The organism is Cyclobacterium sediminis, from assembly GCF_054781075.1.
The window spans coordinates 1-115,343 of record NZ_BAAGVC010000044.1 but is presented as its reverse complement, the minus strand read 5'-3'; the positions used below and the strand labels follow the sequence as shown (position 1 = coordinate 115,343).

The following is a 115,343-nucleotide window of genomic DNA, read 5'->3' as shown; positions in this document are numbered from 1 at the left end:
TTGGTGCATACATTTTATGACCTGAAAGTGCCAATCCATCCACTCCCAAACCCCTAACATCAACAGGGACCTTTCCAACGGTTTGTACTGCATCCGTTAAAAAGAGCGCCCCATGAGCTTTCGTTAGCGCTGCCATTTCTTTGATAGGGTGTAACTTTCCTGTTTCATTATTGGCCATCATGGCAACCACCATCAAGGTATTTTCTCTAAAACTTGACTTTAATTGGTCTAGAGAGATTTCCCCCTCAGCCCCTACAGGTAAACAGGTCAATTCAAATCCCTGGTCTGCCAAACTTTCCATCGTATCAAGTACAGCCTTGTGTTCTGTGGCGATGGTAATCAGGTGATTTTTTCCGGGGTCCGCCATCTGAGCCATGCCCTTTATTCCAAGGTTTAATGCTTCAGTGGCTCCACTCGTAAATATGATTTCATTTGCCTCTGCTCCAATTAATGTTGCCACTTGCTCTCTGGCAGTTTCCACGGCCTCTTCTGCCAACCAGCCATAAGGATGGTGGGTACTTGACGCATTGCCAAAAGTAGAGGTAAAGTAGGGTACTATGGCCTCTACCACCTCCGGAAAGCAAGGTGTGCTTGCATTGTAATCAAAATAAATGGGTAAATCCATCTACGAGGCTTTAATATACAGACTATTGTGCCAATTCTTCTGCCATTTTAATGGCTTGATAAGCATTTACAATCCCACCGGTTTGGCTCAAATCTCCAAAACCCACCAATTCTTCTTTTCCCGGTTGATGTACTTTGTCATCACCAACCTTATAAACAGAGCTTGTAAGAATTTTACGTACTTCTTTTGGTTTGAGGTCCGGATAGTAAGCAAGCAAAAGAGCTGCTACACCGGCCACTGTTGGGGCTGCCATGCTTGTACCACTATTGTTTTCATAACCTGAATCAGGAATGGTAGAATAAATATCTACCCCCGGTGCAAATAAGTCTACTCCTTCTTTACTAAAATTTGAAAAATCCGCTGCAAGATTTTCATCCTCTCTAGGTCCTGAAGCCCCTACTTCTATCCAAGCATCAGACACTCCTCTTTTGGCAAACCACCTGTTAGGGAAGTTATTTCCAGGAGTGACTTCCTTTGAGCTATTTCCTGCTGCGTGAATCAATAATACACCTTTCCTCTCTGCGTACTTGACTGCCTTGTCCACATATTTTTTACCGGGAGAATAAGATTTACCAAAGCTCATATTAATGACGTTTGCACCATTGTCTACCGCATATCTAATAGAGTTGGCAATATCCTTATCCCTTTCATCTCCATTCGGCACCGCCCTTATAGCCATGATCAATACATGGTCTGCTATCCCCTCAATTCCTAAATCATTTCCTCTGTTGGCTGCAATGATACCGGCAACATGAGTTCCATGGGAAGGATCAGGACCTGTTGGGTCATTGTTTCCATAATACTTTTCCTTGTAGTTATCCGGGTCATCCCCAACAATTCCTCTAGGATCAAAGTCTGTATTGTAAGCATACTTAGCCTGCACTTCAAAATGCTTGACGGCTTTACCCAATTCTGCAAGGATGGTATTAATACTTGCGTCTTCAAGCCTTATCATGCCAAACATTTGATTAAGCATGTCAATGGCCGCAGTAATTTTTTCATCATCTGACTCAAAATTTGCCAAGTCCTCAAGACTAAAATCTGTTACTTCAAATTCTTCCTTCACCAAATCTGCCATGTTTGAGAAACCTTCCATCATGTTATTGTACATGTTGTAATTTGATGCTGCTTTATCTTTGGCCTCTTCAAAGTTTTTACTGACTTTTTCCCAATATTCAAACTCATCCCTGTTCTTTCGCTTCACATCTTCCTTATCCAAGTCTCCGTAAATGGCCTTTAACCTTACGTATTCTCTAGTCAATTCATGAGAATCATTGTCTACCTGCGAACCATCGGCTCCTCCAATAAAATTCCAGCCATGTACATCATCTACATAGCCGTTATTATCATCATCAATACCATTTCCGGCAATTTCATCCTCATTGATCCATATTTTACCCTGAAGATCTTCATGATCTATGTCGATTCCGGAATCAATAACCGCTACCACGATTGTAGTTTTTGGAGATTTCCCCTGTAGTAATTTTTCATAGGCTTTTTCTGTACCGGTACCCATAATCCCATCATCTATAGGATCCAGTAAAAACCAGTTATCAGGCGTTTTAAGGCTATCTTTTAAATAGACCTCACCTGAAAATGCATAAATAGACCCATAACCACTGAGAAAAATTCCCAGTAAAAATGCACAAAAACACGTTTTGAAATTTCTTTCCATAGAATTTGAAATGTATATATAAATTTAAAAGGCATGCTTTACGATCACCCGCTCTAAAAACCAAGAATGTAAGGTACCAAAGATTAAGTTTGTTACAAATTTCAAAAACTTTTACGGTAAGATTATCCTTTTGTTGGTTTATTTTGAAGCTGGACATTAAAACCTGCCCATTTACTTGACAATACATGCAACGAAATAAACCTAGAACCGTTTGTTAAAAAACTTTAAAACAAGTCAGATAACAGAGTTAAAATTATTATCAACTTCTTATTATTTATTTGAATAAATGGAAGGAAGCATTTCCAACACATTGAGTCATTTGATAAATTGTTTTTCTTTTAAATAATAGTACGGTAGTAAAAGCACTGCTAATTCACTGATTATTTGACTTGTTTGCATTTAAAAAGAAAAAATCATTGACAACTATTGGAAAATTTGACAATGTGGCTTTATTTTGTACAATCCTTTTACTTTTTCTGAAGTAGTTAGGATTTATATAGAAGAGGCAAGAGACAGGCTCGTTGACCCTCTGGCAACCTGGAAAATCCAAGGTGCCAATTCCTGCCAGATGAAATTGGTTACATCTGGGAATATAAATTCAAAACTTATATATGAGCTCCATACACCATTCAATAAAGGATAGAAACCCCAGAAGCTTTCAACAGACATTTTATTTCTATTTTAATAGAAATACTAATCGGCACAATGGTGTTTGGTGTATACTGGCATTTCTTCATGATAAACTTAATCAGAATTGATAACAAACCTAAAACATAAAAAACATGTCTAAAAATTATCGTTTCGAAACATTGCAAGTCCACGGTGGACAAGAAGCAGACCCATCTACCAATTCTAGAGCTGTTCCTATTTATCAAACCACCTCTTATGTATTCAATTCTGCAGAACATGGTGCCAATTTATTTGCCTTAAAAGAATTTGGAAACATCTATACCAGGATAATGAACCCAACCTCAGATGTATTTGAGAAAAGGGTGGCAGCATTAGAAGGTGGTGTTGCAGCAGTGGCTACAGCTTCTGGCCAAGCCGCACAATTTTTAGCTTTAAACAACTTCCTAAGCGTAGGCGATAACTTTGTTACCTCTCCATTTCTTTATGGCGGATCTTACAATCAATTTAAGGTTTCTTTTAAAAGAATAGGTATTGAAGCCAGATTTGCTAAATCCGACAAGGCAGATGATCTGGCTGCAGAAATCAATGATAAAACCAAAGCCATCTATGTGGAGACAATTGGAAACCCTGAATTCAACGTTCCGGATTTTGAAGCAATTGCTGCATTGGCTAAAAAACATGATATTCCTTTAGTAGTTGACAATACCTTTGGTGCCGGAGGATATCTATGTCAGCCCATCAAGCATGGTGCTAATATTGTAACCTCTTCTGCAACCAAATGGATAGGTGGCCATGGTACTTCTATTGGTGGCATAATCGTAGATGGAGGAAATTACAATTGGGGTAATGGTAAATTTCCACAATTCTCTGAACCTTCTGAAGGATACCATGGACTTAATTTCTGGGAAACTTTTGGCGATAATAATCCCTTAGGCATGCCAAATATTGCCTTCGCTATCCGAGTAAGGGTAGAAGGTCTAAGAGATTTTGGTCCTGCCATCAGTCCATTCAACTCTTTCCAACTGCTTCAGGGATTAGAAACCCTTTCTCTTCGTGTTCAAAGAACTGTAGATAATGCCTTGGAATTGGCGAAATGGTTGGAAGCACACCCTAAAGTGAAATCAGTTAATTACCCGGGCTTAACTAATAGCCCTTATCACGAAACGGCGAAAAAATACCTTACGAATGGATTTGGGGGAGTCTTAAGCTTTGAAATTGTAGGGGAAAAAGAAACAGCTTCCAATTTTATTAATAATCTGGAATTAATCTCACATGTGGCCAATGTAGGTGATGCCAAAACTTTGATCATTCAACCTTCAGCCACTACTCATCAGCAACTTTCTGATGACGCCCAATTAGCCGCCGGGGTAACGCCAACATTGTTAAGACTTTCTTCAGGTATAGAACACATTGAAGATGTGAAAGCCGACCTATCGGCCGCTTTCGACAAAATTTAAAATTATTAAAATGAACCTTCAATCGCCGCATTTGACTATTGAAATGACCCAGGAGATTTTCTATTGCCAGGAAGCATTACTTTTGGAGTCCGGAGAATCAATTCCGGAGTTTCAATTGAGTTTTACGACCCAAGGCCAATTAAACGCAAACAAAGACAATGTTATTTGGGTCCTGCATGCCTTAACCGGTGATGCCAACCCTCATGAATGGTGGTCAGGATTAATTGGAGAGGACAAGTTTTTTGATCCTTCCAAATATTTCATTGTCTGTGCCAATTTTCTTGGTTCCTGTTATGGCTCTACCCAACCTTTAAGCAATAACCCTAAAAGTGGGGATCCTTATTATTATGACTTTCCCAATATTACCACGAGGGATATTGCAGCGGGATTGGATAAATTAAGAATACACCTGGGATTGGAAAAAATCAATACGGTAATTGGAGGTTCTTTAGGTGGTCAAGTAGGTTTAGAATGGGCAGTTTCATTAGGAGACAAGCTTGAGAATGCCATAATCGTGGCTTCCAATGCCAAGGCTTCTCCTTGGATTATTGGTTTTAATGAAACCCAAAGGATGGCCATAGAATCGGATAGCTCTTGGGGAAAACCACATCCTGAAGCTGGCAAGAAAGGCCTGGAAACAGCTAGGGCCATAGGCATGTTGAGTTATAGACATCCCATGACTTTCCTGCAAAACCAAAGCGAAACAGAGGAGAAAAGGGATGATTTTAAAATAAGCAGTTACCTAAGGTACCAAGGGCTAAAATTGGCCAATCGATTTAATGCGCTGTCTTATTGGATTCTATCCAAAGCCATGGACAGCCACGACATCGGAAGAAGGCGAGGTGGAACACCCGTTGCCCTTTCAAAAATTAAATGTAAAGTACTTTCAATTGGAGTTGATACGGATATCTTATTTACAAGTGAAGAATCCAGATATATCAGCAAACATGTACCAAAAGGAACCTACAGGGAAATATCCTCAATATATGGGCATGATGCCTTCCTTATAGAATACGAGCAATTGCAATACATTTTAAAATCATTTTACTTAGAAAATAACGGTTAGTCAAAGATTCACTTGGAATGATCTCATACACCAGGATAAAGGAAACATGTCTCTACGTAGATGATTTAGATCTAGCTGAAAGGTTTTATCATCAAATATTAGAAATGCCATTAATTTCTAAAGAGGATCAGAGACATGTTTTTTTCAGATGTGGAGACAGTGTCTTGCTTTGCTTCTTACCTGAAATAACTAAGCATGACAGCAATTTGCCGCCACATTTTGCCTATGGCAAGCAGCACATTGCTTTTGAAGTGGAACATAAAGATTATTTAGAGATTAAGAAAAAATTAAGTGACAAGGGTATAACCATTACCCATCAACAGGAATGGAAAAAAGACATCAGCAGTTTTTATTTTGAAGATCCTTTCGGACATGTCTTAGAGATTGTCCCTACAGGCATGTGGGACTAATATTTTTTGCTAATTTCAATTAATGCCAACTTTTTAATACAAACTCCATATTATTTTAATGATAAATTTTATTGAAGGGTTGTGGATTGCATTAACTTTTAGAATATTGCAATAAAAACAATAACTACAATTAGATGTCAAAATATTTTCTATTGATTATAGGCATATGTGCATGCCTTTTTTCTTGCACCAACCAAAGTATGGAGTTTAATAACAACCAAGTAATCGCCCACAGAGGGGCTTGGAAAACTAGCCCTCATCCTCAAAATTCTCTGGCTTCACTGCAGGAGGCTTTTGACTTGGGCTGCACCGGATCAGAGTTCGATGTCTGGATGACTTCAGACGGAATCCTGGTAGTAAACCATGATGCAGACCACCATGGAATGGAAATAGAGGAAACCACCTATGCTGAGCTTTTGGAAAAACCTTTGCCTAATGGGGAAAAAATTCCTACCGTAGAAGAGTATTTAACCTATGGTATGAAACAGAATAAAACCAAGCTCATCTTTGAGATAAAGCCTTCGAGAGTATCTAAAGAAAGAGGAATTGAATTGGCAGAAAAATCTGTCGCCATTGTTAAAAAATTAGGCGCTGAAAAATGGGTAGATTATATCACTTTTGGTTATGAAATGGGACTAAAAGTTATCTCTTTGGACCCCGAGGCAAATGTAGCCTACCTTACGGGTGACAAAACGCCCCAAGAGCTAAAAGATGACGGTTTTTTTGGCTTCGATTATAATATCAAAAAAGTGAAAGAAAACCCTCAATGGATCAAAGAAGCCCAGGACCTTGGTTTAACTGTTAATGTCTGGACGGTCAACAAGGAAGATGATATGAAATGGTTAATGGATCAAAATGTGGAATTTATTTCTACTGACGAACCTGAATTATTATTTTCTCTTATCAACCAATAAATGAAACTTATCAGTAGATTACCTGGTATTTTTTTCTTGTTAACAGTTGCTTCGATTATTGGCTTTTCCTGTAGCGAACCCGAACAGTCTACTCAGAAGGTTAAACATATCATTTTAATCGGGCTGGATGCATTCGGATCGAGAGGTTTCCAGAAGGCTTCTACTCCCAATATGAATAAGATGACGGAAAACGGAGCCATGGCTCCGTTTTCTCGTTGTTTACTCCCAACCAACAGTTCTCCAAACTGGACAGCAATGCTTACCGGTGTGGGGCCATTGCAACACGGCGTTTATGACAATGATTGGGAAAGGGACAAGGAGAAATGGCCTCCCGTTTTAACTACTGACGAGGGGGTTTACCCAAGTTTAATTAACTGGGTAAAGGAACAAATTCCATCTTCCAAAGTTCATTTTTTCTATGAGTGGGAAGGCTTGGCCAGACTGTTTGATCTAAATCAAGTAGACCAAGTGTATCGAGGAAAAAAGGGGGATGACGTTTTTGAAAAAGCAGTGAATGCATTTTTTGATGACAAACCTGATTTTCTATTCTTAAACATTGATGAGATTGACCATTTTGGACACCATGATGGACATGATTCTGAAGCTTATTTTAATGCTATCACGCACTACGACAGCCTAATTGGCCGTTTCATTCAGCAACTTGAGCAGGAAGGGCTGATGGAAGAAACTTTATTGATGATTACCGGTGACCACGGTGGCATCAATAAAGGACATGGAGGCACTTCTTTAAATGAATTAGAAATACCTATCATCATGTATGGAGCCGGAGTAAAAAAAGGGTTGATCATAGACAAGCCATGCTATATTTATGACGTTCCGGTAACCTTGGCCTACGCCATAGGCATAACTCCTCCCAGTGCAGGGATTGGCAGACCCATTCTTGAAGCCTTTGAAAAAAATAGTACCTCAGCTCCATATGTGCCTATGCCTTTGGTTGCCCCTATTTCAGGTTTGTATTCACAGCCCCCTATTTCAGTGGAAATAAAGGTAGATGATGCAACGGCGGAAATTTTCTATTCCTTAGACGGATCCATACCTACTAAAGAAACAGGTATAAGATACGACAAGCCTATTCAAATTCTCAACAACACCATTGTTACGGCATTAACCTATAAAAGTGGAACTTATAGCCGCCCTGAAATCAACCAATACAGAATAGGGAATGACGAAGAAGGTAAAATATTTTGGGATTATTATGAAGGAAATTTCACTCAACTCCCCGATTTTACAGGTTTGAAAGCTATAAAATCAGGGAAAAGTAAAGAATTTAGCCTGAAGCATATCTCCCACCGATCCGATCATTTTGCCATTCGGTTTAAAAGCACTTTGTCTCTTCCCGGTTCAGGTAAATATACCTTTTATACCCAATCAGATGATGGAAGTAAAGTTTTAATAGATGGTGAGGTACTTGTAGACCATGATGGCTCTCATTCCAGTAGTTTAAAAAGCAACCATATTGAGTTGGAAGAAGGCCTTCATTCCATTGAGGTTTTGTACTTCGATGACATTTCCGGGGAAGAACTAGAAATATACATTGAAGGTCCAAATATCCCCAAACAAATAATTACGGACAAGTTTATTCAATAGGTTTACTTTTTCGGTAAACCTATTTTTTGATAACTGTTCGGGGGATTGCAGCAGGTAAGCGACTTAGCATTTCATTGTTTAAAAGCTGTGTGGCATTGGTAAAACTTGAAACATTGATAACATTGTTTTTTTGCCTTCCTATCAAAACCACTTCATCCCCAACTTCCACTTTTTCAATATGCGTAATGTCTACCATAAATAAATTCATATTAATCAGGCCTACTATTGGGGCTTTTTTACCATGAATCAGCACCTGACCTCTATTGGAAAGGGCTCTGGGGTAGCCATTTGAATACCCCAAAGGGAGTACAGCAATTCTCATATTCTGCGTGGCCTGAAAAGCCGTACCATAACCGATAAATTCACCTTGATCCACTGTTCTAATATCCATGATATCCGTTTTCCAGTTAAAAACTCTTTTCATCGTTGAGTCGGAGCTTTTATTGGTTTGGTGCAAATGCGCATAATAAACATCCGGACTTGGCCAGAAGCCATACTGTGCCACTCCTATCCTAACCATATCATAGACAGTATCCTTCATCGCCAAAGCTGCAGCCGAACAGGCAATATGTCGAATTTCGGGCATCATTTTTTTATCCTTACAAGTTTTTAGAAAACCTTTGTACCTCTTGTGTTGTCTGTCAATCTTAAATTGATTGGAAACACTTTCTGCACCACCAAAATGTGTGCAGAGGCCTTCAAATTTCAACCACTCCGCATTTTGTTTTAAAAAGGCAAGAGCTTTTGGAAATTCCTGGGCATGCATTCCTGTTCGGTTGGCACCGGTTTCTACTTCTACATGTACCAAAGCTTGCTTCCCCACTTTTTTGGCTTCCTCCAAAACCTTAGCAAGTCGATTGAAATTATAAACGAAAAAAGAAATCCCATTAGAAATGGCCCAACCCAGATCTTCTTCATAAATGATCCCCATGATCAACACCTTGCTTTCTGCTTTGCAGACATTCAATACTTGTTCGGCTTCAAAGGAAGAAGCCACGGAAAAATGATTGATACCGCATCTTTCCGCCATGGGGACAAATGCTTCTATTCCATGTCCATAGGCATTGGCCTTGACCACCGATGATAGTATAGGCTTGTCCCCAATCTTCTTTCTAATGAAGTTTACATTGCCTTTATAAGCAACTTGATTTAATTCAATTCTCGAGGAATGTTTTACCATTGTTTTTTTATTTCCAGCCAGGTATAGGATTTTCCCCAACTATTTTTTGCTAGTTCTTTTACTTTATTTACTTCGTATTGAGGTACCTCATCCATTTTTGCTGTAGCATCAAGATTGTTGTAATGAAAAGCGTAAATTCTTGCGGCAAACTCGTGAATTGGAAGAGAGGACTCCCCGTGATTTTCTCCATTTCCATAGACTGATGGACAAATTCCTTGGCCCCAATTTTGACGTCCTTCATTGTTAGGGTTTAGGAAATAAGCTCTAATTATGCCTTGGGGGTCTTTTTCTACACGAAGTAATGAGATTGCGTGGAAACCCAACATCTCCCCTTTTGCAGAGGTTATAAATATACCTACAGGATTTGGGTATACTAGCCGGTGTCCACCATTGTATTGAGGGTGACACATGGCATAAAACACTTTAACAAAACCATCAAAATCAACGATAGCATTGGATAAATAATCATAGGCAGAGGCAAAACCTATTTGTATCCACTGTCCATACAAACCAGGGTTTACCCATTTGTGAGGATCTTCCCCCCTACCTGAGGCCCTTCGCATCATTTCATTATATATTTTATCCAGCATAGGCACCAAGGTCACCGAAACTGCATCCAGTTGATGATCTAATTTTTGAACCAAACCCAAAGCTGATTCTGAATATTTTATTTCCTTTCCTTCAAACCGGAAACTTAAATCATTATGCACTGCTGCAGCATGTACCATATGAATCAGCTTAGCAGGTGCATGTTGACTCCACATACTGATTCCTCTGGCACTTTGACAAGTCGGGTTGTTGCCCTGCCCTACTCCAAGGGGTTGACCTAATATTCTTAGTAAGGCCCCGATTAGAAATTGCTTGGGACTTACCTCTCCTTTAGCGTTGCCTAGTGACTTGATGATTCTTTCTTTAACTTTTGGATGCAGGGAGATCGTTAGCAGGTTATGTAATCCTGCCCGGACAGCCGATCGAGACAAAACACCGTTTTCTAAACTTTTGGCCAAACCATAGATACATTGAGCATTGTTGGGATGAATTACATCCACAATTAAGGCACAGACAAATTCCTGATATTCACTAAACCAGGCCAAACCGGATTCATTAAGTCCCAGGCATTTGGCTACCACCTCATAATGCTTGTTTTTGACCAAAAACAATAGTAAACTGGCCTGATAACTACTCACCAAGCCATTGGATAGCATGCCCTCACTCATCTGTTCTGCTTCAACCATCAACTGCGCCTCAGACAAAGCATTTAAATATTCTTCATACTCCTTATAGGTTTTACCCTCTGTACCAATGGAAGGACGATAAATCGATCGCTGAAAAGCCAATAAGTCTTTATCTGCAGGGTCATTAGGATCCAATGCTATTTTCTCTTTGACCAAGGCTATGATTCTCCTTTGCTTTTCCGTCACTACAGGCCTTTGCTCGCAAATCAAATCCAGTTCATCTACCAATGAAGCCTTCACCTTTGACAATTGGATTTGTTCAGAAATAAAGCCAAACAAGGTGTGTACCTTGTTTAGCTCATGCTCACTCATCAGAAGGCGGGTTTCTTCCTGCGGCTCGTTAAAAACGAACTCAAGATTCAGCACCAACACCTCCTGCAAATAAGTTTCTGCCTCCCCAATTAAATTGTCTGGAGCTTGAATTTCACCCCTTGCAATAGCAAGCATCCTAAGCTCACTAAGCAGTTCAAAGGTTGAATTGGGATGACCACTCTTAAATGTGCCATTCACCAATTGAGGCACTAACTTGGAGGGGTTTTCCCAAGGGCTACCTTTAAATATCCCAGCTTGATTAAGGGCCGGAATGCGTTTATAAATCTGCAAAATACCCTCTAAGTTTCCACACCAAGCATCAAGTTGTCCAACTATTTTTTTTGCTTTCTCTTCCCTCGTCAGCACGGTGGCTGATTGATAGCTCTCAAACAACTCATCAAAGGATTCAATTTTATTTTTTGAGATTACATTTTCTTGCATACAATTATTTAATGGTAAAAATCTACATTTTCGTAGTGTAATAATAGTTCGGACATACGGTCCGGATCATCTCCTTTAAAGTTTACCGTACCAAAATGATTGCCAAAACCGTCTCTGGAATTGACCTTTTGACTGGTTAAAGGAGGTACCAAATTGTGATCCAAAAAGAAAGGCTCTTCTTTAAGTTCCTCAGGAATCACCAGTTGGGAAATTTCATTTTTATGGGGGTAAATCATTACGTTACCGTAAAAGGTTTTGGGTCTGGCATCCAAGGGAGGTAGCAATTCTTTGAGCTCTTCCTCTGTAAGCTCAGGGTCATGACAACAAACAAAGGCTGCCAAAGCATCAAACCCATAAGCCTGCCCACATAGTTCCAAAATATGACCACCGGGAATTCTACAAGCCACCTCACCAAAGCTTAATTCATCATTTTCAGTCAGAAACCATTCAGGGTGAATCATTCCGTATTGGATACCAAATAAATCCACCAACTTTTGCATTTCTTTCATGATCTTTTCCCTTTTGGTATGAAGGTAATTTCCTTCGGGAATAAAATTAGAATAACCCAGCTTTACGTACTCCGTGATATTTAGAAACCGAATTTTACCTCCGTGAACAAAAGCTTCACAAGAAAACTCTTTGCCCGGTAGGTGACTTTCAGCCAAACAGGGAAAATCGTCATCTTGACATTTCTCTTCAATATCTGCTTTGGATTTTAAAAGGCGATGCCCTACTGTTCCTGCTGAAGCGAAGGGCTTGATATGAACCCAGCTGTCTTCTTCACCATCTACTTGTAGGTTGGCTTGATTAAGCCTATTCATAAAGTTGACCACACCTTCTTTGTTGTAAACCTCTTCAAAAAGACCTACTCTTAGGCCTCCTATTAAGGCTTTTCTCTTCATCATTGCTTTGTTTCTAAAAAGAAATGCCCTATTCAGTACTTTCGGATCATCCCTATACAATGAATTCAATGCACCCGCCCATTCTACTGTTTCTTCAAACAAGGGAACAGCTACGTCTACGTTATAAGGTTCAAGTTTGTCTTTCAAATCCAATGAATTTGAAGAATCACTCCATTCGTCAAATTGATAAGGAACAAATGGTATATTATTTTCTTGAGCGTAATTTTCAAAGTCCGGAAATGAAACTACTACGAAAGGTTTGTTGAGTTTTTGCATACTTTCTATAACAGGTAAACTCCAACCCATTAGTGCAAAACATTTTGCCATTATAATATTATTTTTGGTTCAGTTGTAGTAGACAACAAAAAATAGGCTAAAGTCAATTTATATTAAGATATAAATGAAATATCCTATTATACTGCATTAAAATCTTTAAATAATGAATTCACATCGAAATAAAACAAGTATGGTACCAAAAAGATGGAGTCATTGCTCCTAATGAAAAATTTTTAGCCTTTAAAAAAAAGGGGGGCCATTCAAATCGCTATTGATTTACATTATATCCTTATTTTACTTGTATTTCTGATAAAATAAATAAATATTTGCACGGTTTAGCATGAAGAAAGAAGATAACATATCAAAAAAAAATTATCGGGTCCATAATATCCTTTGTGGGTATCCAATATTGTGTCCTATTAAAACCTACAGGACATTATTTAGGGCTTAGTCCCTACACTCTTTTAATATATCCTATGTGGATATTTCTATTTCCGGAAGCATTTCATTTATTCATTTCAACTAGTTTTCTTAAGGCTGACTCTGTCAATAGAGATTTGATGGAAGATTACGGCAAGCCAAAAAAATGCTACAATGTTTAACCAAAAATTTATAATAAAACCTGCAGGAGAAGAGCATTGCCAATATGCAGAAACCATTACAGATGAAATGGAACGCTCGGCACAGGCTAGGGGTACCGGTATAGCCAAGCGATCCCCCGAATACATAAAAACTAAAATGCGGGAAGGAAAAGCAGTTATAGCACTTACCAAATCCGGAGACTGGGCAGGCTTTTGTTATATTGAGGCCTGGGGACATGGGAAATTTGTGGCAAATTCAGGATTAATAGTATCTCCCAACTACAGAAAATTCGGGCTAGCCCGAGAAATAAAAAAAGAAGTTTTCAAGTTAAGCCGCAAAAAATACCCCGACTCCAAGATATTTGGCTTAACCACAGGGGCTGCTGTGATGAAGATAAATTCAGAGTTAGGCTATTATCCGGTCAGTTATTCCGACCTCACTACCGACGAGGAATTTTGGAAGGGATGCCAAAGTTGCGTAAACTACCCCATACTTATGAGCAAAAACAGGTCTAACTGCTTGTGTACAGCCATGCTTTATGAACCCAAAAATGTAAAAAAGGCTGAACAAAAGAAACGTTCTTCCGAATTTAAAAAGAATCTCAGTCTTTTTGAGCGATTAATCAATATCAAACGGGCCATGTTTCTTAATTTTGCCAAAGGAAAAAAAGCAATTGAAAAAGTAAAAGATAAAGTAAACCAATAATAATAATTGTGTTTCCTCAAGGTAACACTTATCAATAAAGACAATTTATAATATGAAAAAAGTAGTTTTAGCATATAGCGGAGGCCTGGACACCACATTCTGCGCCATTCACCTTAGCAAAGAAAAAGGCTATGAAGTACATGCCGTATTGGTCAACACCGGAGGATTTGAGCAAGAGGAGTTAGACAATATAGGTGAAAGGGCAAAAATATTAGGTGTGGCTTCCTTTAAAGTGCTTGATGTGGTTTCTACTTATTACAATGAAGTCATTAAGTTTTTAATTTATGGCAATGTATTAAAAAACCAAACTTATCCATTGTCTGTCAGTGCAGAAAGAATTTTACAAGCCAAAGCATTGGCTGAGTACACGAAAAGCATTGGGGCAACTTCCATTGCCCATGGCAGTACAGGAGCCGGAAACGATCAGGTAAGATTTGATATGATTTTTCAAACCATCCTTCCTGACGTTGAAATTATCACTCCCATAAGGGATTTAAAATTAAGTAGAGAAGAAGAAATTTCTTTCTTGAAAAAACATGGCGTAAGCATGAATTTTGAAAAAGCTGCTTACTCAATAAATAAAGGAATCTGGGGTACATCTGTGGGCGGTAAGGAAACCCTTACTTCTGATCAAGCATTGCCAGAAAGTGCTTACCCTACTCAAGTAAGTGTAACGGAACCTGCGACCATAGCTCTTACTTTTGAAAAGGGTGAGTTGGTAGCTGTTAATGGAGAGCAATTCGATCATCCGGTCAAAGCAATCTTGAAGGTTCAAGGATTGGCAAGCCCTTATGGGATTGGTAGAGACATTCATGTTGGCGACACAATCATAGGAATAAAAGGACGTGTTGGCTTTGAAGCTGCAGGCCCTCTGGTCATCATCAAAGCGCATCAACTATTAGAAAAACATACCCTAACCAAGTGGCAAAGCTATTGGAAAAATCAAATTTCTGAGTTTTATGGCAACCATTTGCATGAAGGTCATTATCTAGATCCTGTAATGCGAAACTTAGAAGCATTTATGACAGATACCCAAACGTATGTAAGCGGTGAAGTAAAAGTTCAACTTGCTCCTTACCGATTCAATATGATAGGCGTTTCTTCAGACCATGACCTGATGTCATCCAAATTTGGTAGCTATGGTGAAATGAATAAAGGGTATACCGCTGAAGATGTAAAAGGCTTCACAAAAATATTGGGTAACCAGACAGCTATTTTCCATAAAGTAAATGAAAGTTTAGGCCATGAAAATGATTAAAACAGCTGTAGTGGGTGCTGCCGGGTATACGGGAGGAGAACTGTTACGTTTATTGGTACATCACCCAAATGTAGACCTGCTTTGGATTCATAGCAATAGCCAAAAAGGCAAAAAGTTAGAAGAGGTTCATCCGGATTTAATCGGTGATGCTTCCCTAAGCTTTACTGATGAGATTGATCCGAACAACCTTGACCTTGTTTTTTTATGTTTGCCTCATGGACAGGCCAAACCGTTTTTAGAAAAACATGCTTTTGATGCGAACATAAAAATAATTGACCTTAGCACGGATTTCAGGGATGAAAGCAATGGTTTTGTGTATGGTTTACCTGAAGTCAATCGGGAAAAAATCAAAGCTGCACAAAAAATAGCCAACCCCGGCTGTTTTGCTACCGGAGTTCAACTGTCCCTTGTACCTGCCATCCAGCAAAACTGGATCAAAAGTTCTTTACATGTGACGGGAATTACCGGAAGCACCGGTGCCGGTAAAAAACTTTCAGAAACCACTCATTTTAGTCAAAGGAACCAAAATGTATCGGTTTACAAATTGTTTACTCACCAGCACCTGAAAGAAATTAACCAAACTTTCAGGCAATTGACACCTGAATTCGATCAGCAGGTATTGTTTGTACCCTACAGGGGTAATTTTTCTCGTGGAATCTGGGTTACAGCTTATTTCCCCTATGAAGGAAGTTTGGAAGAAGCTTATGAGGTGTATGCTAAATTTTACCAAGATGCAGCCTATACCTATGTAAGCAAAAATGACATTGACCTAAAGCAAGTGGTAAACACCAACAAGTGCTTGGTACACTTGAAAAAAGAAGCAGGTCAACTTGTTATTTATTCAGCCATAGACAACCTTCTAAAAGGAGCATCCGGACAAGCAGTACAAAACATGAACCTGGCTTTTGGGTTGGATGAAAAAACAGGATTACAACTGAAAAGTACTGCTTTTTAAATAAAATGACTATCTGGCAGCCTTTACAAGCTGTCTACAAATATATACAATATGCAATTGTTTGACGTTTATCCCTTAATGAATGTCACTCCTGAAAAGGCCAGTGGTGTTTACTTATGGGACAATACAGGCCAGAAGTACCTGGATTTATATGGTGGGCATGCAGTTATTTCAATCGGGCATTCACATCCACACTATGTCAAAAAAATAAGCGAGCAACTGAACAAAATAGGCTTCTATTCCAACTCTGTTCAAATCCCCTTACAAAAAGAAATGGCAAGTAAACTGGGAGAACTTTCCGGCTATGAAGCTTACCATTTATTTCTTTGCAATTCAGGTGCTGAAGCAAATGAGAATGCTTTAAAATTGGCTTCTTTTGAAACAGGGAAAGCGGGAGTTATTGCTTTTCATGGTGCCTTTCATGGGAGAACATCCGGAGCTGTGGCCATTACGGATAACCAAAAGATCGTAGCCCCATTTAATAGCGGCCATAGGGTTTTCTTTGAAGCATTAGGTGATTTGGATGCTGTGGAAAAAAGGTTGAAAGGTGGAGAAATTGCGGCAGTGATCATTGAAGGCATTCAAGGTGTCAATGGCATTCAAGTTGCTGAGTCTAATTTTCTCAAAGGCCTTTCCACCCTCACCAAAAAATACGGAGCCAAATTAATTCTAGATGAAGTGCAATCCGGCTATGGACGAACAGGTAAGTTTTTTGCTCACCAATGGACTGAAGATTTGTCACCTGACCTGATTACCATAGCCAAAGGAATGGGGAATGGTTTTCCCATTGGTGGAGTATTGATCCACCCGGATATTGAGGCCAAATACGGTTTATTGGGAACCACCTTTGGCGGAAACCACTTGGCTTGTGCCGCAGGACTTGCAGTCTTAGAGGTTTTAGAAGAGGAGCATTTAATGACCAATGCTGAGCAATTGGGAGATTTACTTATCAAAGAATTAAAGGAAGGCTTTCCTGAAATTCTATCAGTAAGGGGCAAAGGCTTAATGATAGGTTTTGACCTGAAGGATGAAGCTGCCCCCTACCGGTCAGAACTGATCAAAAGTCACCATATTTTTACCGGAAGTGCTGCTTCAAAACACACCATTCGCATACTTCCCCCACTTTCTGTGAAGAAGGAAGAGTTGCAACTTTTCCTTAAGAGTTTAAGAGAGGTAATTAATCGCATGAATCCTTAAAAACAGTCATGAAAAATTTCACTAATTTTGAAGATATAAACCTTGCCAATCAATTGATTGATAAAGCATTGGTTTTTAAAAAAGACCCACTGGTAAACGCAATCAAAGGCAGTGGAAAGCGTATTGGATTGATTTTCTTAAACCCAAGTTTAAGAACAAGGATGAGTACACAACTCGCTGCATCCAATCTTGGTGTAGAGAGTTTTGTCCTGAATATGGACAAAGAAAGTTGGGCTTTGGAAATGCAGGATGGCGCCGTCATGAACCAAAACAAAGTGGAGCATATAAAAGATGCAGCAGCTGTTTTGGGTGGCTATTTTGATATTTTAGCCATCAGGGCTTTCCCTACCCTTACCAATAAGGAGGAGGATACCAACGATTTTGTCATCAATCAATTTATCAAATATTCAGGTGTACCGGTGGTTAGTCTGGAAAGTGCCATCAGGCACCCCTTGCAGAGTTTGGCAGATATGGTAACCATTAAGGAGAACTTTAAAGAAAAAAGAAAACCTAAAGTAGTACTTACTTGGGCACCACATATCAAAGCAATTCCTCATGCTGTGGCAAATTCTTTTTCTGAATGGGCCATTGGTTGTGGACATGACCTGACCATTACCCATCCTCATGGGTATGAATTGGATACCAAATTTACCAATGGAGCTACAATAGAATATGACCAAAGCAAAGCCCTTGCTGAGGCAGATTTTGTATACGTCAAAAACTGGAGTGCCTTTACTCCCTATGGAAAAATCCTGAGTGTGACAGGAGACTGGCTACTAAATGAAGCCAAATTTGGTGAAAACAAACATGCAAAAGTCATGCATTGCTTGCCTGTAAGAAGAAACTTGGAACTTAGTGATGAAATCTTGGACAGCGAACGAAGCCTTGTCCAAGCCCAAGCAAAAAACAGGATTTTTGCTGCCCAGGCAGTAATCGACAGCGTGCTTTAAAAATATTTCTTAATGGATATCAGTGTAATAAAAATCGGTGGAAACGTAATTGACCACCAAGAAAACTGTACAGCCTTTCTTAAGTTATTTGCTCATTTCCCCGGCGTAAAAATACTTGTTCACGGAGGTGGTGTACTGGCAAGTAGAATGGGAAGTTCCTTGGGCATCAAGCCCAATATGCACAATGGCAGAAGGATTACAGACAAGGAAACCCTGGATTTGGTGACCATGGTTTATGCAGGTTTGATTAATAAAAACCTGGTGGCTGAACTTCAATCCTATGGTCAAAATGCCATTGGCCTTACCGGGGCAGATGGAAATGCCATCACTTCCATAAAACGGCCGGTTAAAGAAGTGGATTTTGGCTTTGTAGGCGATGTAACCAAAGTCAACACCTCATTGGTAGAAACCTTATTGGAGCAAAATATCGCTCCGGTATTTTCAGCCATTACACATGATAGTAAAGGGCAGTTGTTAAACACGAATGCAGATACCATTGCTTCGGAATTGGCCACTGCCTTGGCAGGCAAACATAAAGTAGGCCTCTATTTCTGCTTTGATAAAAAAGGTGTATTGATGGATGCTGACAAACCTGAATCTTTGGTCCCATTGATTAATGAAGATATATTTAAAAAATTACTTGAAGACAAGGTGATCCATTCCGGAATGATCCCAAAATTGGAAAATGCCTTTAATGCGTTAAATAAAGGAGTCTCCAATGTATGGATGGGTTTACCTGAAAACTTATTGTTGGCTGCAAAAGGAGAAGAGGCCGGAACAATTATCAAACCTTTGTAAATAGCATTGAAATAGCCCTTACTTCTATATAAACGAAAAAAATTGGAAGATTTAGCAAAATTAAAAATTGAGGCAATTGAACTACTTAAAGCCCTAATCAGTACCCCATCTCTAAGTAAAACAGAAGACAAAACTGCTGAACTTATCGCAGCTTTTTTCAGCAGAAGGGGAATTGATACACAGAGAAAAGGAAACAATATATGGGCATTTAATAGGCAATTCGATGCTTCTTTGCCAACAATTTTGCTGAATTCCCACCATGACACTGTAAAACCCAACCGCGGTTATACCTTAGACCCCCACTCACCTGTGGTGAAAGAGGGGAAGCTGTTTGGTTTGGGATCGAATGATGCAGGAGGCTGCTTGGTTAGCCTAATGGCCTCTTTCGTATTTTATTATGAACAATCTTTGCCAGTAAATCTTGTGCTTGTGGCTTCTGCTGAAGAAGAAATAAGTGGACTTGGCGGGATAGAATCTGTTCTCAGCGAACTGCCCGCTATAGAGGTTGCCATTGTTGGGGAACCAACATTATTAAAGATGGCCGTAGCAGAAAAGGGGTTAATGGTGATAGATGCTGTGGTCAATGGTGTAGCTGGTCATGCAGCTCGGGAAGAAGGTACCAATGCGATTTATGAGAGTCTTGAAGATTTATTAACCATTAGAGATTTTAAATTCAAAAAAGAGTCTCCTTTCTTAGGGCCTAATAAGGTTTCTGCCACCATCATCACTGCAGGCAGCCAACACAATGTGGTGCCGGATAAGTGCACCTATACGCTCGATGTACGGGTAACGGATGCATACACTTTAGAGGAAGCTTTTGATGAATTAAAAAGCAATTTAAAAGCTGAACTAAACCCCAGGTCACTTCGATTAAATTCCTCCTCCATAAAAGAAGACCATCCTATGGTAATCACTGCAAAAAAGATGGGGTTAGAATTGTATGGTAGCCCAACATTATCTGATCAGGCTTTGATTCCTTTTCCTTCCGTAAAAATTGGTCCCGGTGATTCTGCAAGATCACATACAGCAGATGAATTTATTTTCATCGAAGAAATCAAGGATGGAATATCATTATATGTATCACTTTTGAAAAACTATTTTTCAAATACCAAAAGAAACAACCAATGAAGCTTTGGCAAAAAGACAAAACCAGTAAAAAAGAAGTAGAAACTTTTACCATAGGTAGAGATCCTGAATTTGACATTTTGCTTGCACCATTCGATGTGACAGGATCCATGGCCCATGCCACGATGTTAGCATCCATTGGCTTGCTTACTCAAGATGAGTTGGAAATATTGAAAAAGGGTTTGAAGGAAATTCGAGAGGAAATTGTAGAAGGTAAGTTTAGCATTGCTCCCGGCGTAGAAGATGTACATAGTCAAGTGGAGTTTATGCTTACAGAAAGGTATGGGGACGTTGGAAAAAAATTACACAGTGGAAGATCAAGGAACGATCAGGTTTTGGTGGACTTAAAACTGTATTATAGAAAGGCAATTAAAGAGACAGTAACTGAAATAGAAAATCTATTCAACTTACTTACCCAGCTAGCCGAAAAACACAAAGATGACTTAATGCCGGGTTATACCCATACCCAATTGGCTATGCCTTCATCTTTTGGATTATGGTTTGGATCTCTTGCTGAAGGTTTGGCAGAAGACATGGATCTATGGCAAACAGCCTATCGCCTGTCCAACAGAAACCCTCTGGGTTCCGCAGCAGGGTATGGAAGTTCTTTCCCTCTCAACAGAACAATGACCACATCACTTCTAGGTTTTGGCGACATGCATTACAATGTCATCAATGCCCAAAATAGTAGAGGGAAAACAGAAAAAACACTTTCATTTGCAATGGCAGGTACTGCAGGCACGCTCAACCGCTTGGCTACAGATGCGATTATGTTTATGAACCAGCATTTTGGGTTTATCAGTTTTCCTGATGAACTAACCACGGGTTCGAGTATTATGCCACATAAAAAGAACCCTGACGTATTTGAGTTGATCCGTGCAAAGACCAACCAAATTCAAAGTTACCCACAACAAATCATGATGTTGCTTACAAATTTGAGTACCGGGTACCATCGGGACTTACAACTGCTCAAGGAAACCACTTTCCCTGCTTTTGAACAACTGAATGACTGCTTGAAAATCGCTCAATTGATGCTTGAAAACATCAGCATTAAAAAAGATCTTTTGGATGATAAATTCTATGCCTATCTATTCAGTGTAGAGGAAGTCAATAGGCTGGTTTTGGAAGGTATGCCATTTAGAGATGCTTACAAAAAAGTGGGGATGGACATAGAAAAAGGAGATTTTATTCCAGGTAAAAAACTCAAACACAGCCATGAAGGCAGCATTGGCCAACTCTGTTTACCTGCCATCAAAAATAAAATGGATCAGTCAAAGGTAAACTTTGAGGAAGCAGAAAAAGCCGAAGAAAAATTATGGGAAAATTAAGGATTAAATAGAGTCTTGAATGATATAAACCATCATTGAGGCAAGCAGATATCCTCCAAGAAAAGAGAAAAAATAAGGCCATGTCAAATCATATTGTTTGTACATGGCATTTTTCGTTTTATGGGTAAAATCACTAATTCTTTTAAGAGGCTTTACAGGGAAAAAGGAAAGAAATAACAAGCCATAACAAATGGTGAAAATAAATAAGGTGACAAGTGTCTGCATAACTCATTGGATTTGATGCAAATATAATGGCTTAAATATAGCCTACAAACATTCATGTAGATTAAATTTAAGTAAGTTGCTAGGTGATAATGGGTAACTAATTTTTAAAAAAAAGGGATTAACGTTTCAGCGTAAAAATATTAAAAAAATCGAATCTACGATCACGTTTTTTAAATTTATACTTCATTTTCGCATAAGTATAATTCGGGATAATTCTAAAGGATAACAAAATGGCCACTGTCATCAATATTCCTGAACTTATAAAAACATACTGAAAATCGTATCCAGCATCTACAATTATACCATAAACGGCTGGTCCTACCGCAGAACTTAGCACCATTATAGAGGCAAAAATGCTACGCACCTTACCGATATAAGTAGTGCCAAACAATTCCACCTGCAAAGCAGACATGATAGAATTCCCCACCCCTGCAGAAGCGCCCATCAAAATCATATAGGGGAAAATCACTAAAGGATTGTCCACCTGCCAAATAAATACGATGGCAATTAGAAAAGGGATAAGGTAATAAGGGAAAAATGTTCTTGCAGAATACTTGTCGATCAATGGCCCTGAAAATAAAATGGCAATAGATCCCGCAATGGCATAAAATGTAAGGCCAACAGCCATCCATTCCAGACTCCAACCCTTGTAGTCTGCAATTGCAAACTGATAGAAAAACAAGCCGGTAACGATAAAAGCCAAGACAAATAAATTGGGAGCCAACATCCAAAAACTTTTAGATTTCATGATTTCCCATTGGGAGATTTCTTTTTTTGGCCCGGAATCTTTGGTTCCAACTGATTCTTCATACACTACCAGCTTTTTCTCATCAATAAAAAAGTACAAGTAAAGAGGGACCATGATAAGCACAATCAGCCCATTGACCAATAGGGATTGTCTCCATCCGAAAACATTAATTAACGCCACTACCATGATAGGGAGAGCCGCCTGACCAAAGGGATGTCCCAATGATGCCATACTAATGGCCTTTCCTCTACCTTTAACAAAGTATTTGGACATGGAAGTAATGGCGATATGACTAAACAAGCCTTGTCCTGCAATCCTCAATCCAAAAAAAGCTACCGGTAATAGATACCAATGCTGGTTAAAGCTCATCAAGACCATGGAAAGAATAAAGACTATTGTGGTAAGCAAGGTATATTTCACCAAACTTACCTTATCAATGTATTTGCCCACCAGTGGTAAAAGAAATGCACTAGCGATTGTGGCAATCATATAGTAAACACTTATTTGGGCATTCTGAAGGGAAAACTCTTCTATCAAATAAGGCACATAGAGGGCCAAAAGGTAGGTTTGTCCATACCCTGAAAGACAAGTCATCATCAAGCCGAAAATCAACATCTTTTTGTTCTCAAATACAAAACTCCAATAACTCATTTTAGGAAATAGTTTAATTAGAAAAATAATCGAGGTCCTTGGGCGGGCAAATTTAAGATTCGCAAAATTAAGTAATTAATTAGGTAATAGAACCAATTAACCGAATGAAAATTAGATATCTGCAAAATATAAATTTATAATAATACTTATTTTAGATAAAAAGGCATTATTCTCCATTATTTTATACCAGGTAAACACCACCATGCTTTGGATATTAATTGGAACAAAGCCACAAGAAACTAATGGAATAATCGCTTTTTTTTACTTATTTAGCCTTTTTAAATAAAGAAAAACAAAAGTATCATGACTACCGGATTTCAGCATCTTCATTCGTTTCTGGCCTACATTGTTTTGGCAGGTATAATATTCAGTTTTATTTCTGCACTTATCGGTGCATTGAGTGGCAAAGAGTTTACGGAGAAAGACCGGAAATTTGGTTTAATAGGAATGATTTTGGCCCACATTCAATTGTTGGTAGGAATAGGAGTTTATTTTTTAAGCCCACTGGGGTTGTCAAATCTAAGTGGTGAAACCATGGGGGATTCAATGAGCAGGTTGTATGCACTCGAACATCCATTAATCAACATAATCGCCATAGCACTCATCACAATTGGCTATAGCAGGGCTAAAAAATTAACAGAAAGCAAGAGCAGATTTAGGAGCATTTATATGTTTTATGGAATAGCTTTCGTATTGATATTGAGTAGAATACCTTGGGATGCCTGGTTAAATTAATAGACAAGCACCAATGGATAAAAATATACTTTTAGATCTCGTATCTAAAAAGATGCCCTTTGGAAAGTACAAAGACAGATTAATTTGTGATGTGCCTGAACATTATTTAATCTGGTTTAAGCGAAACGGCTTTCCAAAGGGCAAATTAGGAATGTGGTTAGAAACAATGTATGAAATCCGTGTCAATGGACTTGAATACCTTTTAGACCCCCTAAAGAAATCCTAATTTAGAATAAGTCAATCTTTGCCATTATGTTGCAATTATTGTTTGATAAGGATACCTTTGTGGTGAAAAAGTATTCCAATCATTCAATTTATAATAGTGAGATTTATTCTTCTCCCGATTTTCGTACTGCTAACCTTTGGCAATTCCCTCATCTTTGCACAAGCTAGCCAAAAATATGCTATCAGTGGTTACATTACAGATCCCTCCGGAGAAGCTTTGATGGCCACCATCCTCATTCATGAACTTGGGTCAGGGGACTATGCCGATGAAAATGGGCATTTCGTGTTAAACAACTTAAATCCGGGAAATTACCACCTTCACATTTCCCATTTGGGATACAAATCCATCACCCAAACCGTACATTTGTCAAACAAGGATTTGGAATTCAATTGGACAATGGAACCTTCAGCCATCTCCCTCCAATCCCTGACCATTGAGGCCAACCCCTTCAAAAACGGGCCAGTTGAACAGTCCCAAACCATAGATGTAATTGATAGGAATTTTATTGAGAAAAACAACTCCGGTACCTTCTCTAATGCCTTGGAAAAATTGCCGGGTATCAGTACCATAAATACAGGAGTTGGAATTAGTAAGCCTGTGATCAGGGGTATGAGCTCCAATAGAATTCAAGTAAATGACAGAGGCATTAAGCAAGAGGGTCAACAATGGGGTTCAGATCATGGTTTAGAAATAGATCCTTTTGATGTGGATCGCGTTGAAATAGTGAAAGGACCAGCCTCATTAATATATGGATCAGATGGAATGTCAGGAGTAATAAACATTTCTCCGGCCCCCTTACCAATGGAAGGAGAAATCAGGGGACATTTGATCAACAGCTACCAATCCAATAACTCCATGCGTAGCCATTCTGCCATGGTTGAAGGAAATGAAGATGGATTTATTTTTAAAGGAAGGCTAACCTTTCAGGATTATCAAGACTATAGGGTCCCTACTGATGAATTTACCTATGCAGGTTTTGTATTGCCAGTTTATGAAAATCGATTAAAAAATACGGCGGGAAAAGAGCGGCACTTTTCTTTCATGACAGGGCTAAGGAAAAACTGGGGAAAATCTACCCTCACCCTCAGCAGGTTTGGTCAGCAGGCAGGTTTATTTACCGGTGCTGTTGGCATCCCCAGCAGCTATAATTTAAGACACAATGGAGATTATAGCAATATTGAATTACCTAATCAAGACAACTCCCACCTCAAAGTAATATCTAATACCACTATTCAATTGAATAGAAATTGGTTAGAAATTGACCTGGCTTATCAACGAAATGTCCGACAAGAAAATTCTTTACCTCATGCACATGGTATTAACTCCACTGAGTATGGAAACCTAGCTTTAGCTCTTTACCTGGATACTTACACCGCAAACTTTCGGTATAATCGCCATGTTAATGAAAAACAACAGGTGATTATTGGCCTTCAATCCAGTCTGATGAACAATGATTTTGGTGGGTTTGAATTTCTTTTGCCAAAATTTCTATCAAAATCTGCAGGAATATTTTACTTTCACGAATACCGCTTAAGAGAAAATTTTATTCTAAATGCAGGACTAAGACTTGATATTGCCCAACATCAAATTGATGCGCATTCCCAACCTATCTATAACAATTCGGGAGAAGCAACAGGAGAAGAAACCCTTAGAAATCCGGAAATTGATCGCAACTATTCTAATTTAAGTGGTTCCACAGGTTTTTCTTGGATCTTCAGCAAAAACAGTAATCTTAAATTTAATCTAGGCAGTAGTTACCGGGTTCCAACCCCCATAGAATTGGCTACCAATGGCATTCACCATGGAAATTTTAGACATGAATTGGGAAATAGCTTGCTGGAAAGTGAACGGAGCTTCCAGGGTGACTTAAACTACACCTTTTCTAAAGAAAATTTATTGATAGGGATCAGCCCTTATTTGGCCTATTATAACAACTATATTTACCTTTCACCTACTGCCGAATTTTCCACCCTACCGGGAGCCGGTACTCTTTGGGAATACAGGCAAAACAATGCAATTTTTGCAGGTGGAGAAATTAAATTCCACTGGTCATTATTCCCAGCTTTGCAAGCTACCATTGCAGCAGAATACGTCTATAATCAAAACTTGGACTCCAGTTTACCTCTTCCCTTAACTCCACCGGCTAGTATTTTAACCGGGCTTGAATGGAATCTACCCTTAGAAAACTTCTGGTTATTAAACAATAATTTTTATGTTGAGTACCGACAAGTAGCCTCTCAAAACAGGGTAGACAGAAATGAAAGAGAAACCAAGGGATATGGACTCTTGGAAGCAGGCTTAGGCATAGAAATCAAACTTGCCAAGCAACTGCTTAAGCTCCGAATAAGTGGACAAAATTTATTGAACAAATATTACTTCAACCATCTAAGTCGGTATAGGCTCTTAAACTTACCGGAACAAGGAAGAAATATTAATATTAACCTTAAAATCCCCATCCAAATAAAAAATCAGTAGCATTGAACCCCTGTCCTTGCTTATCTGTTATTTAATGCATACAATTGCAACATGTATGCAATTACAATAATATTGTATTTAAAAAATTAAAAGATGAAATCAACCAACATTCTAATAGCAAGCTTTATCGCTATTGGCATTATCTCGTGTGAGAATACTGCTGAGAACCCACAAGACTTAGAAGCCCCAACCATAGACCATGCTGCCTCGGCAGATGAAATCAGTCCGGATCATGGGGAAGTTTTTACAGAGACAATGGACCATATACCTGTTAGTTTTTCTGTTGAGGATCCCTCTGGAGTTGGACAGATCAAGGTCAATGTGCATGCGAACTTTGATGGGCATAGCCATGCACGAATACTAACCGATTTTGAAACCTTAGTAATTGATGATATATATGCAGTAGATGCAAGTGATCCTGATTTTCAATTTCCTGAAAACTCAACCAAGGTAGATGTAAATAGCACTGCAACAGATATTTATTGGGAGGGAGCCAATTCAAGATTAAGCGGACCTGTTTTGGCTGGTATGTACGACTTTTCCATTACAGCAACGGATATTCATGGAAACCAAACTACTTTTGCAGATGGATCAAGTTATTTGACTACTATCCATATTAGGACTGATTACGCCCCTACAATTGCAGTAAATAATCTCAATGATGGGGAATTAATAGGCACTTCAGGTGAAACCCTTACAGTAACCGGGGAAATTAGCAAACCTGTTCATGAATTTAGTGGTGATTTGGCTTTTATCTGGATCAAACTAGGAGAAGAAGAGGACGAGGACCATGATCACGATGAAGATAATCATAGGGTAAGTAATGATGAATACGTTTACGATAAAATGTGGGGAAATTCACAGTGGATATCAGAAGGTACCGGAGCCGATTTGCCTGATAACCAATATATAGACCTATCAACCCTTCTAGCCGGCGAAAATAAGATTATTCTTCCTGAAAGTGGAGATCATTTGGACCTGACGATTAGAGCGGAAGATGTCAACGGAAATACAATTGAAAAGACATATGAGGTACATATGGATTAATTGAAATATCAAGACCTTATCAGGAAAGCATATTGGTAACAATATGCTTTTTTGTTTATAAAAATAAATATAAGAATAAACGAAATTTATTTAGATTAAAAAAACTTGGAATTATTTTAAGCAATACCAAAAAATTATTTTAGATCAAATTTTACTTGATCAACAAGTAGTGTCTGGGCTTGTACGAATAGGTTTTCTATCTTTTCTATTTTTTCATCACTTCTTGACCCGGTATTAAAAAGGGATTCATTAAAGCTCAAAATACAGAAAAATAAAATAATTGCGATATACTTAAAGGAGAGTTTCATTTTATTTGTGTTTAATATATACTCAACAATAGTTAAACATAATTGTTTCGAATACCCAAACAAAAACAATGCAAAAATCCCTTCACAGCATAAATAAATAATAAAAACACCTATTGAGTTAACATTTGAATGCAATAGCGCACATAATTAAACCGAAGTATCCCGCGTAAAAACGAAATAGTTTGTAAACAATCTACTGCGAATCCTATTGCTACCTAATGGATTTTCTACCTATACCTTTATTTCTTTCTTTGATTTTCCATTCATTATTGTACTTTTATTTTTTGGATCTATCCTATCTGATTACAAATGAAAGCACTGACTCTAGAGAAATACGGTTTACCTAAAAACGTCTTAGGACTAACTGAACAAAAAAAACCAACCTATCAAAAAAATGAGCTATTGGTAAAAGTCCATTCTACAGCCATAAATGATTATGACTGGAGTTTGGTTAGGGGAAAGCCATTAATATACAGGTTGATGTTTGGATTGAGTAAGCCGAAATCTAAAAGCTTAGGAATGGAATTATCCGGAACTGTGGAGGAAGTAGGATCTGATATAACTGAATTCAATATTGGAGATGAGGTTTACGGAGATACTTCTGCTTATGGGTTTGGAACATTTGCAGAATACATTTCCTTACCTGCCAAAGCGCTGGTTCCTAAGCCAAGAGCCATGTCTTTTGAAGACGCTGCAGCTTTACCTCATGCTGCGTTATTAGCATTACAAGGACTGAAACGTGTCGGAGGCATAAAGAATGGAATGAAGGTCCTTATTAATGGGGCAGGTGGAGGTGTAGGTACCATAGCTTTGCAATTGGCAAAAGTTTACCATTGCGAAGTGACAGGAGTTGATCGTCAAGATAAATTCAAGGCTTTATTCAATTTAGGATATGATTATCTTATCAACTACAAGCAAGAAAATTTTACGAAAAATGGTATTCAATACGATTTAATTCTAGATTGTAAGACAGATAAATCACCTTTTTCTTACTCAAGATCCCTCAAAGCCAATGGGGTTTACGTTAGCATCGGTGGAAAAATCAATTATTTGATTTCCACCCTTGTGATTGGAAAGACTTTGTCTCTTTTCTCTAATAAAAGGTTCGAAATTTTAACCTTAAAACCCAATCAGGAACTAAAAGAAATTGCCAATATGTATGAAAAGAAACAGGTAAAACCTGTGATCGATGGTCCCTACCCACTGTCATTTGGTCCTGAAAAACTCCAAGAATTTGGAAATGGCAACCATTTAGGAAAAATAATCTTATCTGTAGGAAACTAAAACCAACTCCTATTACAATTTAAACAATAAGTATTTCTTTTTCTCTTTTCTAAGCCCTATGGAAATTAGGCATGAAAAAAATTTCATTCATTAGAACACATTGAAATAGATAAATGGTGGAGTCAACAAGTCTATTGAACTTTAAATACTATTATATTTTTATTTATAAATAATCATTATATTTGGATTAAAATACAACTTTTAAATATTTTAAATACAATTAAACCCTAAAATAATGGCTATTACACTCACACAAGCTGAAGAAATCATAGCAGCTGCCAAAAGTAAAGCTCATGCACTAGATACCAAGATGAATATTGCAGTTGTAGATGCCGGAGCCAACCTACTTGCCTTTGCCCGAATGGATGGTGCATGGTTAGGATCTTTGGACATTTCAATAAAAAAAGCAAAAACGGCTCGATATTTTGATATGAATACCGGGGCTATAGGAGAGCTATCGCAGCCCGGAGGATCCTTATACAATATAGAACATTCTAACAATGGCTTAATAACTTTCCCTGGAGGTATTCCCCTAAAAAATAGTTCCGGAGAAATTATCGGAGCCATAGGGGTTAGTGGCAGTACCGTAGAAAACGATCATTCAGTTGCCGAAGCTGGAGCAATTTCACTAAAATAAAACTATTGTTGGCTGGCAAACTTAAAGAATTTGACCAGCCAACTTTTTACAATTGATACATTCAATAGTAAACCCTCCCCTTTTTTATTATCCACAACATTTGGAATTGGTTTTTATTCAAACCTTGGTTGAAAGTCTCTTTTATAAATTTTCGGTGTTACCCCCATCTTTTCTTTAAATTGTCGATTAAAGTTTGACAGAGTATTGAACCCACTTTCATAACTTATTTCACTAATATTTAGATTTTCTGTGTGCAACAATTTACAAGCATGACTTATCCTGACTTCTGAAAGGAAATCTGAAAAAGACTTGTTCATTCTGGATTTAAAATACCTAGAAAAAGAGCTACTGGTCATATTGATTAACGCTGCCAATTCTTCTTGCTTGATGTCCTGTTGAAAATGATCCATAACAAACTCATGCACCTTGCTCATTCTATCCTTTTCCGATTCTTTATTGGCATTAAAATAACCTGCTTGAACAATTGTTTTAACTTCCTTAGATTTGGCAATAATAAGTAAAATTTCGAGGAGACCAATGATCCTGTCCATTCCTTTTTTATGCACCAACCGAATAAGTTTGTCTTTGATTTTCTGATTGGTCTTTCCAATAATTTGAAGCCCTAATGAAGCCCTTTTCATTAAAGCTTTAAACTCATCAAACTCTTCCTTTTCCATCATCTTTTCACCTAAAAAATCTTCGGGGAAATAAACAACAATTCCACGTGTCATCAAATCACTATCCTTTTCAAAGTATACTTGATCATTTCTCCATAAATGAGGCAAATTAGGGCCGGTAAGTACAAGATCATTGGCTTGAAAAGGTCGCATGTCGTCCCCAACAAACCTGGTACCATGCCCTTCCAACACTAAAAACAATTGGTACTCCGGATGAAAATGCCAGTTTTTATCAAAATTCGGTGCCACCAACTCCTTTATTATATAGGCGTTGTGCTCAGGAATACGGGATTTTTGAAAAGCTTTTTTCAATACTAATTAAATAATGCTGAATAATTCCTTAAAAATAGATAAAAATGATATAAAACAGTCATAATTAGACAAAAAACAGTAAGAATGATGATTTTAAATCATTCAAATTAGTATTTTCAAATGATTAAAAAACAATACCCAAAAAAGCTACAATGAAAAACCTGGGGATAATTGCCTTTGTCATGCTATTATGCATGTCATGTGGCACACGAAACAATGAGATTGAATTGTCTGACGGTCCAAGAAGAGCGGAAATATTATTCCTTGGCCATGACAACACTCATCATGACGCTGAAAAATTAATGCCAATTTTAGCTAGGCATTTATTTCAGGAAGGAATCAACCTTACTTACACCTCTGATCTTAAAGACCTTAATGAAGAAAAATTAAGACTTTATGACGGACTAATCATTTATAGCAATCACGAGGTCATTTCACCGGAGCAAGAAGAGGCCCTAAGAAACTTTGTAGAGGAAGGAAAAGGGCTAATTCCTATTCACAGTGGCTCATTTTGCTTCCAAAATTCTGATTGGTATATAAAAACTGTGGGAGGACAATTTTCTTCTCACGGATCAGGTGAATTCAGCAGCAAAATCACCGTTCCTACACATCCGGTAATGGAAGGAATTTCCTCTTTCACCACTTGGGATGAAACCTATGTCCACAGCCAATTAAATGAAGACATGACCATTTTGATGGAAAGGGTTGAGGATGGTAAAAAGGAACCGTATACCTGGGTTAGGGAGCAAGGAAAAGGCCGCGTTTTCTACACTGCTTACGGTCATGATGAAAGAACATGGAATCAACCTGAATTTCAGGAATTGGTTGCCAATGGGATTTTATGGGCCGTCGGAGATCAAGTTGCCCAACAAGTAGCTGAATTTGATATACCGCAACCAGAATTTGAAGATGCAAAGATTCCAAACTATGAAAAAAGAGATCCTGCACCTCGGTTTCAATTGCCTCTTTCTCCAGAAGAATCGATGAAATTGGTTCAGGTGCCTGTAGGCTTTGAATTACAACTTTTCGCTTCAGAACCTGATATAATTAACCCAATGGCCATTGCTTGGGACGATAAGGGACGACTATATGCCATTGAAACAGCGGACTACCCCAATGAAGTAAGGAAAGAAGGAGGCAATGATAAAATCAAAATTTTAGAAGATACAAATGGTGATGGAAAGGCAGATAAAATTACGGTTTTCGCCGAAGGCCTCAACATCCCAACAAGCATGGTTTTTATCAATGGAGGGCTCCTTGTAGCCATGGCTCCGGATTTTGTATTTCTTAAGGATACTGACGGTGATGACAAGGCAGATATCAGAGAAACAATCATTACCGGCTGGGGAAAAAGTGACACCCATGCTGGTCCTTCAAATTTAAAATATGGTTTTGACAATAAAATCTGGGGGGTTTTAGGCTATTCCGGATTTAAGGGAGAATCAGAAGGCAAAACCCTATCCTTTAGCCAAGGAATTTATCGGTTTTCTCCAGATGGATCCCAATTGACTTTTCTTGGCAATACCAGTAATAATACATGGGGCTTGGGTTTCACGGAAGAATTTAACACTTTTATTTCTACGGCAAATGGGCAGCACAGCGCTTACCTTTCTATGCCAAATAATTATTTAAAACGTCCGATTACCGGAGGTTCGGATAAAGCGGTACAAGGAATAGACAGTCACTTTGAGATGCCTCACCTTACACCCTATTTGCGCCAGGTAGATTGGCATGGAGGTTATACGGCTGCTGCCGGACATAACTTTTACACCGCAAGAAGTTTTCCAAAAAGTTATTGGAACAAAGTGGCCTTTGTAGCCGAACCTACAGGTAGGGTTTTACATAAAGCCGTTATTGAACCAGAAGGCTCAGGTTATAAAGAGACCAATGGATTTAATATTTTGGCTAGTTCTGATGAGTGGTTTTCACCCGTACATGCAGAAGTTGGGCCTGATGGTGCTCTTTGGGTAGCTGATTGGTACAATTTCATAATCCAACACAACCCCACTCCCAAAGGCTTTGATAACGGAGAAGGAAATGCTTATATCAATCCTCTAAGGGATTCCAAGCATGGGAGAATTTACCGCTTGGTTTATAAAGGAGGAGATTACAATACCATGGAGATTGATCCTACCAAAAATTCAGATCTTATTAGAGGTTTGAAAAGCGACAATATGTTTTGGCGAATGACGGCTCAAAAGCTAATTGTAGAAAACAAAAAAACTTCATTAATTGAAGACCTACTCTTACTCATAGCTAATAATAGTGTAGATGAAATTGGTCTTAACTCTCCGGCTGTGCATGCCTTATGGGCGCTGCATGGAATTGGTGCATTGGATGGAAAAGATGAAAAAGTGATGAATGCAGTAAGGCAAGCCTTAAAGCATCCTGCTGCGGGTGTTAGAAAAAATGCCCTACAAGTTTTACCAAAAAATGAAGAAACAATAAATGCCATTCTGGATGCCAATTTGGTTCAGGACAAAGACCTCAACACTAGAAAAGAGGCATTGCTTGCACTTGCAGATTTGCCAAGCACACCTGATGTTTCTGCGTTACTTCTAACAGCAAGTCTTGAAGAAGAAAATGATTCAGACAAGTATCTTCCACAAGCCCTATTCGCTGCAGCAATTTCTCATCCCTCCGCTTTTCAAGGCACTGGCTCCAAGCCAATGCAAGGAAATAAACCTGATTCACTTTGGACTTTGAAGGAGAGGATTACCAAAAGTCTGATAGAAGAACAATACAATTTGGATAGAAGAACAGGAATTTCCTACCCTCCCCAAATAGCAGGCAAAGAAATCAACATTCAGGCTACTATCAGCCAATCTGATAAACCTTTGGAAGGAATTATAGTAACACAAGGAAACAATAAGAATGGTTATAGTTTGTATATCGTTGATAATAAAATCAATTGGTTGATCAATCAAGCCGGTGAAAGCTATCGAGTTGTTTCCAGAGGCAAACTACCAGACCAACAGTTTGTAATCAATGCATCACTTGAGAGAGGTGGTAACATGGCAATAAGCATTGATAATAAGTTAATTGCTGAGGGCAAAGCACCCGGCTTATATTCGGCCAACTTTGAAGAAGAATCTGTTAGAATTGGGCATGACAATCTAGCCAACGCTCAGGTAGAAAATTACAAGGATAAAAGCTTTTTTACTGGAAGAATTAACAGGGGCTCTTCTTTTCTCAAGCTAAAGACACCTCAGCAGGACAATCAACGGAACCCTGATGAAATCAATGAGAGTAAATCTCAAATCAATAATGCAGGTGCAATTACCATCAAAATGGGGGTCATTGCTCATGAGATGAAATTTGATAAAGCCAGTTTTAATGTTAAGGCCGGACAGCAAGTAACCATAGATTTTGTGAACAATGATTTTATGCAACACAACCTATTGATAGGTAAAGCTGGAAGTTTGGAGGTCATAGGTAAGGCAGCAGATGAATTGGCAAGAGATCCGAATGGCGTCAACATGAATTTTGTACCAAAAATTCCAGAAGTAATAGCGTCAACTCCACTAGTAAATCCTGAAGGCAATGAAACCTTAATATTTACTGCACCCAGCGAACCTGGAGAATATCCTTTTCTATGCACTGTCCCTGGGCACTGGAGAATTATGAATGGAATTATGATCGTAGAATAAGCATAAAAATAAAAATAAGTAATGCCTTTAAACGTAAAACTAGGAGTAAGTACATGGCTATGGACCTCCCCTTTTAGTACCGATACGGTTTCGTTATTCCCTAAAATTAAGAAAATGGGCTTTGACGCAGTAGAAATACCAGTAGAAGACCCTTCTTTAATTGATACAAAAATAGTAGATAAAGCATTAAAGGACAATGCCTTATCTCCGGTAATATGTGCTGCTTTCGGTACAAGTCGGGACCTAACCCATGATGATCCATCATTTCACCAGACAAGTTTTGATTATATTCAAGCTTGTTTTGATATCAGTGCTGCTCTAGGAGCTCAATTTGTAGCAGGCCCAATGTATTCAGCAGTAGGTAAAGCTCGCTTGGTATCTCCTGATCAAAAGAAAATAGAATGGCAAAGAGCCGTAACTAATTTGCAGAAGGTTTGCCGGATGGCTGAGAAATCTGGTCAAAAAATAGCATTGGAACCATTGAATAGGTTTGAAACGGATCTGATCAATACTACTGGTGATTTGATGCAATTGATAGCTGACATCAATCATCCCGCTGCCGGAGTGTTATTGGATGGATTTCATATGAACATTGAAGAACCGAGCATTGAGGCCGCTATCTTACAAGCTGGGGATAAACTTATCCATGTTCAAGTTTCAGAAAGTCATCGAGGAACTCCAGGTACCGGACAAACCAGGTGGGAAGACTTTAGGTCAGGACTCGAAAAAATTAATTATAATGGAACAATATCTATAGAAAGTTTTACACCGGAAATAAAAGAATTGGCAGGAGCGGTTTGCATATGGCGTGCCTTGGCAGAAAGTCAGGACAAATTTGCTTCTGAAGGCTATAAATTTTTAAAGGATTGGGCTAATTAAAAAACTAAAAACAATCATAAGTATAAACCCAAAAATTTGTGGAAATGAGTAAAAAACTAAATATTGCGATCATAGGACTGGGGTTTGGAGCTGAATTTATTCCTATTTATCAAAAACACCCTGAGGCCAATATATACGCCATTTGCCAAAGAAATAAAAAGAAATTGGATGAGATTGGTGATGCCTTTGGCATAGAAAAGAGATATACCGAATATGATGAATTGCTAAAAGATCCTGATATTGATGCGGTGCATATCAACACACCCATTCAGGCACATGCTGAACAATCACTAAAAGCATTGCGGGCCGGAAAACATGTAGCCTGTACGGTCCCAATGGCCACGACAGTGGAGGAATGCCGCCAAATCGTGGAAGAAACCGAGCGTACAGGGCTTACCTATATGATGATGGAGACTGTCATTTACAGCAGGGAATTTCTTTTTGTGAAGGAGATGTATGAAAGTGGCGCCATGGGAAAATTGCAATTTTTACGTGCTAGCCATCAACAAGAAATGGCCGGTTGGCCCGGCTATTGGGAAGGCCTTCCTCCCATGCATTATGCCACGCATTGTGTGGGGCCGGTATTGGCCTTACCAAAGGCCGAAGCAGAATATGTTTCTTGTTTTGGCTCCGGAAGAATTGATGAAAACCTGATTGAAAAGTATGGCTCTCCATTTGCAATTGAGAGTTGCCATATCAAATTAAAAGATAGTGACCTATCTGCAGAAGTTACCCGTTCTCTTTTTAATACGGCCCGACAATACAGAGAGAGCTTTGATGCTTATGGATCTGAAAAGTCATTTGAATGGACTTTAATTGAACATGAAGACAGTGTAGTTCATACAGGAGAAATCCCTGAAAAAGTTAAAATTCCTGATTTTGCGCATTTACTTCCTGAAGAAATAGCCCCGTTTACAACTTCTGGGGTCTACGATGAAGAGGACAATCAACACCTCTCTTTCATTCAAGGAGCAGGACATGGTGGATCTCATCCCCACCTGGTGCATGAATTTATCGCTGCCTTGCAAGAAAAGAGGGCTCCATATCCAAATGCCAAACAATCTGCCAACATCACTTGCGTGGGCATATTGGCACATGAGTCGGCCATGAAAGGTGGCGAAAAAATCAAATTGCCTTCATTTACGTTAAGTAAATAAATTGATCAAACATTAAATAAAAGCTCGAATTTGGAAAGATTCGAGCTCTTTTTTTAACCCCTATTTTGCAATTGGAGCGTAGCGAGTGGTGTATCAAAAGAATTACATCCTTTTAGTAAATTGAGTAATATCCTCGCTATGGCAATGCCAATAATAGCAAGTATTATACTGATTTTCAATTGGTTTCATCACTAAATAAAATAAAATCATTGCAATTTTCGTGTTTCAACAAACCTTTCTATTATACTACTCAGAAACTTATTCTTTTGCTTTTAATCCCAATTAAATACCTTCAGTTAGATAGAAAATAATTGCATTTAAGGATGAACTATTTTTTAAAGTATTAAAATAACCATTATAATTTCTATAGTTTTGTTTAACAGATCGTATCAATAGCTTTCTTTGTCAGGTTAAGGAGTTTTTTCACCTATGTAAAGATTAAACAAAACTGAATGAACATAACGATTGAGAATATTATATTGATAGGTTCTGTGCTATTAATTATTAGCATTATCTTAGGTAAGCCAAGTTACCGTTTTGGGATTCCAACCTTATTGCTTTTCTTAACCATAGGAATGTTGGCCGGTTCCGATGGAATTGGCGGCATCTATTTTGATAATCCGCAAGTTGCCCAATTCATAGGGATTGTGTCGCTCAATTTCATCCTTTTTTCAGGTGGGTTAGATACCAAATGGCCTTCGGTCAAACCTGTTTTGAAGGAAGGCATTGTCCTATCTACCCTAGGGGTCTTTTTAACGGCTTTGGGCTTGGGGTATTTCGTTTTTTGGATCACTGATTTCACTTTAATCGAAAGCTTGCTTTTAGGTGCAATTGTTTCTTCCACTGATGCTGCAGCAGTATTTTCCATATTAAGGGGTAAAAACCTAGCCTTAAAAAAGAATTTAAGACCAACCTTGGAATTGGAAAGTGGAAGTAATGACCCCATGGCCTATGTATTGACCATCGCATTTTTGTCTTTGGTTCAAGAACCAGATAAGGATATTACTTCTATCCTGCCACTTTTTGTTTTACAAATGCTCATAGGAGGTGTTTCCGGGTTTCTTTTTGGTAAGCTTAGCAAGTGGATTATTAATAAAATAAAACTGGATTTTGAAGGGCTTTATCCAGTATTGACCATTGCCTTAATGTTCATTACTTTTTCAGCTACCAACAGCCTATACGGCAATGGATTTTTAGCCATTTACATTTGTTCGGTTTATCTGGGTAATCAAAACATTATACATAAAAACACCATACTGAGTATGTTTGATGGTTTGGCTTGGTTAATGCAAATTGTTTTGTTTTTAACATTGGGCTTGCTGGTTTTCCCGACACAAATAATACCATTCATTGGCATTGGGCTAGTAATTTCATTATTCTTAATTTTTATAGCTCGTCCCCTAGCGGTTTTTATTTCATTAATTCCATTTAAAATGAAACTTCGCCGGAGATTTTATATTTCCTGGGTGGGCTTACGGGGAGCTGTACCCATAGTATTCGCTACTTATCCGCTACTTGCAGGAATTGAAAAAGCTAATATTATTTTTAACATCGTCTTTTTTGTAGCACTTAGCTCAGTTTTAATTCAGGGAACCACTATTTCTCTAGTAGCAAAATGGCTTAAAGTGGGTCTCCCGGAAAGTACAAAAAAACCTAAACTTACAGATAAGTTTATGGAAGAACATCCAAAGACCATTTTGAGAGAGATAAAAATCAAAAAAAACACAGAAGCTATAGGGAAGCAAATTGTAGATTTAAATTTCCCAAAAAACGCCATCATTGCCATGATAGAAAGGGGTGACAACTATTTGATGCCTAATGGTTCTACCATTTTGGAAGTTAACGACAAATTAGTTGTTCTTACAGATAAAATTGAAAACATTAAAGAAGTATACGCTTGCCTGACGATTAAGGTAGAATAAAAGGCTAAAATACGATTGACCATTGACCAGCTAATCTTCAGGAACAACATCGGTAACCTTAATGAAAATAAAAAACTCTGATTGATTTTTATTGAAAATCAATCATTTAACAACTTTAGTTGATAAAAACCGAAATCGATAATTTATTTATAACATATTTACTTATATTTAATATTAGATAAAAGGTATAGCAAGAAATAACCCATAGTTAACAGCGCTATGGGCTCTTGTTATCAGAAAATTCATTTAATTTGAGTTTTTTTATCCTCTAATAATTTATTACTACTAAAATCACCCTTTAAGGTCTATTGACCTTTACCCATTGGTAGTCTTAAGTTATTTTGTAGGTCTTAACCTATACTAAAAATAGTTTTATTATTAACTTATTTCAGCTATTGTCTAGAATGAATGACCAGCGGGAAATCAGGTAAAAAATGCTATTCATTGAATTCTCTTTAGCAAGAGTAAAAAATCTCATGGAAACAAAGGTTTTTAGTTTTAGTATCACTCAATAATAGCAGTAAAGGACCCATTTCATCTGTCGACAGTTAATAAATGGGATCATTTTTAAATCAACATTATAATTAATCAATTATTCTGTTTTTATGGCTTCATATAATTATTTTAATACTCATTTATTTAGAAAAGTGGTCATTACTCTGAGTATGATGATCAGCCTATTGGTAATCTTAGGTTGGGTTTTAGAATTGGTCGGAATATTAAGTATTATACCTCAGGCTGCAACAATGAAATTCCATACAGCCTTAATCTTTCTTTTTTCTAGTATCATTTTGCTTATATCGAAAAAAAATAATTCCGGATTTAAATCCCTTTATATTGGGCTGTCCTATACGATTATTTTTATTGGGGCATTTATTTTGGCGGAGCATCTGGGTTTGTCATTTGTTTCCATTGACAATATTATTATACCCGATGAATTGACAGCAAATAATTCCGGAAGGATGTCTCCTGCCACCGCCATTTGCTCCATTCTAATTGGTGTCGGTTTTCTAGGAAGGTTGTCACCAATCAAGGCCAATAACAAAATAGGATTATATTCTTTCAAGTTTGCGGCTATACTTTCACTTGTAGCCATTATTTCTTACTTACTTTTAATTCCACTTACAAGCAAAACTTCATTCTTCAAACCGATGGCCATTCACACTTCGGGGCTATTTCTATTGATTTCTACCTTGCAATTATTCAACAATCCAAATTCCTCCTTACACCAAATATTAAACGGAGGTTACGAGGGAAGTAAATTGACCAGAAAAATTTTACCTGAAATTATTCTTTTCCCGATACTATCTAGTTTCATATTAATGTTAGTCATCAATTTAGGATTCATATCAGTAGAATTTGGGATGGTAGAATATGCTGCTATATTTATTCCCATTAGTATTCTTTATGTATCCTATATGGCTGTAGGACTCAACAAATTTGAGAAAGAAAGACGAAAACTTACGAACGAACTGGAGGACAGCAATCAGTATTACCTCAAAAGGTTTAAGCAGGGTGTAGATCAGGTATCACTGATTGGTACATTGGATACTAACCTGAACTTTACTTACATAAATGATCTATTCTGCGAGGTCTTAAAATATAATAAAGATGATATATTAAATAAAAACATATCCATACTGCGGTCGGGATATCATGACGATCAATTTTATACTGATTTATGGAAAAAGGTCAAATTAGGTGAGATATGGGTTGATGAAATTAAAAATAAAGCCAAGGATGGTTCCTTTCACTGGACGTTGACTGCAATTATTCCTTTCAAAAATGATAGCGGAGAGATTTTTGAATACATGTCTTTGAGTCAGAATATTACAGAAAGGAAAAATGCTGAAGAGTCAAAAAGCGATTATTTAAAAAAGCTGGAATACAAAAACAAAGAGCTTGAACAATTCGCCTATGTGGCAAGCCACGATCTCCAAGAACCATTACGAACAGTAAATAATTTCACAGAGTTACTTGCCAAGAGACGGACGGAATATTTTGATGAATTGGGTTTAAAAAGCTTACAATTTATTCAAGATGCGACAATTAGAATGAGTGAACTTATAAAAAATTTATTGGATTATAACCGATTGGACAAAGACAATATCTTAACTAAAATAGACTGCAATCAATTGGTTAAAGACGTAGAAAAAGACCTTAACATGAATATTAAAGATGCTGAGGCCACTCTCCTATATGATAACTTGCCTATTCTATTGGGTTATGAAACTCCACTGCGTTTGCTTTTCCAAAATCTTATTAATAACGCAATAAAATTCAGAAAAAAAGACACAAAACCACTTATTGAAATTTATGCTACACTAAAAGCCGGTGAGTGGCTTTTTTCCATAAGGGACAATGGCATTGGCATAGCTTCCCAATATAAGGATAAGATCTTTGTAATTTTTCAAAGGCTACACAACAAAAAAAAATACGAAGGTTCCGGTATAGGACTTGCTCATTGCAAAAAAATTGTAGATCTGCATCATGGACATATATGGGTGGATTCCGTGCCGGATAAAGGGAGTACTTTCTATTTTACGATAAAAAATAAAAAAACATGATAAAGAAAGTTAATTGCATTTTGCTGATTGATGATGATGAACCAACAAACTTCTTACATAATATAATCATTAGTGATTCAGGTCGAGCCGAAAAAGTAGTGGCTGTTCAAAGTGGTTTTGAGGCGCTAGAATATTTAGAAAAAATGGAAAATGGGAAATACCCACAACCGGATATAATCTTCCTTGATATCAATATGCCTGCCATGAATGGATGGGAATTCCTGGAAGAATACGATAATCTGGACGAAGATAAAAAAGGTAAAATTGTGGTGGTGATGCTGACTACTTCTATTAACCCTGATGACAAAGAAAAGGCATTAAGTAAAGGTTTTATAAACGGTTTTTATAATAAACCACTTTCTGTGGAAATGATAGAAAAGGTAATTGATGAAAACTTTTAGCTTCTTCTAAGACACTAAATAAAAAATCATTTGAAAACCTGCTAATTAGTTCATTAGCAGGTTTTATTTTTGTAAACGATCAAACAATTATTTATCAAATTGTCTTTTTTTATTGTCTCTCTCTTTTTACAATTATTTTTCTAATTATTTACTTATTTAATATCATAATAATACAATTCTTATTAATTTATACTTCAGATAAAATAGGGCTTAGTTTTTAATCTATAGATGTAGAATTTCGTGATATGACCAAAATTTGAGAAATAAAATAGGACATTTCTTAACAACTTATAATCTGGATTATTTTTAAAAATGTTTAATGAATTTTCGAACAAACAATTAAAAATATCGTAACTATATTAAAATTTTAAATGGTGTATTTTTTTTTATTTATTAGCAGTAATACCATATTTTAACAAGATAAAGTTTAACTTAACATTATTTTTTATCGGAATAAACTAATCATATATGCGAAATTTAATTTTTAATAATTACTTCAAAATCAAGTTTTCTGATTCAATAGTTAGACAGATTCAAGGTTTTGTTATAGTTATAAGTTTACTTATAAGCATCACTGTCATTTTGGGTTGGTATTTAGAGATGGAGGGCATTTTAAGTATTATACCCGGTAGCGCGACGATGAAGTTTAACACTGCTGTGGTTTTCCTTTTCAGCGGAGTATTACTGACCATTCAACACACCAAAAAAATAACCATCCTTTTTTTTTATTACTTATTGGCTTTAATAATTGTCATCATTGGTGTTTTCACACTTTTAGAATATATAGGCTTGCCCATCTATTCCATAGATAACTTATTTATCTTTGATCAATTCTCATCGAATTATCCCGGAAGAATGTCTCCGGCTACTGCCCTTTGTTCCTTATTTTTAGGTTTAGGATTCATATTAGATCTTTCGCCAAACGATTTTTTAAAAAAGACAGGAGGATTTATACATATGTCAATCGTGTTTATCTCCATCCTGGCCATTACCGCTTATATCCTCTTTATTCCATTGGAAAATAAAGGAATACTTTTTCAATCTATGGCTATTCATACTTCTTCATTATTCCTACTATTCTCTATTTCTAAACTACTAAAAAACACAAAATATGAACTTCATTCTTTAATTTGGGGAAATTACGCTGGTAGCAAATTGATTCGAAAGGTTTTACCATTGATGATATTTTTTCCAATACTATTCAATTACCTTTTGGTTATCGCTATAGATGAAAATTTATTTTCATCTGATTTTGGTATGATTGCCTATGCAACAATATTTATTCCCTTCAGTATTTTTTACCTTTCCTACATAGCTATAGGATTAAATAAAACGGATCTCGAAAAGCAATTGGTTGAAAACAACTTCAGAAATAGCAATAAATATTACAAGCAAATTAAAAATGGGATAGATAAAGCTTTTATTTTAGCCATTACTGACAAATACGGAGTTATCACAGAAGTCAACGAAACTTTTTGTAAAATTTCAAAATACGAAAAAAACGAATTGATTGGAAAAACGCATAGTATACTAAATTCTGGATACCATGACAAAAAGTTTTTTTCTAAAATGTGGAGAACCATAAGGGCTGGAGAAATCTGGATTGATGAAATTAAAAATAGGGCGAAAGATGGTTCATATTATTGGGTATTGACAGCCATTGTTCCTTTTGAGAATGAAAATAACCAAATAACAGAATTTATGGCTTTAAGACAAGACATCACTGATAGGAAAATTGCTGAAGAAAATCGCCTAAAATACTTGCAGAAACTAGAGTATAAAAACAAAGAATTAGAACAGTTTGCCTTTGTAGCCAGTCACGATCTTCAGGAGCCCCTTCGCACTGTTATTAATTTCACAGACCTTCTGGCTAAAAAACAAAAACAACATTTTGATGAAATTGGCCTTAAAAGTCTTGATTTCATTCAAGAGGCAACGGTGAGAATGAGTCTGCTAATCAATAACCTACTGGATTATAACAGAATAGATAAAAACAGCACACTTTCGCAAATTAATTGTAATGAACTCATTGACAGCGTCAAAAGAAATCTTGGGAAAATAATCACAGCCTCCGATGCTACTGTGACTGTCCACAATTTACCTATAATAGAGGGCTACAAAATTCCATTAAGGTTGCTATTTCAAAATTTAATAAGCAATGGAATCAAATTTAGAAACAAAGAGGTTAAACCCTGTATTGAAATAACAGCCAGACCTATAACTGATGGGTTTTTATTTAAGGTGAAAGACAATGGAATTGGAATATCTGTAAATCATCAAGAGAAAATTTTTGAGATATTTAAAAGACTCCACAGCAAAGACAAATATGATGGCTCTGGAATTGGCCTTGCCCATTGTAGAAAAATAGTGGATTTGCATGGTGGGAAAATTTGGGTTGATTCAAAATTAGGTAGCGGAAGTACTTTTAACTTTACGATAAAAACAGTATAAAATGAGAAAAAAAATTAATTGCATCTTGTTGATTGACGACGATAAAGCAACTAACTTCCTCCACAAAGAGGTCATAAGAGAGACCGGATTGGTGAATAAGGTAGTAGATATGGAAAGTGGGCACGAGGCATTGGAATATCTAGAAAAGATGGAAGACGGAAAATACCCTCAGCCTGATATTATTTTTCTAGACATTAATATGCCAGCCATGAGTGGTTGGGAATTTCTTGAAGAATATGATAAATTGGATGAAGAAAAAAAAGCTAAAATTGTGGTTGTAATGTTAACCACTTCCATTAATCCAGATGATAAAGAAACCGCAACAAGCAAAGAGTTAATCAATGGTTTTTTTAATAAACCATTGACATTTGAAATAATTGAACGGGTGATTGATGAAAACTTTTAATTAAAAGGCACTTTTAATACGATTTTAAAGTCAAAAAATGGTTGGAGATTACCTCCCAACCATTATTTGAAAAAAGCATGAATAAAACTATGTCGCTTAATAAATTGCTCAATTAGCCATTTTTAATAATCCATTCCATTGCTACTGCTTTGCACTGAGCGATGCCATTCTTTGAGTTCTGCTTCTAAGGTTTTGGCTACCTCAGGGAATTCTTTAATTACATTGCTTTTTTCGGACGGGTCACTTAACAAATCATACAGCTCAAAGTTTTGTAGATTTTCATTGCCGATTAACTTATACTGATGGCTAACCCATGAAGTTTTGGGTCTACATATAAACCCCATGGCTTTGTCCCTTACCGTCTCCTCACCTTGAATGGCCTTTAAGATACTGGTTCCATCAAGGGGTCTACTGTCCGGGTATTGAAGCCCCAAAAGATCAATAATTGTAGGAAGGTAATCGCTTGTAAATGCAGGAAAATCAATCCTTCGACCACCTTCTATATTACCTTTCCAAGTCACAAAAGCTGGAACCCTCACTCCTCCTTCATATAAACTTCTTTTTCGACCTCGGAAAGCCCCTGCACTTCCGGGGGTTCCTTCTTCCGGACCATTGTCACTGCAAAAGAAAATGATGGTTTCATCCGCTATACCGGCACTTTCCAAAGCCTTCCAAAGCCTTCCAACCTGTTGATCCATGGCGGTAATGGAGCCATAATACAATTGCTCAGGCAAATCTAAATCAGCGTATTCATTTCTAAACGAACTATCTGTAACGACCGGTAAATGTGGGGTATGAAACCAAATTGTTGAAAAGAAAGGTTGATCCTTTTCATGTGCTCCTTCTATAAATGGAATAACCCTATCCATAATAACTCTTGAATCATCACCGCTCACATTGTTTGTTTCCCTTTGATTTTCTCCTTTCCAATAAAAGGTACCATAATCATTTGTACTATCCTTTTCCACTGCCCTCCATCCATAACGCAAACTTTCTCCTTCAATAAATTCCTTGGGATAAACCATAGGGTCATAAGTAGGTACTTTTGATTCCGTACAAAAAAAGGTGTCATAACCATGTTCTGAGGGAATTGAATAATCTTTTAAAAACGCTGCCTTTCCTCCCCGATTGGCGTCGGGAATATCTTTTGAAAGAATACCCAGATGCCATTTCCCAAAATGCCCTGTAGCGTAGCCCTCCTCCACAAGTAGCTCTGAGATGGTTATTTCTTCAGTTTTCATATGCCCCGAATTGGCATAGGGAATATCCATCCTTAGGGGATTTCTTCCTGTGATCAAACTTGCTCTGGTGGGTGAGCACACTGCTGAGGCTGAGTAAAATCGATTGAAAATAACCCCATTGGATGCCAATAGGTCAAGGTTGGGGGTTTTGATCTGTGTATTGCCATTGAAACCCGCATCATACCAACCCTGATCATCTGTCATAATTAGAATAATATTGGGATTTTTTTGAGGGCTTTTACATGAAGAAAAAAGCACCACAAAACAAAATAGAAAACTGGTCAACTTATTCATAGAGTTAAATTTTGCTTTTCAAGGGATGGTAATTCAAGGATCGAATATACTTACTTTTGTTTATATTTAAATTATATCAAAATTTCTTACGGATGGCAGAATTCTTTGCTGCCCCCCAAGACTCCTTACCAAGAAAGCCCTGACCAAAAGAAATTTAATCAGGGCCATCAATTATTGAAGTTTAGCGAACCAATTTATAATCCCACCTCAATCTAAATTGATTTAAAAACGGCTATGTCGTCCCTTTTCGCCCCTTCTGGAGCATGCTGAGATAGGAAAGGGTGGAACTGTCTCATCTTTTAAGGAATTCCCAAGCCTTTTTTTACTCAAATTCCTCCTTAAGCCTACCTATGAGAATTTTTTCACAGTTTTAAGTCGAGCCTAGGTTTTTAACCTTCCACTAAATTTCCTCTCATTGAATAGAGAACTACTTTATCGCTATTGCTGTTTCAAACTTGGGTAACCAATCCCTATTTATGATTGTCCGGATCCATTCAAAGGCTAGGCAGGAAAATGATTAAATTTAAGACCGAGAGATGAAGCTTAACATTCAAAATACATTTACAAGTGAATTACCTGCTGACCCTATTACGGGAAACCAAAGGCGACAGGTTGCAGAGGCTTGTTTTTCCTATGTGGAACCCAGTCCCAGTGCAGCACCCAAGCTAATTCATGTGTCCAAGGAAATGTTGGATAATTTGGGTTTATCAGTAGCTGACAGTAGATCTGCTGAATTCTTAAAGATTTTTACAGGCAATGCGGTATTGGATAATACCCAACCATATGCCATGTGCTATGGTGGACATCAGTTCGGAAACTGGGCAGGCCAGTTGGGAGATGGCAGAGCCATTAATTTATTTGAAGTAGCACATCAGGAAAAACAGTGGGTGGTGCAACTTAAAGGTGCGGGAGCCACACCCTATTCAAGAACAGCAGATGGACTTGCGGTTTTGCGCTCTTCCATTCGGGAATACCTTTGCAGTGAAGCAATGCATCACTTAGGAGTGCCAACCACCAGGGCTTTGTCTCTGGCCTTAACCGGTGACAAAGTAATGCGAGACGTATTGTACAACGGGAATCCTGCTTATGAAAAAGGAGCCATCGTCAGTCGGGTTTCACCAAGTTTTTTACGCTTTGGAAATTATGAACTTTTTACTTCCAGACAAGATGCCCAAACACTTAAAACCTTGGTAGACTTTACCATAAAACATCATTTCACCCATTTAGGCTCCCCTTCAAAGGAGGCTTATATAGCCTTTTTCAATGAAGTCGTGCAAAGTACTTTAGCCCTAATTGTTCATTGGCAAAGGGTGGGTTTTGTTCACGGGGTGATGAATACAGACAATATGTCTATTTTAGGCTTGACCATAGATTATGGTCCTTACGGTTGGCTGGAGGGTTTCGAAGAAGGCTGGACTCCCAATACCACAGATCTTCAGCAAAAGAGATACCGATATGGAAATCAACCAAATATTGGCCTATGGAATTTATATCAATTGGCCAATGCCTTGTACCCTTTGATAGAAGAAGTAGCACCTTTAGAAGATGCTTTGAACCAATATAGAACAGGTTTTCCTAAAGCAATGATTCAAATGATGCGACAAAAAATAGGCCTATCAACAGAAAAAGAGAAAGACATCGCTTTAATTCAAGAATTAGAACGGCTTTTGCAGGAGGCAGAAACTGATATGACTATATTTTTCAGGTTGTTAAGTAAAGTAGAGAAAGCTGACACTTCAAATGGTTTAGACCTAATAAAAGAAGCCTTCTACACGCCTTCTGAATTATCAGCTAGCCTACGAGAAGATTGGGAAGCCTGGTTCCAATTTTATGGAAATCGCCTGCAAGAGGAAGCTGTTTCTGACCAGGAGCGAAAGAAAAGCATGAACCAAGTTAATCCAAAATATGTACTTCGAAATTACATGGCCCAATTGGCCATTGATGATGCTGAAAATGGAGATTATGGCCTTTTGGAGGAATTGTTTGAACTGTTGAAAAAACCTTATTCAGAACAAACACATCAAGAAAAATGGTTTGCCAAACGTCCTGAATGGGCGAGACATAAGGTTGGTTGTTCCATGCTCTCCTGTAGTTCTTAATCATGTTGGTGAATTGGATATACAAATTACCCATTGGTTATTCGGAAGTGATTTATAAAAACAAGAAATATGGACTAACAAGAACCGATTTAAATAAGGGAAAAAGTATTAAAATTTATGCCAAGGAATTGGGGGGAAAGAATTTTATTAGCCTAAACTATTATATAACCAACAAGCAAGATTTATTAAAGCCCTGCGAAATGTCTGATCATAAGGTCATCCATTTCTTGAAAAACCTCGAAATTTTAGGTTAAAATTTAAGCTAGCCTATATTCTCAGGCACAATATTATTGTTTTATTCCTGTTTTCTCAAAAATCTCCTGTATGCCTTTCTTGATTGGAAATGGTTTTAAAGGTGGCACATCAGCTCCACCGGGATTACCCAAAGGAACCTTACCCACAAAAGATTTAACTCCTCCCAATACCAATCGAGGAATTTGACCAATTATTTCTCTATAACTTTTGACTTTTATCCCAAACAACAGCATTTCCCAATGAACGTAGGTGTGGGTATAAGGATACCTTTGCCCTATAATGTGGGCATTTTCCAAATGGTTCCATGCTTTAACAAGGTTACCGGCTTCAAACTCAATCCTGTAACTTTCAAGGGATTCTTGAAAATAAGGCACTAAACCTGAGGGCATAGAAGTGTAAATTTTCATATCAAATACAATAGTGCGTACAGCTGTCAAACGTTAAATAAAACCTTTAAGTTTTTCTCTTTCCTTATGACAATGGGGAATAGATTGAAATTAATTCTACTTTAAGGTTCATTTTTTCCAGCAATTTTAAGGGTATCCCTGATAAAAAAATAGGAAAGGGAGAAATTCCCTTTCCTATCAACCACTATTTATTCCACCATTTATTCAGTGAGGCTGTAAGTTTTTGTACTACCTCAGGGTGTTTCTCTGCCAGGTTATTTTCTTCCAGAGGATCCTTTAAGATATTGTACAACAATACTTCTTGCGTATCCTCATTGGCTACTCCCGGTACAATGATTTTCCAGGGGCTGGTAATAAGCATTCTACTTTCCAAAGTCTTTTCCGGCACATCTACCCCCTTCATATCATGCGCAAAATCCATGCTGTAGATTTCTTTTCTGTTTTTTAAAGCTTTCTTATCCATTATATTGATTCCTTGCATATTAGAAAGCGGGCCCATCCCCACCGCAGCCAAGGTGGTTACCGCCATATCAATGCTGCTTGTCAAATTGGAATGATCCATTTTAGGCTTGATTTTCCCTGGCCATTTATAAATAATTGGTGTTCTTATCCCCATATCCAAAGGAGCCTGCTTGGATCCCTTAACATATTTATTCGGTACATCCGGATCTTGAATCCATCCATTATCTGTGACAAATACAACGAGGGTATTCTCTGTAAGTCCTTTTTCTTCTACCCTATCCAAAAGCTGACCCACAGTTATGTCAAACCATTCACACATGGCCCAATAGGATGCAACTGACTTGCTTGGGGCCAAGGGCAGGTATTTCTGAAATAATGAGTCCGGTGGGTTATGAGGAGAATGAGGCAAAAATGGAGCATACCATACAAAGAAGGGCTTGTCTTCATCGATGGCATGATCCATAAAATCGAATATAGGATCCATTCCTTCACGTCCAATTTTAAGACCTACATCTCCATGTCTTCCACCTCTACTTGGATCACCATGGGTCATTCCATGAGTAAACCCTCCTTCTTTGTAGTTTCCACCCCACCATTTCCCTGCTTGGAATGACAAATACCCTAATTTTTTCAGAATCATTGGGATGGTGGGGTGTTTTTGAAATTCATCCAAGTAGTCTTTATAAAGCCGAGACCTGGCGATTTGCCAATCATTATTGTAACGCTTCCCTGCAAATTTAAACTCCGGATCATTCCCTGTAATCCCATGTTGATAAGGGTAAAGACCAGTAATTATACTTGCCAGTGAAGGACTACAGAGTGGGGCTGTCACATAACCCCTAGTGAAGGTATGACCTTCATCAGCCAATTTATCAATATTTGGAGTCTCAATATGTGGGTGTCCGGTAAAACCATAATCATTCCATGCTTGATCATCGGATAGTATATAAATAATATTGGGCTTTTCTTCCTGCCCGTAAGATGTCATCTTCGTAATTGACATCAAAATGAGCACCGCAAATGCCCACCTCAAAGGACGAATCCTATTTGTTTTTTTCATTGTAAATTATTTTGGTTTTCTAAGTTTAATAGCCTGAATTCTGTTCCAGTCGGTTGATCAATATTTGTTCTGCCGGTATAGGTGCCAATAATTTATATTCAGCCACATCAAAGGAAGCATCAAAAAGGAAGGATTTCATCTGTTTTTCCCTTTGTCCATGAGCGGCCATTACTTCCAAGGCTTTTCCGGTTCTCTTCAGGTCATACCACCTTTGGTTTTCAAAACAAAATTCCACTTGGCGTTCTTTCAGAATCAAGTCCTGTAAGCTCTCTTGGTTATACCCTTGTAGTGGTTCTGTTAAACCTGCCCTGTTCCTTACCATTTCTACATAAGGAATGGCTTCTCCTGTTCTACCTTGTCCATTTAGGGCCTCCGCATACATCAACAATACATCTGAATAACGCAAGACCGGCATATTGTCCCCACATCGATCATCGGGGGCGGAAACTGGTGGTTTAAACTTTCCAATATAAGACAATTCTCTTATTTCACCATCCCAATCCGGCCCTGTCCAGGTATTAATGGACACCTCTTTTCGTTGGTCTCCTTCCTCAAATGCCTCAATAAGATCGCGCGTGGGGATATTCCAACCGGCAGAAACCATACTAATATTAGGCCTATTGGTTATTTCGCCTTCAGAACTCCAAGGGGCAAACATGAATATAAACCTATTGGATAGTTCGCGGTTGTTTTCTGAATACTGAATTGCAAATAATGTTTCAGTGAAATCGGGATTGGATGGATCATATAGATCCGCATAATTCGGAAGCAAGCTATACTGATTGGCATCTATTACCTCCTTTAAACTACTTTCTGCTGCGGAATAATTTTTTAAAGTAAGTTGCACTTTTCCTAATAAAGCTTGTGCGGCATATTTATTCGCTCTACCATCCTCATCTACCGATGTAGCATTAGAGAAATGGGTCACAGCACTTTCAAGGTCTTTTATTATTTGTTGGTAAACCTGCTCCTCGGTGGACCGATCAATATTTACAGCTTCCTGTGCAGTAATAGGTGCTGTCACCAATGGCACGCCACCAAACTGTCTTACCAGGTTGAAATAATAAAGTCCACGCAAAAACAAGGCCTCTGCTTTGGACCTGTCTTTATAAGCTTGGTCGGTCCAGGAAACCCCTTCCCTATCTATTTCAGCCAATAATTTATTACATCTGGTGATTCCATTATATGATCTATCCCAAAATTGAGCATAGCCCCTATTGTCAGAGGTAATAATGAATTGATCAATAACTCCCCTTACGGCCTCCCCGGTCCTGATATTGTACTGAAAACTCGTATTGTCAGATATCAATTCTGCCAATACCCAATGAAGATCCTTTTCATAATCCCTCATTGGTACATAGCAACCATTGGCCAGAAGAATAAATTCTTCCTGTGTCTGATAGAAGTTACCTTCATTTAAAGTCGTCTCCGGGAAAATCTCCAGAAAATCCTCTGAACAGGCACTCATTCCCAAAAAGACAAGTATATATAATAGCTTTTTCATGTCTGATTATTTTTTGTGACGCTGAATTTTTAATTACAATTGCGTTTAAAAAGATAAATTGATACCTATGGAGGTGGTCCTTGACAATGGATAAGAAGTCATGTCAAACCCGGGAACCAGGGTATTGTTTCGATTGGCTGCTTGCCCTTCCGGATTGGCCCCTTTATAATGAGTAAACATGGCCAAATTTTGTACGGTCATGTATATTCTTGACCCCTTGATTACTTTTAATCGCTCCATTAATTTACTTGGAAGCGTATAGCCTAAAGTAAGATTCGAAATCCTAAGGTATGATGCATCTTCCACCCAAAGGGTAGACACCCGGTGTCCCCAGCTAGGCCTCACTTGAGGGATTCCGGAATGAATTCCATCTCCCGGATTTTCGGTACTTCTCCACCGGTTTACCCAATCTTCGTCCACATTAAAAAACCCTTGAAGATTGTCCGTCGTCTGGCGCAAACCATTCATCACCTGACCACCACTTTGCCCATTGATTATCAATCCCAGGTCAATGTTTTTATAAGCAAAATTGTTTGTAAAACCGAAGATAAAGTCGGGATGTGGGTTACCGATAATGGTATAATCCAGTACATCATTGATCAAGCCATCTCCATTAACATCCCTATACTTGACATTCCCTTCATATACTTGAGGGGTTTTAACGATATCCGGATTCTCCATGTCTTCCGGGGTATATACACCCTCCAATACAAATCCGTAAAATTGACCAATTGGCTTACCTACTACGGAAACATGCGTTGGGTTACCGTCATTGTTACCGGCCAATATCCGTACGGTATTGTCATTCAAGGAAATTACTTTATTTCTATTAAAGGCAATATTTGCATTGATGTCCCAGGTGAATGCCCCAACAAAAGGTGATCCACCCAAGGCAATTTCCAGCCCCATATTTCTTACATTTCCTTGATTAATTGTCTGAGAATTAAAGCCGGTAATGGTAGGGATAACATCATTGAGTAGCATATTATTGCTTTCTCTTCTATACAGATCAACCAATAGACTTAACCTACTGTCCAAAAACTGGAAGTCCAGCCCAAGGTCAAACTGATTGGACTCTTCCCAAGTCAGGAATGGGTTCGACAAACCTACGGAGGAAGCTGTCACTTGATTGTTGCCAAAAACATAAGAGCCGGCACTTATGGATGCTAGATGGGCATAATTACCTATGTTATTGTTTCCACTTTTACCATAACTTGCTCGAATCTTAAATTCGTCCATCCAGCTTATATTCTGAAAAAAGTCTTCTTCAGAAACCCTCCAGGCTGCTGCAAGCGAAGGGAACATGGCAAAACGATTTTTATCCCCAAAACGAGAAGATCCATCTGACCTAAAGGTAGCTGTCAATAAATACTTGTCTTTGAAGGCGTAATTGACCCTACCCAAATAGGATATCATGCTCCATTCATTAATGGCCTCCCCCCAATTCGTAATACTTTGTGCAGCATTAATGGTGGTGATCAAGTCGTTCGGAAATGGGCTTGCCCCCAAAGAAATATTATTTGAGGTAAACTTTTGGGTGGTATAACCTAAAAGGGCATTGATTCTGTGATCCCCTCTGTTTAAGTCATAGTTCAGTGTATTCTCTATTAGCCAATCAAAACTATTCCTCCGGCTATTGCTCGATGATCCGGTACCTGCCGTAGGAGGCCTATTGGAAGCACCAATGGTACTTGGAGTATATTGTTCATATTTCGATACTTCAAAAATGGTATTAAGAGATGACTTGAACCTTAAATTCGGTAAAATTTCAAGTTCTGCAAATGCCAAGCCTAAATTTTGGAAAGTGTTCTGCTGCATTTTTATTTCCTGTAGCGCAAACAATGGGTTCACAAAGCTCCAGGCGGAATGAAAGCGACTTTGAGGGGCAACAATATAGGGTTTAATGTTTCCGTTCTCATCATAAGGGGTAGAAATCGGATTGGCCCATATACTCACTCCCAAAATATCATTCCTGTTTAGATTGGTGCTGGCCCGGTCCTGCTTTATAAAAGTTGGTTGGATGGTTGCTCCAATTTTAAGCTTATTGGTCACATTACTTTCTATCCCCAAATTACTGCTAAACCTTTCAATACCGGTATGCTTAAGCACCCCTTCTTGCTTGAAGTATCCTATACTAAAGTTTATTTTAGAATCTTTGGTACCTTTCTGCATGCTGAAATTATGATCCTGTATTTTAGCAGTTTGCAAAACCAAATCATACCAATCTGTTCCCTGACCGGATAGGGCTTCCAAATCTCTATATTCTTCCGGATAGTCAGCCAGAGTAGGCTCCCTTCCTTCGGTTTGCCTCACACCAATAGCTATTCTATCCCGCTGAAATTCAGCAAACTCTCGCTGATCCAGTAATTGTGGGCGGCCTTTTTGAGGCACTTGCTGAACACCTACCATGGATGAGAAATTGATATTGGTCTGTTCTAACTCACCTTTTTTGGTGGTGATCATGATTACCCCATTGGCTCCCCTAGAACCATAGATTGCAGTAGAGGAAGCATCTTTTAAGATTGTAATGGACTCAATATTATTTGGGTCAATAAACACCAAAGGGTTCAAGGTTTGATTCATCCCTGATGAGTAAGGCATCCCATCTATCACATAAAGTGGCTCATTGCCCGCTCCAAGGGACCCACTCCCACGGATCTTGACTGAGGTTCCTGCACCGGGAGCACCTGATACTTGCTGGATTTGTACACCTGCTACTTGGCCAACCATCTTTTGATCCAATGATGAAACGGGTAAATTTTTGATAGCTTCCTGATTAACTGAAGATACTGCGCCGGTTACATCTTCTTTCTTTTGGGTACCATAACCTACCACTACCACTTCTTCCAAGGCTGCCTGGTCACCCAATAAGGTGATTTCGTACACCGTTTGGTTACCGACAGTGATGGATTGACTTTTGTATCCGATAAAAGAAACCTTAATGATACTTCCGGGCCCTACATCAAGAGTAAATTTGCCATCGATATCTGTAACAGTACCCTTGGTTGTCCCTTCAATGATTATCGTAGCACCGGGAATTGGATCTCCCTCTTCATCTTTCACAGTTCCTTCTATAGGTATAAAGGCCTCTTCTGCACCGTTTGAAACCGGAGCTTGATCTGAAAGCACTACGACATTTTCTTCCGATGAAAGCCCAGGCTTTACATAGATCGTGTTGTTTACTCTTTTAAATTCAAAAGCGGTAAGCTGTGCAAGGTGTTGCAGTACTTCCTTTAGGTTACTTTCCTGAAAGGAAAAGGTAAATTGGTTGTCCAAACTTCCTACCTTTTGATTATAGGTAAAATTGAATAGGGTTTTTTCTTGGATAATATCCAATACCTCTTCAAAAGTTTTGGACTGAACGCTTATGCTTAAGCCCACATCCTCCAAATTTTGACTTTTCGAAGGGGTGGCCATAATAAATTGCATTGCAATCACCTGAACAAGGAAGGCATACAGAAGCCTCTTTGATGCCATGATCAATAGTTTTAGTAAATTAATTTCCATAATTTTAAATGCTTAAAATTCTTTTCGGGTTAGTTAATTGATGAGTGTTTTAAGTATGATCCAGGACTGTTCCAGCAGTTGCTGGATCATTTTTTTTTAGTTTTTACTTCATAGTTATTATTTACATTTATTCACTTTTATAAAAATTGTTTGGGTTTCTATATCTGTTTGGTAACTGAAATCTAAAATATGCCGCAATCCCAATAGGATGGTCTCAATGCGCTCTCCGGAATAAGCCCCCGTAATGGCACAATCAATTTCCTTATTAAGCATTGTTAATTCAATATTTACTCCGTAAGCCCTTTCTAAAATTGAAAAGACTGATGCAATGGATTCTTCTTGAAACTCTAATTTTCGGGTATGCCAGCCTATGTAATAATCAGGATTAACTTTCTTTACCTGAATCTCTGAGGCTTTTAACAAAGCCTGCTGGCCTTGAGCCAATACCACGTTATTATTTGAGATTTTATCCGCCACCTTGACTCTTCCGCTTGCCACAGTCACTTCCGTATTTTGGTGGGTATTAATATTGAATGATGTGCCTAGTACTGTAATCTCTGAGGAATCCATTACAACTTTAAAAGGTTTATTGGCATTGGCTGTTACATTAAAAAATGCCTCTCCTGTTAAGTACACCACCCTACTTTCTGAATCAAAAATTTCAGGGTATTCGAGTTTACTGTTTTCATTGATCCTTACAGTACTTCCATCAGCCAAAGTCACCATGGACCGCATTCCCTCCCCGGTCATTTTCACGAAAAAAACCGGTTCTTTATCTTTTTCCATCGTGTGATAAACGAGCAAACCTAGCATAGAAAAAATAAAAATTACCGCTGCTGCTTTCCTAATGACTGGAAACAAATGCCTACCCGGCTTTTTGTTCCGACTTTTCTGTTTTAAATTTTCCCATACCCTGGCTTTTGATTTCTCTAAATCAAAAGGTTTAGGTTCCTTACCCAGTTTAGCCAGATCATCTAGGAATGAATCAAATTCTTTCTTTTCCTTGGCGGAAGAATTGGCTTTTCTATACCTTCTAGCCCAGTTAATTAATTGCTTAATTTGCATAAAATACCAAAGGGTTATACAGTAGAGTACCACAAACCCAAAAGATCAGCTAGTGTGTTGGTAAAAAAATTATTATTTATTTCTCACAATGCTAGAATTCTATTGGCTAAATCGTTTTCACAGGAGAAAATGAAAATTACAACCAACCAAAAAATAGTAAAACGATAAGCTCCAAGGACTGTCTTAAATGATACAAAGCTTTTTTTATGTGATTTTCAACAGTAAAAACTGAAATACCCAACTTCTTTGCTATTTGTTTGTTACTCAAATAACTAAACCTGCTTAACTCGAATACATTCCTACACTTTCTAGGTAATTTCTCCACAGCATTCTCCAAAAGTGAACGGGTATCTTTTTCTTCTAAATATTCATCTGTGGAACATATTCCCAGACTATTTTCTATATAATCCAGTTGCTCCCTGTTCCATTTATTCTTTCGAATCTCTTTAGAAATTTGATTTCTTGCTGCCCCGAAAAGGTAGGGCAATAAACTGGTATAAGTTAAGGTTGGTGGTTTATTCCAAAGTGAAATAAAAATATTTTGAGCGACATCTTCAGCTGCCTCCCGGTCTTGCATTACTTTAAATACATACCGATAAATTGGATCAAAATGCCGTTGATACAGAACTTCAAAAGCACCATGGTTTCGATGTTCCATAATCAACCGCAGAAGTTCTTGGTCATTATAAGAGGTAATTTTAGTCAATTTTGGGTTATGCTAACTTGTAATACGCTAATAAAAAGAATTTAATGCATAATTCAAATAAAGATTTTATCTCACTGTAAATCAAACACTTGAATAAATTAACTACAAACCAAATCAGTTAAAAAGATCAAATACTTCTTTTAAATCTCAAAAGTTGGTTTAGAAAAACACATCTTGGACTCTTGATCATAATTGAGTAATAGGAAATCAGTTATTTATCCTTGATTTAAACGGTAGGAAGTTTCCATCCACCGTGATATTCTGGTTGGATTAGGGCATTGCCCTTACTATTGCCTTTAAAATTACCTGATCCTGCATTCCAATCCAAAACATTCTCACCTGACCTTACTGCGATGTTTCCCATATGGGCATAAAGGGCAACATTTCTGCCTATTTCAACAGGGCAGTTGGTAGCAGTTCTTTCTTTTACACTTTTTAAAAAATCCAACACATGTATTTCCATGGCACTTTTGCCGGTAAAATTAAAATTTGCCTTGGCCAATTTGCTGGCTTCTTCACTTTCTTCCTTATTGCCCTGTAGGATTTTCCAGTCCCCTCTATCAGCAATTATTGCCCCTTTGTCGCCGATGAATTCTACACCATACGGCTTTTCATAGGGACCTACAGCTATACCGGCAGTATGTGTCCAATGAATGAAATAATTCTCCATAGGAAAACTGACGTCCATAAGCTCGTATGTTTCACGACTATAAGCGGTCTGGTTGTAATTGGCCCCTGAGGCAATGACCAGTTTTGGTTCATTCTGAATATTTTTGGCCCATAGCGCCATGTCCAAAAGGTGTACCCCCCAATCCGTCATCAAACCTCCTCCGTAATCCCAAAAATGCCTCCAATTGCCATGAACCCGATTGGGATTGTAGGCTCTTTTGGAAGCAGGACCTTGCCAAAAATCATAATCCAAACCTTTTGGAATGGCTTTATCAGGTACTTTGGGGGCACCCATTCCGTAAGGAAAATTGGCCCAGACATTGACTCGTTTTATTTCTCCGATTCCCCCGGCATGAATATGAGCCATAGCGCTGTTCCAAACTTCACCACTCCTCTGCTGTTGCCCTACCTGGACCACTCTATTGTATTTTCTAGCCGCTGCAAGCATTAAATTACACTCCTCAATGCTATTAGCCAATGGTTTTTCTACATATACATCTTTTCCTGCTTGGCAGGAAAGTACCATCATCAAGCAATGCCAGTGATCAGGCGTACCAATGATCACAGCATCAATTTCCTTATTGTCAAGCATTTCCCTAAAGTCATTATAGCGTTTCACCACTTGTCCGTAGTTTTTTTCCACCTCTTCTACACGCTGCTCCATTATATTTTTATCCACATCACAGATACCAAGGCAATTTACCTGGCCTGTTTTCAGCATATGACTTAAAATACTAAACCCCTTATTCCTAGCTCCAATTAAACCAACATTGACCTTTTCATTGGCAGAAATTTCAGGATAGAGAGAAAAATCAGGTTTTAGTAAACCCATCCCTACTGCCGAAGCACTGCTCTTTTTTAAAAAATCTCTTCTTGAATGTTTCATAACCATATGTCAAACCTTATTTACACTGGAAAAAGCCGAATTCATTTTATTTATCACTGAAAGTTAACATTTACACTCATATTTATATTGCTTTTCATGAATTTTATAAAATGTTTAAACCATAAAAACCTAGAATATAACTTAATTCTACGGTTTGATATGTATTACCCCTAAATTTTCTATCAGGTTTAAGATTTACTCAAAAAAGAAGTTTAGTATAGAAATAAATTTTTACATTCAATTTCTTATCGATAAAAATGAATGTAAACGCTTAACTATAACTCAAAATGAAAACAATCATAAACTCAGTATTATTTCTTTTTATAACCACCGGCATTTTTGCAAATAACTTACCAATGGACCAAAAGGCCAACCCGTTTTTAGGAATGTGGGGATTGGAGGTAGAAGGTGGAGGTGTGGGATGGCTCCATGTAAATGAAGACCAGGGTTTTTTAGATGCTGAATTGTTGTGGATAGGCGGAAGTGTATTGCCGGTATCTCATGTGTATTTAGCCAACGAAAACACTTTGGTGGTTACAAGAACAAACCAATCTAAGAAAAATGATGACAGAACACACACAATTACCCATACATTAAGGATTGAAAAAAATGGAGATGTATTAAAAGGAACCATGTCCGGACCCAGGAGAAACGGTGAATATACCGCTAATTTCACTGGAAAAAGAATGCCTGAAATGCCTCCAAAACCGGATCTTTCTAAGGTGAAATACGGCAAGCCCATAGCCTTGTTTAATGGGGAAGACTTGAGTGGTTGGAAATTAATGAATCCCAATCAAAAAAACGGATTCAAGGTGATGGATGGCATCTTGGTCAATGACCCCATTCAACCCGAAAATGGCAAACATATTTCCTATGGTAATATTAGGACGAATGAAGAATTTAGTGATTTCAACTTAACACTTGAAGTAAATGTCCCCAAAGGAAATAACAGCGGAGTTTACCTGAGAGGAATTTATGAAATTCAGGTAGTTGACTCTTATGGAAAACCTTTGGATTCCCACAATATGGGAGCTCTTTACAGCCGTATACAACCAAGTCAAGCTGCTGAAAAACCAGCCGGGGAATGGCAATCCATGGACATCACACTTGTGGATCGCCATGTAACGGTTGTTTTAAACGGAAAAACAATCATAGACAATCAGCCTGCCTGGGGACCTACAGGTGGAGCCATGAGTGCCGATGTACTTGCTCCCGGCCCAATATATTTACAGGGTGACCATGGCAATGTAAGCTATAGAAACATTGTATTAACCCCGGTCAAAAAATAGGGCTTGGTATTCTTTTGATAAATATTCTCTTAGTATATTTCTAAATTAAAGATTCGGATTGTTCATTCTTTGGGCAATCCGATTTTTTTTCCAAAAAACACATCAAATCAGAACAACCTAACAAATATTATCTACATTTAATGCTTGAAATGTAGTCACCCCAACTTATTAAAATTTCTCATCAATGCCCATTAGAAAATTTCTCGGCAAAATACACCTATTTATTGGTTTAGGGACAGGATTTCTTTTCTTAGTGATAGCCCTTTCTGGGGCACTTTACACCTGGGAACCCGAAATCAGCAGGATCATTTACAAACACGATGTAGAAGTACAGGACAAGCCATTTATTAACATCTCTGACATTAAAAAAAGTTTACAAAATTCATTTCCAGAAGGAGATTTTCGTACGGCTTTATACCGAGATAGTGGTAGCAGTATTGAAGTTTTGCTTTATGTTCCCGGCACTTATTATTTGGCCCAATTTAACCCTTATAATGCAGAGTTAATTCATCTGCAAGACATGAAAAAGGGCTGGTTGAACTATTTGAAAAACTTACATAGAAATCTGCTTTTAGGAGATTTTGGAAGGAAAGTAGTACATTGGGTTACACTTTTGGCTCTGCCTATGTTAATCTCGGGTGTGGTCATGTGGTGGCCAATAAAGGGTTGGCCCAGCCAAGATAAGTTTAAAATTAAATGGGCTGTCTCTCCAAAAAAACTCAACTATGACCTGCACAATATCCTAGGGTTTTATGCCACCTGGATCTTAATTTTCAGTATATTAACCGGTATATTTTGGGGCTTTGAGTCAGTAAAAGCGTTAACAAAAGCTGTTAGTGGAGAAAATAACATCACCTACGACAGCCCAAAATCTATGCTCAGCGACAAATCCGAAGAGGTAAATCAAGATGATGTCTTAAACACTTTAATTGCCCAATATCATTCCCGCTTTACTGAGTCTTATGTAAGAATTAGCATTCCTCATAAAAAAGACGATCCAATCAACCTTACCGTAATTCAGCCTAATAAAGGATTAAATGCTATTGATCACTATGTTCATGACCAATACAGCAGCCTTCTATTAGAAGGTAATTTCGCCAATGGCTTATCCGAAGACCGCAGTACTTTCCAAACTGTGAATGGAATGGTCTATGACATCCATTTTGGAAGTATTTTAGGTCTGCCGGGAAGAATTTTGGTTTTCCTTGCCTCTCTAATCGGAGCCTCGCTACCCGTGACCGGGTTTATTTTCTGGCTAGGGAAAAATAAAAAAAGGAAGAAAAATTCAACTCAGGCTCTGAACAATTAAAATAAACAATAGATTTTCGGGATGAACCGAGGATCCTATACTACTAATACCCATTACTTTCAGCTGTTTTCTTAAACAAGTCTTATTAGTAAAGTCCTTTAATAGGATAGGTTTGCTGACCTGAAATATGCCATCTACAATCTATTAGCTGCTGAAATCAAATAAAATCAGCCACTTGGTTGCTGTTTTCTATTTCGCCTTAGCGGTGCTATGCTAATAAACCAAACAACGTGATTTTCTTGGAATTACTCCACTCTCAGCGAAAGAACTCAGGAAATCTACTTTCATAATCCGGGTCTAAATGCTCAGGGTGTCACGACCCAATTGTCAATACATAGATTAGATTTTATTTAAATTGGCGTTTATAAACCCTATTTCTATGCCTTTCAGCTAATCAGTTCAAAAAATATACTTTATTTGCGCCGAAATTATAATTTATAAAAGATGTCACAATTTCCACCATGCCCTAAATGCCAATCAGAATTTGCTTATTCCACCGGAGGTCCACTCCTATCATGCCCGGAATGTGGACACGAATGGGACCCTGAAGATACAGTCGTTGAAGATTCAGGCATTGAAGTAAAAGATGCCAATGGAAATGTTCTCGTGGACGGGGATACGGTAATTGTACTTAAAAACTTACCTGTGAAAGGCTATCCTCAACCAATAAAAGCCGGCACCAAAGTAAAAAACATTCGATTAACAGACGGTGATCATAATATTGATTGTAAGATTACCGGTTTTGGAGCCATGGCTTTAAAATCTGAATTTGTAAAAAAAGGATAAGCCACACTTCAGTATTTTACTTGTACTTTAAAATGATTGAAGCTTATTAGCAGCTGTCAATTCTCCCTCAGATTAAGTTTACTTTTTCTCACTTCAGCATTTTTTCTATCAAAATCAGTATTTGAGATATATTAGCCATGATAATCATTGCTAATATATCCTTTTAGCTACTTGTTTAATAAAATTGATCTCTCCTGCGCCTATACCAGGGTATGTCAACCATCTATATAGGCCAAAACCGAAACGCTTGCTTTTTCCTATAGCCAGAATATTGTACCAAGAAACAAATACTTTTAGAATGAGTTACAATTAAAAGGTAATTTATCTAAGACCTAATACAGATAATTTTCGTTAAGCTATTAGAAATAATTTAGGCAATTATCAACCATATATTTTTCTGAAATTATAATTTTCAGGCTTTCAACTTATGAAAAATGATTGGGTAAAGAATTGGTATACTCTTAAAAATAGAAAACCCTACGACTTTCAAAAAGATTGTTTAAAAAATTATTTGGAAGGAAAAAGTGGACTATTAAATGCTCCTACCGGAAGTGGTAAGACCATGGCCTTATGGATACCCATATTGAAAGAGTATGTCAATCAGTATCCGGACAGCTGGAAAAAAAAGAGAAAAAATGGTTTGCAGGTGATATGGATTACTCCTTTGCGTGCCCTTGCTCAAGATTTATGTCAAGCCATGCAAGAGGTATGCCTTGAAACCGGATTACCTTGGCGGATTGCAGTTAGAAATGGTGATACCACAGCATCTCAGAGGCAGCAACAAAAAAGATCCATGCCTGAATGCTTGATTACCACACCGGAAAGTCTTCATTTATTAATCGCTCAAAAAGGAAACCAAGAGTTATTTCGCAATCTAAAAGCAGTAGTGGTAGACGAATGGCATGAACTGTTGGCCAACAAGCGGGGCGTTCAAGTTCAACTAGCCATTCAATATTTGAAAACCATTGCAAGCTCTCAATTCAAAGTTTGGGGAATATCGGCAACCATAGGTAACCTTTCCCAAGCGCATGGGGTTTTATTAGGTCCTAAAACCCTTCAATTAATTATTAGAAGCAAGGTAAAAAAGAAAATAAAAGTTGCCTCAGTTATACCTGATGAAGTGGAGAAATATCCTTGGGCTGGTCATCTAGGTATTAAATTATTGCCCAAAATTATCCCCATTATTGAAAAAAGCCAAAGTTTACTGCTCTTCACCAATACAAGGTCACAGACAGAAATTTGGTACCAAAAAATATTAGAAACCAAGCCTGAATGGGCGGGGACCATGGCCATGCACCATGGATCATTGGATCCTCAAGTACGCGAGTGGGTAGAGACGGCATTGCATGAAAAAAAGTTGAAACTTGTTGTATGTACAAGCAGCTTAGATCTTGGTGTAGATTTTAGACCTGTTGACACCGTAATACAGGTGGGAAGTCCCAAGGGGGTTACTAGGTTTGTACAGCGAGCAGGTCGGTCGGGACATTCTCCGGGGGCTATAAGCAAGGTGTATTTTGTTCCTACCCATTCCTTGGAGTTGATAGAGGCAAGCGCATTGAGAAAAGCTATCAATAATGGGGCTTATGAGGACAAAATCCCAATGGAGGCTTGTTATGATGTGGGACTTCAGTTTTTAGTCACACTCGCATTGGGAGATGGGTTCAAGCCTGAGAATGCCTACCTTATATTAAGAAGTTGCTACGCTTTCCGAAACCTTTCAAGGGATGAATTTCAGTGGATGTTAGCTTTCGTCACAGTGGGTGGAAAGGCCCTTGGCAGTTATGAGGAGTTTTCGAAAATTAACTTAGCCTCGGACGGACGCTATCATGTCACCGATAAAAAAATAGCCATGCGTCACAGATTGTCCATGGGTACCATTGTAAGCGATCCAATGATTCAGGTTAAATTTATAACTGGAGGATACATCGGTTCGGTAGAAGAAAGCTTTATTTCTAAGTTAAAACCTGGGGATGCTTTTTGGTTTGCCGGTCGAAATCTTGAGTTTGTCAAAATCAAGGAAATGAAGGCATTGGTAAGAAGATCAAAAAAGAAGACCGGAACCATTCCCCGCTGGATGGGAGGGAGAATGCCCTTGTCCTCCAGGCTATCGGAAATGATCAGGGATGAATTGCAAAATGCTTCTAAAAACAATTTGGATGCTATTGAATTAAAAACCATTCAGCCTATTTTAAAGCTTCAAAATGCTTTATCGAAAATCCCTGACCAGGAGTCCTTGCTCATAGAACAGTGTAAAAGTAGAGAAGGATACCATGTTTTTATTTTCCCTTTTGAAGGTCGATTTGTTCATGAAGTATTGGCAGCTTTAATCGCTTACAGAATCAGTATAAGTCACCCTATTAGTCTAAGTATAGCCATGAACGATTATGGCTTTGAGTTGCTATCTGATAGCCCTATACCCATTGAAGACAGTTTAGAGGAAGATTTGTTTCGTACGGACAACCTAATGGATGATTTGTTTGCAAGTATCAATGAGACAGAAATGGGTAAAAGGCGATTTAGGGAGATTGCAGCCATCGCAGGATTAGTTTTTCAAGGGTACCCTGGAAAAAATGTACCAACAAGGCATCTTCAAGCCAGTGCGGGAATTATGTATGGCGTTTTTGAGACTTATGAGCCTGAAAATCTATTGCTGGCTCAGGCTAGAGAAGAAGTGATACAAATTCAGATGGAAAAAAACAGGCTTTTTAAAGTAATTGATCGGATCAACAAAAATGAGATTCATTTAATAAAAACCGAAAAAATAACCCCATTTGCCTTTCCAATTATGGTTGATCGGCTCAGTAGAAACACCATAAGTTCAGAAAGCCTCACTGATAGAATACTAAAACTGCAAATTGAACTGCTTGATTAAAACTTGTTTTGGAGCATATTTAAATTTAAATTCGCTTCAATATTCCAATTAAATTAATTATATCCCATTATTTATTCAGCCTTTATGAAATCATTATTAGTTACCTTTTTGGTGATCAGTTCGATTATGACCTGTATGGGTCAAACACCACCCAATGGCCCCGAAGTAACGGATCCGGAATGGAAAGCCTATGACGTTGAAACAGTTGTTGAAGGTTTTAATATTCCTTGGGGACTGGCAGTATTATCGGATGGTAGTATGCTTATTACAGAGAAATCCGGTGAATTGGTACATTTTAAAAACGGCCAAAAGACAAAAATTGAAGGTTTGCCTGAAATTACGGCTAAGGGTCAAGGAGGATTATTGGATGTGGTTTTGCACCCAAATTTCAATAATAACAAATTGGTTTACATTGCCTATGCTTCATCAAGAGGGACAGGAAAAGGCTCCAATACCGCCATTGGTCGAGGTAAATTACTAGGAAACCAATTGGTGAATTTTGAGAGGCTATACAAAGCCAGCCCCAATTCTGAAGCTGGTCAGCATTTTGGAGCGAGAATAGCATTTGATAAGGATGGTTTCTTGTATTTTTCTATCGGTGAAAGAGGTGCTAAATTTGAAAACCCTCAGGATATCACTCGTGATGGTGGAAAAGTTTATCGCCTGTATGATGATGGAAGAGTACCTGAAGACAACCCTTTTTACAATGAATCGGGAGCCAAGAAAGCCATTTACTCTTATGGACATAGGAATCCTCAAGGAATGTTATTACATCCCAAAACAGGAGAAATTTGGGTAAATGAACATGGACCTAAAGGTGGAGATGAAATCAATATCGTAAAGAAAGGTGCCAATTTCGGCTGGGCTGAAATCACATATGGTATCAATTATGACGATACAATCTTGTCAGAAGACACAGCTAAACCCGGAATGGAACAACCTTTTTATTATTGGGTTCCATCTATTGCACCCAGTGGTTTTGCCTATATTAACAGTAACCAATACCCGGCCTGGGAGGGAGATCTATTGGTTGGCTCTCTGAAATTTGGTCGATTAGAAAAACTAACCATCAATAACAATAAGGTCACCAAAAGAGAAAAAGTATTTGAAGGGTTGGGACGCGTGAGAAATGTTGTAATAGGCCCTGATGGTATGATATATGCCGGTATTGACGGCAAAGGGATTGTTAAGATCGTCCCTAAAGGAAAATAAAATTAAATTGTTAGAAACTAAGCAATTGCTGCTAAATATACTTTTAGCAGCAATTGCTTTTTTAGACAAGTCAACTGTCCTAATTTAAAGAATGTCAAAAGAGAAATATGATTACATAATTGTTGGTGGTGGTTCTGCTGGCAGTGTCTTGGCCAATAGATTAAGTGAAGACCCCTCAAATAAGGTGCTGGTAATAGAGGCAGGAAGACCCGACCATGGTTGGGATTTTAGGATTCAGATGCCCGCAGCCCTCACCTATCCACTTACCAATAATTTTTACAATTGGGGCTATGAATCTGAACCGGAACCTTATATGCAAAACCGGAAAATTTTTCAACCCCGGGGTAAAGTATTGGGAGGTTCAAGTGTAATTAATGGAATGATCTTTATTCGTGGCAATGCCCTGGATTATGAAAAATGGGCCAATGAAAAAGGTCTGGAAAACTGGAGCTATGCACATTGCCTTCCTTATTTCAAGCGTTTGGAAAATCGCCTAATTGGAGGAGACACATACCGTGGTGACAAAGGTCCACTGTACCTGACTACACCCAAGTGTGACAATCCACTTTTTAAAGCTTTCTTTGATTCAGTTCAAGAAGCCGGTTATCCCCTGACAGAGGATGTCAATGGCTATCAACAAGAAGGTTTTGGTAAATTTGATGCCACTATTTATAAAGGTAAAAGGTGGAATGCGGCAAGAGCCTATGTCCATCCCATAAAACACCGTAAAAACCTTACGATTCACCTAAAATCTACCGCTAGCAAAATCCTATTTGAAGGCAACACAGCTACGGGAGTGGCTTATTCCAAAAACGGAAAAAATGAGCTTGCTTATGGAGGACAAGTAATATGCTGTGGAGGTGCAATCAATACACCTCAATTATTGCAACTTTCCGGGATAGGCAATGCTAATGAGTTGAAAAAACTTGGTATACCAGTAGTAGCTGACCTAAAAGGAGTTGGAGAAAACCTACAGGATCATCTTGAGGTCTATGTACAATGGGCCGCAAAAAAACCGGTGAGCCTTTACCCTTCCCTAAAATTTTATAATCAACCAAAAATAGGATTAGAATGGCTCATTAAGGGAACAGGTGTAGGAGCAAGCAATCATTTTGAGGCCGGCGGATTTATCCGGGGAAATGATGAAGTGACTTATCCTAATTTACAATATCACTTTCTACCAATCGCCATTCGATACGATGGATCAGCTCCAAATGAAGGGCATGGGTTCCAATTGCATGTGGGGCCAATGAATACGGATGTGAGAGGACATGTAAAAATTAAATCTGCTGATCCCGAAAAATATCCAAGTATTAAATTTAATTATTTGTCTACACCGCAAGAAAGAAAAGAATGGGTGGAAGCCATCAGGTGTACCCGAAACCTTATCAATCAGCCGGCTTTTAATGAACTAAGGGGAAAAGAACTTTCACCAGGATCCGGTGTAGAAACCGATGAAGAAATATTGGATTTCGTAGCCAGAGAAGGCGAAAGTGCTTACCATCCAAGCTGTACAGCAAAAATGGGCTATGACGACATGTCTGTGGTAGATGCAAATCTAAAAGTTCACGGTGTCAACAATCTTTCGGTGGTAGATGCATCCATTATGCCTTACATCACCAATGGCAATATCTACGCACCTGTGCTTATGATTGCCGAAAAAGCGGCTGACCTATTACTAGGTAACAGTCCTGAGGCCCCACAAGAAGTGCCTTATTACAAACACAATCCAAAAAAGGAACAAAACCAACTTTCCAATTGATCGAAAATAAAAACCTATATATCAATGGCTGTTGGCAGGAAGCCCTGTCCAATGCAGTAAGAACCATATATAACCCTTATAACAAGCAAGCCCTTGTGACTGTAGCCGAAGGTAATCGAGAGGACGCCAGAAAAGCCATCCAAAGCGCCAAACTTGCTTTTGACGCTGAGGAATGGCGGAATTATACGGCCGTTGAACGTGGGAAATTGGTTTATAAATTAGGTGACCTGATCGAAGAAAATAAGGAAGAATTGGCCAGATTAGAAACCTTAAATACCGGTAAAACCTATGCTGAAAGTATTTGGGACATGGATGATATTGCCGGAATTTTCAGGTATTATGGCGGACTTGCCGACAAAAACGAAGGTGAAGGCAATGCTAGCCCTAACCCGAATACTCAAAGCCGATTGGTAAAAGAACCGGTCGGAGTTGTAGGCATGATTTGTCCTTGGAACTACCCCCTTCTTCAAGCTGCCTGGAAAATTGCTCCTGCCCTAGTGGCCGGTTGTACCATGGTCATTAAGCCAAGTGAATTCACCCCGCTTACGACCTTATATTGGACCCAGCTTGCAGAACAGGCTGGATTCCCCAAAGGTGTAATCAATACCGTCTTGGGCCCTGGGCACAGCATAGGTGCTGAGCTGGCTGAAAACCCCGAGGTAGACATGGTATCTTTTACGGGAGGTGTAGTCACCGGAAAGAAAATCATGAAGGCTGCCGCCGGAAATGTTAAAAAAGTAGCACTTGAACTGGGAGGAAAAAATCCCCATATAATATTTGAAGATGGAGATTGGGAAACAGCCATTGACTTTATATTAAACGGAGTTTTCTTCCATGCCGGCCAGATTTGCTCTGCCGGGACAAGAGTGATGGTAGCTGCCGCTATCCACGATCAAGTGGTAAAGCAGCTTGAGCAAAGGATCAAAAAAATTCGACTGGGAGATGGAATGGATGAGCAAACTCAAATGGGTCCTCTTATTTCCGAAGCTCAACTCGAAAAGGTGTCCAACCATGTTCAAAAAGCCATCGAAGAAGGAGCTGAATTGATCACAGGAGGGAAGAAACCCTCGGATCCTGAACTGGCCAATGGCTATTTTTATGAACCAACCCTCTTGGTCGGTTGCACAAAAGAGATGGCAATTGTAAAAGAAGAGATCTTTGGTCCGGTCATACACATAGAAAAATTTGATACGGAAGCTGAAGCCATAAAAAATGGCAACGATACCATTTATGGTTTATCTGCAGGTTTTTGGACCAAGGATGTGCAAAGAATAGATAGGGTATCCAAGGCACTTCGCTTCGGGACGGTATGGATCAATGACTTCAATGTTTATTTTGTACAAGCTCCTTGGGGAGGATATAAACAGTCCGGCTTAGGAAGAGAACTTGGCCATACCGGATTAGAAGAATTCCAAGAAATCAAACACATTTATCAAAATTTCCACCCTTCGCCATTAAATTGGTTTGGGAACTAACCCAGCAAAGCTATCGACACCAAGACTCTAGGAATTCTCATCACTGTTATTTTTTACTTGGTTATTCTATATATTGGTTATTACGCCAGTAAAAAGGAATCAGGTGATCAAACTTCACAAGGCCTTTTATTGGCCGGCAGAAGAATGCCGGCATGGATCGGCATTTTCACCATGACAGCCACCTGGGTGGGTGGAGGTTATATTATCGGTACCAGCGAGGCTGTTTACGACAGTACCAGAGGGCTGGTGTGGGCACAGGCTCCTTGGGGTTATGCCATCAGCCTTATATTAGGTGGTTTGTTTTTTGCAAAAAAAATCAGAAGCTTTGGCTTTACCACTTTTATTGATGTTTTTGAACACAAGTATGGAAAAAAAACTGCCGCTGTACTATTTATTCCTGCCTTGATTGGGGAAATATTTTGGAGTGCAGCCATCCTCGCTGCATTGGGGATAACCTTCGCCACTATTTTTGAATTGGACCTGGAAACATCCATTATGGTCTCGGCTAGTATAGCCATTGGTTATACCATGATGGGAGGCTTATGGTCTGTGGCATATACAGATGTGGTTCAGCTGATTTTTATCATCCTTGGTCTCGGTATATCCATACCTTTTGCTTTGGATAGAATTGGAGGAATAGTGACTGCTTTAAATATTTATGATCAACAAATCAGCAATGGATTTAATTTATTCCCCAGCCTGAGTGCATTTAGTGGAACCGATCCGGCATGGGGAAATAGTATTTGGGTTTGGCTGGATTTTGCCTTGTTGTTAATAATGGGAGGAATACCATGGCAAGTATATTTCCAAAGAGTGTTGTCCTCAAATTCGGATAAGTCTGCCATTAGGTTGTCTATTTTTGGCGGAATATGTTGTGCATTGATGGCCGTTCCTGCCATTTTCATTGGGGTAGCCGGTGTTGGTTTTGATTGGAGCCAATCCTCCTTGGGAGTTGCTCCGGAAGCCACCATGGTCCTACCCTATGTATTGATAGAAATGACTCCCCCAATCATTGCAGCATTGGGATTAGGGGCAGTTGCAGCTGCAGTAATGTCATCAGTGGATTCATCCATTTTATCTGCAGCCTCTATGTTTACCTGGAATTTCTATCGACCGCTTCTCAACCCCTCTTGCTCCGACAAGCAAATAAAAAATTCCATACGCTTAGCCATTCTCGGAATTGGAATTGTAGCTACCTGGCTTGCCTTAACGCTTCAAAGTGTCTATGAGCTTTGGTACCTTTGTGCGGACCTCGTTTACGTAATTTTGTTTCCACAATTGGTAATGGCTTTGTATTTTAAAAAGTCCAATAAAAGAGGAGCAATTGCCGGAATAATCGTTGGAGTTTTTCTAAGATTTGGCGGTGGTGAACCAATATTTGGCATCCCTCCGTTTTTACCTTATCCGATGGAAGATCCAATTGCAGGAATACAGTTTCCATTCAGAACTTTCTCTATGATTTGTAGTTTAATAAGTATACTTACTGTTTCCCTGCTAATACCGGATAAAGAATCAAACTGAAAAATTATCTTCTAGAAATGAACAAAACGATACAGTTATTTTTGATTTTATTTTTTGCTTTTTCATTTCATTCTCAAGGCCAGGTTCCGGTCATTTTAGATGCAGATCTGGATTCTGATGTAGATGATGTAGGTGCTTTGGCGATGTTGCACACCTTGGAAGACCACCAAACAATCAAAATTCTTGGAGTGGTCATTACCAGTGATGACAAAGATGCCGCCGGATGTGCTGCTGCCATTAACACTTATTACAAAAGACCTGACATTCCTATCGGAGTTGAAAAAGGCATAACGTTAAGAAGTTTCTCTAAATACACAAAACAGCTGGCAACAAACTATCCACATTCTTTAAAAAATGGCAAACAGCCTGAAGATGCCACTAGGCTGTACAGAAGACTATTAGTCAATTCACCGGACAATAGCGTGGTTATTATTAGCATTGGACATCTTACAAATATTCGAAAATTACTCAATTCCAAGGCAGATCATATTAGTCCTCTAAGTGGTCACGAACTGATCAAACAGAAGGTTAAACTCTGGTCTTGTATGGGTGGGCAATACCCTAATGGGAAAGAGGCTAACTTCTATAGACCTGACCCCGAGTCTACCAAAATTGCAGTGAAGAACTGGCCCGGCCAAGTGATCTTTTCCGGTTGGGAAATAGGCAATAATATCATTACCGGAGCGGATTATTTAAAGCATGCGCTTGATAGCGAGCATCCGGTAAGTTTGGCTTATAAATTATTCAATGGATATCAAGGAAGGCAAAGCTGGGATCAAACTTCTATTTTGGTGGCCCTAACTGATAAGCACTATTGGAAACTGAGTCCCAAAGGAAACGTAATAGTTAATGAAGATGGAAGCAATTCTTGGGAAGATGACCCTCAGGGTTTACACCAGTACTTGATTGAATCTTTACCCCCTACTGAAATCGCTAAAATTATTGATGCATTAATGGTGGGGATTTATAGGCCTGGTTTTTGATTGGATATTGGATGGGTTGTAAAACCTGTTCACATTTACTCTTCTTTATTCTACATATTAGACCCCAAACCTTAAATTTTTAACATATGAAAGCATCAGATTTATTTGTAAAAGCACTGGAGAAGGAAGGTGTAGAATATATTTTTGGTCTTCCAGGAGAGGAAAACCTAGACATTTTAGAGTCTCTTACCCGTTCTAAAATTAAATTAATTTTGACAAGGCATGAACAAGGCGCTGGTTTTATGGCAGCCACTTATGGAAGGCTCACCGGCAAGCCGGGAGTTTGTATGTCTACACTGGGACCCGGAGCCACAAACTTATTCACACCGGGAGCCTATGCCCAACTAGGTGCCATGCCCATGTTAATGATTACCGGCCAAAAACCTATTAAAAAAAGCAAGCAGGCTCGTTTCCAAATAATTGATGTCGTAGACATGATGCGACCTATCACCAAGTACACCAAACAAATTGTGGATGGCAATGTGATTGCCTCGAACGTAAGAGAAGCTTTTCGAATAGCTACAGAAGAAAGACCCGGGGCAGTACACTTGGAGCTTCCCGAAGACATTGCACAAGAGGAGGTAGAAGACCATGTGTTTGAGGTTGTAGACTATTTGTTGCCAAAGTCAGATGATGAGGCAATCCAATCAGCAGCCAAAATGATTGAAAATGCCAAAATGCCACTCTTGCTAATAGGGGCAGGAGCCAATAGAAAGGTAACTTGCCAGGCCTTGGCCTCATTTGTAGATACTACAGGAATCTATTTTTTCACCACGCAAATGGGAAAAGGGGTAATTGATGAAAGACATCCTAAGTACCTAGGCACCGCAGCACTCTCCTCACATGATTTTGTCCATGCTGCCATTGATGAATCAGATTTGATCATCAATGTAGGGCATGATGTAATTGAAAAGCCTCCATTTTTCATGAAACAGGGAGGGAAAAAGGTAATACATGTAAATTTTTCCCCTGCAGAAGTCGACCCCGTATATTTCCCGCAACTAAACGTTGTAGGGGACATAACCGGTTCTGTCGAAAAACTTGCCAAAGCAGTAAGGCCTTCAGAAAGCTGGAATTTCGATTTTTATAAAAAGGTAAAAACAGAAGTTTCTGAACATCTCGGAAAGTATTTTGAAGATGAACGCTTCCCTACCTTACCCCAGCGATTGGTAAATTTATTAAGAAATAAGCTAGGTGAAAAAGATGTAATAACATTGGACAATGGCGTGTATAAAATTTGGTTTGCCAGAAACTATACATGTTATCAACCCAACACCCTTTTGCTTGACAATGCATTGGCAACTATGGGGGCAGGCTTGCCTTCAGCCATGTGTGTTAATTTATTACACCCTGACAAAAAAGTAGTCGCCATCTGTGGAGATGGTGGATTTATGATGAACTCTCAGGAGTTAGAAACTGCCGTTCGCTTGGGATTAAATATGGTAGTCATTATTTTGAATGATGAATCCTATGGTATGATCAAATGGAAACAAGAAGACATGGGTTTCAAGGATTTTGGTTTAGACTTTAAAAATCCTGACTTTGTTCAATACGCAAATAGCTATGGAGCGCATGGCTACCGCCCTGAAAGTGACAAGGATTTACAAGAAATTCTTGACAAATCACTCAATAGCTCGGGGGTTCATGTAATTGACTTAAAGGTTGATTATTCTTTAAACCACCCAATTTTAAATGTAATGTTGAAAGAAAAAACTTCCAAACTATGAATGACCAATTAAAAGTATATGCACCTTTTGATAGAACACTAATAGGCACTTTGCCCATGGCAGATGCCGATGAATTGGAGCAAAAAATAGCGACAGCCCATGATCTTTTTCAGGACCGAAGTCAATGGATTCCTGCGCACAAAAGAATTGCTATATTGGAAAAAGCGAGAGCTTTGATGGAGGATAAAATAGAAGACTTAACCAATACAGCGGCCAAAGAGGGAGGAAAACCCTTCCAGGATTCTATGGTAGAGGTAAAAAGGGCAATTAATGGGTTAAAGATTGCCACTGAGGAAATCTCTCATATGAAAGGTGGACAAATTCCAATGGGCATTACCGAATCATCCGTTAATAGATTGGCCTTTACCATTCGCGAGCCCATAGGGGTCGTCGCTTCTTTATCCGCCTTCAATCATCCCTTGAACCTAATCGTTCATCAGGTAATTACTGCTTTTGCTGCAGGTTGTCCGGTGATCGTAAAACCGGCGAGCAAGACACCTTATTCTTGCATGGCCCTTGTAGAAATCCTAAAAGAAGCCGGAGTACCGGAAGGCTGGGTTCAGTCTATACATTGCAGCAATGAACTTTCAGAAAAGCTAGTGGGTGACCCTAGAATTAATTTCCTATCCTTTATCGGTTCTGCAAAAGTGGGCTGGTCATTAAAATCTAAAATGGCGCCCGGAACCAGGTGTGCGCTGGAACACGGTGGTGCAGCTCCTGTAATTGTTGAAAAGGATTCCGTATTTGAAGAGATGTTACCTTTACTGGTAAAAGGCGGTTTCTACCATGCCGGTCAAGTATGTGTTTCGGTTCAAAAAGTATTCGCCCACAATTCCATAGCAGAAAAGCTTGCCAATGACATCGCCGATAAAGCGAAAGACCTGAAAGTTGGAGATCCACTTTCTAAAGAAACAGAAGTAGGCCCCCTTATCGAAACCGGAGAAGTTGACCGAGTGGATGAATGGGTAAAAGAAGCCATTTCCGGAGGGGCAAAACTTTTATGCGGAGGTAAGAAAATCAGTGATACCTGCTATGAGCCAACCGTATTGCTTAATCCATCTAATGAAGCGAGGATCTCCCAAGAAGAGGTATTTGGCCCTGTTGTCTGTGTGTATGCTTATGAAGATAGAGAAGAAGCCATTGCCTTGGCCAATAGCCTTGAATTTCACTTTCAAGCAGCCGTATTTACTAAGGATTTGGACATAGCTCTTGATACAGTACAAAAGTTGAATGCCACCGCAGTAATGGTAAATGACCATACAGCTTTTCGAGTTGATTGGATGCCTTTTGGGGGAAGAGATGCCTCAGGCGAAGGTATGGGAGGAATCCCCTACTCTATGCACGAAATGACTCGTGAAAAATTAATGGTATTCAAAAGCAAATACTTGCCATAACAATTCCATAATCCTGAATATTCAAGCTTTCCAATCCTATTGGAAAGCTTTTTTTATTTCCCCCAAAATGGGATCGGCTTATAATAAGGCTTATGTCTATCTTTTTTGCTTACAAGTAAATAATATGATATTTTAGAATATCTACATAACATACCCTTCTTATGAATCCTGAAGTCGATTTTTATTTTAAGAAATCAAAAAAATGGCAAAAAGAATTGATTTTATTAAGGAGCATCATCCTGGATTTCCCTCTTTCTGAAGAATTAAAATGGGGTGTTCCATGCTATACCTGGTCATCGAACCCCACGTCAAAAGCCAGCAACATCCTTTTAATACATGAGTTTAAAGAATATTGTGCCCTATTGTTTTTTAAAGGAGTGCTTTTAAATGATCCGGATAAAATACTGGTGCAGCAAACTGAGAATGTGCAAGCGGCAAGACAAATACGTTTTACGGGTCAAGAAGAGGTTTTGAGAAGGACAGCCAACATTAAATCCCTAATAAGTGAAGCCATAGCTGTGGAAGAGGCCGGCTTAAAAGTGCCGAAAAGAGAAACAAAATCTTACGAAATTGTAGAAGAGTTTCAACTGGCAATGGATAACGAACCTAATTTACTGAAAGGTTTTCAATCCCTTTCTCCCGGAAGACAAAGGGCCTATTTATTGTATTTCTCTTCTGCAAAACAATCCAAAACAAGGCTTTCAAGGATTGATAAATACAAGGCCAAAATAATAAATGGGCAAGGAAAGGATGATTGATTTTTTGAATATTATTTTTCAAAGTGCAAATAATTAATTTTAAAGGGCTTAAAATCAATTCAATGTCTCATCAGGAATGATTTAAAATAAAAATTGGGCGTACAAAACCATTAAAAATTACAAAAGGTGAAAATAATGGCGTATTTTTCAGTATGCTAACTGTACAGTTGAATAGAAACTGAATTAAAAAGTAGATTTTAACCCTTCTATTAGATATTAAACCATAAAAGGAAGTCAAGTCGATTCCTTATCATTGACGTTTATTGTAAAATTTGAAAGCATCTATTTGACCCAAAACCATAAATTAAAAACTAAAAATGGACAAGAAAATAGCAATCTTAAGGGGGATTAACGTAGGAGGTAAAAGGAAAATTTTGATGACGGACCTTAAATCCTTATTTAAAGAATTAGGGTATAGCGAGATTTCAACATATATACAAAGTGGCAATGTTATTTTCACTTCAGCTGATAAGGCAGATGAAAAGGAAATGGCAAACAAAATTGAAAAGGCCATTGAAGAAAAATTTGGATTTGAGGTTCCTGTAATCGTTCGAACCGCTAAGGATTTGCAAAAAACATTATCAAACAACCCCTATTATAAAGATGGTGAAATGGATATTAGCCCATTACACATTACTTTCTTGGCACAAAATCCAACCAGTGAAAACCTTGATAAAATAAAAACTTTTGATTTCCCACCTGACAAATATACAATTGAGGGAAAGGATGTTTTTATTTATTGTGAAGGAAAATACCATCAATCCAAATTGACCAATAATTTTTTTGAAAATAAGCTAAAGGTGAAAGCTACCACCAGAAATCTCAAAACCCTAAAGAAGCTTTGCGAATTAAGTCAATAAACCAGACTGCTTGAAAAAGAACAACATCCTCTTACTAAATTGAATTGTGAACTCCCAAAATAAAAACCATTTCATGATCATGAAAAAATTATCCTTCATACTATTACTTGTATTTTCAATTTCATTCACTTATGCCCAAGACATTTCTTATGAGCAGTTAGAGAGCCTGCCTTATTATGGACAAGAGCTTAGAAAAACCGACAGCTATTTATCAGAGCGCTGCGTGTTGGATATATACTATCCAAAGAATACCAAGGATTTTGCGACAATAGTGTGGTTTCACGGAGGAGGTATCACCGGAGGAGAAAAAGAAATCCCGGAAGCGTTAAAAAATCAGGGCTTTGCAATAATTGGCGTAAACTATCGATTATCTCCTAAAGTCAAAGCTCCCACATACATTGAAGATGCTGCAGCTGCCATTGCTTGGACGTTCAAAAATATCGAAGAGTATGGAGGGGATCCCAAAAAAATATTCGTTTCCGGACATAGTGCAGGCGGATACTTGGCCAGTATGGTTGGATTGGATAAGTCTTACCTACAAACACATGGTATAGATGCAAATGAAATTGCCGGATTGATACCATTTAGCGGTCATACCATTACTCATTTCACAGTACGCAAAGAGCAAGGCATTCCCGGAGAGCAGCCCACCATTGATAAATATGCGCCTTTGTTTCATGTAAGAAAAGATTCGCCTCCATTATTACTTATAACAGGAGACCGTGAACTTGAACTTTTAGGTAGATATGAAGAAAACGCTTATCTAATGCGCATGATGAAAGTGGTGGGGCATAAGGAAACTGTCCTCTACGAAATGGATGGATATGGACATGGAATGACCCATCCTGCCTTTCCATTGCTTATCAAAGAAGTGAAAAGAATTTTAGGCAAGTAAGCCTAAAAAGGTGCTTATAAAGCAATACCAATAATTGAATAAAAGCAAAGCTTATGGATCAATCTCAAATAAAGGACATTCCCGCATTGTATTCAAAAATTCAATCCAAAGCCAAGGAGATAGGATTCATCATGCCTTCAGATCTCTATATAGGTAGTTTGCTGAAAACCCTTATCTCATCCCGTATTAATGCCAATATCTTAGAAATTGGCACAGGAGCCGGCTTGTCATTGGCATGGATGGTGGACGGCTTATGTGAAAATTCTCAACTTACTACCATTGACAATGACCCTCAATTAACCAATATTGCAAAGGAATTTTTCGAAGAAAACCCAAAGCTTAGCATTGTATGTGAAGACGGAGAAAAATGGATAGAAAATTATGAGGGTCCATTATTCGATTTGATTTTTGCGGATGCTTGGCCCGGCAAATACAGCCATATAGATGAAACCTTAGCCATGGTTAAGCCTGGTGGATTTTACGTGATAGATGACATGAATCCCCAAAAAAACTGGCCTTTAGGACATGCTGAAAAAGCGGAGCAATTGATAAAAACCCTCGAAGAAAGAAATGATTTCAACCTTACAAAAATGAATTGGTCAACCGGTGTAATACTTATGACCAAAATATAATAAGGATAATAAACCCTATTTCGATTCAAATTTTATATGTTACGAAACAAATTTATCACCGTTTCATGAGGGCATTATAATTTGAAAATCGTAAATAGCATATAAAATCACCCTTTACTCAACTAACTACAATACAACAATGGCCTTACCCAATATTTTCGATAAAAATGTTACTGAGGGATTAATTGCTAGGATCAATCAATTGAAAGCTGACACCCAACCGGAATGGGGTAAAATGACTGCCCCACAAATGCTTGCCCATTGTAATGTGACCTACGAGATGGTATTTACAGACAAACATCCCAAGCCAAATTTCTTTATGAAATTTATTTTAAAACTGTTTGTTAAAAAAATTGTGGTAGGTGAAAAGCCATACAAAAGGAACTCACAAACCGCACCGGCTTTTTTAATAACTGATACCAGAGATTTTGAGAAAGAACGCAAAAGACTCATTGATTATTTAAATCAAACACAGGCATTGGGTGCAAAGAGCTTTGATAATAAAGAATCCAATTCTTTTGGTAAGCTAAGTATAGAAGAATGGAACAACATGTTTTACAAGCACCTTGACCACCATTTAACTCAATTCGGGGTTTAATTTTTATTTCTATAACTACCTGAATTAAACGGTTTTTCCTAACCTTATTTTTAAAACCCTGCATCCAGGGTCAATAAAAATTGTGCCTATTATTTCAGGGAAGCAGAGAGGAAATTGGGCAAAATAAGAAGTTTGGCATCCGGTATTTTATATCCGGTAAAGTAAATCTTTGATATTAATTCTGCAAGCCATATACGGTCTATAAAGAAATCCATCTCTAAATAAAACTAAATTCATCGATATAGTTTTAAATCCCAGAGGAATAGTTTATTATAGTAGTTGAATCTTGAAATGAACCCTAAATTAGCCAATATGCATCTATTCAATTATAAGCGAAGAAACCTGGGTACGGGTATTCACCTTTTAGGTGCAATTCTATTATTGGCAAGTTCTATTGTTCTGCTTAGCTCTGTGTTTATTGAAGCAGCAGATAATCTCCAAAAAACCTTATGGGTAGGTTTAAGTGCTTTTACTGCAGGACTGATTATTATCAACACTTACGAGGGCACTTTAATTGATCTGGATAACAAATCCATCAAGGAATATTTCTCCTTTTGTGGATATAAAACCGGGCATTGGCAAAAACTACCTTCCGTAAAAGCCATTAAATTGGTCCCTATTGAAGAAAAGACATCCAATACGCCCAATGGCATAAGTCCTACAATCAGTTCTATAAAATTCAGTTATCAAATCGTTGTTTCCTTTTTACCGAAAAAACTAATTTACACCTATTCCTACAATAGTAAATCAGAAGCTCAAAAAAAATACAAAATGCTTAAAGAGAACCTTTTGATGGATGAATTCAATGGGCCTCTTTCCAAATAAACCTGAAATAATACCTATTTTTTCTGTTGAAACTTAACACTGAAGCCCCCCTGTAGGAAAGGCCTCCCAAAAAAATTAGGAATAAGCATTGCTATTGCTCCCCAGTCAACAATCTTTAAACTTTTTTTCCATAAACTCATTTCGCCTACCCTAGAGGGCTTAAAAGGAAAACAGCTGTTGCTATTGTTCTTTATTCATGAATGGGTTTTCGACCATGGTTTTTTGAAAAATTTCACTAATCTCATTTTCAGTTAATTCCCTATCAAAAACAGCCAATCCCCCAATTTGCCCATTGAAAAAATTGCCCATCCCTCTGGACAGAACCACAGCGCCAACGGTAAAGTCGGACCCGTTGTCCCCCATTCCATCTTTAAATAAATAAGGGTTTTTAGAATGGATCAATCCATCAGGCAATCCTTCAAAACCTTTGGTATTATTAATAAGCTCAGGTGCCCTTTCCTCAAAAACACCATCCAAATAGGCCTTTATGTATTCCCCGTCATAACTAAAGGCAATATTATGCCATTTTCCTTTGGTTAGTTTTTGCTTACTTGCGGCATAATCACAGCTGTATGGGAAAGGAGGCGTAGGCCCTCCTGAGTAAGAAATATGACCACAGACTTGGGACGCTCCATTGTAATGAGGAAGATCTACAAATAACCCATACTGTCGTTTCCCTCCGTCGGTATACTCGTTCCACATTCCACCAACAAATCCGGTTTTCCCTTCCCATTTTACCCATGCCATTACCGTTACCCCTTGATTTTTACCATATATATTTAAATCCGCAGTTTTTTCATGACCTAAAGAAAAATACGCTTCATTCTCCATTAGCGCAGAATAACCAGACAGGGGGCCTTCAGGTATCCGTTGGATCTCACCGTTCATTTCCTTCAAAGGAAATCCTCCCTTTCCTAGGGCCTTTCTGGCCTTTCCACCTTCCTCCTTAAAATCCCAGAGGGCTACAAGTCCATCCATTTCTTGAAGGCCTGCAAGCTGATTGTCTTCCTTGCAACTCATTAAGGTAAACACGCTTAAGGAAAAATATAATAGACGTGAATAACGCATAGCAATTGTATTATTTAATTGATCATGTATAAGTAAGGCAAAGAATACCACCAGCCATACATTCCAAATAATGTTCAACATTACTTTTTTTCTCACAAAAGAGCTTTCACCTTAGTAAAGTTGGGATTAAAATTACTATATAATGTTTTACCCATCAAAATTCCTAGCGAACCCAATATTATGTATATTGTTGACTTGTTTGTCATTTAAAACAAAATCCAAAACCTCTATATCATGAAAAGGCAATTTAATAGATATTGGCTTACCAAAAGCATCATTTTTAGCTTTTGTCTGTATATGACTGCGTGTTCAGAAAAATCAGAAACTAAAATCAAAGTTGCCAAGAAACCTAATATAGTGTTTATCTTTACTGATGATCATGCTTACCAAGCCATAAGTGCTTATCAAAGCCGTCTTGCAGATTTGGCCCCAACTCCCAATATAGATCGCATAGCGGCTAATGGTATTCTTTTTAACAGCGCATATGTCACCAATTCTATTTGTGCTCCCTCCAGAGCAACTGTACTTACCGGTACACATAGCCATGTAAATGGACATCGGACCAATGGTGACACTTTTGATGGCAGTCAAATTACCTTTCCAAAACTATTAAAAGACAATGGATACACCACAGCCCTCATTGGTAAATGGCATCTAAAATCTACCCCAACCGGATTTGATCATTGGGAAATACTTCCCGGACAAGGACATTATTACAATCCTGATATAATATCCGCCACAGACACCAGCATAGCTGAAGGTTATGTCACAGATATTATTACAGACAAATCTTTGGAATGGTTGGATGAAAACAGTAAAGGTGATAAGCCTTTTATGCTAATGTTACAACATAAGGCTCCCCATAGAAAATGGGAAAAAGGACCTGCGCATTTGGATCTTTATGAAGACCTCACCTTTCCTGAACCGGAAAACCTTTTTGATGATTATTCAAGGCGAGGTACTGCGGCCAAAACACAGGACATGAGCATAGAGAAAACCATGGACCTAGCTTCTGACCTTAAGGTTTGGACAGAAGCCAATAAAAAGGGGGCCATATTTAACCGAACCTATGCAAGGATGAATGCAGAACAACAGGCAAACTGGGATGCAACCTATGACCCGATTATTGCGGATTTCCAAGCACAAGACCTTGAGGGAAAGGAGTTAATACAATGGAAATACCAAAGGTATATGAAAGACTATTTGGCCACCATAAGGTCCGTTGATGATAACGTGGGACGAGTTCTTGACTACTTGGAAGAAAATGGTTTGACAGAAAATACCTTAGTAGTTTATACCTCAGATCAAGGCTTTTATCTCGGAGAACATGGCTGGTTTGATAAGCGTTTCATGTATGAAGAATCCTTCAGAACGCCCTTATTGATGCAGTGGAAAGGAACGATTCCTTCCGGAATCACCAATGACCAATTGGTATCTAACCTCGATTTTGCTCAAACCTTTTTGGACATGGCCAAGGTTCAGGCACCAGACCGTATGCAAGGCAAAAGCCTATTGCCATTGATGAAAGGTAGTAAACCGGAAAACTGGAGAGAATTTCTGTATTACCATTACTATGAATTTCCTGCCGTACACAGTGTCCGAAAACACGAAGGAGTAACCGGTGAACGGTATAAATTAATGCATTTTTATGAGCTTGATGAATGGGAACTTTACGACTTAAAGGAAGATCCAAGGGAAATGAAAAACCTATATTATGAATCCTCCTATGACTCCCTCAAATCTGCTATGACCGATCGCCTAAAACGTATCAAAATGCATTATGGAGTGATCACACCCAAAAGTAATTATTAATACCAATTGAACCCCCCATGCGCTTATCCTACCTTTTCTTTTTTACGATTTACATGACTTTCGCTTGCAGCCCGGGCAAAAATAAGGACACAGATCAGTCAGCCAATACTAAAGCTGACCTCCAGCTCTTGATGGACAGCTCGGACGAACAGTTAAAAGTTTATAACAAGGCTAATCCCGACAAGCCTCTTCTTGTTCAGGTAGCAGAAGCCCAATTCAGGCCCTACCTTCATCCCATCGTAGCTCCGGATGGAAAAGGAATTCTAACAGAAAAGAGCCCTGATCACCACCAACACCAAACTGGAATTTATTGGGGGTTCACTCGAGTAAATCAAAGGGATTTTTTCCATAATCCCGGAGCGGACCATTGGAAGAAAGTGGCTGTGAACATACTAGAAAATGAGGGTGAAAATGTTTCTTGGCAAACGGTTTATGAAATGCTGGATAGTTTGGGAAGGCCATTGATGACAGAAACTCAAACCTGGAGTCTCAAGGTTCAGGGGGAAGAATATTTACTGGATTTGGAGTGGCGTGGAAATGCTGCCCAAGACATTACCCTAGGTAAATACGATTATGGGGGACTTTTTATTAGAATGCCATGGAAAGAAGGAATGAAGGCAGCCATCACCAATACTGCCCGACAAGTCAATGAAAAAGCGGAAGGAGAACATTCCATGTGGGTGAATGTGGGAATGCAGGTAGAAGGTAGATCAGAGATGGCCAATATTGCAGTTTTTGATCATCCTGATAACAAAGGCTATCCGCAAAAATGGCGAGTAGACCAACAGTTTGGCCTTGGACCGGCCTATACACGTGACGAAGACTGGAAAATTGATAGTGGAGCTACCCAAATTATCAAACATCGACTACTGTTCTATACCAAAGCCTTCAATGATGTGGAAGTAACGGAGGCCTGGGCAGCTTATACCGGAAGGGAAGGCATGTACAATACTGCTTCCTTATGGCAAATGGCAAGAGACGAGGGCAGAAAAGCCAAATTTTTAACCCCCGATGAGGCAGTTGAGGAAATGACTGTAAAACCAGGATATAAGGTGAATGTTTTTGCTTCAGAACCCATGATAAGCCAGCCGATGGCCTTTTGCTGGGATGATAAAGGGCGGCTTTGGATAGCTGAAAACAAAGATTACGAGTCAAGACAGCATGGTTTTTCAAACAACGGCAACAGCCGTATCCTTATTTTGGAAGACACAGATGGTGATGGAAAGGCGGATCAAAAGAAAGTTTTTATGGAAGGGCTGGCATTTCCTGCAGCTTTAGCTGTGGGCTTTGACGGGGTTTATGTAGGAGCACCGCCCAACCTTCTTTTCATTCCTGATAAAAACCAAGATGACAAAGCAGATATTGAGGATATTGAAGTTTTGCTTACCGGATGGGGAATAAGAGACCGCCATGAAACATTAAATAGCCTTCAGTGGGGGCCGGATGGTTGGCTTTACGGGCTACAAGGCTTTGCTACTCCATCAAAAATCAGGAAACCAACTGAGAAAGAAAAAACCAAACTCTATTACCATAAAGACCCATTTCCGGAAGACTTACTTGAAGCAGATGGGGTAGACATTAATGGAGGAGTTTGGCGCTATCACCCTACCAAGCATAGTTTTGAGGTAGTCGCTCATGGCTTTAGCAATCCCTGGGGAATTGATTACGACGCCAAGGGCCAACTCATTATGTCGGCCTGTGTAATCCCTCACCTTTGGCATGTGGTGCCGGGAGGGATTTATCATCGGCAAGGAGGGCAACATTTCAACCCTTACGTGTATGAAGATATCAAAACAATAACCGACCATAGTCACCGTTCGGCCCATGGAGGGGCTAGAATTTATCAATCAGACGCTTTTCCTAAGGAAGAAAAAGGGAAAGTTTTTATGGCCAATATCCACGAACATGCAGTCTTATCAGACAGTTTAATACCAAGTGGGTCAAGTTTCATTGGCAAGCATTCGGATAATTTCCTTATGGCAAACAATGCCCAATGGGTGGGTTTTAGTATGGAAATAGGTCCGGAAGGCGGCCTTTATGTATTGGATTGGCACGATGCAGATATCTGTGGTCAAGAAGTCCTTAATAGTGAAACAGGTCGGGTTTTCAGAATTATGCCTAAAAACAACCAAGCCAAAAACTGGAAAGGGAGGTATACTGACCTCAACCTCCTGACAGATATGGAACTCGCTGGCTTACAAAGCAGTGAAAGTGACTGGCATGCAAGAAGGGCCAGAGGGATTCTACAGAAACGAGCCTATTATAGTGAAATAAAACCAGATGCCATTCAGGCATTAAAAGCTCTATTTTCAAGTACAAATCCTACCGATCTGAGACTAAAGGCACTATGGACCCTACATCAAACCAATACCTTAACGGAAACAACCTTGCTGTCCTCCCTGAGCGACCAAGACCCCTATATTCGTTCCTGGGCCGTTCAATTGATTTGTGAAAGCAATACTCCCCTACCAAAAGCAAAAGATATAATGGTAGCAATGGCAGAAACAGACCCCTCCCCCATCGTTCGGCTTTATTTGGCCTCTGCCTTACAAAGAGTTCCAGAGGACTGGAAATGGGAACTGGCAGCCCATCTGGTTTCCAGAAAAGAAGACCAAAATGATCACAACATACCCAAACTCGTTTGGTTTGGAATTTCAGATTTAATTGAAAAAGATGAGAGAAAGTTTATGGAATTGGCCGAACAGTCTAAAATCCCATTGCTCACAAAATACATTGCAAGAAGGGCTGTGGACGGCGATGCATTGAAACAACTTGTCCAGGCGATTATTTCCTCTTCCCGTAATCAAACATTATTACTGGAAGGAATGATCAATGGAATGGAGGGTAGAACAGATTTGGTTGCTCCCGACAACTGGAAAAACTTGGAAAGTCAATTAAAGAAGAACCTTGCCACCAAAGGCTTTGCTGAGGATATTGCGGCCCTATTTGGAGATGCTGAAGCCACCCAAAAAGCTTTGGCAAGTTTGAGAAGCAAAAATAGTAATAAGAGAGAAAAAACTAAAGCCATACAATTATTAGCTGCCCGCCAAAAGGGAGAATTGGTACCTATACTTCTCGGCTTATTCGAAGACAAAGACCTGCAAGAAGAGGCCATCAAAGCTGCGGCAGCTTTTGATAATGAGCAAGTAGGCAAAGCCTTGATAGCTATATATCCACAGGCAAGCCCTGAAACCAAAGTTAACATCCTCCAAACTTTATCCTCTCGACCAAGGTATGGAAACCTGCTATTAGATGAAATTAAAGCCGGAAACATCGTTAAAAAAGAAATCCCTGTCACCCTTGCCAGACAGCTTCACCGAGTGATTGGAAGCGGGTTTGTGGAATTCTGGGGGCCAATAGAACATGTACCCAATGATGAGGCAGCCTATGATAAATACCGGTCAATGTTGACAAACAATGCTTTAAAAAATGCAAATCTTAAAGCAGGAAAAGCCCTTTTCACGAACACTTGTGGGTCATGTCACAAAATGTTTGGAGAGGGAGCTGATATTGGACCAGACCTTACCGGATCCAACCGGACTAACACTGATTATATTTTATTGAACGTCTTGGAACCAAGTGCTGAAATTCAGGACGCCTATAAATTGGTTGTAATCACCACCATGGGAGGACGAACCTACACCGGGAACGTTGTAGGAGAAAACGCCAGACAAATCACTTTAAAAATTGCCGGCCAAGAACCTGTAAAAATCAATAAATCAGCAATTCAAAGCAAAGAAGTCACCAATGTTTCTTTAATGCCTCCGGGTCTTTTTGAGTCCCTTGGTGCGCAGGAAGTAATTGATTTAATGGCATATTTAAAAAGTCCGAGAAAAATTAATTAGCATCATTTAATAAAATCCATGGTTAATTTTAATCCTCAAACCTGCAGAATTACTCAGCATATGTATCCATTTTGAGGATTGTAATCCCCAATTGGGCCGATCCCCAATATAATATCCTAAGTCATATGCAAATTGGTAGTAAATGGTCAGGTAAGGGTTGATCTCAAAATTCACCCCAATTTGGGGAGAGAGAACGGCTTTGGTATATAGGTTGGTGGAACTTTCGGTAGATATCACAACCTCCTGATCAGATTTTAGATTGATAAACTGAAATCCCACTTCACCTCCTGAAAATAGCGAAATATGGTCATTGACAAAGTAATCATAGCGAAACAACGCTTTTGGTGACAAAACTTGCTGATAAGGATTACCGGGAATTTCTTCGCTATTGACCCTGTAAACCTTAAAAACCTCAAAATTAAACCCATAACTAAACGAATGTGCGAGTCTGTAATCATTTACATGGTGATTAAACCCAAATGCATACCCTAAGGAAGGGTTAGTAATCCCTGAATGGTCACCCAATAAAATCTTTTTGGTCAGTCCCCCACTAATCTCTGCTTGTTGGGCTGTCAGATTATTAGTACTTAAACCAATGAGTAGAAGCAAAATGAAAAGAGAGGCTTTGCTTTGTATGAAACTAAATTTTCTTTTATTCATAACAGCTGGTTTTCGTTAAGAGAGAATTTTCCAGTAATGGAAAGACAATAGTTATTCCATAAATGCTAGCAACAATTATCAACCCGAAATGTCAATAGGCTCCTATTTCATCATCCGGGTTCAAGGAGCATTTAAAATAAGCCACTTTAATATTTAAACAGGGAGGTGATTTTATGCCAGAAATGACATCCGAACTTCTAGTAAGTAAAACGCTATTCCCTTGGAATTTATTTTATTGTTTTGAGCAAAAACCACAAAACCAAAGTTTTTAGGTTTAAGAATCTATATGAATGCTTAATATGTCCGCTGGCTTTAATTGTCCTACAATTCTTATTATTGATACCAATCATCAATAGAAAAAACTATCTTTGTGCCCAAGATTTTTAATCCCTTGACAGCAGAATTGGACGGAAGATATATTTGGCAACATGAGTTGGTCAGCCTTCATTTAATGAAGGAAAAAGCCATTTGGTTAGAGAAGGAGAATGCACTTTTATTGGCCGATACGCATTTTGGGAAAGCCGCTCATTTTAGAAAAGCCGGAATTCCTGTTCCTGAAAGTATTCATTTAGATGATTTCCATAGAATTAGCTCGCTTTTGAGTAAAACTGGAGCTTCCAAAGTTTTCTTTCTTGGTGATTTATTCCATAGTGAAAGCAACGAAAGCTGGTTTACTTTACTTGAATTTATGGAATTATTTCCTGAAATAAATTTTCATTTGGTAATGGGGAATCATGACATATTGCCGGATAGCCTATATGAAAGTAGTGCTTTAAAAATCCATAAGGGCAATTTACTACTTGGTAATTTGGTGTTAAGTCACGAACCTCAGGAGGGGTTGCCGAAAAGTAAATTGAATATTTGTGGGCACATTCATCCGGGAATTGTGATAAAGAAAAACAGTAAACAAAAATTCAGATTACCGGCTTTTTATTTCAAAAACAACTCCTTGATATTGCCGGCTTTTGGTCAATTTACCGGCCTCTATTGTATGGATTTAAAATCTGCTGAATGTGCGATGGTGACCACCCTTGAAAGGGTTATTCCAATCAAATTAAATAATAAGGTTGGTTAAGTAAATATACCTGATTAATTTTGACAAACACATAATTATGTGATGGCCAAATTAAAGAGAAAAAAGACGAGGCTGGGAAGTTATAAATTTGCCAGTGTATTATTCAGTATCACCCTTTCGTTGTTGATGATGGGTATATTTGGGGTCATTGCCATTCAGGCAAAAAAGCTCACTTCCATCATCCGTGAAAACATTGAGGTGCAGGTATTTCTTAACAAAGATCTACCACAGGCCTCTATTGATAAACTCATCGAGCAAATGGGAAAAAAGCCCTATGTCTTAAAGAAAGAGGCTGGTCCTGTATTGCGCTTCACCAGTAAAGATGAAGCAGCAGAAGTTTTTCTCGAAGAGGTTGGGGAAGACTTCAACCAGTTTTTGGACGACAACCCCCTAAGAGATTCTTTTACATTTTCTATTAATGAAGAGTCTCAAACAGCTGAAAAAATCCAGCAGATCGTTGCAGAAATTGAGGCTACCCCCGGTGTCTTTGAAGTGACTTATATGCAAGATGTTGTTTCTTCAATCAACGAAAACCTGCTCAAAGTGGGGATAGTAATGGGTGCATTAATCTTAATTTTGCTGGTAACCGTGGTTATTTTAATTAGTAATACGATTAAACTAGCTTTATTCTCACAACGGTTTTTGATCCGTAGCATGCAATTGGTAGGGGCTACCAAGGGCTTTATAAGAAGGCCTTTTTTATGGCGTGCTTTTTTATATGGAGCTTTAGGAGGGGTATTTTCCTCTACAATTATATTCAGCCTTTTGGAATATGGCAAAAACTTTGTCGAAGGCTTACAATTACTTTATGATATTGAATTGCTTGCCATATTATTTGGAAGCTTAATTTTATTGGGGGCACTGATGTCTTGGATCAGCACCTACAGATCTATCAACAAATACCTTAACATGTCACTGGACGAATTGTACTAAACATTATGAAAAATAATCCATTGCCTTTTTCGAAAAAAAATTATCAACTCATGCTTATCGGGATAGCCATTATCACTATTGGCTTTGCCATTATAGGATTGGACAAAACCACTCATGGGTTTGGATTTATGGGTTTGACGCTGGGGCCTATTGTTGTATTGTCAGGTTTTCTTTTTGAATTTTACGCTATTTTTTATAAAACCAAATAAATAAAATGACCATTTTTGAAGCAATTATCTTGGGGATTGTTCAAGGCTTAACTGAATTTTTACCTGTATCCTCCAGTGGCCATTTGGAAATCGCCGGAGCTCTTCTTGGTAGCAATTCCTTACCTGAAGAAAGTTTACTTTTTACGGTAGTTGTTCATTTTGCAACTGCATTAAGTACCATTGTAGTATTTAGAAAGGATGTCGCCAAATTATTGGCCGGTCTATTCCAATTTAAAAACAATGAAGAAACAATGTTTTCACTGAAAGTTATTGTTTCAATGATTCCTGCTGTGGCGGTTGGATTGCTTTTTGAAGAGCAATTGGAACAATTTTTCGGAGGAAAAGTGGTATTTGTAGGTTTTATGCTACTGGTCACTGCACTCCTATTATACCTTGCAGACAAAGCCAAAAACACAGGCAAACCGGTTTCCTTCTTTAATGCTGTCATCATTGGTATTGCCCAAGCTATTGCCATGCTTCCGGGAATTTCTCGTTCAGGTGCTACCATTTCTACCTCAGTCTTGTTGGGTATAGACAAAAACAGAGCCGCTAGGTTTTCCTTTTTGATGGTGGTACCACTTATCTTAGGAAAAATAGGCAAAGATGTCTTATCCGGGGATTTGACTTACCAAAGTGATCAATTTGGAAGTATGATTATTGCCTTTTTAGCCGCTTTTGTTGCAGGACTGGCTGCTTGTACCTGGATGATCCAGTTGGTAAGAAAAAGTAAATTGAGGTACTTTTCAATTTATTGTGTGATTGTAGGAATACTGGCCATTGTAGCCGGAACATATTATTGATGGACAAACAGCAAAAACCATACGGAGAAGTATTTCTTATCAATAAGCCCTATCAATGGACTTCATTTGATGTTGTAAAGAAGCTTAGAAATACCCTCAAAGTAAAAAAAGTTGGCCATGCAGGCACACTTGACCCTTTGGCCACCGGACTATTGATCGTTTGTGCTGGAAAGGAAACCAAAAATATCGAAAAATATCAAGCCCAAAAGAAGGAATATACCGGCACATTTGTTTTGGGTAAAACTACTGAATCGTTTGATTTAGAACAAGAGGTCATAACAGTAGCAGACCCTTCTCATTTAACGAGGGAAGATATTGAAGAGGCCGTAGCAGAGCTTACAGGAGATATTATGCAAATCCCTCCCAATCATTCCGCCATCAAAAAAGATGGTAAAAGGGTGTATGAATCAGCAAGGAAGGGAATCACGGTAGTGCTTGACCCCAGACCTGTAACCGTAGAAGCTTTTGAAATAACAAGCATCGCACTACCGGAAATTCATTTCAGAATTGTTTGCTCCAAAGGCACTTATATTAGAAGCCTGGCTAGGGATTTGGGTGACAAATTGGAAGTAGGTGCTTACATGTCGGCACTTAGGCGAGATGCCATTGGTGAATTTAAACTTGAAAACGCTTGGCAACTAGAGCAATTGATAGATAAAATCAAAAAAGAGCAAAATGAAAATCTATAAATCTCTTGATGATTTTCCTGACATTCAGCGGCCAGTAGTTACCATTGGTTCTTTTGATGGGGTTCATTTGGGCCATCAAAAAATTCTCAAAAGAATCAACAATATTGCGAAGTCCATTCATGGAGAAACCGTTTTGGTATCTTTTTGGCCACACCCCAGGATGGTGCTTTTTCCTGAATCCCATGGGATTAAATTACTGTATAGTTTTGATGAAAAGGCAGCACTATTGGAAAAATTTGGTGTAGATCACCTTATCAGTATTCCTTTTACCAAGGAATTTTCGATGATGGAATCTAAGGATTTTATTGAAAATATTTTGGTCAAGAGAATAAAAACAAAAAAACTAGTCATTGGCTATGACCATAGGTTCGGAAAGGGAAGAGAAGGCAGTTTTGCACACCTACATGCAGAACAAGAACGGTATAATTTTGACCTGGAAGAAATCCCTAGGGAGGATATTGATGATATCGGGATCAGTAGCACTAAAATCAGAAAAGCTTTAAAAACAGGGAACATCGTCAAAGCAAATGAATTTTTAGGTAGACCCTACAACCTCCAAGGCAAAGTAATCGAAGGAGATAAAATTGGCAGAACAATAGGTTTTCCCACGGCAAATATCCAACTTAATGAACCCAATAAACTGGTACCAATGGATGGGGCTTACCTCGTTAAGGTAAATATCGATAAGAATCTTTATAATGGTATGCTGAATATAGGTATGCGACCCACAGTATCCGGTGAACACAAGAATATAGAAGTAAATATTTTGGATTTTAACCAAGACATTTACGGTAAAATAATAAACCTAGAATTGTTAGAATTTTTAAGACCCGAAAAAAAATTTGAAAGCCTGGCAGCCTTAACCAAGCAATTGAAAACAGACCAGGAAAAAGTGGTGGATTTTTTTTCGACGAAAAATAAAAGTACTAATGATAAATAAAACTGTTAAAAACGGTGTTGAAGCAGTTTCTGATATAGAAAATGGTGCTGTTTTACTAGTAGGAGGCTTTGGTCTTTGTGGGATCCCAGAAGCCTGTATCAATGCACTTCTACAAACAAATTTAAAAGGGCTAACCTGTATTTCCAATAATGCAGGTGTAGATGACTTTGGCGTAGGTCTTCTTATCAAACAACACATGCTGCGAAAATTAATATCCAGCTATGTGGGAGAAAACCTGGAATTTGAAAAACAATTTACAACAGGATCTTTAGAGTTAGAATTGATTCCTCAAGGGACACTCGCCGAACGAATAAGAGCCGGAGGAGCAGGAATACCCGCATTTTATACCCCTGCCGGCATTGGCACGCATGTGGCAGATGGAAAAGAGGTCAGGGAGTTTGATGGTCGTTTGTTTTTACTGGAGCGCTGGATTAAAGCAGATTTTTCATTGATCAAAGCTTGGAAAGGGGATACTGCAGGAAACCTTATTTACAAAGGCACTGCCCGTAATTTTAACCCCCTTATGGCTACTGCCGGTAAAATTACCATTGCAGAGGTTGAGGAACTGGTTCCGGCAGGTGAGTTGGATCCCAATCAAATTCATACACCAGGAATATATGTTCAGCGAATATTTCAAGGGGATGGTTATGAAAAAAGAATTGAAATTAAAACCGTTTGTAAATAATCTTTACTCCGCATGCTAAGCAAAAAACAAATCGCTCAGAGAATCGCCAGTGAGATCAAAGACGGTCAATATATCTACCTTGGGATAGGGATTCCTTCTTTGATTGCCAACTATCTTCCTGAACAGTTACAAGTGGTATTCCAATCAGAAAATGGATTATTAGGCATAGGTCCATACCCCGAAGAGGACCATATGGATCCCGATCTAATCAACGCAAGTAAGGAAACCATATCAATGGTCAAAGGCTCCTCTCTTTTTGATTCTGCAGAAGCATTTGCCATGATAAGGGGCGGGCATATAGACCTATCCATTTTGGGGGCTTTAGAAGTTTCAGAAAATGGTGACATCAGCCACTGGAAAATTTCATCCGGCCTTATCAAAGGTGTGGGGGGAGCCTTGGATTTGGTAGCTTCAGAGGCCAAACTTTATATAGCCATGCACCATTGCCACAAGGATGGCTCCTCAAAACTCCTGAAGCACTGCAAGATGCCAATAACAGGAATAAAATGTGTACAAAAGATATTCACTGATCTGGGCGTATTTACTGTATTACCAGAGGGAGGTTTTAAACTTTGTGAAAGAGCTCCGGGTGTGAGCATTGAAGAAATAAAAGCAAAAACCGAAGGAAGACTCGTTGTAAAAGGAGAAATTAAAGAAATGGAATTGTTTGACGCAGAATAGTGAAGTCCCTTTGCGATTTCTTTCTTAATTTTGCAGGCATAAATAGAATAATAAAAAATGAAAAAATCTGAAATTAAGTTTACCGTTACTCTAGATGATAAAAATTTACCGAAGAGTATAGAATGGGATGCTACAGACAAGGAAAGTGAAGGGCAAGAATCAACAAGGAGCATAAGCTTGAACGTTTGGGATACACTTAATCAAAGTACTTTAAGAATTGACCTTTGGACGGAAGATATGTCTGTCGCTGAAATGAAGAGATTCTACATCGATATTTTGGGAGGTATGGGGCAAAATATACTCAACAGTACTGGAGACGAATATTATGCAGAAGAAATTAAAGCCCTTTGTGATCGTTTGGTAAAACATGTAAACGAGGAAAACGCAAAACAAAAATAATTTACTAGCTTAAATAGTGCACACATGTAATAGGATAAGCCCTTGGGTTTATCCTATTTTTTTTCTCCCAATATCCGGCACCAAATACTTTTAACCCGAGAGGATACAATAGAGCTTCTATTAAGCGCTAAAATCGCTCCAAAATCAGCCACTTCATTGCACTTTTCAATTTCTCCATAGAGATGTTTTGCTAAAATCACGAATATGCTTAGTTTCCTTGTGATTGCATCGCTTCTCCCAAACACTAGAAATCCTATTGCGAGATCCGAGTTAAAACTGATTGAATACCCGGCTATATTTTCCGCCATTACCTTTTATTCAAAAAATCAATTAGAAATTAAGGGGCAAATATTTTAAAGAAGCAAAATCGAAACAAATAACTATTAGAATAGTAATTGAAACAGCCTATTATTTTACAAATATTATCGTAAATTAATAGAAACATTTGATTGGACAACATCACATTTCTATTACTTAATACGGAAATGCCTTATTAAGAGATACTGAAGTTGAACGAGAATAGTATATAATCACTTTCATTTAACACCTAAACCCATTGTGCCATGAATACTAACCAACAACGAAAGGGTTTCCGTTATTACTCCCTATTGATCGGGCTATTGGTTTTTTCAATAAGCTTATCTTATGCTCAAGAGAATACTACAATAAGTGGTACAGTCAAAGACCAAGATAACGGTGAAACCTTAATAGGGGTAAATATACTTGTGAAAGGTAAAGTCTCCGGAACTATAACTGATGTAAATGGCAAATTCTCGATAACAGTAAGCTCTCCTCCCCCAATTACTTTAATTTTTTCCATGGTGGGCTTTGCCAGTCAAGAAATAAATATTACTTCAAGCAACCCTCCTCCTTTGGAGGTGGCCCTTTCAGAACAAACCTTTTTGGGGCAAGAAGTGGTTGTTTCTGCTTCTAGAGTAGAAGAAAGCATCCTCCAATCACCGGTTTCCATAGAAAAAATGGATATTTTAGACATCAGGGAGGCTCCAGGAGACTCTTATTATAAGGCCATTTCAAACTCAAAGGGAGTAGATGTCACCAGTTCATCCATTAATTTCCAAATTTTGAATGCCAGAGGCTTCAACTCTACAGGAAACACTAGGTTTGTGCAGCTCACAGATGGCATGGACACCCAAGCTCCTTCATTAAATTTCCCTATTGGCAACCTCAATGGGCCATCTGAACTTGATGTAGAAAGTATCGAGTTTATACCCGGTGCTTCTTCTGCCTTATATGGACCCAATGCATTCAACGGCATACTTTTGGTAAATAGCAAAAACCCTTTTGAATACCAAGGCTTGAGTGCCTATTACAAGCAAGGAATAAACCATATAGGCACCGCCACAGGCGAACCAGAATCTCCTAAACCCATGTACGAAGGTGCCATAAGGTATGCCAAGGCTTTCAATAACAAATGGGCATTTAAAATCAGCGCTTCTTTTATGCAAGCAGAAGACTGGTACGGCACCAATGCCACAGATTTAAATGCAGTATCCCAAGGCGACCTTCCCTTCAACCCAGGGGCAAATTTGGTACATACCTTTGGGGATGAGGTATCCAATAATATTGGACTCTTAAGGAATGTAACTGCCATACAACAACAAGCAAGTCAACTGGGCTTAGGTGCTTATATTGGTAGCATTCCGGATCAGGTGGTTTCTAGAACCGGCTATCCGGAGAGAAATTTGGTTGATTATGGAGCAAGCAATTATAAAGTCAATGGTGCATTACATTACCGTATCTCAGATAATGCGGAGATTTTCTACTCTTTAAATTACGGTTCAGGTACTTCAATTTACACGGGTGCCCAGAGGTATTCATTGAAGGAATTCTTTATTACCCAACACAAATTAGAACTTAAAGGAGACAATTATTTTATTCGGAGTTATACAACCAGAGATAATTCAGGGAAATCCTATATTTCAGATTTAAACGGAATTTTGATCAATGACACTTGGAAAGACAATTCTACATGGTTTGGAGAATACACCCTCAATTATTTAGGAGCACTTGCCAATCAACAAGTTGCACCAGGAAGTTTAGGGAGTATAGAACAACAAACTGCAGCTCACCAGTTTGCCCGTCAACAAGCGGATGATGGAAGGTATCTTCCCGGAAGTGCTGAGTTTAATAGCACAGCTCAGAGCGTTAGTGGGGATTTTATTCCGGAAGGCTCTTTATTTTATGACCGGTCAAGAATGTACTTAACAGAAGGCCAGTATGATTTTAAAAATGAAATAGATTTTATGGACCTTCAGGTTGGTGCATCTTATAGAATCTACGACCTTCGGTCTAACGGTACCATTTTTGCCGATGGAGAGGGCAATGACATCACCATCTCAGAAATTGGTGGTTATGCCCAAGCCACTAAACGCCTATTCCAAGAGCAATTAAAGGTAATTGGCTCATTGAGGTACGACAAAAATGAAAACTTTGAAGGCCAGTTTAGCCCCAGGATATCAACTGTTTTCACAGAAAAAAACCACAATTTTCGGTTGTCCTACCAAACAGGTTTTAGGATGCCTACTACCCAAGCCCAACACATAGATTTAAACGTGGTTTCGGCCCGGTTAATAGCAGGTTTACCATACTATAGAGACAAGTATAAGATTTTTGAAAATGGATATTCTTTGGCTTCAGTTCTGAATTATACCGCAGCAGTGGCGGAAGGTGCCAGTCCTATAGGCCCTGCAGCTACAGGATTGTTGGAACAAGTAACCTCCCTTCCTGCCTTAAGGCCTGAAAAAGTAAAAGCATTAGAAGCTGGTTATAAGGGATTGTTGATGGACAATAGGCTATTGATTGATTTTGCATATTATTACAACCGATACAATAATTTCATCTCCCAAACCGCCATTAGGAAAGCTCCGGGTCCGGTTTATCCAGGTGCTGAGGCCGGTTCTGATGAGGCAGCAATTAATGCTGTCAATGCACCAAGTCTGCTCACTCCTATCACAACACCCGGACAAGAAAACACCTTTCAGACTTATACCAATATCATAGACAGAGAGGTACGTGCACATGGTTTGGTATTAGGAGTCAATTTTAATTTACCTAGAAATTTTACCATCGGTGGAAACTACAACTATAATGAATTGCTTACAGAATTTGAAGCAGGATACCTTTCGGAGTTTAATACCCCTAAACACAAAACAAATATCATCTTCGGTAATCGAAAACTAACAGATAAATTAGGGTTCAACTTGGCCTATAGGTACCAATCCGCCTTTAGGTGGGAGTCTAGTTTTGCCAGAGGAAATGTGCCGGAAATACACAATTTGGATGCCCAGATTTCTTATAAGGTAAAGCGATTAAAATCAATATTAAAATTAGGAGGATCCAATGTACTTAACAACCGGTACTATCTGAATTTTGGTGGCCCTACCTCAGGAGCCATTTACTACCTATCCATCACCTTTGATGAACTGTTGAACTAAACCAAAAAAACCATGATACGATATCGCTTACTTTTCAAATATTTGTCCATTGGTTTGTTATTTTCATGCCAATACGAGTTTCCTGAGCCGGGTCAATTGAGCCCAGATCCCGGGCAAGCAGATTTCTCCAAAATGGTGACCATCGGTAGTTCTATTACCGCCGGCGTAATGGATGCAGCCTTGTACAATCGCTCCCAACAAAACTCCTATGCTGTAATATTGGCCACTCAAATGAAAGAGACCGGAGGTGGAGATTTCAATGTTCCCGAAATCAACGCAGAAAATGGAGACTTGATCCTTAGCCCCACAGGAGGAGCACTGGGACGATTAATCCTTACCCTAAATCAAAATACCGGTAGCATATTGCCCACCCCGATAGTTCCCGGGGATGCCCTCACCACATTTTCAGGGGACAAAACAGCTTTAAACAATTTTGGGGTAAATGGTCTTACCCTGGCTCAAGCTTTACTTCCTGCTTCCGGTAATATTCAGGAATCTTCAAACCCTTTGTTTAACCCTTATTATGCACGATTTGCCAGTAACCCAGGTAATTCAACACCCATAGGAGATGCGGCATCTGCCTTAGCTGATGGTGGTACTTTTTTCGTTTTTTGGTTGGGAAAAAATGATGTTTTACCCTACGCCCTGACCGGAGGTGCCATTCCTGAACTATTAACCAGTGAACAAGATTTCTCCCTTCGCTATCAAACCGCTTTAGGCACTATGTTGCAAGCAAGCCCAGAAGCAAAAGGTGCTATTGGCAATATACCAAACATCAATGAACTGCCTTATTTTAGTACGGTCCCTTGGAATGCATTGCCTTTAGACAATTTCTTGGCAGGCCTTGCCAATAGTGTTTTTACAAATTATAACAGTGGTCTAGACAACCTGGCTACAGCCGGAATGATTAGCGATGCTGAAAGAGATTTACGAAAAATAAATTTCTCTGCCGGACAAAACGGATTTTTGATTGATGATAAAACTTTAACTGACCTTTCAGAAATGGGCCTACCACCTATTAGGCAAACCAATGTAAATGACAAGGTTGCTTTGACTACCGGACAAATATTGGGTTCAAATTCCGGTGATGATCCTACTTTAATTTACGGGGTTACAGTGCCAATTGCCGACAACTACATAATGCTTCCTTCCGAACAGGCTGAAATGGAGGCCCAAATAAATGCATTCAATCAAATCATCGCCACTACAGTCTCAGCCAACGAGAACCGATTGGTTTTGGTGGATACAAAAAACCTTCTGGAAAGAATCGGACAAGGTGCTCTAACCGCAAATGATATCGCCATCTCCAATTCTATCTTGCCTCCCTATGGTGTTTTTTCCACAGATGGTGTGCACCCAAATGCCCGTGGAAGTGCTGTGGTAGCCAACCATTTTATAGAAGCCATCAATGGTAAATGGAATAGCACCATACCTGTGGCCAACCCAAATGCTTATATAGGAAATGATCTGCCTCGCTAAGAAACATGAAAACAGGTACCATCATATTGGCTGCAGGAAATTCCAGCAGGTTAGGTAAGCCCAAACAGCTAATTCCCTATAATGGGACTAGCCTCTTGCAAAACATTGTCAACATTACATTGGAGGCAACTAATGGCCCGGTATTGCTTGTAGAAGGGGCAGGAACCTATCCTCTTAGACCACATCCCAGATTAAATAAGGTGATGAATAATAAATGGGAAAGCGGTATGGGGAGTTCAATAAAATTAGGCTTAAATACGCTAGTAAGCCAAGCACAAATAACACAGGTATTGGTGCTTTTATCAGATCAGCCATTCGTAAGTATAGCGTTAATCAAGAGTTTAATTCTTAAGAAATCCAAAAATCCCAAAGCAATAGTTGCTTCTTTTTATCAAGACGCACCGGGAGTGCCTGCTATTTTTGATCAATCTGTCTTTCAGCAATTAAATTCTATTCCGGATAAAGTTGGGGCAAAAAAACTGCTATTAAACAATCCGGAGCAATTGTCCTTGGTTAGATTTGATGCGGGCAATATTGACATTGACAGTCCTGAAGATCTAAAAGCATTTAAAAATTCAGATTGGGAGTATTTTAATAAATAAGAGCTAAAAATGCAGCTATAGCTAAAAACGAGGTCCATAAGGTAAATCGCCACAAGTCATTTCAATAGGTCTTTGGATAATAAACCGGGTAAAATACCACTTGTGGCGATCTGACTTTAAGATATTAATTTACAATAACTGAGGCATCCAATAGTGAAGCTGCTGCTTCATCCAGGTAAATACCACAGTCAGGATGATTTTGCAAAATACTTGCGGGATATTCGGGACTAACCTCGTTTTCAAGACAAGCTTTTACTGCTTTGGCTTTTCTCTCATCCGGCACAGAACAAATGATTTTTTTAGATTTCATGATCTGTTGGATGGACATACTAATGGCTTTTGTAGGTACATCTTCCAAAGTTGGGAACCAACCCTCTCCAAATTGTTGCTGGCGACATGCAACATCAAGGTCTACCACCAAATATGGCGTTTCGATATCAAAATCAGCTGGAGGATCATTAAAAGCCAAGTGTCCGTTTTCTCCTATGCCAACCATGGCTACATCTATCGGAGATTTACTAATAAGCTCATTAAGGCGACCAGTTTCCTCAATGGGATCTTTTTCCCCATCAATCAAATGGTAAGCTTTCAATTGACCAACTTTATCCAAAAATCTTTCTTTTAAATATTTCCTGAAACTTGCAGGGTGGGTGATGGGTAAGTCCAAATACTCATCTAAATGAAACATGGTGACCTTGCTCCAATCAATCTCCTTATAGGTCAATATGGTTTCAATGGTTTCAAATTGGCTAGTACCAGTAGCTAAAATAATATTGGCTTGCCCATTCTCCTTAATAGCCTTTATGATGGCTTCAGCAGCATGATCTCCCGCCAATTTACCCATTTCAGCCGGGTTTTTTCGATTATAAATCTTCATTTAATTAGGTGTTTTTTAATTAATATTGAATTGATCATTTATCCCCAATTCACTTTTAGGTTATTTACAAATAGTTAAAAATTAATTTATTATGTGGTACCTCTATTCGGCAAAATAATGTTAAGGGTTCAGGTTAAGTGATCACCTTTAATCTCTTTATTATCTTTTTATATTGCATCATTAATATCAGGCTAGATGTTGATTATTTTTATTTTTTCTTTTACTAGCTCAGCTAAAGAACCATAAGTCTATCCTAAAGTTTCTTTATTCATAAGAAAATATTGAATACAGTTTTTTGCTTACTAAAGGATTTTTTTACCATATATAAATCAAATCTACCGCTAATTTCTCCAAATTATTTATAACTAATGATAATTAATTAGCTTTTTTATTTCATAAATTTAAAATATATTGGCACTTTAAGTTATTCAATTAACTCGTCCAATTTACTCAAAGTCTTTGTCATGGAAACCACTCCTTTTAATCAAAAAGAATCAGGGCTAAATGCTCCCTCATCTACCTCTCAACTGACATCTAAAAGACTTCTCTCCATTGATGCCTTAAGAGGTTTTGATATGTTATTAATTGCAGGAGCCGGAGCCTTTTTAGTATTATTGAAAGGTAAAACCGGAATTCCTGCCATCGACTGGATTGCCGGTCAATTCTATCATCCTGCTTGGAATGGATTCTCATTTTATGACTTTATCTTCCCACTTTTCTTATTTATTGCCGGAGTTTCGTTAACGTTCTCATTAAATAAAGGAAGAAAACTTGGAATGTCCAAACCAACCCTTTATAAAAAGACATTTTCGAGGATGTTAGTGCTTATTCTATTGGGTATTTTATACAAAAATGCGCCTGTTCCTGTTTTTGAACCCTCTCAAATTAGGTATGGTAGTGTTTTGGGCCGTATAGGAATTGCAACATTTGTGGCCACCTTGGTGTATTTAAATTTTGATTTTTATAAAAGATTAGGAATTGCTTTGGCTACCCTGTTGCTATATTATGCAGCTTTATTTCTAATCCCTGTTCCAGGTTATGGAGCCGGAGATTTAAGCATTGAAGGAAATTTGGTAGGATGGTTTGATCGCACATTTATGCCGGGGGTTTTAAAGCAAGAAATCTATGATGAATTGGGCCTATTGACCCAAATACCAGCACTCTGCCTAACAATTTTCGGCACCTTAGCTGGAGAGATACTAACCAAAGCATGGTTGGATTCCAAAAAAATCAAACAACTGGCTGTTGCTGGGGTGGTCGGCATCATTTTAAGTTTGATTTGGGATCTACACTTCCCTATAAATAAGCACCTTTGGAGCAGCTCTTTTATTCTTTTAACAAGTGGAATGGCATTCCTAACTTTATTATTGTTTTATGTGGTGATAGACGTATGGAAAATTAGAAAATGGGCATTTTTCTTTCAGGTGATTGGTCTTAATTCGCTGACCATTTACTTTGCCTTCAGCTTTATCAACTTCCGCTTCACCAGTGAAAAATTATTTGCAGGCCTTTATGCCCCGCTTCCTGAGGAATGGCATCCGGTTTTTCAGGCCTTTGGTGCATTACTTTTGGTTTGGATATTTCTGTACATATTGTACCGCTTGAAAATCTTCGTAAAAGTCTAGTAGGGCTAAATTGCAGCTAAAAAAATCCCCTTCAGCAAATCATTCATCTTTCGGGTGAACGGTAAGTGAAGGGGATTTTAATGACTTGATCAACGATATAAGCTTATTTTATTTTTTGGGCGATGGCAGTGGCGATACTCATAAGAGCTTCAGTTTCCTCATCATTAAATTCATAGGGATCTTTTTTGGCTATGCCTAAAGTACCAAAAAGTTTCCCTTCAACAATCATTGGGGCCGTAATGGCTCCTTCTACTTTTGTATCTTTTGCTCCTGGCCTGACCACGCCTGAATCATCGGTTTGGAGATTACATACTTGAACTGCTTCCATTCGTTCCGCAGCTATTCCTGCCATTCCTTTTCCAACCGGAATTGTACTCATTTTTGGCAATAAGAAATCAGGAATACCCACTTGCGCTTGAAGTTCCAATAAGCCTGTATCCTGATTCAATACATGTAAGGTACCTGTAACACAATTAAATGCTGATAGCGTCTCTTCAAGCCAAGGCTGCCAAGACAAATCATTCGCTTTAAGAATTTTATGGGGTAGGTCAAATTTGGTGTCCATTATAAAATTAATTTTGTTTTCTATTAAAATATTTCCATTACAATTATAAACAAATCCTATTTAACCTTTAAGGTTAATTTTATAAATTCGAAGGAATAAACGACTATGCCATGCAGCTTTTTTATGAAGAGGAGATTAACGGGGATGTATTTACTTTGGACCCGCAGGAATCCAACCACTTAGGGAAGGTCCTTCGGAAAAACATTGGGGATACCGTCTTATTTACAAATGGAAAAGGGTCTTTGTTTACTTGTCAAATTGAAGACAATAATCCTAAAAAATGCCGGTTGAAGATTGTAGAACAACTCTTCACACCTATGGAGAAATTCCACATCCACCTGGCCATTGCTCCAACCAAAAACATGGATCGTATGGAATGGATGCTTGAAAAAATCACAGAAGTAGGTTTCAATGAAATCACATTTTTAAAGACCACTCACATCGAAAGATCAAGATTAAAATTAGACCGCCTGCATAAAAAGCTTGTTTCAGCTTGTAAACAAAGTTTTAAAACCTGGTTGCCAGAAATTAACCCCATTGTTGACTACGAGAAATTTATTTCTGATCCTGCTTTTCATGCACATGAACGATTTATCGCTTATGTCGACAAGGACAATGACCGGCATCTAATGCAACAAGCCACTATTGGTCAGTCTTATCTTGTCTTAATCGGTCCTGAGGGAGATTTTAGTCCCGGAGAAATTACTTCAGCCATAAACAGTGGTTTCAAACCCTGCTCTTTAGGAAAGCATCGCTTAAGAACAGAAACTGCCGGTTTGGTAGCAGTTCATTCTTTAAATTTATTGAATACAGAAAATTAATGTGATAAAGCACCTATAGCCTAGGCGTTCATGAAGAATGATTTTTATCATAATAAATGAGCGCCCGTTCAAGATCTTCAGGCACGTCGATGGCTACAGCCTGATGATGGGTAGTCACCATTTTAATACGAATACCATTTTCTAGTAACCTTAATTGTTCCAGCATTTCAATATTTTCCAAGGCAGATTTTTCCCATTTGGTGAATGCCATCAACAACTCTTTTTTATAGGCATATATTCCTATATGTCGAAAATACTGTGGTGAAGAAGCCTCATTCCTTTTGAAGGGAATGGGAGAACGGCTAAAGTAAAGGGAAAAACTTTCCTGATCTGTGACCACCTTTACAATATTTGGATTGTTTATTAAGCTCGGATCAGCAATGGGCGACATTAAAGAAGCTACTTCCACCTTCTCATCTTGGAATGCCTTCACCAGATTAGAAAGGGACTCCCTATCTTGGAAGGGCTCATCTCCCTGTACATTTACAATAATATCGGCCTCAATGGAAGCAGCAGCCTCGGCTATCCTATCGGAACCACTTTCATGTGCCTTTTGGCTAAAAAACACTTTACCTCCTTCATTTCTTACAGCTTCCGCAATTGACTCATGATCGGTCACCACCATTACATCATCAAAAACATTGGTGGCCATGGTACTCAAATAAGTTCTTGCGATCAATGGCTTTCCTCTTAAATCTGCTAATAATTTTGCAGGAAAACGCGTGGCTCCAAACCTTGCAGGAATTAAGGCAATGGTCTTCATTTACTTGATTTACAAATTAAAATTCCACTGAAAATCAGTGATTTACCCTTTAATATTTCTAAGATTCTATCCAAAATCAATGAAATAAAAATTATTTTAATAGCAAAGCTAAGCAATTTGAGAGCAATTAAGGGTAAAAAACAATATCTTTATTGTATACCTTAAGCACTAACAAAATTATATGGTCATGAAACACTGCTTCAAACTTCTGGTCTTATTCTCTTTATTATTGTTAAACCCAAACTCGGGATTCTCACAAGTCATCAATGGTTATGATAAAACAGAATATGACATCCCTATGCGGGATGGGGTTCACTTACACACCATCGTCTACAGTCCCAAAGACCTATCCGAACCCTATCCGATATTGATGCAACGGACACCCTATAGCGTCGGCCCTTATGGTTCTGGAAATAGGAAAAGCAAGCTTGGCCCTTCTCAGTTTTTAATGAATGATGGATATATTTTCGTTTATCAAGATGTGAGAGGCCGTTGGATGTCGGAAGGCTCCTACGACAATATGCGCCCCACCCTATCCAAATCCGAAAGAAATTCCAACCAAATAGACGAAAGCACAGACACATACGATACCATAGAATGGCTACTCGCCAATATCAATAACCACAATGGAAAAGTAGGCATTTGGGGAATTAGCTATCCTGGTTTTTATAGTGCAGCCGCCCTACCCTTTGCCCATCCAAATCTTAAGGCCGTTTCACCTCAAGCCCCCATAGGCGATTTTTATTTTGATGATTTCCATCACAACGGTGCTTACTTCTTAAGTTACTGGTTGGCCACTTCAGTTTTTGGCTACCAAAAGGAAGGTCCAACCCAGGAAGCCTGGTATGGCATGGTGAATCCGGAAACAAACGATGGTTACCAATTTTTTATGGACATGGGACCTTTAAAAAATGCCAATAAATGGTATGGTGAGGATAATTTTTTCTGGCAACAATTAAAAAACAACCCTGATTACAATGCTTTTTGGCAAAAAAGAAGCATAATTCCTCATTTAAAAGACGTGAAGCCTGCAGTATTAACCGTTGGAGGTTGGTTTGATGCAGAAGATCTCTATGGCCCACTTACTATTTACAAAACCATTGAAAAAAACAACCCTGACACCTACAATGCCCTAGTGATGGGGCCTTGGTCTCATGGAGACTGGTCAAGAGAAAATGGGTCTCAGGTTATTTCTAATATTTATTTTGGCGATTCTATCTCCACATGGTACCAAAAAAATATTGAACGTGTTTTTTTCAATCATTATCTAAAGGGACCCGAAATAGGTAAACCAGCTCTTCCTGAAGCATATATGTTTGATACCGGAAGCCATAAATGGGAAAAATTCGAAGAATGGCCTCCAAAGGAAAGTCAATGGAAAAGCTTTTACTTTCAAGAGAAAGGGGAACTTTCTGAAACCACACCGGAGGGAAATAGATTTACCACTTTCATTTCAGACCCCTCCAATCCTGTCCCTTATAGTCAAGACATCAAACTAACCTTCACGCCAAGAAAATACATGGCAGACGACCAGCGATTTGCTGCCAGAAGGCCTGACGTGCTGACTTTTACCAGCGAAGTATTAAGTGAGGACATGACGCTTGCCGGGGAAGTTTTGGCAAAATTAAAAGTTGCCACTTCTCAAACGGACGCAGACTGGGTAGTTAAGATCGTCGATATTTTTCCCGGAGATCAACCCAACCATGCCTACGTTTTAGATGGGGTGGACATGGGCAACTACCATCTAATGGTTCGTTCAGAAGTCATCAGAGGAAGGTATAGAGAAAGTTTTGAGTTCCCAAAACCCTTTATTCCGGATCAAATCACTGCTGTTGATTTCAAGTTACAAGACCTTTTCCATACTTTTAAAAAGGGGCATAAAATTCAAATTCAAATCCAGAGTACTTGGTTTCCTTTAATTGATCGCAATCCTCAAAAATATGTTCAAAATATTTTTGAGGCTGAGGAAGAGGACTTTGTCAAAGCCACCCATAGGGTTTTTCATACAGAAAAGTTTGCCAGCAAAATTCAAGTAATGGTCCTTCCTTAGAATTAGAATGGTTTAAAATTACTATTTGAAGCCAAAGATCCGTATTTCGTCAGTTGATTTTAACTATCTTTATCTTATAAAACAGTGCCGCAGTAATTAAATGGCAAATGCCAACTCTCTTATCAATTAATCGTAAGAGAATAGTTGCTCAACTAAAAAGAAAGAAAAATATGAATATCAAGGAAAAAGAAATTGTGACCTTAAAAAGGTCTTTATTGATGGATACGGAGGAAAAGCTTAACAAGCAAGTGGAAATGGAAGGCAAATCTTCTGCCTACTACCTCTCCATGGCTTCATGGGCAGAAATGCAAGGGTTTTCCCATTCTGCTAAATTCCTATATGACCATGCTGAAGAGGAAAGAGGCCATATGCTGAAATTATTTAGGTATATTAATGAAGCCGGTGGCCATGCCATTCAACCTGAGATTACAGATATCAGACAACATTTCAATTCCCTAAGAGAAGTCTTTGAATTGATTCTGGAACATGAAATTGAAGTCACTAAATCCATAAATACTATTGTTGATCATTGTTTCAATGTTAAGGATTTTGCCACTTTTAGCTTTATGCAATGGTATGTAACAGAACAACGTGAAGAAGAAACCGTTGCCAGAAGAGCTTTAGAAATCTTTGATATTATTGGCGAAGAAGGCGTTGGCTTATGGACCATTGACCAAGAAATGGGCAAATTACATGCGACCAATGATTCGGAGGTATAATTATAAATAAGCCTTCTATTATCCAGCTAAGGTAAATTTGAACTTTTTCATTGAAAAAGCCATCAGCAAAATACGCTGATGGCTTTTATTATTTCCTAACTTAAAGTCATACAATTTTTGAAACCACCTTAATTCTTCAAACCTCTACTTGAGAATTGTAAGTATTTGTTCAAAGCAACTCGTCACTTTGAAGCAACACAGCCCCCTTCTTTTCCATCTCATTAAAAGCAGCCAAAGTATCATTGGGAGTCAAATTAACTCCTTTTGTGGCATCTATAATCAAAAAGGTCTGAAAACCTAAATCTAAGGCGTCCATTACAGTGAACTTAACACAGTAATCGGCAGCTAGACCTGTAACAAATACCTTTTCAATCTTCTTGCTTTTTAGATAGTCTCCCAATCCGGTTTGTTCTTTCCTGCCGTTGTCGAAAAAGCCACTATAGGAATCAACTTTCGGATTGGTTCCCTTCTTAAAAATTTCACGCCAATTATTATGATCAAGCCCTTGATGAAAAGCTGCACCAAAAGATCCTTCCACACAATGAGTAGGCCATAAAATTTGCTCAAGACCATATAAAATTACGGTATCCCCTACTTGTTTGCCCTCATGGTTAGCTGCAAAACTTCCATGATTTGAGGGGTGCCAGTCTTGAGTGGCCACGATAAATTCAAACTTTTCTTGTAACTTATTGATTACAGGAACTACCTTATCCCCATCATTTACCGCGAGTGCTCCACCCGGCAAAAAGTCATTTTGTACGTCCACTATAATAAGGGCGGTATTATTGAGATCAATTGCCATTGTCCATCGATTTAGCTTTAAGTACCAATGCTGTTCTAAACTCGTGTAAACTTGCCTCTAGCCCAACCGGATAGATATGGGGATTGATCAACCTCTTATGGGTTTTATCAAAGATGGCAAGCCTATCTTGTGTCCTTTGTCGAATCTGCTGAATACTGGGCCGCTCATATACTTTCTTTCCATTGACAAAGATTGGTTTAAGCAAAATCTCAGCTTCTGCATTCCCTACAGAGATTTTCTTTCTTCGGGTAGGGTCTATGGGATCAATTATCGTCACTTTATCTCCTTGTTGCAAACCTTCCAGATAAATCATGTCGGCTATTGCCTTACCATTTGCAGAATACCTAAGTACGTTATGGTGGCCGGGAATATTAATTTTTATGGATTGTTGAGACAATTTTATTTTAGGAACCCAATCTCCATCCTTACTTCTTAATGCTGACAATTTATACACAGCCCCTAAAGCAGGTTGGTCATAGGCAGTGACCAGCTTGGTCCCTACCCCCCATACATCTATGGAGGCCTCTTGCATTTTCAGGGAGGTAATAATGTGCTCATCCAAATCATTGCTGGCCACAATCTTAACCTCCGGAAACCCTGCCTCATTTAGCATTTTTCTAGCCAAGTTACTGAAATAAGCCAAATCTCCGGAATCGATCCTAATCCCTTTCAATGCTTTACCCCTCTTTTTCAGCTGCTCAGCAACCACTATTGCATGTTTGACTCCTTGCACAATGTCATAGGTATCCACAAGCAAAATGGTATTGTCGGGAAAGGTCTCTGCATAAGATTCAAAAGCCGTTAATTCGTTCTCAAATGACATGATCCAACTGTGGGCATGTGTACCCGACACAGGAATACCAAAAAGCTTTGCAGCCATAACATTTGAGGTGGACGAACAGCCCCCAATATAAGATGCACGGCTTGCTGCGAGTGCCCCATCTATTCCCTGAGCTCTTCTTAAGCCAAACTCCATCACTGGATCTCCATTGGCGGCTAAGACCATCCTTGCCGCTTTGGTAGCGATTAAAGTTTGAAAATTAATGATATTCAATAAGGGTGTTTCTAAAAGCTGACATTGGATAAGTGGACCCTTTACCCTTACCATAGGCATATTAGGGAAGACAACTTCACCTTCTTCTACTGCATCTATGTCACAGCTAAAGGTCATGTTTTTTAGATAATCAATAAAACCACTTTCAAAAACCTTTTCCCCTTTTTCATCTTTCATTTCGGCCAAAAAAGCAAGATCATTGTCACCAAAAGTCATATTTCGGCAATAATCAATGATATAATCTAATCCGGCAGCTATCGTAAACCCACTTTGGAAAGGATTTTTCCTGAAAAATAGATTGAAGATAGCTTCCTCCTCTGCTTTTCCTGATTTCCAATAGGCATAGGCCATGGTAAATTGGTAATAATCAGTCAATAAAGTCAGTGAACTATGGTAAAGGTCTTTGGTTATTTTCATAAAAGTGAGGCTATAAATTTCAAATTTACAGGTTTAAGCGGCTTAAACCATATTTTAAGCCATTATTTTGCTTCTGGCTTCCTCGCATATAAAAAGTTTAGAATCACACCGGTAAGCACCAATAACATCCCTCCATAAGTGTACAAGTTGTAGGTTTCTTCAAAGAGAACATATCCGAACCCGAGGGCAAAAATTATCCCAAGGTAATTTAAGTTCGACACCTTGGCTAAATTTGCATTTTGATAAGCAATGGTCATAAAATACTGTGCTAACTGAGATAAAACACCTACCAAAAAGAGGAAAGCCCAATCCCAGCCTTCCGGTTGTTTCCAGTAAAGCATGCTTATTAGTCCGGCAATTGGAATGGTAACAAGCGGAAAATAAAACACAATCACCAAGGGGTGCTCGGTATTTTTTAGTCTTCTGATCACATTATAAGCCAAACCGGAAAACAAAGCTGAAGTAATTCCTATAACCAAAAACAAACCATTTATCCTCGGGTCAAAACCTTCTATCATTATCACTCCGGAAAAGGCAATGGCAAAAAACAAAAACTGCTTGGGTTTGACTTTTTCTTTAACGATAAAAATTCCTAAAATGCTAGTAAATATGGGGCCTAAATACTGAATGGTGACAGCACTCGCTAAAGGAATATTCTGCAAGGTGTAGAAAAATGTAATCAGACCTATTGAGCCAACGATGCCTCTTATCACCAAAAGCTTCCTATTATTCCCAAAAACCGGGACGGACTTTTTCTTTAAGATAAGGTAACTGGCAATAAAACTAAATACAGATCGAAAAAGGATAATTTCTATGGCCGGAATATGGGGCAATGTTTTAACAACTACATTCATTAGTGCGAAAAAACACACAGCCAGCAACATGTGCTTTACACTTGAATTACTCAAAATAAACGCTTTAAATAGTGAATTAAAATTCCCTCAATAAAAGGCCTTTTTGTATAAATTGGTTCCTGAAAAAAGATAAAAGCAGGAAAAGAAAACTATTTCAATCAAAATTTGTTTGACTAACAAAAAAACCATGGGATTAAGAAAAGGTCAAAAAGCACCGGACTTCACATTACCTTCTACTTCAGGTTCAGATTTTAAACTTTCAAAAGATTTTTTTGGTAAAGCATGTGTAATCTATTTTTACCCAAAAGATTTTACCGGAGGATGTACAGCTCAAGCCTGTGAATTCAGAGATCAATTTGAAGAATTCAGAGATTTAGACCTGCCGGTAATTGGGATCAGCAGAGATGATATGGAAACACATCTTCGTTTCAAAAAATCCAATAAATTACCATTTGAATTGCTTTCTGATGTCTCCGGAGAAGTCTGTAAAAAATACGATGCCTTGGTACCGATCATCGGCATTCCAAAAAGAGTAACCTATCTTCTTGACAAGGGGCATATAATCCAAGATGAATTCCAAGACATGTTCAATGCAAAAGCACATATTAAAAAGATGCTTGAAAACTACTAAGTAGATCAGATAGCTACTTCCCACTTAAATAAGGCAGAAGCATTTAATATTATAAGGAAATCATTTCAAAATCAGTCAATTTCCAGCCGATTAGCACCATGCTTGGAAACCTGTTTAACTTTGCGGTGTTATGCAGCAGCCTCCCAAAATACTGGCTTTCTTATGCTACATCCTTCTTGTTGGATAATAGTAAAGCTACTATAACTGCTTTGAAAAACTCAAGCTTAATAAACTAAAAGGACGAAAAAAAAGGGATGCAATTGGCATCCCTTTTTTACTTTTATACTTTAGGTAATTTCCAACCATTGTTGTAGTTGGCTTTAATTAGCTTATTGGCTTTTCCATTTGTAAACTGACCTTTCTCTGCATCCCAATAGATCTTCTCGCCTAATTTATAAGCGATATTTCCCATATGGGCATTGATAGCCGCTACGGATCCGGTTTTGATTCCACAGTGAAGCAAAGATGGATCATTGGCTTTCATGGCTTCTACAAAGTTTTTGCAATGCATTCTTTGGGCATTCCATTCCGGCTTGACAAGTTGTAAGGCTTCAATTTTCTCCTTTTTCTTGCCATCGACATTTTCGGTTTCAGCAATGACTTTCCAACCACCTCTATTGACAACCAGCGTTCCATTGTTCCCAATAAATGCGATGCCTTCTGTGGTTCCGTAATTTCCGCCATCAATACCCGTAGCATGTTCCCATAGCATATTAAAACCATCGTATTCATATACTGTTTGAAGGGTGTCCGGTGTTTCGGAGGCATCATCAGGATAGGCTAATTTACCACCTGATGCCATTACTGATTTAGGCGCACTTACTCCCATGGCGTATAGGGCTATATCAATTTCATGCACACCCCAATCTGTCATCAATCCTCCCGCATAATCCCAAAACCAGCGAAAGTTAAAATGAAATCTGTTGGCGTTAAAAGGTCTGTCCGGAGCAGGACCAAGCCACATTTTATAATCTACACCTGCTGGAGGCTGGCTATTTGGTAATTTTGGAACGGGGTTCATCCATCCTTGGTAGGCCCAAGTTTTGACCAACCTAATATTTCCTAGCTTCCCGGATTTGACCATATCTATGGCCTGGGAATATTGAGAGCCACTTCGTTGCCATTGCCCTACTTGCACCAATTTCCCATACCTTTCTACCGCCTTTACCATCAGGTTACACTCCTCAATGGAATTGGCCAAAGGCTTTTCTGTATAGGCATGTTTACCTGCTGAAAGGCTGTCGATCAAATTCAGGCAATGCCAATGATCAGGGGTACCAATGATTACCGCATCAATATCCGGATCTTCAAGCATCAGCCTGTAGTCCTTGTATTGCTTGGGCCTTTTTCCTCGCAGTTTATAAACATCTTCGGTACGTTGGTCCAATACACTTTGATCCACATCTGCCAATGCTACACAGTTGACTTCCGGAAGCCTTAAGTGACTGTGCATATTTGACCAGCCCATTCCCTTGCAGCCAATTAAACCAAAATTAATTTGATCATTGGCTCCCACACGTTTAGACCTTGCATTTACATGCGTTGCAGACAATAGGTTGGGTAATGTGGCCAATCCTGCTGAAGTAAGGATTGATTTATGAATAAATTTTCTTCTGGAGTTCATCGTTAATTTTAATTAATAGAAAAGTAAATCAATCTAACTTTCTCGCCCATATATTCCTAAAACTAACAGGGTTACCATGGTCCTGGATATGAAAAGGCAATTCTTCCTCATGCGCCACATAATGAGGAATACCTATATATTGCGTAGGCCCATGTAGTGTTACATTGTTTTGTACAAGAATTCCGTTGTGCAATACAGTAATTCTTGCGGGAGATATCAACATTCCTTTGGAGTCGAATCTCGGAGCGGTAAAAATCACATCATACGTGTTCCATTCTCCCGGAGGGCGCATGGCATTAACTAAAGGAGGATGCTGCTTGTAAATACTTGCTGCCTGTCCATTAGAATAGGTCTTACTTTCATAGGAGTCTAGAATCTGCAATTCATATTTTCCCATTAAGAAAAATCCTGAATTACCGCGTCCTTGGCCTTCTCCCTTGATTTCACTGGGTGAACGCCATTCCAGGTGCACTTGAACATCACCAAAAGTTTCTTTGGTTTTAATTCCTCCTGTTTTAGCCACTACGGTGAAAACTCCGTCATTAACTTCCCATTTGGGGAAACTCCCATCTCTCTCACTTACCCAAGCATCCAAACTACTCCCATTAAATAATACAATAGCATCCGCCGGTGGCAGGTGATTTTCTTTTCCGGGCTTAACAGATTGTACAACCGGCTCGTAAAACTCAGTAGCTTGAGGTGGCAATTTAATATCTTTTTCTTGAGCTGAAACAGAAAAAGCAACAGTGACGCCCAAGGCTAAAAACAAAGAAAATAATTTTGATTTCATTGGTTTATTTTTGGTTTAAGAATATGTGTTTCTCAAATTAAATGATTTGTGGCAGATAAACCTTAACTAAACGGCATAAATTTCTCTTTTTGTAAAATTCCTCAATTAAAATGCTTACCATTTCAACGCATTAAAATCATTTAAATTTACCTTAATCAATTAAGGTTTCATTACAGGACATATTATGATTACTTTTGTTTTGTTGATGATAGCCCTTAAAAGTGGTAATTAATCTCAGTACATCTTCATTTGTATTTATTATTATGAACAACCGACAGTTATTTTTATCTCATTTGGCACAAACGACCGATTTTCCTCTCCTGATCGAAATTGAAAAGGCAGAGGGTATTTATATGTTTGGTCCCAATGGTGAAAAATACATGGACTTGATTTCAGGCATTGGTGTTAGCAATATTGGTCACCGCCACCCTAAAGTATTGGAAGCCATTCATAAACAATTGGACAAATACTTGCACCTAATGGTTTATGGAGAATATGTACAACAACCGCAATCCCTTTTAGCCCAGGCCCTTGTTAAGACATTACCGGAAAGCCTTGACAATGTGTACTTGGTTAATAGTGGTAGCGAAGCCATTGAAGGGGCGCTCAAACTTGCCAAAAGATACAATAACCGCAGAGAAATAATTTCATGCATAGACGCCTACCACGGTTCTTCCCATGGTGCACTTTCAGTTGGAGGAAATGAAATATTTAAAAGAGCCTATAGGCCCTTATTACCGGGAGTGAGAAATATCCAATACGGAGACAAGGAACAACTCAATCACATTAGCACAGCAACCTCGGCTATAATCCTAGAAACCATTCAAGGTGAAGCGGGAATACGTGTGGCTGACAAGCAATATTTTAAAGCCCTAAGGGAAAGATGTGACCAAACCGGCACTCTCTTAATCTTGGATGAAGTTCAAGCAGGATTTGGAAGGACAGGAAAATTTTGGGCCTTTGAACATTTCGGAATCATTCCGGATATAGTGGTTTGTGCCAAAGGTATGGGCGGGGGAATGCCCATTGGGGCATTTATTGCCTCCAAGGAGATCATGGAGGTATTTAAAGATAATCCCTTATTGGGCCATATAACCACTTTTGGCGGTCATCCGGTAAGTGCAGCTGCTTCCTTGGCCACCATAGAGGTGATTTTAGAAGAAAAGTTAATAGATACAGTTGAAGAAAAAGCTGAACTATTTAAAAGCTTGTTAAAACATCCCAAGATTAAAGAGATTAGAAACAAAGGGCTGTTGATGGCAGTGGCTTTTGATTCATTTGATACATTGAAACCTATCATTGACCGTTGCATTGAAGATGGTGTAATTACAGATTGGTTTTTATATTGTGATAATGCCATGAGAATAGCTCCACCACTTACCATAAGTAGGGAAGAAATTCATACTGCTTGTGAACGTATTTTAAAAGCCTTAAATGAGGCTTAATCAATAAATATAAACCAGCTCCCAGCTTTTTTAGGGGAAATTTAAAGCGAAAAAATTATTTGAAATTAACATTCTTGATATTCTATTTATGCATGACTAGCATAGATGGAGAATGTACCTGGGGCAAATGGACATAATTTTTAAATTTTCCTTATTTTGCACAGAAATTGATAATCTAGGAATAGAACAATAAATAAATTAACCAATATTATGATGATGATCCGCCATTTTTTATTCACCTTATTTTTATCCATAAGCTTTACCTTATCGGCTCAGGAACAATCCGCCCCCTCAACAGCAGAATTAGAGAATGGCACGATTGAAGAACAATTTGAATATATTAAAAAGGTTTCTACTAATTATCAAGAGTATAAGGTCATTAAATTACGTTCACTAGAACAATTACGTACCAATATTTTGGATTCATTAAATGGGTATAAATCCACCATTCAGGAGCTGAAGGCTACCCTTCAGGAAAACAAAACCCAAATAAATGACTTGAACCAAAAGCTAAGCACCACCAAAGCTGATTTTGACCGAGCTGTGGAAGAAAAGGACAGCTTCAGTATTTTTGGTATGTTATTACACAAGAATTTTTACAACAATTTGGTATGGGGAATAATTATTCTTCTGATTTTAATACTAATTGTTTCCTACTTCAGGTTTAAAAGAAGTCATCAAGTAACTGCTGAAACCCAACAAAGCTTAGAGGATCTTCGCGAAGAATTTGAATTACACAGAAGAAATACCTTGGAAAGAGAGAGAAAACTCAATCGTCAATTGGTGGATGCGCTAAACAAAAAAGATTCATGAAAACAATCGCCATAGACATGGATGGGGTTTTGGCAGATGTTTATACACAGTTTATTGACATGCATTTTGCAGAAACCGGAGAGCGCCTGAATCAAAAAAACATGATAGGTTTAACAGAAGGAGAGGCATTTCCACACCTATTAAAACACGTAAACGCTAAAGGTTTTTTTGAAACAGCACCGTTAATTTCCGGTGCCAAGCAGGTGGTTGAGGAATTATCTAAGGTTTATAAGATTTTTATCGTGTCTGCTGCCACAGAATTCCCATTAAGCCTTGGAGAGAAACACCTATGGTTAAGTAAACACTTTCCGTTTATTACTTGGCAACAAATGGTTTTCTGTGGTTCAAAGGAAATTATCGATACTGACATCATGATAGATGATCACTTTAAAAACCTTGATTACTTTAAAGGGAAGACCTATTTATTTACCCAGCCTCACAATGAAAATGCCAACCCAAGAAATCACGAAAGAGTTAATAATTGGGAGGAATTGAAAAAGATTTTATTGTAAATCACAAATTAAACCGGCCCTTATTGATGCTAATATAGCGTTATTGATTTCATCAAAATTTATTTTCGAAACATTACACAATTTAATGGGATCCATTCTCAGACTAGGGCTTCTTGCTGATTTATTAATTACCTGATAACCAGCGTAATAATTAACAAAAACATAACACAAAAACCCCGAATTTAGCTGTTTAAAGCTTTTTTCGGGGT

94 protein-coding genes and 1 riboswitch (1 of these 95 running past the window's edge) are annotated in these 115,343 nt (G+C 38.5%); of the genes, 67 read left to right on the top strand and 27 right to left on the bottom strand.

Features of this window, described 5'->3' with window-relative positions:
• Together ACYVHJ_RS22605 and ACYVHJ_RS22600 are read right to left on the bottom strand one after the other, a co-directional pair.
• A protein-coding gene (locus ACYVHJ_RS22605) for a cysteine desulfurase family protein (protein ID WP_460519638.1) crosses the window boundary here: on the bottom strand, window positions 1–625 show its 5' portion. Its footprint begins 524 nt before the window's first position; 625 of the gene's 1,149 nt are visible here — the first part of the coding sequence; its start codon is at window positions 623–625; its stop codon lies beyond the left edge, outside the window.
• Between the two features lie 22 nt (window positions 626–647).
• Complete coding sequence (locus tag ACYVHJ_RS22600) at window positions 648–2,300, bottom strand: S8 family peptidase (protein WP_460519635.1); 1,653 nt, start codon at window positions 2,298–2,300, stop codon at window positions 648–650.
• 489 nt (window positions 2,301–2,789) lie between these two features.
• Window positions 2,790–2,899: riboswitch (SAM riboswitch) on the top strand.
• A 183-nt stretch (window positions 2,900–3,082) separates the two neighbouring features.
• On the opposite strand from ACYVHJ_RS22600, the gene ACYVHJ_RS22595 reads away from it, so the two are divergent.
• From ACYVHJ_RS22595 to ACYVHJ_RS22575, 5 genes are all read left to right on the top strand, one after another.
• Complete coding sequence (locus ACYVHJ_RS22595; RefSeq protein WP_460519632.1) at window positions 3,083–4,387, top strand: O-acetylhomoserine aminocarboxypropyltransferase/cysteine synthase family protein; 1,305 nt, start codon at window positions 3,083–3,085, stop codon at window positions 4,385–4,387.
• A 10-nt stretch (window positions 4,388–4,397) separates the two neighbouring features.
• Complete coding sequence (locus ACYVHJ_RS22590) at window positions 4,398–5,453, top strand: homoserine O-acetyltransferase family protein (RefSeq protein WP_339904838.1); 1,056 nt, start codon at window positions 4,398–4,400, stop codon at window positions 5,451–5,453.
• A gap of 20 nt (window positions 5,454–5,473) precedes the next feature.
• On the top strand, window positions 5,474–5,863 hold the full coding sequence (locus ACYVHJ_RS22585) for a VOC family protein (RefSeq protein WP_460520380.1): 390 nt from the start codon (window positions 5,474–5,476) through the stop codon (window positions 5,861–5,863).
• 134 nt (window positions 5,864–5,997) lie between these two features.
• Window positions 5,998–6,777 carry a glycerophosphodiester phosphodiesterase gene (locus ACYVHJ_RS22580; RefSeq protein WP_339904839.1) on the top strand — a complete coding sequence of 260 codons (780 nt, stop codon included), beginning with the start codon at window positions 5,998–6,000 and terminating at the stop codon, window positions 6,775–6,777.
• On the top strand, window positions 6,778–8,385 hold the full coding sequence (locus tag ACYVHJ_RS22575) for an alkaline phosphatase family protein (protein ID WP_460519627.1): 1,608 nt from the start codon (window positions 6,778–6,780) through the stop codon (window positions 8,383–8,385).
• A 19-nt stretch (window positions 8,386–8,404) separates the two neighbouring features.
• Here the strand turns inward: ACYVHJ_RS22575 and alr are convergent, their stop codons facing one another.
• Genes alr through ACYVHJ_RS22560 form a run of 3 tightly spaced genes read right to left on the bottom strand, consistent with a single transcriptional unit; the run spans window position 8,405 to window position 12,782 of the window.
• Window positions 8,405–9,565: an alanine racemase gene (alr, locus tag ACYVHJ_RS22570; RefSeq protein WP_460519624.1), complete on the bottom strand. Its 1,161-nt coding sequence runs from the start codon at window positions 9,563–9,565 to the stop codon at window positions 8,405–8,407.
• Window positions 9,559–11,553, bottom strand: coding sequence for a hypothetical protein (locus tag ACYVHJ_RS22565; RefSeq protein ID WP_460519621.1), 1,995 nt, complete (start codon window positions 11,551–11,553; stop codon window positions 9,559–9,561). The genes alr and ACYVHJ_RS22565 overlap by 7 nt, the downstream gene beginning before the upstream one ends.
• A gap of 8 nt (window positions 11,554–11,561) precedes the next feature.
• On the bottom strand, window positions 11,562–12,782 hold the full coding sequence (locus tag ACYVHJ_RS22560) for an ATP-grasp domain-containing protein (RefSeq protein WP_460519618.1): 1,221 nt from the start codon (window positions 12,780–12,782) through the stop codon (window positions 11,562–11,564).
• A gap of 543 nt (window positions 12,783–13,325) precedes the next feature.
• On the opposite strand from ACYVHJ_RS22560, the gene ACYVHJ_RS22555 reads away from it, so the two are divergent.
• The 8 genes from ACYVHJ_RS22555 to argH are packed head-to-tail and all read left to right on the top strand — an operon-like array spanning window position 13,326 to window position 21,629.
• On the top strand, window positions 13,326–14,018 hold the full coding sequence (locus ACYVHJ_RS22555) for a GNAT family N-acetyltransferase (RefSeq protein WP_339902583.1): 693 nt from the start codon (window positions 13,326–13,328) through the stop codon (window positions 14,016–14,018).
• Between the two features lie 52 nt (window positions 14,019–14,070).
• A complete protein-coding gene (argG, locus tag ACYVHJ_RS22550; protein ID WP_460519615.1) occupies window positions 14,071–15,276 on the top strand; it encodes an argininosuccinate synthase in 1,206 nt (401 codons plus the stop codon).
• Entirely contained in the window at window positions 15,263–16,231 is a 969-nt protein-coding gene (gene argC, locus ACYVHJ_RS22545; RefSeq protein WP_460519612.1) for an N-acetyl-gamma-glutamyl-phosphate reductase, read from the top strand. Before argG ends, argC begins: the two co-directional genes overlap by 14 nt.
• 51 nt (window positions 16,232–16,282) lie before the next feature.
• Window positions 16,283–17,428: an aspartate aminotransferase family protein gene (locus ACYVHJ_RS22540; protein ID WP_460519609.1), complete on the top strand. Its 1,146-nt coding sequence runs from the start codon at window positions 16,283–16,285 to the stop codon at window positions 17,426–17,428.
• An 8-nt stretch (window positions 17,429–17,436) separates the two neighbouring features.
• The gene (locus ACYVHJ_RS22535; protein WP_460519606.1) at window positions 17,437–18,378 is read left to right on the top strand and encodes a Rossmann-fold NAD(P)-binding domain-containing protein; all 942 of its coding nucleotides are present in this window, start codon (window positions 17,437–17,439) and stop codon (window positions 18,376–18,378) included.
• A gap of 12 nt (window positions 18,379–18,390) precedes the next feature.
• Window positions 18,391–19,176 carry an acetylglutamate kinase gene (gene argB, locus ACYVHJ_RS22530; protein WP_460519603.1) on the top strand — a complete coding sequence of 262 codons (786 nt, stop codon included), beginning with the start codon at window positions 18,391–18,393 and terminating at the stop codon, window positions 19,174–19,176.
• Window positions 19,177–19,218: 42 nt separating this feature from the next.
• Window positions 19,219–20,304, top strand: a complete 1,086-nt coding sequence (locus ACYVHJ_RS22525) for a M20 family metallo-hydrolase (protein ID WP_460519600.1) — start codon at window positions 19,219–19,221, stop codon at window positions 20,302–20,304.
• On the top strand, window positions 20,301–21,629 hold the full coding sequence (gene argH / locus ACYVHJ_RS22520; protein WP_460519597.1) for an argininosuccinate lyase: 1,329 nt from the start codon (window positions 20,301–20,303) through the stop codon (window positions 21,627–21,629). Before ACYVHJ_RS22525 ends, argH begins: the two co-directional genes overlap by 4 nt.
• 3 nt (window positions 21,630–21,632) lie before the next feature.
• Here the strand turns inward: argH and ACYVHJ_RS22515 are convergent, their stop codons facing one another.
• Window positions 21,633–21,854, bottom strand: a complete 222-nt coding sequence (locus ACYVHJ_RS22515) for a hypothetical protein (RefSeq protein WP_339902575.1) — start codon at window positions 21,852–21,854, stop codon at window positions 21,633–21,635.
• Window positions 21,855–21,972: 118 nt separating this feature from the next.
• Entirely contained in the window at window positions 21,973–23,253 is a 1,281-nt protein-coding gene (locus tag ACYVHJ_RS22510; protein WP_460519594.1) for an MFS transporter, read from the bottom strand.
• A gap of 303 nt (window positions 23,254–23,556) precedes the next feature.
• On the opposite strand from ACYVHJ_RS22510, the gene ACYVHJ_RS22505 reads away from it, so the two are divergent.
• The 6 genes from ACYVHJ_RS22505 (at window position 23,557) to ACYVHJ_RS22480 (ending at window position 29,965) form a co-directional block, all read left to right on the top strand.
• Window positions 23,557–23,988 carry a hypothetical protein gene (locus ACYVHJ_RS22505; protein ID WP_339902573.1) on the top strand — a complete coding sequence of 144 codons (432 nt, stop codon included), beginning with the start codon at window positions 23,557–23,559 and terminating at the stop codon, window positions 23,986–23,988.
• A 13-nt stretch (window positions 23,989–24,001) separates the two neighbouring features.
• On the top strand, window positions 24,002–24,214 hold the full coding sequence (locus tag ACYVHJ_RS22500; RefSeq protein ID WP_014022781.1) for a DUF3820 family protein: 213 nt from the start codon (window positions 24,002–24,004) through the stop codon (window positions 24,212–24,214).
• A 96-nt stretch (window positions 24,215–24,310) separates the two neighbouring features.
• Window positions 24,311–26,689: a TonB-dependent receptor gene (locus tag ACYVHJ_RS22495; protein ID WP_460519589.1), complete on the top strand. Its 2,379-nt coding sequence runs from the start codon at window positions 24,311–24,313 to the stop codon at window positions 26,687–26,689.
• Between the two features lie 93 nt (window positions 26,690–26,782).
• On the top strand, window positions 26,783–27,736 hold the full coding sequence (locus ACYVHJ_RS22490) for a DUF4625 domain-containing protein (RefSeq protein WP_460519586.1): 954 nt from the start codon (window positions 26,783–26,785) through the stop codon (window positions 27,734–27,736).
• A gap of 617 nt (window positions 27,737–28,353) precedes the next feature.
• Window positions 28,354–29,328, top strand: coding sequence for an NAD(P)-dependent alcohol dehydrogenase (locus ACYVHJ_RS22485; protein ID WP_460519583.1), 975 nt, complete (start codon window positions 28,354–28,356; stop codon window positions 29,326–29,328).
• 235 nt (window positions 29,329–29,563) lie between these two features.
• The gene (locus tag ACYVHJ_RS22480) at window positions 29,564–29,965 is read left to right on the top strand and encodes a GlcG/HbpS family heme-binding protein (protein WP_460519580.1); all 402 of its coding nucleotides are present in this window, start codon (window positions 29,564–29,566) and stop codon (window positions 29,963–29,965) included.
• A gap of 113 nt (window positions 29,966–30,078) precedes the next feature.
• Here ACYVHJ_RS22480 and ACYVHJ_RS22475 read toward each other — a convergent pair whose 3' ends face one another.
• Window positions 30,079–30,954 carry an AraC family transcriptional regulator gene (locus tag ACYVHJ_RS22475; protein WP_339902335.1) on the bottom strand — a complete coding sequence of 292 codons (876 nt, stop codon included), beginning with the start codon at window positions 30,952–30,954 and terminating at the stop codon, window positions 30,079–30,081.
• Window positions 30,955–31,106: 152 nt separating this feature from the next.
• Here ACYVHJ_RS22475 and ACYVHJ_RS22470 point away from each other — a divergent pair, with 152 nt between their 5' ends.
• The 8 genes from ACYVHJ_RS22470 (at window position 31,107) to ACYVHJ_RS22435 (ending at window position 44,387) form a co-directional block, all read left to right on the top strand.
• Window positions 31,107–34,604, top strand: a complete 3,498-nt coding sequence (locus ACYVHJ_RS22470; RefSeq protein ID WP_460519576.1) for a PVC-type heme-binding CxxCH protein — start codon at window positions 31,107–31,109, stop codon at window positions 34,602–34,604.
• A gap of 21 nt (window positions 34,605–34,625) precedes the next feature.
• Window positions 34,626–35,483 (top strand): sugar phosphate isomerase/epimerase family protein, encoded by an 858-nt coding sequence (locus tag ACYVHJ_RS22465; protein WP_339902337.1) that lies wholly within the window; start codon window positions 34,626–34,628, stop codon window positions 35,481–35,483.
• 44 nt (window positions 35,484–35,527) lie between these two features.
• Entirely contained in the window at window positions 35,528–36,640 is a 1,113-nt protein-coding gene (locus ACYVHJ_RS22460) for a Gfo/Idh/MocA family protein (protein WP_460519572.1), read from the top strand.
• Between the two features lie 452 nt (window positions 36,641–37,092).
• Window positions 37,093–38,562, top strand: a complete 1,470-nt coding sequence (locus ACYVHJ_RS22455) for a potassium/proton antiporter (RefSeq protein WP_460519569.1) — start codon at window positions 37,093–37,095, stop codon at window positions 38,560–38,562.
• Window positions 38,563–39,167: 605 nt separating this feature from the next.
• Complete coding sequence (locus tag ACYVHJ_RS22450) at window positions 39,168–41,129, top strand: sensor histidine kinase (protein WP_460519566.1); 1,962 nt, start codon at window positions 39,168–39,170, stop codon at window positions 41,127–41,129.
• The gene (locus ACYVHJ_RS22445; protein WP_460519563.1) at window positions 41,126–41,530 is read left to right on the top strand and encodes a response regulator; all 405 of its coding nucleotides are present in this window, start codon (window positions 41,126–41,128) and stop codon (window positions 41,528–41,530) included. The genes ACYVHJ_RS22450 and ACYVHJ_RS22445 overlap by 4 nt, the downstream gene beginning before the upstream one ends.
• Before the next feature lie 468 nt (window positions 41,531–41,998).
• Window positions 41,999–43,981, top strand: coding sequence for a PAS domain-containing sensor histidine kinase (locus ACYVHJ_RS22440; RefSeq protein ID WP_460519560.1), 1,983 nt, complete (start codon window positions 41,999–42,001; stop codon window positions 43,979–43,981).
• 1 nt (window position 43,982) lies between these two features.
• Entirely contained in the window at window positions 43,983–44,387 is a 405-nt protein-coding gene (locus ACYVHJ_RS22435; RefSeq protein WP_460519557.1) for a response regulator, read from the top strand.
• Window positions 44,388–44,509: 122 nt separating this feature from the next.
• On the opposite strand, the gene ACYVHJ_RS22430 is transcribed toward ACYVHJ_RS22435, so the two are convergent.
• Window positions 44,510–45,922, bottom strand: coding sequence for a sulfatase family protein (locus ACYVHJ_RS22430; protein WP_460519554.1), 1,413 nt, complete (start codon window positions 45,920–45,922; stop codon window positions 44,510–44,512).
• Window positions 45,923–46,458: 536 nt separating this feature from the next.
• Here ACYVHJ_RS22430 and ACYVHJ_RS22425 point away from each other — a divergent pair.
• Window positions 46,459–48,021: a protein adenylyltransferase SelO gene (locus tag ACYVHJ_RS22425; protein WP_460519551.1), complete on the top strand. Its 1,563-nt coding sequence runs from the start codon at window positions 46,459–46,461 to the stop codon at window positions 48,019–48,021.
• A gap of 287 nt (window positions 48,022–48,308) precedes the next feature.
• On the opposite strand, the gene ACYVHJ_RS22420 is transcribed toward ACYVHJ_RS22425, so the two are convergent.
• The 7 genes from ACYVHJ_RS22420 to ACYVHJ_RS22390 form a co-directional block, all read right to left on the bottom strand.
• On the bottom strand, window positions 48,309–48,683 hold the full coding sequence (locus ACYVHJ_RS22420; protein ID WP_460519548.1) for a DUF3703 domain-containing protein: 375 nt from the start codon (window positions 48,681–48,683) through the stop codon (window positions 48,309–48,311).
• A gap of 184 nt (window positions 48,684–48,867) precedes the next feature.
• The gene (locus ACYVHJ_RS22415) at window positions 48,868–50,205 is read right to left on the bottom strand and encodes a sulfatase family protein (RefSeq protein ID WP_460519545.1); all 1,338 of its coding nucleotides are present in this window, start codon (window positions 50,203–50,205) and stop codon (window positions 48,868–48,870) included.
• A 25-nt stretch (window positions 50,206–50,230) separates the two neighbouring features.
• Window positions 50,231–51,709 carry a RagB/SusD family nutrient uptake outer membrane protein gene (locus ACYVHJ_RS22410; RefSeq protein ID WP_460519542.1) on the bottom strand — a complete coding sequence of 493 codons (1,479 nt, stop codon included), beginning with the start codon at window positions 51,707–51,709 and terminating at the stop codon, window positions 50,231–50,233.
• Between the two features lie 45 nt (window positions 51,710–51,754).
• Window positions 51,755–55,186 carry a SusC/RagA family TonB-linked outer membrane protein gene (locus tag ACYVHJ_RS22405; protein ID WP_460519539.1) on the bottom strand — a complete coding sequence of 1,144 codons (3,432 nt, stop codon included), beginning with the start codon at window positions 55,184–55,186 and terminating at the stop codon, window positions 51,755–51,757.
• A gap of 147 nt (window positions 55,187–55,333) precedes the next feature.
• Complete coding sequence (locus ACYVHJ_RS22400) at window positions 55,334–56,281, bottom strand: FecR family protein (protein WP_460519536.1); 948 nt, start codon at window positions 56,279–56,281, stop codon at window positions 55,334–55,336.
• 136 nt (window positions 56,282–56,417) lie between these two features.
• A complete protein-coding gene (locus tag ACYVHJ_RS22395) occupies window positions 56,418–56,987 on the bottom strand; it encodes an RNA polymerase sigma factor (RefSeq protein WP_460519533.1) in 570 nt (189 codons plus the stop codon).
• 226 nt (window positions 56,988–57,213) lie between these two features.
• Entirely contained in the window at window positions 57,214–58,542 is a 1,329-nt protein-coding gene (locus ACYVHJ_RS22390) for a Gfo/Idh/MocA family protein (RefSeq protein ID WP_460519530.1), read from the bottom strand.
• A 287-nt stretch (window positions 58,543–58,829) separates the two neighbouring features.
• Here ACYVHJ_RS22390 and ACYVHJ_RS22385 point away from each other — a divergent pair, with 287 nt between their 5' ends.
• From ACYVHJ_RS22385 to ACYVHJ_RS22305, 17 genes are all read left to right on the top strand, one after another.
• Window positions 58,830–59,831 carry a 3-keto-disaccharide hydrolase gene (locus ACYVHJ_RS22385; protein ID WP_460519527.1) on the top strand — a complete coding sequence of 334 codons (1,002 nt, stop codon included), beginning with the start codon at window positions 58,830–58,832 and terminating at the stop codon, window positions 59,829–59,831.
• Window positions 59,832–60,015: 184 nt separating this feature from the next.
• The gene (locus tag ACYVHJ_RS22380) at window positions 60,016–61,140 is read left to right on the top strand and encodes a PepSY-associated TM helix domain-containing protein (protein WP_460519524.1); all 1,125 of its coding nucleotides are present in this window, start codon (window positions 60,016–60,018) and stop codon (window positions 61,138–61,140) included.
• A gap of 444 nt (window positions 61,141–61,584) precedes the next feature.
• Window positions 61,585–61,926, top strand: coding sequence for an alkylphosphonate utilization protein (locus ACYVHJ_RS22375; protein WP_460519521.1), 342 nt, complete (start codon window positions 61,585–61,587; stop codon window positions 61,924–61,926).
• 427 nt (window positions 61,927–62,353) lie between these two features.
• A complete protein-coding gene (locus ACYVHJ_RS22370; RefSeq protein WP_460519518.1) occupies window positions 62,354–64,798 on the top strand; it encodes a ligase-associated DNA damage response DEXH box helicase in 2,445 nt (814 codons plus the stop codon).
• An 84-nt stretch (window positions 64,799–64,882) separates the two neighbouring features.
• Window positions 64,883–66,010, top strand: a complete 1,128-nt coding sequence (locus ACYVHJ_RS22365; protein ID WP_460519515.1) for a PQQ-dependent sugar dehydrogenase — start codon at window positions 64,883–64,885, stop codon at window positions 66,008–66,010.
• A 91-nt stretch (window positions 66,011–66,101) separates the two neighbouring features.
• The gene (betA, locus tag ACYVHJ_RS22360) at window positions 66,102–67,772 is read left to right on the top strand and encodes a choline dehydrogenase (RefSeq protein ID WP_460519512.1); all 1,671 of its coding nucleotides are present in this window, start codon (window positions 66,102–66,104) and stop codon (window positions 67,770–67,772) included.
• On the top strand, window positions 67,769–69,247 hold the full coding sequence (locus ACYVHJ_RS22355) for an aldehyde dehydrogenase family protein (RefSeq protein WP_460519509.1): 1,479 nt from the start codon (window positions 67,769–67,771) through the stop codon (window positions 69,245–69,247). The genes betA and ACYVHJ_RS22355 overlap by 4 nt, the downstream gene beginning before the upstream one ends.
• Window positions 69,248–69,304: 57 nt before the next feature.
• Window positions 69,305–70,768 (top strand): high affinity choline transporter 1, encoded by a 1,464-nt coding sequence (locus ACYVHJ_RS22350; protein ID WP_460519506.1) that lies wholly within the window; start codon window positions 69,305–69,307, stop codon window positions 70,766–70,768.
• A gap of 17 nt (window positions 70,769–70,785) precedes the next feature.
• Window positions 70,786–71,751: a nucleoside hydrolase gene (locus tag ACYVHJ_RS22345; RefSeq protein ID WP_339901845.1), complete on the top strand. Its 966-nt coding sequence runs from the start codon at window positions 70,786–70,788 to the stop codon at window positions 71,749–71,751.
• 86 nt (window positions 71,752–71,837) lie between these two features.
• Window positions 71,838–73,478, top strand: coding sequence for an acetolactate synthase large subunit (locus ACYVHJ_RS22340; RefSeq protein ID WP_460519502.1), 1,641 nt, complete (start codon window positions 71,838–71,840; stop codon window positions 73,476–73,478).
• The gene (locus tag ACYVHJ_RS22335) at window positions 73,475–74,872 is read left to right on the top strand and encodes an aldehyde dehydrogenase family protein (RefSeq protein ID WP_460519499.1); all 1,398 of its coding nucleotides are present in this window, start codon (window positions 73,475–73,477) and stop codon (window positions 74,870–74,872) included. Before ACYVHJ_RS22340 ends, ACYVHJ_RS22335 begins: the two co-directional genes overlap by 4 nt.
• 161 nt (window positions 74,873–75,033) lie before the next feature.
• Entirely contained in the window at window positions 75,034–75,630 is a 597-nt protein-coding gene (locus ACYVHJ_RS22330) for a YdeI/OmpD-associated family protein (protein ID WP_460519496.1), read from the top strand.
• Window positions 75,631–75,947: 317 nt separating this feature from the next.
• A complete protein-coding gene (locus ACYVHJ_RS22325; protein WP_460519493.1) occupies window positions 75,948–76,490 on the top strand; it encodes a DUF1697 domain-containing protein in 543 nt (180 codons plus the stop codon).
• A gap of 79 nt (window positions 76,491–76,569) precedes the next feature.
• The gene (locus tag ACYVHJ_RS22320; RefSeq protein WP_339901840.1) at window positions 76,570–77,385 is read left to right on the top strand and encodes an alpha/beta hydrolase; all 816 of its coding nucleotides are present in this window, start codon (window positions 76,570–76,572) and stop codon (window positions 77,383–77,385) included.
• Window positions 77,386–77,438: 53 nt separating this feature from the next.
• Window positions 77,439–78,017 (top strand): O-methyltransferase, encoded by a 579-nt coding sequence (locus tag ACYVHJ_RS22315; protein WP_460519489.1) that lies wholly within the window; start codon window positions 77,439–77,441, stop codon window positions 78,015–78,017.
• 139 nt (window positions 78,018–78,156) lie between these two features.
• Entirely contained in the window at window positions 78,157–78,615 is a 459-nt protein-coding gene (locus ACYVHJ_RS22310) for a DUF1569 domain-containing protein (protein WP_339901838.1), read from the top strand.
• 291 nt (window positions 78,616–78,906) lie between these two features.
• Window positions 78,907–79,440, top strand: coding sequence for a hypothetical protein (locus ACYVHJ_RS22305; protein ID WP_339901837.1), 534 nt, complete (start codon window positions 78,907–78,909; stop codon window positions 79,438–79,440).
• Window positions 79,441–79,620: 180 nt separating this feature from the next.
• Here the strand turns inward: ACYVHJ_RS22305 and ACYVHJ_RS22300 are convergent, their stop codons facing one another.
• Window positions 79,621–80,589, bottom strand: a complete 969-nt coding sequence (locus ACYVHJ_RS22300; RefSeq protein ID WP_460519485.1) for a LamG domain-containing protein — start codon at window positions 80,587–80,589, stop codon at window positions 79,621–79,623.
• A 216-nt stretch (window positions 80,590–80,805) separates the two neighbouring features.
• Between ACYVHJ_RS22300 and ACYVHJ_RS22295 the strand changes: the two genes are divergently transcribed.
• On the top strand, window positions 80,806–82,320 hold the full coding sequence (locus ACYVHJ_RS22295; protein WP_460519482.1) for a sulfatase family protein: 1,515 nt from the start codon (window positions 80,806–80,808) through the stop codon (window positions 82,318–82,320).
• 17 nt (window positions 82,321–82,337) lie between these two features.
• Window positions 82,338–86,165: a PVC-type heme-binding CxxCH protein gene (locus tag ACYVHJ_RS22290; RefSeq protein ID WP_460519479.1), complete on the top strand. Its 3,828-nt coding sequence runs from the start codon at window positions 82,338–82,340 to the stop codon at window positions 86,163–86,165.
• 6 nt (window positions 86,166–86,171) lie between these two features.
• Here the strand turns inward: ACYVHJ_RS22290 and ACYVHJ_RS22285 are convergent, their stop codons facing one another.
• On the bottom strand, window positions 86,172–86,825 hold the full coding sequence (locus ACYVHJ_RS22285) for a hypothetical protein (RefSeq protein WP_460519476.1): 654 nt from the start codon (window positions 86,823–86,825) through the stop codon (window positions 86,172–86,174).
• A gap of 370 nt (window positions 86,826–87,195) precedes the next feature.
• On the opposite strand from ACYVHJ_RS22285, the gene pdeM reads away from it, so the two are divergent.
• The 12 genes from pdeM to ACYVHJ_RS22225 all read left to right on the top strand — a co-directional run bounded on the left by pdeM (window position 87,196) and on the right by ACYVHJ_RS22225 (window position 98,772).
• Entirely contained in the window at window positions 87,196–87,900 is a 705-nt protein-coding gene (pdeM, locus tag ACYVHJ_RS22280) for a ligase-associated DNA damage response endonuclease PdeM (protein WP_460519473.1), read from the top strand.
• A 42-nt stretch (window positions 87,901–87,942) separates the two neighbouring features.
• Window positions 87,943–88,833: a cell division protein FtsX gene (locus ACYVHJ_RS22275; protein WP_339901916.1), complete on the top strand. Its 891-nt coding sequence runs from the start codon at window positions 87,943–87,945 to the stop codon at window positions 88,831–88,833.
• 5 nt (window positions 88,834–88,838) lie between these two features.
• A complete protein-coding gene (locus ACYVHJ_RS22270) occupies window positions 88,839–89,042 on the top strand; it encodes a DUF3098 domain-containing protein (RefSeq protein WP_041934845.1) in 204 nt (67 codons plus the stop codon).
• A 5-nt stretch (window positions 89,043–89,047) separates the two neighbouring features.
• Window positions 89,048–89,842: an undecaprenyl-diphosphate phosphatase gene (locus tag ACYVHJ_RS22265; RefSeq protein ID WP_339901913.1), complete on the top strand. Its 795-nt coding sequence runs from the start codon at window positions 89,048–89,050 to the stop codon at window positions 89,840–89,842.
• Entirely contained in the window at window positions 89,842–90,531 is a 690-nt protein-coding gene (gene truB, locus ACYVHJ_RS22260) for a tRNA pseudouridine synthase B (RefSeq protein ID WP_460519467.1), read from the top strand. The genes ACYVHJ_RS22265 and truB overlap by 1 nt, the downstream gene beginning before the upstream one ends.
• Window positions 90,518–91,471, top strand: a complete 954-nt coding sequence (locus tag ACYVHJ_RS22255; RefSeq protein ID WP_460519464.1) for a bifunctional riboflavin kinase/FMN adenylyltransferase — start codon at window positions 90,518–90,520, stop codon at window positions 91,469–91,471. Before truB ends, ACYVHJ_RS22255 begins: the two co-directional genes overlap by 14 nt.
• Window positions 91,461–92,156, top strand: coding sequence for a CoA transferase subunit A (locus tag ACYVHJ_RS22250; RefSeq protein WP_460519462.1), 696 nt, complete (start codon window positions 91,461–91,463; stop codon window positions 92,154–92,156). The genes ACYVHJ_RS22255 and ACYVHJ_RS22250 overlap by 11 nt, the downstream gene beginning before the upstream one ends.
• 12 nt (window positions 92,157–92,168) lie before the next feature.
• The gene (locus tag ACYVHJ_RS22245) at window positions 92,169–92,837 is read left to right on the top strand and encodes a 3-oxoacid CoA-transferase subunit B (RefSeq protein ID WP_339901909.1); all 669 of its coding nucleotides are present in this window, start codon (window positions 92,169–92,171) and stop codon (window positions 92,835–92,837) included.
• Window positions 92,838–92,894: 57 nt separating this feature from the next.
• Entirely contained in the window at window positions 92,895–93,236 is a 342-nt protein-coding gene (gene gldC / locus ACYVHJ_RS22240; RefSeq protein WP_339901908.1) for a gliding motility protein GldC, read from the top strand.
• 563 nt (window positions 93,237–93,799) lie between these two features.
• On the top strand, window positions 93,800–96,691 hold the full coding sequence (locus tag ACYVHJ_RS22235) for a TonB-dependent receptor (protein WP_460519457.1): 2,892 nt from the start codon (window positions 93,800–93,802) through the stop codon (window positions 96,689–96,691).
• 12 nt (window positions 96,692–96,703) lie between these two features.
• Window positions 96,704–98,170 (top strand): SGNH/GDSL hydrolase family protein, encoded by a 1,467-nt coding sequence (locus ACYVHJ_RS22230; protein WP_460519454.1) that lies wholly within the window; start codon window positions 96,704–96,706, stop codon window positions 98,168–98,170.
• 5 nt (window positions 98,171–98,175) lie between these two features.
• Window positions 98,176–98,772 (top strand): nucleotidyltransferase family protein, encoded by a 597-nt coding sequence (locus ACYVHJ_RS22225; protein WP_339901904.1) that lies wholly within the window; start codon window positions 98,176–98,178, stop codon window positions 98,770–98,772.
• 124 nt (window positions 98,773–98,896) lie between these two features.
• On the opposite strand, the gene ACYVHJ_RS22220 is transcribed toward ACYVHJ_RS22225, so the two are convergent.
• The gene (locus ACYVHJ_RS22220; RefSeq protein ID WP_339901903.1) at window positions 98,897–99,649 is read right to left on the bottom strand and encodes a glucosamine-6-phosphate deaminase; all 753 of its coding nucleotides are present in this window, start codon (window positions 99,647–99,649) and stop codon (window positions 98,897–98,899) included.
• A gap of 464 nt (window positions 99,650–100,113) precedes the next feature.
• On the opposite strand from ACYVHJ_RS22220, the gene ACYVHJ_RS22215 reads away from it, so the two are divergent.
• Entirely contained in the window at window positions 100,114–101,274 is a 1,161-nt protein-coding gene (locus tag ACYVHJ_RS22215; RefSeq protein ID WP_460519449.1) for an acyltransferase family protein, read from the top strand.
• 103 nt (window positions 101,275–101,377) lie between these two features.
• Here the strand turns inward: ACYVHJ_RS22215 and ACYVHJ_RS22210 are convergent, their stop codons facing one another.
• Window positions 101,378–101,839 carry a GAF domain-containing protein gene (locus ACYVHJ_RS22210; RefSeq protein WP_460519446.1) on the bottom strand — a complete coding sequence of 154 codons (462 nt, stop codon included), beginning with the start codon at window positions 101,837–101,839 and terminating at the stop codon, window positions 101,378–101,380.
• 110 nt (window positions 101,840–101,949) lie between these two features.
• On the opposite strand from ACYVHJ_RS22210, the gene ACYVHJ_RS22205 reads away from it, so the two are divergent.
• Entirely contained in the window at window positions 101,950–102,660 is a 711-nt protein-coding gene (locus ACYVHJ_RS22205) for a 16S rRNA (uracil(1498)-N(3))-methyltransferase (protein WP_339901900.1), read from the top strand.
• Between the two features lie 28 nt (window positions 102,661–102,688).
• Here ACYVHJ_RS22205 and kdsB read toward each other — a convergent pair whose 3' ends face one another.
• Complete coding sequence (kdsB, locus tag ACYVHJ_RS22200; protein WP_460519444.1) at window positions 102,689–103,423, bottom strand: 3-deoxy-manno-octulosonate cytidylyltransferase; 735 nt, start codon at window positions 103,421–103,423, stop codon at window positions 102,689–102,691.
• 187 nt (window positions 103,424–103,610) lie between these two features.
• Between kdsB and ACYVHJ_RS22195 the strand changes: the two genes are divergently transcribed.
• Together ACYVHJ_RS22195 and ACYVHJ_RS22190 are read left to right on the top strand one after the other, a co-directional pair.
• Window positions 103,611–105,473 carry a CocE/NonD family hydrolase gene (locus ACYVHJ_RS22195; protein WP_460519442.1) on the top strand — a complete coding sequence of 621 codons (1,863 nt, stop codon included), beginning with the start codon at window positions 103,611–103,613 and terminating at the stop codon, window positions 105,471–105,473.
• A 170-nt stretch (window positions 105,474–105,643) separates the two neighbouring features.
• Window positions 105,644–106,192 (top strand): ferritin, encoded by a 549-nt coding sequence (locus ACYVHJ_RS22190; protein ID WP_339903316.1) that lies wholly within the window; start codon window positions 105,644–105,646, stop codon window positions 106,190–106,192.
• A gap of 169 nt (window positions 106,193–106,361) precedes the next feature.
• Here the strand turns inward: ACYVHJ_RS22190 and pncA are convergent, their stop codons facing one another.
• The 3 genes from pncA to ACYVHJ_RS22175 all read right to left on the bottom strand — a co-directional run bounded on the left by pncA (window position 106,362) and on the right by ACYVHJ_RS22175 (window position 109,349).
• Window positions 106,362–106,994 (bottom strand): cysteine hydrolase family protein, encoded by a 633-nt coding sequence (pncA, locus tag ACYVHJ_RS22185; RefSeq protein WP_460519440.1) that lies wholly within the window; start codon window positions 106,992–106,994, stop codon window positions 106,362–106,364.
• Window positions 106,984–108,465 carry a nicotinate phosphoribosyltransferase gene (locus ACYVHJ_RS22180; RefSeq protein WP_339903314.1) on the bottom strand — a complete coding sequence of 494 codons (1,482 nt, stop codon included), beginning with the start codon at window positions 108,463–108,465 and terminating at the stop codon, window positions 106,984–106,986. The genes pncA and ACYVHJ_RS22180 overlap by 11 nt, the downstream gene beginning before the upstream one ends.
• Window positions 108,466–108,527: 62 nt before the next feature.
• A complete protein-coding gene (locus ACYVHJ_RS22175; protein WP_460520377.1) occupies window positions 108,528–109,349 on the bottom strand; it encodes a DMT family transporter in 822 nt (273 codons plus the stop codon).
• A gap of 157 nt (window positions 109,350–109,506) precedes the next feature.
• Here ACYVHJ_RS22175 and ACYVHJ_RS22170 point away from each other — a divergent pair, with 157 nt between their 5' ends.
• Window positions 109,507–109,950, top strand: a complete 444-nt coding sequence (locus ACYVHJ_RS22170; RefSeq protein ID WP_460519437.1) for a peroxiredoxin — start codon at window positions 109,507–109,509, stop codon at window positions 109,948–109,950.
• A gap of 280 nt (window positions 109,951–110,230) precedes the next feature.
• Here ACYVHJ_RS22170 and ACYVHJ_RS22165 read toward each other — a convergent pair whose 3' ends face one another.
• Together ACYVHJ_RS22165 and ACYVHJ_RS22160 are read right to left on the bottom strand one after the other, a co-directional pair.
• The gene (locus tag ACYVHJ_RS22165; protein ID WP_460519435.1) at window positions 110,231–111,574 is read right to left on the bottom strand and encodes a Gfo/Idh/MocA family protein; all 1,344 of its coding nucleotides are present in this window, start codon (window positions 111,572–111,574) and stop codon (window positions 110,231–110,233) included.
• A 28-nt stretch (window positions 111,575–111,602) separates the two neighbouring features.
• Window positions 111,603–112,364, bottom strand: coding sequence for a 3-keto-disaccharide hydrolase (locus ACYVHJ_RS22160; RefSeq protein ID WP_460519433.1), 762 nt, complete (start codon window positions 112,362–112,364; stop codon window positions 111,603–111,605).
• 263 nt (window positions 112,365–112,627) lie between these two features.
• Here ACYVHJ_RS22160 and ACYVHJ_RS22155 point away from each other — a divergent pair, with 263 nt between their 5' ends.
• The 3 genes from ACYVHJ_RS22155 to ACYVHJ_RS22145 all read left to right on the top strand — a co-directional run bounded on the left by ACYVHJ_RS22155 (window position 112,628) and on the right by ACYVHJ_RS22145 (window position 115,134).
• Entirely contained in the window at window positions 112,628–113,809 is a 1,182-nt protein-coding gene (locus tag ACYVHJ_RS22155; protein ID WP_460519430.1) for an aspartate aminotransferase family protein, read from the top strand.
• Between the two features lie 210 nt (window positions 113,810–114,019).
• Complete coding sequence (locus tag ACYVHJ_RS22150) at window positions 114,020–114,622, top strand: hypothetical protein (RefSeq protein WP_460519427.1); 603 nt, start codon at window positions 114,020–114,022, stop codon at window positions 114,620–114,622.
• Window positions 114,619–115,134 carry a 5' nucleotidase, NT5C type gene (locus tag ACYVHJ_RS22145; protein ID WP_460519424.1) on the top strand — a complete coding sequence of 172 codons (516 nt, stop codon included), beginning with the start codon at window positions 114,619–114,621 and terminating at the stop codon, window positions 115,132–115,134. The genes ACYVHJ_RS22150 and ACYVHJ_RS22145 overlap by 4 nt, the downstream gene beginning before the upstream one ends.
• On the opposite strand, the gene ACYVHJ_RS22140 is transcribed toward ACYVHJ_RS22145, so the two are convergent.
• Window positions 115,126–115,343, bottom strand: a 218-nt coding sequence (locus tag ACYVHJ_RS22140) for a hypothetical protein (RefSeq protein ID WP_460519421.1), incomplete at its 5' end; no start/stop codon positions are given. The two genes, ACYVHJ_RS22145 and ACYVHJ_RS22140, sit on opposite strands and share 9 nt — an antisense overlap.

Coding starts and splice junctions, on each gene's coding strand:
- ACYVHJ_RS22600 (WP_460519635.1), bottom strand. CDS start 2,300: ATGGAAAGAAATTTCAAAACGTGTTTTTGTGCATTTTTACTGGGAATT.
- ACYVHJ_RS22595 (WP_460519632.1), top strand. CDS start 3,083: ATGTCTAAAAATTATCGTTTCGAAACATTGCAAGTCCACGGTGGACAA.
- ACYVHJ_RS22590 (WP_339904838.1), top strand. CDS start 4,398: ATGAACCTTCAATCGCCGCATTTGACTATTGAAATGACCCAGGAGATT.
- ACYVHJ_RS22580 (WP_339904839.1), top strand. CDS start 5,998: ATGTCAAAATATTTTCTATTGATTATAGGCATATGTGCATGCCTTTTT.
- ACYVHJ_RS22575 (WP_460519627.1), top strand. CDS start 6,778: ATGAAACTTATCAGTAGATTACCTGGTATTTTTTTCTTGTTAACAGTT.
- alr (WP_460519624.1), bottom strand. CDS start 9,565: ATGGTAAAACATTCCTCGAGAATTGAATTAAATCAAGTTGCTTATAAA.
- ACYVHJ_RS22565 (WP_460519621.1), bottom strand. CDS start 11,553: ATGCAAGAAAATGTAATCTCAAAAAATAAAATTGAATCCTTTGATGAG.
- ACYVHJ_RS22560 (WP_460519618.1), bottom strand. CDS start 12,782: ATGGCAAAATGTTTTGCACTAATGGGTTGGAGTTTACCTGTTATAGAA.
- ACYVHJ_RS22555 (WP_339902583.1), top strand. CDS start 13,326: ATGTTTAACCAAAAATTTATAATAAAACCTGCAGGAGAAGAGCATTGC.
- argG (WP_460519615.1), top strand. CDS start 14,071: ATGAAAAAAGTAGTTTTAGCATATAGCGGAGGCCTGGACACCACATTC.
- argC (WP_460519612.1), top strand. CDS start 15,263: ATGAAAATGATTAAAACAGCTGTAGTGGGTGCTGCCGGGTATACGGGA.
- ACYVHJ_RS22540 (WP_460519609.1), top strand. CDS start 16,283: ATGCAATTGTTTGACGTTTATCCCTTAATGAATGTCACTCCTGAAAAG.
- ACYVHJ_RS22535 (WP_460519606.1), top strand. CDS start 17,437: ATGAAAAATTTCACTAATTTTGAAGATATAAACCTTGCCAATCAATTG.
- argB (WP_460519603.1), top strand. CDS start 18,391: ATGGATATCAGTGTAATAAAAATCGGTGGAAACGTAATTGACCACCAA.
- argH (WP_460519597.1), top strand. CDS start 20,301: ATGAAGCTTTGGCAAAAAGACAAAACCAGTAAAAAAGAAGTAGAAACT.
- ACYVHJ_RS22515 (WP_339902575.1), bottom strand. CDS start 21,854: ATGCAGACACTTGTCACCTTATTTATTTTCACCATTTGTTATGGCTTG.
- ACYVHJ_RS22510 (WP_460519594.1), bottom strand. CDS start 23,253: ATGAGTTATTGGAGTTTTGTATTTGAGAACAAAAAGATGTTGATTTTC.
- ACYVHJ_RS22505 (WP_339902573.1), top strand. CDS start 23,557: ATGACTACCGGATTTCAGCATCTTCATTCGTTTCTGGCCTACATTGTT.
- ACYVHJ_RS22500 (WP_014022781.1), top strand. CDS start 24,002: ATGGATAAAAATATACTTTTAGATCTCGTATCTAAAAAGATGCCCTTT.
- ACYVHJ_RS22490 (WP_460519586.1), top strand. CDS start 26,783: ATGAAATCAACCAACATTCTAATAGCAAGCTTTATCGCTATTGGCATT.
- ACYVHJ_RS22485 (WP_460519583.1), top strand. CDS start 28,354: ATGAAAGCACTGACTCTAGAGAAATACGGTTTACCTAAAAACGTCTTA.
- ACYVHJ_RS22480 (WP_460519580.1), top strand. CDS start 29,564: ATGGCTATTACACTCACACAAGCTGAAGAAATCATAGCAGCTGCCAAA.
- ACYVHJ_RS22470 (WP_460519576.1), top strand. CDS start 31,107: ATGAAAAACCTGGGGATAATTGCCTTTGTCATGCTATTATGCATGTCA.
- ACYVHJ_RS22465 (WP_339902337.1), top strand. CDS start 34,626: ATGCCTTTAAACGTAAAACTAGGAGTAAGTACATGGCTATGGACCTCC.
- ACYVHJ_RS22460 (WP_460519572.1), top strand. CDS start 35,528: ATGAGTAAAAAACTAAATATTGCGATCATAGGACTGGGGTTTGGAGCT.
- ACYVHJ_RS22455 (WP_460519569.1), top strand. CDS start 37,093: ATGAACATAACGATTGAGAATATTATATTGATAGGTTCTGTGCTATTA.
- ACYVHJ_RS22450 (WP_460519566.1), top strand. CDS start 39,168: ATGGCTTCATATAATTATTTTAATACTCATTTATTTAGAAAAGTGGTC.
- ACYVHJ_RS22445 (WP_460519563.1), top strand. CDS start 41,126: ATGATAAAGAAAGTTAATTGCATTTTGCTGATTGATGATGATGAACCA.
- ACYVHJ_RS22440 (WP_460519560.1), top strand. CDS start 41,999: ATGCGAAATTTAATTTTTAATAATTACTTCAAAATCAAGTTTTCTGAT.
- ACYVHJ_RS22435 (WP_460519557.1), top strand. CDS start 43,983: ATGAGAAAAAAAATTAATTGCATCTTGTTGATTGACGACGATAAAGCA.
- ACYVHJ_RS22430 (WP_460519554.1), bottom strand. CDS start 45,922: ATGAATAAGTTGACCAGTTTTCTATTTTGTTTTGTGGTGCTTTTTTCT.
- ACYVHJ_RS22425 (WP_460519551.1), top strand. CDS start 46,459: ATGAAGCTTAACATTCAAAATACATTTACAAGTGAATTACCTGCTGAC.
- ACYVHJ_RS22420 (WP_460519548.1), bottom strand. CDS start 48,683: ATGAAAATTTACACTTCTATGCCCTCAGGTTTAGTGCCTTATTTTCAA.
- ACYVHJ_RS22415 (WP_460519545.1), bottom strand. CDS start 50,205: ATGAAAAAAACAAATAGGATTCGTCCTTTGAGGTGGGCATTTGCGGTG.
- ACYVHJ_RS22410 (WP_460519542.1), bottom strand. CDS start 51,709: ATGAAAAAGCTATTATATATACTTGTCTTTTTGGGAATGAGTGCCTGT.
- ACYVHJ_RS22405 (WP_460519539.1), bottom strand. CDS start 55,186: ATGGCATCAAAGAGGCTTCTGTATGCCTTCCTTGTTCAGGTGATTGCA.
- ACYVHJ_RS22400 (WP_460519536.1), bottom strand. CDS start 56,281: ATGCAAATTAAGCAATTAATTAACTGGGCTAGAAGGTATAGAAAAGCC.
- ACYVHJ_RS22390 (WP_460519530.1), bottom strand. CDS start 58,542: ATGAAACATTCAAGAAGAGATTTTTTAAAAAAGAGCAGTGCTTCGGCA.
- ACYVHJ_RS22385 (WP_460519527.1), top strand. CDS start 58,830: ATGAAAACAATCATAAACTCAGTATTATTTCTTTTTATAACCACCGGC.
- ACYVHJ_RS22380 (WP_460519524.1), top strand. CDS start 60,016: ATGCCCATTAGAAAATTTCTCGGCAAAATACACCTATTTATTGGTTTA.
- ACYVHJ_RS22375 (WP_460519521.1), top strand. CDS start 61,585: ATGTCACAATTTCCACCATGCCCTAAATGCCAATCAGAATTTGCTTAT.
- ACYVHJ_RS22370 (WP_460519518.1), top strand. CDS start 62,354: ATGAAAAATGATTGGGTAAAGAATTGGTATACTCTTAAAAATAGAAAA.
- ACYVHJ_RS22365 (WP_460519515.1), top strand. CDS start 64,883: ATGAAATCATTATTAGTTACCTTTTTGGTGATCAGTTCGATTATGACC.
- betA (WP_460519512.1), top strand. CDS start 66,102: ATGTCAAAAGAGAAATATGATTACATAATTGTTGGTGGTGGTTCTGCT.
- ACYVHJ_RS22345 (WP_339901845.1), top strand. CDS start 70,786: ATGAACAAAACGATACAGTTATTTTTGATTTTATTTTTTGCTTTTTCA.
- ACYVHJ_RS22340 (WP_460519502.1), top strand. CDS start 71,838: ATGAAAGCATCAGATTTATTTGTAAAAGCACTGGAGAAGGAAGGTGTA.
- ACYVHJ_RS22335 (WP_460519499.1), top strand. CDS start 73,475: ATGAATGACCAATTAAAAGTATATGCACCTTTTGATAGAACACTAATA.
- ACYVHJ_RS22330 (WP_460519496.1), top strand. CDS start 75,034: ATGAATCCTGAAGTCGATTTTTATTTTAAGAAATCAAAAAAATGGCAA.
- ACYVHJ_RS22325 (WP_460519493.1), top strand. CDS start 75,948: ATGGACAAGAAAATAGCAATCTTAAGGGGGATTAACGTAGGAGGTAAA.
- ACYVHJ_RS22320 (WP_339901840.1), top strand. CDS start 76,570: ATGAAAAAATTATCCTTCATACTATTACTTGTATTTTCAATTTCATTC.
- ACYVHJ_RS22315 (WP_460519489.1), top strand. CDS start 77,439: ATGGATCAATCTCAAATAAAGGACATTCCCGCATTGTATTCAAAAATT.
- ACYVHJ_RS22310 (WP_339901838.1), top strand. CDS start 78,157: ATGGCCTTACCCAATATTTTCGATAAAAATGTTACTGAGGGATTAATT.
- ACYVHJ_RS22305 (WP_339901837.1), top strand. CDS start 78,907: ATGAACCCTAAATTAGCCAATATGCATCTATTCAATTATAAGCGAAGA.
- ACYVHJ_RS22300 (WP_460519485.1), bottom strand. CDS start 80,589: ATGTTGAACATTATTTGGAATGTATGGCTGGTGGTATTCTTTGCCTTA.
- ACYVHJ_RS22295 (WP_460519482.1), top strand. CDS start 80,806: ATGACTGCGTGTTCAGAAAAATCAGAAACTAAAATCAAAGTTGCCAAG.
- ACYVHJ_RS22290 (WP_460519479.1), top strand. CDS start 82,338: ATGCGCTTATCCTACCTTTTCTTTTTTACGATTTACATGACTTTCGCT.
- ACYVHJ_RS22285 (WP_460519476.1), bottom strand. CDS start 86,825: ATGAATAAAAGAAAATTTAGTTTCATACAAAGCAAAGCCTCTCTTTTC.
- ACYVHJ_RS22275 (WP_339901916.1), top strand. CDS start 87,943: ATGGCCAAATTAAAGAGAAAAAAGACGAGGCTGGGAAGTTATAAATTT.
- ACYVHJ_RS22270 (WP_041934845.1), top strand. CDS start 88,839: ATGAAAAATAATCCATTGCCTTTTTCGAAAAAAAATTATCAACTCATG.
- ACYVHJ_RS22265 (WP_339901913.1), top strand. CDS start 89,048: ATGACCATTTTTGAAGCAATTATCTTGGGGATTGTTCAAGGCTTAACT.
- truB (WP_460519467.1), top strand. CDS start 89,842: ATGGACAAACAGCAAAAACCATACGGAGAAGTATTTCTTATCAATAAG.
- ACYVHJ_RS22255 (WP_460519464.1), top strand. CDS start 90,518: ATGAAAATCTATAAATCTCTTGATGATTTTCCTGACATTCAGCGGCCA.
- ACYVHJ_RS22250 (WP_460519462.1), top strand. CDS start 91,461: ATGATAAATAAAACTGTTAAAAACGGTGTTGAAGCAGTTTCTGATATA.
- ACYVHJ_RS22245 (WP_339901909.1), top strand. CDS start 92,169: ATGCTAAGCAAAAAACAAATCGCTCAGAGAATCGCCAGTGAGATCAAA.
- gldC (WP_339901908.1), top strand. CDS start 92,895: ATGAAAAAATCTGAAATTAAGTTTACCGTTACTCTAGATGATAAAAAT.
- ACYVHJ_RS22235 (WP_460519457.1), top strand. CDS start 93,800: ATGAATACTAACCAACAACGAAAGGGTTTCCGTTATTACTCCCTATTG.
- ACYVHJ_RS22230 (WP_460519454.1), top strand. CDS start 96,704: ATGATACGATATCGCTTACTTTTCAAATATTTGTCCATTGGTTTGTTA.
- ACYVHJ_RS22225 (WP_339901904.1), top strand. CDS start 98,176: ATGAAAACAGGTACCATCATATTGGCTGCAGGAAATTCCAGCAGGTTA.
- ACYVHJ_RS22220 (WP_339901903.1), bottom strand. CDS start 99,649: ATGAAGATTTATAATCGAAAAAACCCGGCTGAAATGGGTAAATTGGCG.
- ACYVHJ_RS22215 (WP_460519449.1), top strand. CDS start 100,114: ATGGAAACCACTCCTTTTAATCAAAAAGAATCAGGGCTAAATGCTCCC.
- ACYVHJ_RS22210 (WP_460519446.1), bottom strand. CDS start 101,839: ATGGACACCAAATTTGACCTACCCCATAAAATTCTTAAAGCGAATGAT.
- ACYVHJ_RS22205 (WP_339901900.1), top strand. CDS start 101,950: ATGCAGCTTTTTTATGAAGAGGAGATTAACGGGGATGTATTTACTTTG.
- kdsB (WP_460519444.1), bottom strand. CDS start 103,423: ATGAAGACCATTGCCTTAATTCCTGCAAGGTTTGGAGCCACGCGTTTT.
- ACYVHJ_RS22195 (WP_460519442.1), top strand. CDS start 103,611: ATGAAACACTGCTTCAAACTTCTGGTCTTATTCTCTTTATTATTGTTA.
- ACYVHJ_RS22190 (WP_339903316.1), top strand. CDS start 105,644: ATGAATATCAAGGAAAAAGAAATTGTGACCTTAAAAAGGTCTTTATTG.
- pncA (WP_460519440.1), bottom strand. CDS start 106,994: ATGGCAATTGATCTCAATAATACCGCCCTTATTATAGTGGACGTACAA.
- ACYVHJ_RS22180 (WP_339903314.1), bottom strand. CDS start 108,465: ATGAAAATAACCAAAGACCTTTACCATAGTTCACTGACTTTATTGACT.
- ACYVHJ_RS22175 (WP_460520377.1), bottom strand. CDS start 109,349: ATGTTGCTGGCTGTGTGTTTTTTCGCACTAATGAATGTAGTTGTTAAA.
- ACYVHJ_RS22170 (WP_460519437.1), top strand. CDS start 109,507: ATGGGATTAAGAAAAGGTCAAAAAGCACCGGACTTCACATTACCTTCT.
- ACYVHJ_RS22165 (WP_460519435.1), bottom strand. CDS start 111,574: ATGAACTCCAGAAGAAAATTTATTCATAAATCAATCCTTACTTCAGCA.
- ACYVHJ_RS22160 (WP_460519433.1), bottom strand. CDS start 112,364: ATGAAATCAAAATTATTTTCTTTGTTTTTAGCCTTGGGCGTCACTGTT.
- ACYVHJ_RS22155 (WP_460519430.1), top strand. CDS start 112,628: ATGAACAACCGACAGTTATTTTTATCTCATTTGGCACAAACGACCGAT.
- ACYVHJ_RS22150 (WP_460519427.1), top strand. CDS start 114,020: ATGATGATGATCCGCCATTTTTTATTCACCTTATTTTTATCCATAAGC.
- ACYVHJ_RS22145 (WP_460519424.1), top strand. CDS start 114,619: ATGAAAACAATCGCCATAGACATGGATGGGGTTTTGGCAGATGTTTAT.